Source organism: Bradyrhizobium huanghuaihaiense, from assembly GCF_025200885.1.
Taxonomy (GTDB): domain Bacteria; phylum Pseudomonadota; class Alphaproteobacteria; order Rhizobiales; family Xanthobacteraceae; genus Bradyrhizobium; species Bradyrhizobium huanghuaihaiense.
The window spans coordinates 338,060-451,105 of the sequence record NZ_CP104172.1 but is presented as its reverse complement, the minus strand read 5'-3'; the positions used below and the strand labels follow the sequence as shown (position 1 = coordinate 451,105).

The 113,046-nt window shown below is 65.0% G+C and carries 107 protein-coding genes and 1 tRNA gene (1 of these 108 running past the window's edge); 60 read left to right on the top strand and 48 right to left on the bottom strand.

Translation table 11 applies throughout. The features are described from left to right. Nucleotides 1-316 precede the first annotated feature (316 nt). Complete coding sequence (locus tag N2603_RS02135; protein ID WP_260387513.1) at nt 317-1,315, top strand: Bug family tripartite tricarboxylate transporter substrate binding protein; 999 nt, start codon at nt 317-319, stop codon at nt 1,313-1,315. 118 nt (nt 1,316-1,433) lie between these two features. Here N2603_RS02135 and N2603_RS02130 read toward each other — a convergent pair whose 3' ends face one another. Together N2603_RS02130 and N2603_RS02125 are read right to left on the bottom strand one after the other, a co-directional pair. Then, nucleotides 1,434-2,414: a Bug family tripartite tricarboxylate transporter substrate binding protein gene (locus tag N2603_RS02130; RefSeq protein ID WP_260387512.1), complete on the bottom strand. Its 981-nt coding sequence runs from the start codon at nt 2,412-2,414 to the stop codon at nt 1,434-1,436. Between the two features lie 79 nt (nt 2,415-2,493). Continuing rightward, nucleotides 2,494-4,134 (bottom strand): FAD-dependent oxidoreductase, encoded by a 1,641-nt coding sequence (locus tag N2603_RS02125; protein WP_260387511.1) that lies wholly within the window; start codon nt 4,132-4,134, stop codon nt 2,494-2,496. Nucleotides 4,135-4,247: 113 nt separating this feature from the next. Here N2603_RS02125 and N2603_RS02120 point away from each other — a divergent pair, with 113 nt between their 5' ends. Beyond that, nucleotides 4,248-5,159: a LysR family transcriptional regulator gene (locus N2603_RS02120; protein WP_260387510.1), complete on the top strand. Its 912-nt coding sequence runs from the start codon at nt 4,248-4,250 to the stop codon at nt 5,157-5,159. A gap of 35 nt (nt 5,160-5,194) precedes the next feature. Here the strand turns inward: N2603_RS02120 and N2603_RS02115 are convergent. Next, nucleotides 5,195-5,284 (bottom strand) — tRNA-Ser (locus N2603_RS02115). 137 nt (nt 5,285-5,421) lie between these two features. Here N2603_RS02115 and N2603_RS02110 point away from each other — a divergent pair. Then, complete coding sequence (locus N2603_RS02110) at nt 5,422-6,408, top strand: alpha/beta fold hydrolase (protein WP_260387509.1); 987 nt, start codon at nt 5,422-5,424, stop codon at nt 6,406-6,408. A gap of 53 nt (nt 6,409-6,461) precedes the next feature. Here the strand turns inward: N2603_RS02110 and N2603_RS02105 are convergent, their stop codons facing one another. Further along, nucleotides 6,462-7,592, bottom strand: coding sequence for an ROK family protein (locus N2603_RS02105; RefSeq protein WP_260387508.1), 1,131 nt, complete (start codon nt 7,590-7,592; stop codon nt 6,462-6,464). A 332-nt stretch (nt 7,593-7,924) separates the two neighbouring features. Between N2603_RS02105 and rplU the strand changes: the two genes are divergently transcribed. The 3 genes from rplU (at nt 7,925) to N2603_RS02090 (ending at nt 9,427) form a co-directional block, all read left to right on the top strand. After that, nucleotides 7,925-8,311, top strand: a complete 387-nt coding sequence (rplU, locus tag N2603_RS02100; RefSeq protein WP_130362846.1) for a 50S ribosomal protein L21 — start codon at nt 7,925-7,927, stop codon at nt 8,309-8,311. A gap of 102 nt (nt 8,312-8,413) precedes the next feature. Continuing rightward, nucleotides 8,414-8,683 carry a 50S ribosomal protein L27 gene (gene rpmA, locus N2603_RS02095; RefSeq protein WP_018643862.1) on the top strand — a complete coding sequence of 90 codons (270 nt, stop codon included), beginning with the start codon at nt 8,414-8,416 and terminating at the stop codon, nt 8,681-8,683. Between the two features lie 150 nt (nt 8,684-8,833). Then, nucleotides 8,834-9,427, top strand: coding sequence for a GNAT family N-acetyltransferase (locus tag N2603_RS02090; RefSeq protein ID WP_260387506.1), 594 nt, complete (start codon nt 8,834-8,836; stop codon nt 9,425-9,427). Between the two features lie 54 nt (nt 9,428-9,481). On the opposite strand, the gene N2603_RS02085 is transcribed toward N2603_RS02090, so the two are convergent. After that, entirely contained in the window at nt 9,482-10,396 is a 915-nt protein-coding gene (locus tag N2603_RS02085) for a DMT family transporter (RefSeq protein ID WP_260387505.1), read from the bottom strand. Between the two features lie 260 nt (nt 10,397-10,656). Between N2603_RS02085 and N2603_RS02080 the strand changes: the two genes are divergently transcribed. The 4 genes from N2603_RS02080 to N2603_RS02065 all read left to right on the top strand — a co-directional run bounded on the left by N2603_RS02080 (nt 10,657) and on the right by N2603_RS02065 (nt 15,025). Continuing rightward, nucleotides 10,657-11,136: a MaoC family dehydratase gene (locus N2603_RS02080; protein ID WP_260387504.1), complete on the top strand. Its 480-nt coding sequence runs from the start codon at nt 10,657-10,659 to the stop codon at nt 11,134-11,136. Between the two features lie 106 nt (nt 11,137-11,242). Further along, complete coding sequence (locus N2603_RS02075) at nt 11,243-11,941, top strand: ATP-dependent Clp protease adaptor ClpS (RefSeq protein WP_482151232.1); 699 nt, start codon at nt 11,243-11,245, stop codon at nt 11,939-11,941. A 164-nt stretch (nt 11,942-12,105) separates the two neighbouring features. Beyond that, nucleotides 12,106-13,146: a GTPase ObgE gene (obgE, locus tag N2603_RS02070; RefSeq protein WP_212346529.1), complete on the top strand. Its 1,041-nt coding sequence runs from the start codon at nt 12,106-12,108 to the stop codon at nt 13,144-13,146. A 247-nt stretch (nt 13,147-13,393) separates the two neighbouring features. Next, complete coding sequence (locus tag N2603_RS02065) at nt 13,394-15,025, top strand: alkaline phosphatase family protein (protein WP_260387502.1); 1,632 nt, start codon at nt 13,394-13,396, stop codon at nt 15,023-15,025. Nucleotides 15,026-15,173: 148 nt separating this feature from the next. Here N2603_RS02065 and N2603_RS02060 read toward each other — a convergent pair whose 3' ends face one another. Beyond that, complete coding sequence (locus N2603_RS02060) at nt 15,174-16,151, bottom strand: Bug family tripartite tricarboxylate transporter substrate binding protein (protein WP_260387501.1); 978 nt, start codon at nt 16,149-16,151, stop codon at nt 15,174-15,176. Nucleotides 16,152-16,376: 225 nt separating this feature from the next. Between N2603_RS02060 and proB the strand changes: the two genes are divergently transcribed. From proB to N2603_RS02010, 10 genes are all read left to right on the top strand, one after another. After that, on the top strand, nt 16,377-17,498 hold the full coding sequence (proB, locus tag N2603_RS02055; RefSeq protein WP_260387500.1) for a glutamate 5-kinase: 1,122 nt from the start codon (nt 16,377-16,379) through the stop codon (nt 17,496-17,498). Between the two features lie 245 nt (nt 17,499-17,743). Continuing rightward, entirely contained in the window at nt 17,744-19,051 is a 1,308-nt protein-coding gene (locus tag N2603_RS02050) for a glutamate-5-semialdehyde dehydrogenase (protein ID WP_260387499.1), read from the top strand. A gap of 23 nt (nt 19,052-19,074) precedes the next feature. Then, the gene (locus N2603_RS02045; protein WP_018643874.1) at nt 19,075-19,719 is read left to right on the top strand and encodes a nicotinate-nucleotide adenylyltransferase; all 645 of its coding nucleotides are present in this window, start codon (nt 19,075-19,077) and stop codon (nt 19,717-19,719) included. Nucleotides 19,720-19,927: 208 nt separating this feature from the next. After that, on the top strand, nt 19,928-20,284 hold the full coding sequence (gene rsfS, locus N2603_RS02040) for a ribosome silencing factor (protein ID WP_018643875.1): 357 nt from the start codon (nt 19,928-19,930) through the stop codon (nt 20,282-20,284). 97 nt (nt 20,285-20,381) lie between these two features. Then, nucleotides 20,382-20,864, top strand: coding sequence for a 23S rRNA (pseudouridine(1915)-N(3))-methyltransferase RlmH (gene rlmH / locus N2603_RS02035; protein ID WP_018643876.1), 483 nt, complete (start codon nt 20,382-20,384; stop codon nt 20,862-20,864). Nucleotides 20,865-20,897: 33 nt separating this feature from the next. Beyond that, nucleotides 20,898-22,259 (top strand): murein hydrolase activator EnvC family protein, encoded by a 1,362-nt coding sequence (locus tag N2603_RS02030; RefSeq protein ID WP_260387498.1) that lies wholly within the window; start codon nt 20,898-20,900, stop codon nt 22,257-22,259. After that, nucleotides 22,256-23,611, top strand: coding sequence for a S41 family peptidase (locus N2603_RS02025; RefSeq protein ID WP_018643878.1), 1,356 nt, complete (start codon nt 22,256-22,258; stop codon nt 23,609-23,611). Before N2603_RS02030 ends, N2603_RS02025 begins: the two co-directional genes overlap by 4 nt. 146 nt (nt 23,612-23,757) lie before the next feature. Beyond that, nucleotides 23,758-24,969 carry a divergent polysaccharide deacetylase family protein gene (locus N2603_RS02020; RefSeq protein ID WP_260387497.1) on the top strand — a complete coding sequence of 404 codons (1,212 nt, stop codon included), beginning with the start codon at nt 23,758-23,760 and terminating at the stop codon, nt 24,967-24,969. A 74-nt stretch (nt 24,970-25,043) separates the two neighbouring features. Continuing rightward, nucleotides 25,044-25,547: an RNA pyrophosphohydrolase gene (locus tag N2603_RS02015; RefSeq protein ID WP_260387496.1), complete on the top strand. Its 504-nt coding sequence runs from the start codon at nt 25,044-25,046 to the stop codon at nt 25,545-25,547. A 176-nt stretch (nt 25,548-25,723) separates the two neighbouring features. Further along, nucleotides 25,724-26,224, top strand: coding sequence for an RNA pyrophosphohydrolase (locus N2603_RS02010; RefSeq protein ID WP_260387495.1), 501 nt, complete (start codon nt 25,724-25,726; stop codon nt 26,222-26,224). A gap of 169 nt (nt 26,225-26,393) precedes the next feature. On the opposite strand, the gene N2603_RS02005 is transcribed toward N2603_RS02010, so the two are convergent. The 6 genes from N2603_RS02005 to N2603_RS01980 form a co-directional block, all read right to left on the bottom strand. Next, complete coding sequence (locus N2603_RS02005) at nt 26,394-28,064, bottom strand: adenylate/guanylate cyclase domain-containing protein (RefSeq protein ID WP_260387494.1); 1,671 nt, start codon at nt 28,062-28,064, stop codon at nt 26,394-26,396. 150 nt (nt 28,065-28,214) lie between these two features. Then, the gene (locus N2603_RS02000; protein WP_026312122.1) at nt 28,215-28,622 is read right to left on the bottom strand and encodes a F0F1 ATP synthase subunit epsilon; all 408 of its coding nucleotides are present in this window, start codon (nt 28,620-28,622) and stop codon (nt 28,215-28,217) included. A 112-nt stretch (nt 28,623-28,734) separates the two neighbouring features. Next, complete coding sequence (gene atpD / locus N2603_RS01995; protein ID WP_018643884.1) at nt 28,735-30,168, bottom strand: F0F1 ATP synthase subunit beta; 1,434 nt, start codon at nt 30,166-30,168, stop codon at nt 28,735-28,737. A gap of 83 nt (nt 30,169-30,251) precedes the next feature. Beyond that, on the bottom strand, nt 30,252-31,124 hold the full coding sequence (locus tag N2603_RS01990; RefSeq protein WP_018643885.1) for a F0F1 ATP synthase subunit gamma: 873 nt from the start codon (nt 31,122-31,124) through the stop codon (nt 30,252-30,254). A 145-nt stretch (nt 31,125-31,269) separates the two neighbouring features. Continuing rightward, nucleotides 31,270-32,799 carry a F0F1 ATP synthase subunit alpha gene (gene atpA, locus N2603_RS01985; protein WP_018643886.1) on the bottom strand — a complete coding sequence of 510 codons (1,530 nt, stop codon included), beginning with the start codon at nt 32,797-32,799 and terminating at the stop codon, nt 31,270-31,272. After that, nucleotides 32,799-33,359 (bottom strand): F0F1 ATP synthase subunit delta, encoded by a 561-nt coding sequence (locus tag N2603_RS01980; RefSeq protein WP_018643887.1) that lies wholly within the window; start codon nt 33,357-33,359, stop codon nt 32,799-32,801. Before N2603_RS01980 ends, atpA begins: the two co-directional genes overlap by 1 nt. Nucleotides 33,360-34,008: 649 nt before the next feature. Here N2603_RS01980 and N2603_RS01975 point away from each other — a divergent pair. Beyond that, complete coding sequence (locus N2603_RS01975) at nt 34,009-34,506, top strand: septal ring lytic transglycosylase RlpA family protein (RefSeq protein ID WP_018643888.1); 498 nt, start codon at nt 34,009-34,011, stop codon at nt 34,504-34,506. Between the two features lie 319 nt (nt 34,507-34,825). Here the strand turns inward: N2603_RS01975 and N2603_RS01970 are convergent, their stop codons facing one another. Continuing rightward, nucleotides 34,826-37,036, bottom strand: coding sequence for a primosomal protein N' (locus tag N2603_RS01970; protein WP_260387493.1), 2,211 nt, complete (start codon nt 37,034-37,036; stop codon nt 34,826-34,828). A gap of 122 nt (nt 37,037-37,158) precedes the next feature. Between N2603_RS01970 and N2603_RS01965 the strand changes: the two genes are divergently transcribed. Next, nucleotides 37,159-38,124: a tyrosine recombinase XerC gene (locus tag N2603_RS01965; protein WP_260387492.1), complete on the top strand. Its 966-nt coding sequence runs from the start codon at nt 37,159-37,161 to the stop codon at nt 38,122-38,124. A gap of 9 nt (nt 38,125-38,133) precedes the next feature. On the opposite strand, the gene N2603_RS01960 is transcribed toward N2603_RS01965, so the two are convergent. Then, on the bottom strand, nt 38,134-38,706 hold the full coding sequence (locus N2603_RS01960) for a hypothetical protein (RefSeq protein ID WP_260387491.1): 573 nt from the start codon (nt 38,704-38,706) through the stop codon (nt 38,134-38,136). Nucleotides 38,707-38,823: 117 nt separating this feature from the next. Here N2603_RS01960 and N2603_RS01955 point away from each other — a divergent pair, with 117 nt between their 5' ends. Further along, a complete protein-coding gene (locus N2603_RS01955; RefSeq protein ID WP_260387490.1) occupies nt 38,824-39,414 on the top strand; it encodes a DUF4337 domain-containing protein in 591 nt (196 codons plus the stop codon). 182 nt (nt 39,415-39,596) lie between these two features. On the opposite strand, the gene N2603_RS01950 is transcribed toward N2603_RS01955, so the two are convergent. The 12 genes from N2603_RS01950 to N2603_RS01895 all read right to left on the bottom strand — a co-directional run bounded on the left by N2603_RS01950 (nt 39,597) and on the right by N2603_RS01895 (nt 53,706). Then, nucleotides 39,597-40,127, bottom strand: coding sequence for a hypothetical protein (locus N2603_RS01950; RefSeq protein ID WP_260387489.1), 531 nt, complete (start codon nt 40,125-40,127; stop codon nt 39,597-39,599). Between the two features lie 34 nt (nt 40,128-40,161). Further along, a complete protein-coding gene (gene lpdA / locus N2603_RS01945) occupies nt 40,162-41,562 on the bottom strand; it encodes a dihydrolipoyl dehydrogenase (protein WP_260387488.1) in 1,401 nt (466 codons plus the stop codon). A 57-nt stretch (nt 41,563-41,619) separates the two neighbouring features. Then, a complete protein-coding gene (locus N2603_RS01940; RefSeq protein WP_260387487.1) occupies nt 41,620-42,381 on the bottom strand; it encodes an SDR family oxidoreductase in 762 nt (253 codons plus the stop codon). 52 nt (nt 42,382-42,433) lie between these two features. Beyond that, the gene (gene odhB, locus N2603_RS01935) at nt 42,434-43,675 is read right to left on the bottom strand and encodes a 2-oxoglutarate dehydrogenase complex dihydrolipoyllysine-residue succinyltransferase (RefSeq protein WP_260387486.1); all 1,242 of its coding nucleotides are present in this window, start codon (nt 43,673-43,675) and stop codon (nt 42,434-42,436) included. A gap of 170 nt (nt 43,676-43,845) precedes the next feature. Then, the gene (locus N2603_RS01930; protein WP_260387485.1) at nt 43,846-46,803 is read right to left on the bottom strand and encodes a 2-oxoglutarate dehydrogenase E1 component; all 2,958 of its coding nucleotides are present in this window, start codon (nt 46,801-46,803) and stop codon (nt 43,846-43,848) included. Between the two features lie 137 nt (nt 46,804-46,940). Then, nucleotides 46,941-47,825 carry a succinate--CoA ligase subunit alpha gene (gene sucD, locus N2603_RS01925; protein ID WP_018643898.1) on the bottom strand — a complete coding sequence of 295 codons (885 nt, stop codon included), beginning with the start codon at nt 47,823-47,825 and terminating at the stop codon, nt 46,941-46,943. A 37-nt stretch (nt 47,826-47,862) separates the two neighbouring features. Beyond that, the gene (locus N2603_RS01920) at nt 47,863-48,342 is read right to left on the bottom strand and encodes a DUF1579 domain-containing protein (protein WP_260387484.1); all 480 of its coding nucleotides are present in this window, start codon (nt 48,340-48,342) and stop codon (nt 47,863-47,865) included. A gap of 4 nt (nt 48,343-48,346) precedes the next feature. Next, nucleotides 48,347-49,543: an ADP-forming succinate--CoA ligase subunit beta gene (sucC, locus tag N2603_RS01915; protein WP_018643900.1), complete on the bottom strand. Its 1,197-nt coding sequence runs from the start codon at nt 49,541-49,543 to the stop codon at nt 48,347-48,349. A gap of 210 nt (nt 49,544-49,753) precedes the next feature. Then, complete coding sequence (mdh, locus tag N2603_RS01910; RefSeq protein ID WP_008145224.1) at nt 49,754-50,722, bottom strand: malate dehydrogenase; 969 nt, start codon at nt 50,720-50,722, stop codon at nt 49,754-49,756. 248 nt (nt 50,723-50,970) lie between these two features. Continuing rightward, nucleotides 50,971-52,155 carry a cell division protein ZapE gene (zapE, locus tag N2603_RS01905; RefSeq protein ID WP_018643901.1) on the bottom strand — a complete coding sequence of 395 codons (1,185 nt, stop codon included), beginning with the start codon at nt 52,153-52,155 and terminating at the stop codon, nt 50,971-50,973. A gap of 206 nt (nt 52,156-52,361) precedes the next feature. Next, complete coding sequence (gene thpR / locus N2603_RS01900; RefSeq protein ID WP_018643902.1) at nt 52,362-52,898, bottom strand: RNA 2',3'-cyclic phosphodiesterase; 537 nt, start codon at nt 52,896-52,898, stop codon at nt 52,362-52,364. 172 nt (nt 52,899-53,070) lie between these two features. Next, nucleotides 53,071-53,706 (bottom strand): arylesterase, encoded by a 636-nt coding sequence (locus tag N2603_RS01895; protein WP_260424433.1) that lies wholly within the window; start codon nt 53,704-53,706, stop codon nt 53,071-53,073. A 55-nt stretch (nt 53,707-53,761) separates the two neighbouring features. Between N2603_RS01895 and N2603_RS01890 the strand changes: the two genes are divergently transcribed. The 4 genes from N2603_RS01890 (at nt 53,762) to N2603_RS01875 (ending at nt 58,857) form a co-directional block, all read left to right on the top strand. Continuing rightward, a complete protein-coding gene (locus tag N2603_RS01890; RefSeq protein WP_260387483.1) occupies nt 53,762-54,478 on the top strand; it encodes an ABC transporter ATP-binding protein in 717 nt (238 codons plus the stop codon). Continuing rightward, nucleotides 54,475-57,045, top strand: coding sequence for an ABC transporter permease (locus tag N2603_RS01885; RefSeq protein ID WP_260387482.1), 2,571 nt, complete (start codon nt 54,475-54,477; stop codon nt 57,043-57,045). The genes N2603_RS01890 and N2603_RS01885 overlap by 4 nt, the downstream gene beginning before the upstream one ends. Nucleotides 57,046-57,314: 269 nt before the next feature. Beyond that, complete coding sequence (locus tag N2603_RS01880) at nt 57,315-58,106, top strand: Bax inhibitor-1/YccA family protein (RefSeq protein ID WP_026312126.1); 792 nt, start codon at nt 57,315-57,317, stop codon at nt 58,104-58,106. 220 nt (nt 58,107-58,326) lie between these two features. Further along, nucleotides 58,327-58,857: a GNAT family N-acetyltransferase gene (locus N2603_RS01875; protein ID WP_018643906.1), complete on the top strand. Its 531-nt coding sequence runs from the start codon at nt 58,327-58,329 to the stop codon at nt 58,855-58,857. Between the two features lie 215 nt (nt 58,858-59,072). Here N2603_RS01875 and N2603_RS01870 read toward each other — a convergent pair whose 3' ends face one another. The 3 genes from N2603_RS01870 to acnA form a co-directional block, all read right to left on the bottom strand. Further along, nucleotides 59,073-59,444, bottom strand: coding sequence for a DUF2794 domain-containing protein (locus tag N2603_RS01870; RefSeq protein ID WP_026312127.1), 372 nt, complete (start codon nt 59,442-59,444; stop codon nt 59,073-59,075). A 640-nt stretch (nt 59,445-60,084) separates the two neighbouring features. Then, nucleotides 60,085-60,861 carry a DUF1223 domain-containing protein gene (locus N2603_RS01865; protein WP_260387481.1) on the bottom strand — a complete coding sequence of 259 codons (777 nt, stop codon included), beginning with the start codon at nt 60,859-60,861 and terminating at the stop codon, nt 60,085-60,087. Between the two features lie 234 nt (nt 60,862-61,095). After that, nucleotides 61,096-63,816, bottom strand: a complete 2,721-nt coding sequence (gene acnA, locus N2603_RS01860; protein WP_260387480.1) for an aconitate hydratase AcnA — start codon at nt 63,814-63,816, stop codon at nt 61,096-61,098. 241 nt (nt 63,817-64,057) lie between these two features. Between acnA and ccmA the strand changes: the two genes are divergently transcribed. The 5 genes from ccmA to N2603_RS01835 all read left to right on the top strand — a co-directional run bounded on the left by ccmA (nt 64,058) and on the right by N2603_RS01835 (nt 67,231). Next, nucleotides 64,058-64,660, top strand: coding sequence for a heme ABC exporter ATP-binding protein CcmA (ccmA, locus tag N2603_RS01855; protein ID WP_260424432.1), 603 nt, complete (start codon nt 64,058-64,060; stop codon nt 64,658-64,660). Between the two features lie 253 nt (nt 64,661-64,913). Next, entirely contained in the window at nt 64,914-65,582 is a 669-nt protein-coding gene (gene ccmB, locus N2603_RS01850; protein WP_130362890.1) for a heme exporter protein CcmB, read from the top strand. Between the two features lie 91 nt (nt 65,583-65,673). After that, nucleotides 65,674-66,459: a heme ABC transporter permease gene (locus tag N2603_RS01845; protein ID WP_260387479.1), complete on the top strand. Its 786-nt coding sequence runs from the start codon at nt 65,674-65,676 to the stop codon at nt 66,457-66,459. Then, a complete protein-coding gene (gene ccmD / locus N2603_RS01840) occupies nt 66,456-66,641 on the top strand; it encodes a heme exporter protein CcmD (RefSeq protein WP_260387478.1) in 186 nt (61 codons plus the stop codon). Before N2603_RS01845 ends, ccmD begins: the two co-directional genes overlap by 4 nt. Then, the gene (locus N2603_RS01835) at nt 66,638-67,231 is read left to right on the top strand and encodes a DsbE family thiol:disulfide interchange protein (RefSeq protein WP_260387477.1); all 594 of its coding nucleotides are present in this window, start codon (nt 66,638-66,640) and stop codon (nt 67,229-67,231) included. The genes ccmD and N2603_RS01835 overlap by 4 nt, the downstream gene beginning before the upstream one ends. Before the next feature lie 107 nt (nt 67,232-67,338). Here the strand turns inward: N2603_RS01835 and N2603_RS01830 are convergent, their stop codons facing one another. Together N2603_RS01830 and ftsY are read right to left on the bottom strand one after the other, a co-directional pair. Then, nucleotides 67,339-67,941, bottom strand: a complete 603-nt coding sequence (locus N2603_RS01830; protein WP_018643916.1) for a septation protein A — start codon at nt 67,939-67,941, stop codon at nt 67,339-67,341. Nucleotides 67,942-67,943: 2 nt separating this feature from the next. Then, nucleotides 67,944-68,891 carry a signal recognition particle-docking protein FtsY gene (gene ftsY / locus N2603_RS01825; RefSeq protein WP_260387476.1) on the bottom strand — a complete coding sequence of 316 codons (948 nt, stop codon included), beginning with the start codon at nt 68,889-68,891 and terminating at the stop codon, nt 67,944-67,946. Nucleotides 68,892-68,948: 57 nt separating this feature from the next. Here ftsY and N2603_RS01820 point away from each other — a divergent pair, with 57 nt between their 5' ends. Both N2603_RS01820 and N2603_RS01815 read left to right on the top strand, forming a co-directional pair. Further along, a complete protein-coding gene (locus N2603_RS01820) occupies nt 68,949-69,650 on the top strand; it encodes an RluA family pseudouridine synthase (protein ID WP_260387475.1) in 702 nt (233 codons plus the stop codon). 272 nt (nt 69,651-69,922) lie between these two features. Next, nucleotides 69,923-71,032, top strand: coding sequence for a DUF2336 domain-containing protein (locus tag N2603_RS01815; RefSeq protein ID WP_260387474.1), 1,110 nt, complete (start codon nt 69,923-69,925; stop codon nt 71,030-71,032). Nucleotides 71,033-71,225: 193 nt separating this feature from the next. Here N2603_RS01815 and mtaB read toward each other — a convergent pair whose 3' ends face one another. Beyond that, nucleotides 71,226-72,479, bottom strand: a complete 1,254-nt coding sequence (gene mtaB, locus N2603_RS01810) for a tRNA (N(6)-L-threonylcarbamoyladenosine(37)-C(2))-methylthiotransferase MtaB (RefSeq protein ID WP_260387473.1) — start codon at nt 72,477-72,479, stop codon at nt 71,226-71,228. Then, the gene (dapF, locus tag N2603_RS01805; protein WP_260387472.1) at nt 72,479-73,354 is read right to left on the bottom strand and encodes a diaminopimelate epimerase; all 876 of its coding nucleotides are present in this window, start codon (nt 73,352-73,354) and stop codon (nt 72,479-72,481) included. The genes mtaB and dapF overlap by 1 nt, the downstream gene beginning before the upstream one ends. Before the next feature lie 235 nt (nt 73,355-73,589). Here dapF and N2603_RS01800 point away from each other — a divergent pair, with 235 nt between their 5' ends. Next, nucleotides 73,590-74,387: a GyrI-like domain-containing protein gene (locus tag N2603_RS01800; protein WP_260387471.1), complete on the top strand. Its 798-nt coding sequence runs from the start codon at nt 73,590-73,592 to the stop codon at nt 74,385-74,387. Nucleotides 74,388-74,392: 5 nt separating this feature from the next. Next, nucleotides 74,393-75,097, top strand: a complete 705-nt coding sequence (locus N2603_RS01795; RefSeq protein ID WP_260387470.1) for an SIMPL domain-containing protein — start codon at nt 74,393-74,395, stop codon at nt 75,095-75,097. 36 nt (nt 75,098-75,133) lie between these two features. Here N2603_RS01795 and N2603_RS01790 read toward each other — a convergent pair whose 3' ends face one another. Beyond that, the gene (locus N2603_RS01790; RefSeq protein WP_260387469.1) at nt 75,134-75,544 is read right to left on the bottom strand and encodes a hypothetical protein; all 411 of its coding nucleotides are present in this window, start codon (nt 75,542-75,544) and stop codon (nt 75,134-75,136) included. A 175-nt stretch (nt 75,545-75,719) separates the two neighbouring features. Then, the gene (locus N2603_RS01785; RefSeq protein ID WP_260387468.1) at nt 75,720-76,784 is read right to left on the bottom strand and encodes an MBL fold metallo-hydrolase; all 1,065 of its coding nucleotides are present in this window, start codon (nt 76,782-76,784) and stop codon (nt 75,720-75,722) included. A gap of 436 nt (nt 76,785-77,220) precedes the next feature. Between N2603_RS01785 and ffh the strand changes: the two genes are divergently transcribed. From ffh to N2603_RS01750, 7 genes are all read left to right on the top strand, one after another. After that, nucleotides 77,221-78,768, top strand: a complete 1,548-nt coding sequence (gene ffh / locus N2603_RS01780; protein WP_260387467.1) for a signal recognition particle protein — start codon at nt 77,221-77,223, stop codon at nt 78,766-78,768. An 86-nt stretch (nt 78,769-78,854) separates the two neighbouring features. Next, nucleotides 78,855-79,187 carry a 30S ribosomal protein S16 gene (rpsP, locus tag N2603_RS01775; RefSeq protein WP_018643926.1) on the top strand — a complete coding sequence of 111 codons (333 nt, stop codon included), beginning with the start codon at nt 78,855-78,857 and terminating at the stop codon, nt 79,185-79,187. Between the two features lie 9 nt (nt 79,188-79,196). Then, nucleotides 79,197-79,757, top strand: a complete 561-nt coding sequence (gene rimM, locus N2603_RS01770; RefSeq protein WP_260387466.1) for a ribosome maturation factor RimM — start codon at nt 79,197-79,199, stop codon at nt 79,755-79,757. 106 nt (nt 79,758-79,863) lie between these two features. Then, nucleotides 79,864-80,619 carry a tRNA (guanosine(37)-N1)-methyltransferase TrmD gene (gene trmD, locus N2603_RS01765; RefSeq protein WP_260387465.1) on the top strand — a complete coding sequence of 252 codons (756 nt, stop codon included), beginning with the start codon at nt 79,864-79,866 and terminating at the stop codon, nt 80,617-80,619. Between the two features lie 108 nt (nt 80,620-80,727). Beyond that, entirely contained in the window at nt 80,728-81,108 is a 381-nt protein-coding gene (gene rplS / locus N2603_RS01760; protein WP_018643929.1) for a 50S ribosomal protein L19, read from the top strand. Between the two features lie 424 nt (nt 81,109-81,532). Next, nucleotides 81,533-82,939, top strand: a complete 1,407-nt coding sequence (gene leuC / locus N2603_RS01755; RefSeq protein ID WP_260387464.1) for a 3-isopropylmalate dehydratase large subunit — start codon at nt 81,533-81,535, stop codon at nt 82,937-82,939. Between the two features lie 93 nt (nt 82,940-83,032). Continuing rightward, nucleotides 83,033-83,242 carry a hypothetical protein gene (locus N2603_RS01750; protein ID WP_260387463.1) on the top strand — a complete coding sequence of 70 codons (210 nt, stop codon included), beginning with the start codon at nt 83,033-83,035 and terminating at the stop codon, nt 83,240-83,242. A gap of 53 nt (nt 83,243-83,295) precedes the next feature. Here the strand turns inward: N2603_RS01750 and N2603_RS01745 are convergent, their stop codons facing one another. After that, nucleotides 83,296-83,832 carry a hypothetical protein gene (locus N2603_RS01745; RefSeq protein WP_260387462.1) on the bottom strand — a complete coding sequence of 179 codons (537 nt, stop codon included), beginning with the start codon at nt 83,830-83,832 and terminating at the stop codon, nt 83,296-83,298. A gap of 245 nt (nt 83,833-84,077) precedes the next feature. Between N2603_RS01745 and N2603_RS01740 the strand changes: the two genes are divergently transcribed. Beyond that, nucleotides 84,078-84,374, top strand: a complete 297-nt coding sequence (locus N2603_RS01740) for a DUF1330 domain-containing protein (protein WP_260387461.1) — start codon at nt 84,078-84,080, stop codon at nt 84,372-84,374. 311 nt (nt 84,375-84,685) lie between these two features. Here the strand turns inward: N2603_RS01740 and N2603_RS01730 are convergent, their stop codons facing one another. Next, nucleotides 84,686-84,979: a hypothetical protein gene (locus N2603_RS01730; RefSeq protein WP_260424431.1), complete on the bottom strand. Its 294-nt coding sequence runs from the start codon at nt 84,977-84,979 to the stop codon at nt 84,686-84,688. Between the two features lie 172 nt (nt 84,980-85,151). On the opposite strand from N2603_RS01730, the gene N2603_RS01725 reads away from it, so the two are divergent. The 4 genes from N2603_RS01725 to N2603_RS01710 all read left to right on the top strand — a co-directional run bounded on the left by N2603_RS01725 (nt 85,152) and on the right by N2603_RS01710 (nt 87,923). Then, complete coding sequence (locus tag N2603_RS01725) at nt 85,152-85,550, top strand: metallopeptidase family protein (RefSeq protein ID WP_260387459.1); 399 nt, start codon at nt 85,152-85,154, stop codon at nt 85,548-85,550. A 255-nt stretch (nt 85,551-85,805) separates the two neighbouring features. Continuing rightward, nucleotides 85,806-86,411, top strand: coding sequence for a 3-isopropylmalate dehydratase small subunit (gene leuD, locus N2603_RS01720; protein WP_011083326.1), 606 nt, complete (start codon nt 85,806-85,808; stop codon nt 86,409-86,411). 80 nt (nt 86,412-86,491) lie between these two features. Beyond that, nucleotides 86,492-87,277, top strand: coding sequence for a glycosyltransferase family 32 protein (locus tag N2603_RS01715; RefSeq protein WP_260387458.1), 786 nt, complete (start codon nt 86,492-86,494; stop codon nt 87,275-87,277). A 226-nt stretch (nt 87,278-87,503) separates the two neighbouring features. Then, the gene (locus N2603_RS01710) at nt 87,504-87,923 is read left to right on the top strand and encodes a hypothetical protein (RefSeq protein WP_260387457.1); all 420 of its coding nucleotides are present in this window, start codon (nt 87,504-87,506) and stop codon (nt 87,921-87,923) included. Nucleotides 87,924-87,932: 9 nt separating this feature from the next. Here the strand turns inward: N2603_RS01710 and N2603_RS01705 are convergent, their stop codons facing one another. Both N2603_RS01705 and N2603_RS01700 read right to left on the bottom strand, forming a co-directional pair. Beyond that, a complete protein-coding gene (locus N2603_RS01705; protein ID WP_260387456.1) occupies nt 87,933-88,544 on the bottom strand; it encodes an N-acyl homoserine lactonase family protein in 612 nt (203 codons plus the stop codon). Between the two features lie 296 nt (nt 88,545-88,840). After that, on the bottom strand, nt 88,841-90,511 hold the full coding sequence (locus N2603_RS01700) for a caspase family protein (RefSeq protein ID WP_260387455.1): 1,671 nt from the start codon (nt 90,509-90,511) through the stop codon (nt 88,841-88,843). A gap of 338 nt (nt 90,512-90,849) precedes the next feature. On the opposite strand from N2603_RS01700, the gene N2603_RS01695 reads away from it, so the two are divergent. After that, nucleotides 90,850-91,650 carry a Crp/Fnr family transcriptional regulator gene (locus tag N2603_RS01695; protein WP_260424430.1) on the top strand — a complete coding sequence of 267 codons (801 nt, stop codon included), beginning with the start codon at nt 90,850-90,852 and terminating at the stop codon, nt 91,648-91,650. Nucleotides 91,651-91,654: 4 nt separating this feature from the next. On the opposite strand, the gene N2603_RS01690 is transcribed toward N2603_RS01695, so the two are convergent. Next, nucleotides 91,655-92,536, bottom strand: a complete 882-nt coding sequence (locus tag N2603_RS01690) for an HpcH/HpaI aldolase/citrate lyase family protein (protein ID WP_260387454.1) — start codon at nt 92,534-92,536, stop codon at nt 91,655-91,657. Nucleotides 92,537-92,647: 111 nt separating this feature from the next. On the opposite strand from N2603_RS01690, the gene N2603_RS01685 reads away from it, so the two are divergent. After that, nucleotides 92,648-93,292, top strand: a complete 645-nt coding sequence (locus N2603_RS01685) for a carbonic anhydrase (protein ID WP_260387453.1) — start codon at nt 92,648-92,650, stop codon at nt 93,290-93,292. 119 nt (nt 93,293-93,411) lie between these two features. Here N2603_RS01685 and N2603_RS01680 read toward each other — a convergent pair whose 3' ends face one another. Continuing rightward, nucleotides 93,412-94,446: an aspartate-semialdehyde dehydrogenase gene (locus N2603_RS01680; protein ID WP_260387452.1), complete on the bottom strand. Its 1,035-nt coding sequence runs from the start codon at nt 94,444-94,446 to the stop codon at nt 93,412-93,414. Between the two features lie 116 nt (nt 94,447-94,562). Here N2603_RS01680 and N2603_RS01675 point away from each other — a divergent pair, with 116 nt between their 5' ends. Together N2603_RS01675 and N2603_RS01670 are read left to right on the top strand one after the other, a co-directional pair. Next, nucleotides 94,563-95,357 carry a hypothetical protein gene (locus N2603_RS01675; RefSeq protein ID WP_260387451.1) on the top strand — a complete coding sequence of 265 codons (795 nt, stop codon included), beginning with the start codon at nt 94,563-94,565 and terminating at the stop codon, nt 95,355-95,357. Nucleotides 95,358-95,526: 169 nt separating this feature from the next. Further along, nucleotides 95,527-95,910: a hypothetical protein gene (locus N2603_RS01670; RefSeq protein ID WP_260387450.1), complete on the top strand. Its 384-nt coding sequence runs from the start codon at nt 95,527-95,529 to the stop codon at nt 95,908-95,910. A 210-nt stretch (nt 95,911-96,120) separates the two neighbouring features. On the opposite strand, the gene N2603_RS01665 is transcribed toward N2603_RS01670, so the two are convergent. Both N2603_RS01665 and leuB read right to left on the bottom strand, forming a co-directional pair. After that, nucleotides 96,121-96,759 carry a DapH/DapD/GlmU-related protein gene (locus N2603_RS01665; RefSeq protein ID WP_260387449.1) on the bottom strand — a complete coding sequence of 213 codons (639 nt, stop codon included), beginning with the start codon at nt 96,757-96,759 and terminating at the stop codon, nt 96,121-96,123. A gap of 128 nt (nt 96,760-96,887) precedes the next feature. After that, on the bottom strand, nt 96,888-98,000 hold the full coding sequence (gene leuB / locus N2603_RS01660; protein WP_260387448.1) for a 3-isopropylmalate dehydrogenase: 1,113 nt from the start codon (nt 97,998-98,000) through the stop codon (nt 96,888-96,890). A 236-nt stretch (nt 98,001-98,236) separates the two neighbouring features. Here leuB and N2603_RS01655 point away from each other — a divergent pair, with 236 nt between their 5' ends. Beyond that, a complete protein-coding gene (locus N2603_RS01655; protein WP_260387447.1) occupies nt 98,237-99,433 on the top strand; it encodes an MFS transporter in 1,197 nt (398 codons plus the stop codon). Between the two features lie 153 nt (nt 99,434-99,586). Here N2603_RS01655 and N2603_RS01650 read toward each other — a convergent pair whose 3' ends face one another. From N2603_RS01650 to N2603_RS01635, 4 genes are all read right to left on the bottom strand, one after another. Beyond that, nucleotides 99,587-100,369 (bottom strand): molybdopterin-binding protein, encoded by a 783-nt coding sequence (locus N2603_RS01650; protein WP_018645156.1) that lies wholly within the window; start codon nt 100,367-100,369, stop codon nt 99,587-99,589. 71 nt (nt 100,370-100,440) lie between these two features. After that, nucleotides 100,441-101,070: a cytochrome b/b6 domain-containing protein gene (locus tag N2603_RS01645; RefSeq protein WP_018645155.1), complete on the bottom strand. Its 630-nt coding sequence runs from the start codon at nt 101,068-101,070 to the stop codon at nt 100,441-100,443. Between the two features lie 183 nt (nt 101,071-101,253). Further along, the gene (locus N2603_RS01640; RefSeq protein WP_018645154.1) at nt 101,254-101,808 is read right to left on the bottom strand and encodes a fasciclin domain-containing protein; all 555 of its coding nucleotides are present in this window, start codon (nt 101,806-101,808) and stop codon (nt 101,254-101,256) included. 382 nt (nt 101,809-102,190) lie between these two features. Continuing rightward, on the bottom strand, nt 102,191-102,952 hold the full coding sequence (locus N2603_RS01635) for an SDR family oxidoreductase (protein ID WP_260387446.1): 762 nt from the start codon (nt 102,950-102,952) through the stop codon (nt 102,191-102,193). A gap of 95 nt (nt 102,953-103,047) precedes the next feature. On the opposite strand from N2603_RS01635, the gene N2603_RS01630 reads away from it, so the two are divergent. Continuing rightward, nucleotides 103,048-104,577, top strand: a complete 1,530-nt coding sequence (locus tag N2603_RS01630; RefSeq protein ID WP_260387445.1) for a malonate--CoA ligase — start codon at nt 103,048-103,050, stop codon at nt 104,575-104,577. Between the two features lie 124 nt (nt 104,578-104,701). Here the strand turns inward: N2603_RS01630 and N2603_RS01625 are convergent, their stop codons facing one another. Beyond that, nucleotides 104,702-105,562, bottom strand: coding sequence for a sulfite exporter TauE/SafE family protein (locus N2603_RS01625; protein WP_260387444.1), 861 nt, complete (start codon nt 105,560-105,562; stop codon nt 104,702-104,704). Nucleotides 105,563-106,069: 507 nt separating this feature from the next. On the opposite strand from N2603_RS01625, the gene sdhC reads away from it, so the two are divergent. From sdhC to N2603_RS01595, 6 genes are all read left to right on the top strand, one after another. Further along, nucleotides 106,070-106,468 (top strand): succinate dehydrogenase, cytochrome b556 subunit, encoded by a 399-nt coding sequence (gene sdhC, locus N2603_RS01620; protein WP_260387443.1) that lies wholly within the window; start codon nt 106,070-106,072, stop codon nt 106,466-106,468. After that, complete coding sequence (sdhD, locus tag N2603_RS01615; RefSeq protein ID WP_260387442.1) at nt 106,465-106,869, top strand: succinate dehydrogenase, hydrophobic membrane anchor protein; 405 nt, start codon at nt 106,465-106,467, stop codon at nt 106,867-106,869. Before sdhC ends, sdhD begins: the two co-directional genes overlap by 4 nt. Before the next feature lie 3 nt (nt 106,870-106,872). Beyond that, nucleotides 106,873-108,708 (top strand): succinate dehydrogenase flavoprotein subunit, encoded by a 1,836-nt coding sequence (sdhA, locus tag N2603_RS01610; RefSeq protein ID WP_260387441.1) that lies wholly within the window; start codon nt 106,873-106,875, stop codon nt 108,706-108,708. Between the two features lie 24 nt (nt 108,709-108,732). Beyond that, the gene (locus tag N2603_RS01605; protein ID WP_018645147.1) at nt 108,733-109,515 is read left to right on the top strand and encodes a succinate dehydrogenase iron-sulfur subunit; all 783 of its coding nucleotides are present in this window, start codon (nt 108,733-108,735) and stop codon (nt 109,513-109,515) included. A gap of 190 nt (nt 109,516-109,705) precedes the next feature. Then, nucleotides 109,706-111,859, top strand: a complete 2,154-nt coding sequence (locus N2603_RS01600) for a hybrid sensor histidine kinase/response regulator (RefSeq protein ID WP_260387440.1) — start codon at nt 109,706-109,708, stop codon at nt 111,857-111,859. A gap of 51 nt (nt 111,860-111,910) precedes the next feature. After that, nucleotides 111,911-113,046, top strand: partial view of an ABC transporter ATP-binding protein/permease gene (locus tag N2603_RS01595; protein ID WP_260387439.1) — the 5' portion only. Its footprint extends 820 nt past the window's final position; the window shows 1,136 of its 1,956 coding nt (coding positions 1-1,136); its start codon is at nt 111,911-111,913; the stop codon falls past the right edge of the window.

The following is a 113,046-nucleotide window of genomic DNA, read 5'->3' as shown; positions in this document are numbered from 1 at the left end:
AATAACCTCGTTCCCAGCCGGCCGGCGGGCTGTTGCTAGGTCGGCCCCCGCGGCCGGCAGGTTCAACGCGCGGCCGGCCGCCGAGAAGCTGCGCTCGCGGCCAGTGCTGACGAGCAGCTCATGGCCTGAAAGCGATTCATCGATCTTTTCATATTTTGCAAAAGAGATGCTCAGACTGCGCCAATGGTTGGAGGAGACTCAAAGCTGTAACTTTCGGTCAACATGGCCGTAAACGGCCACACTGCAGCGAGGGAGGACTTCATCCATGGGATTTGGCGCGGGCAGCGGCCTGAGCGGTCGCCCCGGATCCACGGTGATGAGAGCGCTCCTGTGTTTCGTCGCCGCGACGACGCTGGCGTTCCAGGTGAGCGCCGCGGAGGCCCAGACGGCCGCGGACTCGGCTGCTTATTCTTGGCCGAGCCGCGCGATCACCTGGGTGGTGCCGTTCGGGGCCGGCGGCGTCACCGACCTCGTCTCGCGCAAGATCGCGGAGCTGCTGCGGACGCGGCTTGGGCAGCCCGTGGTGGTGGAGAACCGACCCGGCGCCGGCGGGACCATTGGGACGGAGTTCGTTGCCCGGGCCCAGCCCGACGGCTACACCGTGCTCTACGCCTCCGGCGGGCCGATGACGATCCAGCCGAACCTGGGGCTGGCGAAGCTCAACTACGACCCGCTCAAGAGCTACGTCCATATCCGCGGCGTGAGCTCGGCGAACCAGATCCTCGTCGCGACCGCAGCAGCGCCCTACAGCACGCTGGCTGAGTTCGTCGCCTACGCGAAGGCCAACCCGGGCAAGCTCAATTTCGGCTCCCCCGGCCCCGGCACCGCCCAGCACCTCGCCGGCGAGATGTTCCAGGCGGCCGCCGGCATCAAGCTCACCCACGTGCCCTACAAGTCGGGCTCGAGCCAGATGACCGACATGATGTCGGGCATCCTGGACGTCTCCTTCGACTACCTTACCGTGCTCAGGCCGCTGATCGACACCGGCAAGGTCAAGGTGCTCGGCACCACCGGCACGGCGCGGCTGGCCGCGCTGCCCGACGCGCCCACGGTGCTGGAGGCCGGCTACCCGGACGCCGTCAGTGTCGGCTCGACCTGGGTCTCGGTCCCGGCCGGGACCGACCCGAGAATCGTGGGCAGGCTCTCCGAGGCGCTGGCCGCCGCGCTCGCCGACCCCGCCATCGTCGCGGATCTCGCCGCCAACGGCCAGGTGTCGATCGCCGACAAGGGGCCGACCGAGATGGAGCCGTTCATCGTCGAGGAGACCGCGCGCTACAAGCGGGTGATCGAGAGCGCAGGCATCGCCGCGCGTTAGCGGGCGTACGGCCGTGTACATTGCGCACGCGAAGGAGCGGTCGGCGGCGTGGCGCCGATCGATCGCGAGGCAGCGGAAGGAGCCGATGTCGCCGGCTAAGTTGGCGTGAAGAGCGAACCTAATTCGCCTTGATGCCGGCCTCGCTGATGAGCTTGCCCCATTTCGTGCTCTCGCTCTGAATGAATCGGCCGAACTGCTCGGGCGCCATCGGTGCCGGCTCTGCGCCGAGGGTCCGGATCTTCTCCGCCACCGAGGGATCCTTCAGGGCCTTTGTGAAGGCTTCGTTCAGCCTGCCGATGACATCCGCAGGCGTGCCGGCGGGAGCAACGAGCCCGAACCAGCCCACGGACTCGAAACCCGCAATGCCGCTCTCGGCCAGCGTCGGCACATCGGGCAAGGACGGGAGGCGGCGCGCGGAGGACACGCCGATCGCGTTGAGCTTGCCGTCGAGGATCAATTGCCGCGATGCCGGGATGTCCAGCACCGCGAAGGGGACATGGCCTGCGAGAACATCGACCGTCGCGGGCGCAGTCCCACGGTACGGGACCAGCTCCATGGCGATCCCGGTCTTCTGCGTGAACAGCGCGGCCGTCAAATGCATCGCCGTCGAGTTGCCGCCATGCCCGATCGACAGCGCGCCCGGCTTGGTCTTGGCCAGCGCGACCGTCTCCGCGGTGGTGCGGGCCGGGATATTCGCGGAGGCGACCAGCACGAAGGGAATTTCCGCGAGCAAGGTGATGGGCGCGAGATCCTTCAGCTCGAACGGCATCGCGGCATTGAGGTGCGGATTCACCGTGAGCGCACCCGCCGGCGCAACACCGAGCGTGTAGCCGTCGGGCTTGGCCTGCGCGACCGCGGCCATGCCGATGTTGCCGCCCGCGCCCGCGCGGTTCTCGATGACCAGGCTCTGCTTGAGCTCGGCCGCAACCAGCGGCTCGAGCGCGCGGATGACGGTGTCGGCGCTACCGCCGGGCGGGAAGGTCACGATGACCTTGATCAATTGCTCGGGATAGGCGGCGCGACCCGCCTCCAGCGGCAACGCGGCGAAAGTCGCAGCCGTCAGCACGGCCAGGATGCGGCGCCTTGCAACGTGAAACACGTTCTCCTCCTCAGTGTGCTTTTGTTTTTGAAACACGCCCCGGCGGCCTTCGCCGCCAAGCCGTCCGCTTGAAGTTGCCTTACGCCGCAGCGCCGGTGATGCGCGCCAGCAAGCCCAGTGGATGTTCCGGCGCGGCCTGCCCGCGCCACGCGACGTGCTGATCGGGGCGCGCCAGCACCAGTTTCTCGGCATAGGCGCCGTTCGCCTCATCAGGCGCGATGTCGACCAGCGCGAGCGGCACGCCGCGCTCCCTTGCTGCGGATTGCAGCCGCGTCACATCGATCGCCGGGTCGAACCGCAACAATGTGTAGCCAACGCCGAACGCATCGTAGAGCGACCGCCCGTCGCGCAGGAACAGATGCGGTGCGCGAGCGCCCGGCACGGTGGAGGGCGTGAAGCTGCCCATCGCGTAGGCCGGCGGTGTCTCACCATCATAGGCGATGATCGGCGAGGCATCGTAATAGTAGCCGAAGTTGAGACCGGCGCAGCAATATTGCTGCACGTTGAGATCGTAGGCTGCCCTCGCCAGCGCCGCGCGCGCCGCCTGGCCGCGTGGCGTGTCGTCCTCGATCTCCGCCGAGACGCCGCCGCGCTGCGCCATCATCTTCATCGCGTGGTCCATCGCAAAGCGCGACACCTGCTCGGTGATCGGCTGGCGCTCCGCCTCATAGGCATCGAGGATCGCAGCCGGCGCCCAGCCGTTCAGATGTGCCGCCAATTGCCAGCAGAGGTCGACGGCGTCTGCAATGCCCGCATTCATGCCGTAGCCGGCATAGGGCATCCACAGATGCGCGGCGTCGCCGCAGATGAAGACCCTGCGGTCGCGGAACCGATCGGCCACGAGGCGGCGCCCGACCCAATCTTCTTTGCTGAGAACTTTGTATTCGAAGCGCTCGTCGACGCCGAGGATGGCGCGGATCGACCAGTCGCGATCGACCGAATCGAACTCGGGCTCGTCCGGCTTCAGATGATTGTGGATCAGCCAGCGGTCGTGACCGTCGATCGCAACCGTGGTGCCGGAGCGGCGCGGATTGAGCGAGAGCACCATCCAGGCCGGCTTGTGCGCGCCCATCAACTCCTTCAGTTGCGGCGCTTCGATGAAGGTCGACTGCACGCGCTGGATCACCGGCGTGCCGGACAGGTTGGCGCCGATCGATTTGCGAACGAGCGAACGGCTGCCGTCGCAGCCGATCACGAACGACGCTTCGATGCGGAGCGAAGCGCCGCTGTCGAGATCGCGCGCGAGCGCGACGACATGGTCGCCGTCCTGTTCGATGTCGGTGATTTCCGTGCGCGCCAGGATCTTGATGCGTGCTTGCGCCGCGGCATGGCTGAACAGGATCGGCTCGAGATAGACCTGGTTGATCCGGTGCGGCGGCTCGGGGGTCGGCCACCAGGTGTCGGGGCCGCCGGTCGCGCTGTAGCGGCGCGCGCGGGAGGGAATGTCGATGCGGCAGAGCTCGATGCCGGTCGCCGTGGTCCGGTAGGAGCAGTCGTTGGGAAAGTCCGCAGGGAGGCCCGCATCGCGCAGCTTGGCGGCAACGCCGAGCCGTCGAAAAATCTCCATCGAGCGCGCCGACACGTGGTTGCACTTGACGCTGGGCGGATCACCGGCGTGACGGATCTCCGCGACGACGACGTCGATTCCGCGCGAGGCCAGATCCATCGCCGCGGTCAATCCGACGGGCCCGGCGCCCACCACCAGTACCTGTGTCCTCATGCTCGTTTCCGTCCCTTGTCACCGCGGATTCGTTGCCCACGCAGCATGCATTTTATTGCAGGTCCGTTTATGCGATAAGCCGGAAAGAACTCATCAATTCATGAGCTTTACCTATGAATGTCACCTTGCGTCAATTGCGGGCCTTCACAGGCGTGTACCGGACACGCAGCATCACGCGGGCCGCCCGCGAGCTCGGAATCACGCAATCGGCGGCGAGCCTGTTGATCCAGCAGCTCGAAGCCCAGCTCGGCGTCAAACTGTTCGACCGCTCCACGCGCTCGGTGCAGCCGACGCTGGCCGCCGACGAAGCCTTCCACGCCGCCGAACGCATGCTGAGCGATGCGCACGGCCTGTCGCGCCGCATGCGCGACCTCGCACAGGCCCGCGCCGGCCGCGTCGCGTTTCTCGCCTCGGCCGGCACCGCCTCGGCGCTGCTGCCGCTGGTGCTCGCAAGATTCCGCACTGGCCATCCCGATATCGAGATCGACATGCGCGATGTTGCCGCCGACGATCTGGTGCCGCGCCTGAGCGCGACGGACGCGGAGTTCGCGATCGGCAGCGTGGAGGGCGAGTTCGCCGACATGACGATCGAGACGCTGACGAGCGGCCGCCTCAGCGCCATCGGCCGCCGCACCGCCGACTTCGCCGCACGCCGCTCCCTGACATGGGACGAGCTCGCGCAGTTCCCGACCATTGCGATGCGCCGCGAGACGCGGATCCGCATGCAGATCGATCAGGCGCTGAGCGCGCAGGGCAAGCGCCTCGATCCGACCTATGAAGTGACGCTGATCAACACCGCGCTCGCCATGACCGCGCAGGGCCTCGGCCTCGCCATCCTCCCCGCCACGATGCTGCCGGCCGACCAGTTTCCGACGCTGATCGCAAGGCCGCTGGTGCGGCCCGCCCTCACGCGGCCGGTGTCGCTGCTGCAGCGTCAGGGCCGGACGCTCTCGCCGGCGGCGCAGGCGTTTGTGACGACGGCACGGACAGTGCTGGCGGGCCGAGCGGCACCGGCATCAGGCTGATATTGCGGAGCTATTTGGAAGCGTCGTGTTTGATATGGCGGAGAGGGAGGGATTCGAACCCCCGATAGGCTTGCACCTATGCCGCATTTCGAGTGCGGTGCATTCAACCACTCTGCCACCTCTCCTGAAGGCGCCATATAGGAGCTGCGGCCCCTGTGGTTGGGGGCGTTAATAGGCGAGGATGGCGGGCCAGACAAGGCGCGAAAGGGGAAAATCCGCTGCCTCTTTCACCTCCATCCCGCCTCCCTGGGAAGGAACTGCCATGGAGCACCTGACGGTCACGGCCAATAGCGCCAAATTCCACGTGGTTCGCGCCGGACGGGGCAAACCGCTGCTTTTGCTGCATGGATGGCCGGAATTCTGGCTGACCTGGGAGCCGGTGATATCCAGACTTTCGGACCGCTTCACCCTGATCGCGCCTGACCTGCGCGGCTTCGGCGACAGCGACAAGCCGGATGGGCCTTTTGGGCCGGACGGCCATGCGGCCGACATGCTGGCGCTGATGGAGGGGCTCGGCATCGACCGATTCGGCCTGGTCGGGCACGATGTCGGCGGCGCCGTGATGCAGCCGCTGGCGCGGCAGGCGCCAGGGCGGCTCGCCGGTCTGTTCTTCTTCGATTTCGTCTATCCCGGCATCGGGCCGCGCATGGCGGCGCCTGATCGGCTCAACCACATCTGGTACCAGTCCTTCCAGCAGATGGAGATGGCGCCGGCGCTGGTCGGTGCGAGCCGCGAAAACTGCCGGCTCTATATCGGCCACTTCCTGAAGGGCTGGGCGCATCGCAAGAACGCCTTCGACGACGTTCTCGGCGCTTTCGCCGACAACTTCTTCAAAGACGGCAATCTCGCCGGCGGCTTTGCGCATTATCGGGCCTCGCATGCCGGGCGGGTCGCGATGATGAAGGGCGAAACACCGCAGCTTCCACCGATCATTGTGCCGACCTGCGTGCGCTGGGCCGAGCACGATCCGCTGTTTCCCTATGCGTGGACCGATCGGCTCTCCGAGACCTTCAGTGCGCTCGATCTCGCGACGTTTCCCGGCGTCGGCCACTTCCCGCATCGGGAAGACCCGGATCGCGCGGCGGCGGAGATCGCGGCGTTCTTTCAGCGCATCGGCTGGAGCGGAGACATAGGAAGAACGGGTGGGACCGCCAGACGCGGTAAACACTGGCGGTCCCGTGCCGCTCATTGCAATGCTGGCCGTGAAGGGCGGCTTCGCCGGCCAGGTGAAGCGACGATTCGACCCTAGCGTGCAGCCTGCGCCCCGCAACGCAATCCGGTCCTTAACCTAACCGATCAAGGTTACTCCTTGTCGTTCTTAGCTTTTTTCTTCCCGTTCTCCGTAGAATCCCTGTCTTTTCCGTTGCCGTTCTCCTTGCGGCGGTTGGTGAAGCGCGCATTGCCGAGCCCGGTCCCGATGGTGAGCACGCCCCAGCGCTCGACATGCTGCATGAACGGCACCTCGGAGAGGCCCTGAACCACGCCGTCATTGTGCATCAGGATCGCGGTGTCATGCGCGCCGATCTCGGGGATGGCCTCGACGAGGCTTGCCGGCAGGTTGAACTTGCTGCTCTCCCAATTGCCCGGCAGGTTCTGCGCCCCCTTTTCGATGGAGCCGTCCGCGTTGATCACGCCGGGACAGGCAATGCCGATGAAGGGCGCAAGCTTGAAGCCTTCCGCCTCGGCGTCCTCGATCAGGCCTCCGAGCATCTTGACCAGCCGTTTGACTGCGGCTTCCCGGCTCGGCTCGTCATCGGCATGGCGCCATAGATCGGATTTGAAGACCCCCGCCTTGGACAGATCGGGCGCTTTCTTCCAACGCGTCTCGACGATGCCGCAGCGGATGTTGGTCCCGCCGATGTCGACCGCGAGGATGCTGTCATAGGCCTCGAAAATCCAGGACGGCGCGAGATGCAGGGCGCCGATCAGGCCGGCATCATCCGGATCGAAGCGGATCGGCACCAGGTCGACCTTGAAGCCTTCCGATTTCAGGATGATCTCGGCCCGGGCGATGGCAATTTCGCCGAGCCGGCTGGCACGGAAGCCGCCACCGACCACGATGCATTCGGTCTTGGCCCAGGCCTTGGTCTTGAGAAACCGCCGGGTGACATAAGCGAGCTCCTGGGCGAAATCCTCGATCGCACTATGGACGACCGCCGTGGCCTCGGTATCGTCGCCGACCAGAACCGCATCGAGGGCCTTCTTGCTGATCTTGTCGGATGGCTCGTCGCCGAACGGATCCTCGCCGCTCTTGCGCAGCGGCTTGCGCCACTGTTCGAGGATCTCGCGAAACGCACCCTTGCTGGCGCGATCGCCGAGAAAACCGTCCTCGTCCTTGATCTCGATGTTGAAGCTGTCGACGTCGACTGACGGCAGGCGGCTCGCCCCGTGCTGGGCGATGCCCGTCGTCTTGACCAGTTCGTCCGTTGCCATGGGAGCCCTTGCCCGCTTGTCTGTTCCGGCGGACTAACTGCGGGGGAACCGGTTTGTTGCAAAGGCCGGCCGGGATTCGGCTAAAGGCCGCCCGCGCGGCCAAATCCTTCAAATCCGGGCCATTTTCGCCCGCTTTTCCTTGACTTGCGGCTGTTGGCCGCTATAAGTCCCACAGCTGGCGCGGGGCGTTTCTCGCGCCACTTGTTTTTGCGTGGGTTTTCAAAGGGATAACTCCCACCCGCACAAAACGCAGATAAACCCATAGCGACTGACAAAAAGCCGACCCGGACGATGCTCGTCCCGAGGCCGGGATTGAACACGGAGAAAGAACGATGTTCGCAGTCATCAAAACCGGCGGCAAGCAATACCGCGTCGTGCCGGATGATGTTCTCGAAGTTGGCAAGATCGAAGGCGAAGTCGGCTCGATCGTGCAGTTGAATGAAGTTCTGGTGCTCGGCGGCGACACGCCGGTGCTGGGCGTTCCGACGGTCGCAGGCGCGTCCGTTGCGGTCGAGGTGCTCGACCACAAGCGCGGCCCGAAGGTCATCGCGTTCAAGAAGCGCCGCCGCAAGAATTCGCGCCGCAAGCGCGGCTATCGCGACGAGATCACGGTCCTCCGTATCTCCGAGATCCTGGCGGACGGCGCCAAGCCCACCAAGGGCCCGCGTCCGAAGAAGGAGAAGGTGGCCAAGGAGTCCGCAAAGGAAGCTGCCGAATAACGGGATTTGATCACGCCAATTCACGAATTGATGCGTGAGAAATCGTGAAATGATTCCGTCAAGGAATTGATCTAGAAATACGCAGGATTTCGGAGACGAGCCATGGCTCACAAAAAAGCAGGCGGTTCATCGCGTAACGGACGCGATTCGAAGGGCAAGCGCCTCGGCATCAAGGCGTTCGGCGGGGAGATCGTCACTCCCGGCAACATCATTGCGCGTCAGCGCGGCACCACCTGGCACCCCGGCCTTAATGTCGGCATGGGCACGGACCACACTTTGTTCGCCAAGGTTGAAGGTCGTGTTGCGTTCCAGGCCAAAGCCAACGGCCGCACCTTTGTATCGGTACTCCCGATTGCAGAGGCGGCTGAATAGACGGTGGATCAAATTGGAGTCCGCCGGGTCCTACCAAACCGGCGGAGTCCTAGAGATCAACAGATCGAAGGCTCCAGGGGAGGCGGGAAACCGGCCTCCCCTTTTCTTTGACTTGCTCACTTTGACTTAGTGACTTTCACGGAGCCGGACATGTTGCAGGACTTCTCGAGCGTGACCTTGCGGGAGGCGAGACCTGATGTCGTCGCCACCGAGCGGCTGACGTTGCGGCGGCCGACCCTCGCCGACGTCAGGACCATCGCCCGGCTCGCCAACGACCGCCGCGTCGCCGAGAACACGCGCCGCCTGCCGCATCCCTATTCGCAGGACGACGCCGTCGAGTTCATCCGCGCCACGTCCGAGCTCGGCAGCGAGACCGTGTTCCTGATCGAGCACGACAGCGGCCCGGTCGGCATGGTCGGGATCGACTGCTCCAAGCCCGGCAATGCCGAACTCGGCTACTGGCTCGGCGTCGAGCATTGGGGCCAGGGCTTCGCCACCGAAGCTGCGCGCGGCGCGATCGACTTCTTCTTCGAGGAGTACGAGGACGACCATCTCCATGCCGGCGCCCGCGTCACCAACCCGGCCTCGCGCAAGGTGCTGGAGAAGTGCGGCTTCCAGTGGAGCGGCGTCCAGCTGCACCGCTTCCTGGCGCTGGGCTCCTCCACGCCGGTCGACTGCTTCCGCCTCTCCCGCGGCGTGTGGGCGTCGCTGAAGAGCTGGAGCAGCGCGAGACGGGTGAGGTAGGCAAAGGCGGGACGTCATTCTCCGCCGTCGTCCCGGCGAAGGCGGAGATTGTGGTTAGGCCGGCGGATTCACCTCGGCGCTCGCGCGCCCCAAATCCCGTTCACGCAAGTAGATATAGAACCCGGCGCCGATGATGATCGCCGCGCCGACGATGGTCGCGATCGAGGGGACATCCCCGAACACGACGAAACCGAAGATCACCGCCCAGACGATCATCGAATATTGGTACGGCACCACGACGCTCGCCGGCGCCAGCTTGAGCGAGCGGTTGACGCAGAACAGCGCGGTCACCGAGATGAGCCCGGCCATCGCGAAGATCACCAGGCTGCCCGATGTCGGCGGCACCCAGTGGAACGTCGACAGCACCGCGCCAAGCGAGAACGTGCCGATGAACTGCGAGGACGCCATCACGATATCGGGCGTCTTGCGCAGGCTGCGCGTGATCAGCATCAGGGTCGCGAAGGACAGACTGCCGCCGAGCGCGATCAGCGCCGGCAGGCTGATGGTCTGGGCCGACGGCCGCAGCGCGATCAAGACACCGCAGAAACCGATCAGGATCGCGGTCCAGCGCCGCCAGCCGACCTTCTCGCCCAGAAAGATCGCCGACATCGCGGTGACGAAGATGGGACCTGCGAGATAATAGGTGATGACGTCGGCGAGCGGCAGATAGACCGTGGCGAGGAAGAAGGCGGCGACCTCCAGCGTCGAGAGCACGACGCGAAACAGCTGCAGGCCCGGCCGCTCCAGATGCAGGAACTGATGGCGCTGCTTCCAGATCAGCGGCGACAGCAACAGCAGCGCCGCGCAGGCGCGCAGGAACAAGAGCTGCCCGACCGAATAGGTCCCGACCAGGAACTTGCCCATGGCGTCGCCGAACGAGAACATGAAGATCGACAGCACCATCAGCGCGATGCCGGCCAGGCGCGCGGAGCGGTCGTCGTAGGCTGAGAGGTTCTTGAAGAAGGGCATCGATCGAACTGCGAGGGATCGTCATTGCGAGCGAAGCGAAGCAATCCAGACTGTCTTCGCGGCGGCAGTCTGGATCGCTTCGTCGCTTCGCTCCTCGCAATGACGGGGAGAGAGCATCAGGAATCGGCGAATAGTGTCGCTTGCGGTCGTTTTAATGACGTGGGCCGCAGGGACAAGCCCGCCACGCTGAATTGAACGGATTGTCGCACTCTTCGCATCGCGGTAGCGATAGAGGCGGCACCGAGAAAAAGAGCTTTGGCATGACCGATTTCGATCCGACCCAGCATCGCATGATCCCCACGCAACGCTGGTTTGAGGATTTCGTGGTCGGTGAGCGCTTCGTGCTGCCGAGCCGCACCCAGACCTCGGCGGTGTTCGCGGCATTCCAGACCGCGAGCGGCGACACCCATCCCGTGCATTACGATGTGGAATATTGCCGCAGCCGCGGCATGCCGCATCTGCTCGCCCACGGCTTCCAGACCCTGATCCACACTGCGCCCGGCGCCGGCCTGTTTCCGTTCATGGTCGAGGACTCCCTCGTCGGCTTCCTCGAGCAATCGAGCCGGTTCCTCAAACCCGTCTTCGCCGACGACACCATCTATCCCGCGCTCGAGGTCATCGAGCTGGTGCCGGGCCGCACGACCGGCACGGTCACGCTTCGCAGCACCGTGTTCAACCAGCGCAAGGAGCTGGTGCTCGAAGGCACGCAGAAATTCCTGATCCGGCGGCGGCCGGGCTAGCGGAGCCGTCTCGCGGCGCGAGCGGAGCAGGCCGCACCGTGTGAACCGCGGCGGAGAAAGTGCCGACAAAGCCCGTGCACACTCCGCCCGTACACAAAGGCCCGCGATGGCACTGCTTCCGCCCTGCTCCGAGACATTCAAGCGTTCGCTCCAGCGCGCGACGTCGATCGCGCGGGCGCGAGGCCGCGCGCATCCCGGCCCGCAGGATTTGCTCATCGCCTTGATCGAGGACGAAGACGCATTGCCGGTGCTGCAGGCCCGCGGCATCGACCTGGCGCGTTTGCGGCGGGATGTCGAGGCCGCAGGCTCGACGGACCCGACGACGGGCCTGGGCCATCTGCTCCAGCTTGCCTTCAACGAGGCACAGCTGTCCGAACGGACGGTGGTGACCGGCGCCGACATGCTGGTCGAGCTGTTCGCCGAGCCGGTCGGCCGCTTCCTTCTCGCACAGGGCGCAACCCGCTACGACGCGCTGGTTTATCTGAGCCATGGTATCGTCAAGGGCGCAATTGCGGACGTCGAAGCCGATCGTGGCGAGACGGCTGACCTGGAGCTCGTTCTGCTCAACGACCCCTATACGCCGGCGGAGTTCGTGACCTTCGTTCTCGAGAACGTCGTCGGGATGAGCCGCGAGCGCGCCACCGCGATCGTGTTTTCCACCCATGCCCGCAAACGCGGCTCCTGCGGGGTGTTTCCCCGCACCGAGGCTGTGGCCTTTCGCGAAAAAATCCAGACCCTTGCGGCGGCCCGTCAGCACCCACTTCGCTGCGTCCTGCTGCCGGCCGGCGATGCGCCGCCAGCCTAACGGTCTGCACGGAGCGCGCCCCCCTGTTTCGATCCGGCTGTACACATCCAAGTCATGCCGGACGGTGCCATCGGGTTAAGCAAGGGCCGAAATTCGCGGAATTTCGGCTGATTTGCGGGTCAATCCGGGTTGCCGGAGGGGGCCGGCTGGCCTACCTATGGCCCATGAAATTCCTCGACGAAGCAAAGGTCTATATCCGCTCCGGTGACGGCGGGAACGGCTGCGTGGCGTTCCGCCGCGAGAAGTTCATCGAATTCGGCGGTCCCTCCGGCGGCAATGGCGGTCGCGGCGGCAATGTCATCATCGAGGTCGCCGACGGGCTGAACACGCTGATCGACTACCGCTACCAGCAGCACTTCAAGGCCCAGAAGGGCGAGAACGGCATGGGCTCGGACCGCCACGGCGCCAACGGCAAGAACATCGTGCTGAAGGTGCCGATGGGCACGCAGATCTTCGACGAGGATCGCGAGACGCTGATCCACGACTTCACCAAGGTCGGCGAAAAATTCGTGCTGGCCGAGGGCGGCAATGGCGGCTTCGGCAATGCGCATTTCAAATCCTCGACCAACCGCGCGCCGCGCAACGCCAATCCCGGCCAGCCCGGCGAGGAACGCTGGATCTGGCTGCGGCTGAAACTCATTGCCGATGCCGGCCTCGTCGGCATGCCCAATGCCGGCAAGTCGACCTTCCTGTCCAAGGTCAGCGCGGCGCGGCCGAAGATCGCCGACTATCCCTTCACCACGCTGCATCCGCAGCTCGGCGTCGTGAACGCCGACGGCCGCGAGTTCGTGCTGGCGGACATTCCCGGCCTGATCGAAGGCGCGCATGAAGGCACCGGCCTCGGCGACCGTTTCCTCGGCCATGTCGAGCGCTGCCGCGTGCTCTTGCATCTGATCGACGCAACCTGCGAGCACGCCGGCAAAGCGTACAAGACGGTGCGCAAGGAGCTCGATGCCTATGGTGGACAGCTCACCGACAAGATCGAGATCGTCGCGCTGAACAAGATCGACGCGGTCGAGCCGGATGAATTGAAGAAGCAGAAGGACCGCCTGAAGCGCGCCGCCAAGAAGACGCCGCTGCTGATCTCGGGCGTCACCGGCCAGGGCGTGAAGGAAGCGCTGCGCGCGCTCGCGGATGTGATCGGCGAAAGCCCGGTCTCCGCCAAGGCGAAGAGTGCGGCCGAAGCGGAGCCGTGGTCGGCCTGATCGTCGTCCCGGCCTAGTGCGCAATTGCGCACGGGGGGCCGGGACCCATACCGCGTGATCTATCGGTTGCGGATGATCTTAGTCCCGAACAACCAGTCATCGCCAAACCTCTCCCTGGGGTTATGGGTCCCGGCCTGCGCCGGGACGACACTGATTGTGCGGTAGCAGGCGCCCGCATCACTGGCAGGTTGTCACCGGCGCTCTAATATCGCAGCATCAAGCAATCAAGAAACGGCAGGGATAACGCATGGCGCGCGCGAAAAACGTTCTCTGGATCATGTGCGACCAGCTTCGCTATGATTATCTCGGCTGCACCGGCCATCCCACGCTGAAGACGCCCAACATCGACGCGATGGCGAAGCGCGGCGTGCTGTTCACCAAGGCGTATGTGCAATCGCCGATCTGCGGTCCGTCGCGCATGTCGTTCTACACCGGGCGCTACATGCGCTCGCATGGCTCGCACTGGAACGGCTGGCCGCTGCGCGTCGGTGAGCCCACGCTCGGCGATCATCTGAACAAGATCGGCGTGCGCAACGTGCTGGTCGGCAAGACCCACATGGCGCCCGACCTCGAAGGCATGAAGGCGCTCGGCATTCCGCCGGAATCGATGATCGGCGTACACGTCGCCGAATGCGGCTTCGAGCCTTATGAACGCGACGACGGCCTGCATCCGACCGGCCGGCCGCGCCCGAAATACGATGAGTATCTGCGCAGCCAAGGTTTTGAAGCCACCAATCCCTGGGAGCACTGGGCCAATTCAGCCGCAGCTGAAGATGGCTCCTTGCAGAACGGCTGGCTGCTGGTGCATGCCGACAAGGCCGCGCGCGTGCCGGAGGAGCATTCCGAGACGCCCTACATGACCCGGCGCGCGATGGACTTCATCAGCGAGGCCGAGACCGACGGCCGGCCGTGGTGCCTGCATCTGTCCTATATCAAGCCGCACTGGCCCTATATCGCGCCCGAACCCTACGCCAGCATGTATTCGACGGATGACATGATCCCGGTGATCCGCTCCGAACGCGAGCGGCAAAATCCGCATCCGGTGTTCGGCGCCTATATGGACATGCGCTACTCCCGCAACATGGCGCGCGACGATGCCCGCGAGAAGGTGATCCCGACCTATATGGGCCTGATCACCCAGATCGACGATCAGATGGGCGTGCTGATGAAGTTCCTGGAGGGACGCGGCCTGCTGGAGACCACCATGATCGTGTTCACCTCAGATCATGGCGATTATCTCGGCGATCACTGGATGGGCGAGAAGGACCTGTTCCACGAACAGTCGGCGAAGATCCCGCTGATCATCATCGATCCCTCCAGGGAGGCAGACGCCACGCGCGGCACGCGCAGCGACGCACTGGTGGAGGGCATCGATCTCGCGCCGACCTTCGTCGATTACTTCGGCGGCAAGGTCTCTAGCCACATTCTCGAAGGACGCTCGCTGCTGCCGCTGCTGCGCGGCGAGAAGCCCGAATGGCGCAAGGTGGCGTTCTCCGAATACGACTACGCCATGCAGGACGTGCGGCTGAAGCTGAATCAGCCGATCGAGCGCTGCCGCCTGTTCATGGTGTTCGACGGCCGCTGGAAATACATCCACGCCTCCGGCTTCCGTCCGATGCTGTACGATCTCGAAACCGATCCGGATGAGTACGTTGATCGCGGCGACGACCCGGATTGTGCCGGCATCATCGCGCGGTTGCAGGCCGAGCTGTTCGACTGGGCGCTGCATCCGAGCGGCCACATCACCACGCCGCGCGAGAAGATCGCGGCCTATGCCGACAATCAGTTGCAGGTGAAGGGCGGGGTCTTGATCGGCATCTGGGATGAGAAAGAGCTCGCCGCGATCAAGGACGGCATCGCGCAGCGCGCGAAGATGTAGGCTGCTCTTCGCGAGTCTGCATCGTCGCTACAATCGAACATCCATCCACGCCGTCATTGCGAGCGCAGCGAAGCAATCCAGTTCTTTCCCCGGAGAGATTCTGGATTGCTTCGTCGCAAGGGCTCCTCGCAATGACGGGAGGAGAGACCTAATTCTCGATCTTGTATCCTGTAGCCTTCACGATCGGCTGCCAGAACGCCGTGTTCGCCGCGAGCTCCTTCGACAGCCCTTCCGCATTGCTGCCGACCGGGATCAACCCGATCGCCGTGAGCTTCTCTTTCACCTCCGGCTTGGCCAGTGCCGCGCTCGCGGCCGCGCCGAGCTTGCTGGCGAAATCCGGCGGGCTGCCGGCGGGAAGCCACATGCCGTACCAGGCGTCCGCGACGAGATCGATGCCGCTCTCCTTCAGTGTCGGGACGTCGGGCGCGAAGGGTGAACGTTCCGCGCTCGAGACCGCGATGATCTTCACGCCCTTGGCACGATGCTGCGGCAGTGCATCGGCCAGCGTGGTGATACCAAATGAGATGTGGCCGCCGACGAGGTCGTTGAGGATTGGTGCGCTGCCCCGATAGGGCACGCGGGTCAGGGGAATGCCGAGATCCTTCTCGAGCCTGGAGCCCATGAAATGCGGAATGGTGCCGTTGCTCGGCACGCCGAACGAGGTCTTGTCGGGATGCGCCTTCAGCCAGGCGACGAATGCCTTGAAGTCCGTCGCATCGATGCCCGGCCCCATCACGAGCGCAAATTCGAATCGCGCCAGCAGCGACACCGGCATGAAATCCTTCGACGTGTCGAAGCTCGGCGTCGTCTCCACCATCGGCAGCAGGTACATGGTGGGCCCCGTCGTCACCAGCACCATGCTGCCGTCGGGGCTCGCGCCCTTGACCGCCTTGATGCCGATCAGGCCGTCGCCGCCGGTACGGTTCTCGACCACCATGGTCCGCTGCAGCACCGGAGCCATCTCCTGCGCGATCAGCCGGCACAACGTGTCGCCGCCCGCTCCGGCTGCAAACGGGAAGATGATCTTCGTCAGCCCGGCCTGCGCTTGCGCCTCACCCGCCTGCGCCAGCAGCGGCAATCCAAGTCCTCCTCCAAGACATCCGGCCATGAATGTGCGGCGATCCATTCGTTTCCCCTCCAGCCCATTTGATTGGCGGCATTAGAACCGGACCGGCGACCAAGACAAGTCTGAAGGCAGGATCAAAGACAAGCCCGACCCGCGCCGTTTACCATGCCGGCCGCCTTGCGCCGGCCATCGTCCTGCTGCAAAAGCAGGCCTCACCGGCGCCGCTCTCTCGCTCCGCCGTTTCCAACGCAGAGCATTTCGTCACACGCGCCAGCACAGACACACATGGCCAGCCCCGAACTCAGTCAATTCCGCCGCATCGTCGTCAAGGTCGGCTCAGCGCTGCTGGTCGATTCCGACAAGGGCGAGGTGCGGGCGTCCTGGCTCGCCGCGCTCGCCGACGACATGGCCAAGCTGCACAAGGAAGGGCGCGATGTCCTCGTGGTGTCCTCCGGCTCGATCGCGCTCGGCCGCAGCCGGCTCAAGCTGCCGCGCGGTCCGTTGAAGCTGGAAGAGAGCCAGGCCGCCGCCGCCGTCGGCCAGATCGCACTGGCGCGGATCTGGTCGGAGGTGCTCGGGGCTCACGGCATCGATGCCGGTCAGATCCTGGTGACGCTTCAGGACACCGAGGAGCGCCGCCGCTATCTCAATGCGCGCTCCACCATCGGCAAGCTGCTGGAGTGGCGCGCCATCCCCGTGATCAACGAGAACGACACGGTCGCCACCACCGAGATCCGCTACGGCGACAACGATCGCCTCGCCGCGCGCGTCGCCACCATGGCGAGCGCCGATTTGCTGGTGCTGCTGTCCGACATCGACGGGCTCTACGACGCCCCGCCGAAGAACAACCCGAACGCAAAGCTCATTCCGGTCGTCGACAGCATCTCCTCGGAGATCGAGGCCGTGGCGGGCGATGCCGAGTCCGAGCTGTCGCGCGGCGGCATGCGCACCAAGGTCGAGGCGGCCAAGATCGCCACCACCGGCGGCACCCACATGCTGATCGCCTCCGGCAAGATCGAGCATCCGCTGCAGGCAATCGCCGATGGCGGCCGCTGCACCTGGTTCCTGACGCCCGCCAATCCCATCACCTCGCGAAAACGCTGGATCGCGGGAACGCTGGAGCCGAAGGGCACGCTGACGATCGACGCCGGCGCGGTGACCGCGCTGCGCGCCGGCGCCAGCCTGCTGCCGGCCGGCGTGATCAAGGTCGAGGGCCAGTTCGCCCGCGGCGATGCCGTGGTCGTGCGCGGCCCCGACAGCAGCGAGATCGGCCGCGGCCTGATCGCCTATGACGCCGATGATGCCGAGCGCATCAAGGGCCGCTCCTCCCCGGACGTGATGACCATCCTCGGCATCAGCGGCCGCGCCGAGATGATCCACCGCGACGATCTGGTGGTGGGCGGGTGAGGCGGATTCCGTCATTCCGGGGCGGTGCGCTAGCACCGAACCCGCAATCTCGAGATTCCGGGTCTGGTCCTTCGGACCATCCCGGAATGACGGCGCAGGTGGTGCGTGGCTGGCCGGGTCAAGCCCGGCCATGACGACGGGGCTGGGCCACTGGCCTAGGGGGAGTACCTGCCATACCCTCCCCGCCCTTCGCAAAAGCGGGATTTCCGTGCTAGGACACCGCCTTAGCAGAAGGTTGAACCCCCATGGCCGCCCCCCTCAAAGCCGTTGACGGCAATGCCGATCGGACTAGCGATCTCTTGGCGCTGATGTCCGATCTCGCCACCCGTGCCCGCGCTGCCGCGCGCGTGCTGGCGCTGGCGCCGCCGGAACAGAAGAACCGGGCGCTCGAGGCCATGGAGCGGGCAATCCGCGCCAACGCGGCGGCGATTCTTGCCGCCAATGCCGAGGATGTCGCGGAGGCCCGCGCCTCCGGCAACATGACCTCCTCCTTCATCGACCGCCTGACGCTGACGCCGGCGCGGATCGAATCGATGGCCGAAGGCATCGGCATCGTGCGCGGCATCGCCGATCCCATCGGCGTCGTCACCGAGAGCTGGCAGCGGCCGAACGGCATGACCATCGAGCGCGTGCGCGTGCCGCTCGGCGTCGTCGGCGTGATCTTCGAGAGCCGCCCCAACGTTGCGGCGGACGCCGGCGTGCTGTGCCTGAAGTCGGGCAATGCCGTGATCCTGCGCGGCGGCTCGGACAGTTTCCGCTCGTGCCGCGCGATCCATGAATGCCTGGTGCAGGGTCTGCGCGAGGCCGGTCTGCCTGAAGCTGCGATCACGCTGGTGCCGACGCGCGACCGCGCAGCGGTCGGCATGATGCTGTCGGGCCTGAACGGCGCCGTCGACGTGATCGTGCCGCGCGGAGGCAAGAGCCTCGTCGCGCGCGTCGAGCAGGAAGCGCGCGTGCCTGTGTTCGCGCATCTCGAAGGCGTCAACCACGTCTATGTCGATGCCAGCGCCGACCTCGCCATGGCGAAGTCGATCGTGCTCAACGCCAAGATGCGCCGCACCGGCGTGTGTGGTGCCGCCGAGACGCTGCTGGTCGATCGCGCAGCTGCTGCATCGAGCCTGAAGCCGCTGGTCGAGATGCTGATCGACTCGGGGTGCGAAGTGCGCGGCGACGAGGCCGTGCAGAAGGCCGATGCGCGCGTAAAGCCTGCAAACGACGAGGATTGGGACACCGAATATCTCGACGCGATCATCGCGGCGAAGGTGGTGGACGGCGTCGACGGCGCGATCGCGCACATCCAGAATCACGGCTCGCATCATACCGATGCGATCGTGAGCGCTGACGAGCGTGCGGCGAAGAAATTCCTGAGCGAGGTCGATTCCGCGATCGTGCTGCACAACGCCTCGACGCAGTTCGCCGATGGCGGCGAGTTCGGCTTCGGCGCCGAGATCGGCATCGCCACCGGCCGCTTCCACGCCCGCGGCCCGGTCGGCGCCGAGCAACTCACGAGCTTCAAATATCGCGTTCACGGCACCGGGCAGACGCGGCCGTAAGTAACGTTGCAAGGCGCGGGGCATTGAGCAACAAATTCGTCGTGCCGCGTTTTGTGGCGCAAGCGGTCCCGCCCCACACGGAGGGCATGCGCATCGGCCTGCTCGGCGGCTCGTTCAACCCGCCGCATCAGGCGCATCGCGCGATCAGCCGCTTCGCACTTAGGCGATTGCAACTCGATCGCGTCTGGTGGCTGGTGACCCCCGGCAATCCGCTCAAGGAGAATGGCAACCTGCATGAGCTCGGCGCGCGCATGCAGGCCGCACGCGATGTCGCCGATGATCCGCGCATCGAGGTGAGCTGTCTCGAATCCGTCATTCGCACCCGCTATACTATCGACACGATCAACACCTTGCGCCGCCGCTTCTCGGGCTTGCGCTTTGTCTGGATCATGGGCGCCGACAACCTCGCTCAATTCCATCGTTGGCAGGACTGGCGGCGGATCGCCGGCCAGGTGCCGATGGCGGTCATCGATCGCCCGCCGCAGAGTTTTCGCGCCCTCGCCTCGCCCGCCGCCCAAGCGCTATCTCGTTACCGTCTGCCGGAGAGCAAGGCAGCGCTGCTTGCGGACCAGTCGGCGCCGGCCTGGGTATTCCTGACCGGATTGAAGCTGAATCTGTCCTCGACCGGTCTGCGGAACCCGGACGGGAGCTGGAAAGGTACGAAGTGAGACGGAGTGTCCGGGCGTTGTGGGGACCTTGGCCTCTCTGGCATATTGAAACCCTTAACCCCACATGATGTAGTGTCACCCGTGAGCGCCGGATTCGGCTCTCGCGATACAGTGAAAGGAATGGTCCCTGGCCACATCTGTATTGTCCAAGTCTGTTTTACCCAAGGTTGCTAAGCCTACGCGTAAAACATCGACCAAAGCTGCGGCCTTGAAGGCGCAACCCGACGCCGACAAGACGCTGAGCCTGATCCTCTCCCGCCTCGAGGATATGAAGGCGGAAGAGACGGTCACCATCGACCTTCGCGGCAAATCGGCATACTCCGACTACATGATCGTCACCACCGGCCGGGTGAACCGGCACGTTGGCGCGATCGCGGAGAACGTGACGAAGGGCCTCAAGGAAACCGGCATCAAGAACATCCATGTCGAGGGCTTGCCCAATTGCGACTGGGTGCTGATCGATTCCGGCGATGTGATCGTGCACGTGTTCAGACCCGAGGTCCGCGAGTTCTACAACCTCGAGAGGTTGTACACGCAGGGCCCAGGGGCGGCGAAGGCGATCTAGAGGCTGACGAAGCCGATTTCGAATCGGCTGACGCGCATGCTAGCGTCGTGCGCGCGCCTGATGCGCGCGACCTCGAAAACACGACGCTGAAACCATCATGCGTGTTGCTGTCATTGCGGTGGGCCGGCTGAAGCAGGGCCCCGAACGGGAGCTTGCCGACCGCTATTTCGAGCGGTTCGACGAGGCCGGCCGCAAGCTCGGATTCCGCGAGCTCAGCATCCACGAGATTCCCGAGAGCCGCGCGCGTGACGCCGCGACGCGGATGACTGAAGAGGCCGCGGCGATCTCGGCGCATATCCCCGAAAAATCCATCCTGGTGGCACTGGACGAGCGCGGCCAGAATCTCGACTCCACCGTATTCGCACGGCATCTCGGGCGCTGGCGCGACGAGGGGGCCGGACATACTATCTTCATGATCGGAGGGGCGGACGGACTTTCGCCCGAATTGCGCCGTAAGGCCAAGCTCGCGATCGCGTTCGGCTCTGCGACCTGGCCGCACCAAATGGTCCGCGTCATGCTTCTGGAACAGCTGTATCGGGCCGCCACCATCCTGGCCGGCCATCCTTATCACCGCGCGTGATCCGCGCCACAACGAGCACCTTTGCCTAAAGCGATGCGAGCGCCCGTCCTCAACCTGCTGATTGCAAGCCTCGCAGGCGCAAACCTCGCAGGCACAAGCCTCGCACAAGCTCAGACGGCAGCGCCGGCGCCCCAGACCGCGGCCGTCTCGCCCGACGCCATCAAGCAGCGCGAGCAGGAACTGGAAGCTGCGCGCGCCCGACAAAAGAGCGCGGAGGAAGCGCAGGCCAAGTTGAAGGCCGAGATCACCGCGCTCGGCCAGGATCGCACCCAGCTCAATCAGCAGCTGATCGACACCGCCACCAATGTGCGCACCGTCGAGACCAAGATCGACGAAACCGAAGCGCGGCTGAAGACGCTGAACGGCCGCGAGCAGCAGATGCGCTCTTCGCTTGATTCGCGCCGCGCCGACATCGTCGAGGTGCTGGCGGCACTGCAACGGGCCGGCCGGCGCACGCCGCCGGCGCTGCTGGTGCGACCTGAGGATGCGCTGCAATCCTTACGCACCGCGATGCTGCTCGGCGCCGTGGTGCCGGAATTGCGCGGCCGCGCGGAGAGGATCGCGGGCGAGCTCGGCGAACTCGTGGCCCTGCGCAAGAACATCGCGAGCGAACGCGACCAGCTCGCCGCCGACCGCGACAAGGTCCGGAGCGACCAGACCCGCCTCACCGCCCTGATCGACGAGCGGCAGCGCCAACAGGCTGCGCGCGAAAAGGACCTCGACGCCGAAAGCTCGCGCGCGATCGCGCTCTCAAGGCAGGTCGGCGATCTCCAGGGGCTGATCACCAAGATGGAGCAGGACCTGCAGAGCGCCGCCAAGGCGGCCGAGAAGGCCGCCGAGGCCGCAAGGCAGGCCGAGGCCAAGGAGGCCAAGCTGGCAGCGGCAAACGCGGCCGCCAGCGCCAAATCCGGCCCCGCCGCTTTCAAGGACCGGTCCCGGACTACCCCCGCGATCGCCTTCGCCTCGGCCAAGGGCCTCCTGCCCCTGCCGGTTAACGGTAACAAGATCAGGGACTTTGGCGGTTCCGACGGGGTCGGCGGGGTGCAGAAGGGCATTTCGCTGGCGACAAAGCCGGGCTCCCAGGTCACGACGCCGTGCGATGGCTGGGTTGTGTATGCCGGCCCGTTCCGCAGCTATGGACAACTCTTGATCCTCAACGCCGGGGGCGGGTATCATGTCCTGATCGCCGGGATGGAGCGCATTTCGGTCAACATCGGACAGTTTGTGCTCACGGGGGAGCCTGTCGCGACCATGGGGTCGACCTCTCAAGTCGCCTCCATTCTCGCCACGAACGCGAGTCAACCTGTGCTGTATGTCGAGTTCCGTAAAGACGGCACTCCAATCGATCCAGGCCCATGGTGGGCCGCAAATGAAGGCGAGAAGGTTCGCGGATGATGCGCAAGACTTCAGTAATCCTCCTCAGCGCAGCCACCGGTGCGGCGCTGACGCTGTTCGTGACCCAGCCGCGCGCGGTGTTCATGGGCTCCAGCGCGCGAGCCGCGACCGCGGACACCTATCGCCAGCTCAACCTGTTCGGCGACGTGTTCGAGCGCGTGCGCTCCGATTATGTCGAGAAGCCCGACGACACCAAGCTGATCGAATCCGCCATCAGCGGCATGCTCACCGGCCTCGATCCGCATTCGAGCTATATGGATGCCAAGAGCTTCCGCGACATGCAGGTGCAGACCCGCGGTGAGTTCGGCGGCCTCGGCATCGAGGTCACGATGGAAGACGGCCTGATCAAGGTGGTCTCGCCGATCGACGACACGCCGGCCTCGCGCGCCGGCATCATGGCCAACGACATCATCACCAATCTCGACGACGAGGCGGTGCAGGGCCTCACCCTGAACCAGGCGGTCGAGAAGATGCGCGGTCCGGTCAACACCAAGATCAAGCTCAAGATCATCCGCAAGGGCCAGGACAATCCGCTCGACGTGACGCTGGTGCGCGACAACATCCGCGTCCGCTCGGTGCGCGCGCGCGTCGAGGCCGACGACATCGGCTATATCCGCATCACCACCTTCAACGAGCAGACCACCGAAGGCCTGAAGCGCGAGGTCGCCAACCTCTCGAATCAGATCGGCGACAAGCTCAAGGGCTACATCATCGACCTCCGCAACAACCCGGGCGGCCTGCTCGAGGAAGCGGTCACCGTGTCCGACTCGTTCCTGGAGAAGGGCGAGATCGTCTCGACCCGCGGCCGCAATGCCGAGGAGACCCAGCGCCGCACCGCGCATGCCGGCGACCTCACCAAGGGCAAGCCGGTCATCGTGCTGGTCAACGGCGGCTCGGCCTCGGCGTCGGAAATCGTCGCCGGCGCGCTGCAGGACCACAAGCGCGCGACCATCGTCGGCACGCGTTCGTTCGGCAAGGGCTCGGTGCAGACCATCATCCCGCTCGGCTCGGGCAACGGCGCGCTGCGCCTGACCACCGCGCGCTACTACACGCCGTCGGGCAAGTCGATCCAGGCCAAGGGCATCGTGCCCGACATCGAAGTGCTGCAGGACGTGCCGGACGAGCTGAAGTCGCGCACCGACACCAAGGGTGAGGCTTCGCTGCGCGGCCACCTCAAGAACGACGGCGACGAGAAGACCGGCTCGCAGTCCTACGTGCCGCCGGACGCCAAGGACGACAAGGCGCTCAAGCTCGCCGACGACCTGCTCCACGGCATCAAGAACAGCGCCTCCGCCGCGCCCACCCCGGGCACCGACAAGGCTGCGGCCGACAAGCCCAAAGCGGCGAACTGAGTCAGCGCATCAAGCGATCTTCCGAAAAGGGCGGCTCCTCGAGCCGCCCTTTTTTGCTTGGAACTCCTGTCGTCCCCGGCCTATCCCGGCCTGCCGCCGCTTGATCCCGCCGTGGTATCGTCGGGACGAGTGATTCGGGATCGCGCATGACTGAAACGGCCGATGATCTGAGCGCCCCGCTCGGACAGGACAAGCCGCGCCGCAAGCGCCGGCTGCGGCTGCCGTTCACCGCCATGCAGCTCTTGGCGGTGCTGCTCGGTCTGTTCCTGGTCACCTTTGCGGGCTTTGCCATCTTCAACAAGGACCCGCTCGGCGGCGAGCCGATGACACGGATCGCGATCCGCGAGCCCAAAGCGACGGACGAGAAGCCGGCGGCCTCCGATACCAGGCACGAGAGCAAGCAGGACACCAAGGAAGCGCCGAAGCAGGCCGCCCCCGGTGAGCAGAAGACCGTCACCATGATCGACGGCTCGACCGGCGCGCGGCGCGACGTGGTGATCGGCGCGGGCGATGCCGCCGACAAGGGCGAGGCGGCGTCCGCCCCGCCGCCGGTCATGGCCGGGATCGATCCCAAGCTGCTGGAGAAGTCGCGCTACGGCATGATCCCCGTGGTCGCCGGCGACCTGAAACCGTTCAACGTCTATGCGGCCGATGCCGACCGCGCCAAGGCCGCCAGGATGCCGGTGGTCGCCATCGTGATCGGCGGCCTCGGCGTCGGCGCCGCCAAGACCCTAGATGCGATCATGAAGCTGCCGCCGGCGGTGACGCTGGCCTTCACGCCCTACGGCGCCGATCCCGGCAAGCTCGCCGAGCGGGCCCGCGCCCAGCGCCACGAGATCTTCCTGCAGATCCCGATGGAGCCCTACGACTTCCCGGACAACGATCCGGGACCGCAGACGCTGCTGACCTCGCTCAGCCCCGACCAGAACATGGACCGCCTGTACTGGCACCTCAGCCGGATGCAGGGCTATGCCGGCCTCACCAATTTCATGGGCGCCCGCTTCATCGCGACGGAGCCGGCGATGCAGCCGATCATCCGCGAGGCGGCCAAGCGCGGCCTCGGCTTCTTCGACGACGGCTCCTCGCCACGCAGCATCGCGCCCCAGGCCGCGTCAAGCGCGTCGATGCCGTTCGGCAAGGGCGACATCGCGATCGACGTGGTTCCGACCCCGACCGAAATCGACCGCGCCCTGACCAAGCTCGAATCGACGGCCCGCGAGCGCGGCGTCGCCGTCGGCACCGCCTCGGCCCTGCCGGTCTCGATCGAGCGCGTCAGTGCCTGGACCAAGACATTGGGCGACCGAGGTATCCTTTTGGTGCCATTGACAACCGCGATGCTGAAATCAAAATCCAGCTAAATCAACGAATTGGTACGGCACGGGTCGCGCGGGACCGGCATGCCCACCAAGTGCAGGCAAGAGGGTCTGGCGGAATGGCGCGTTACGAGGATCTGCCCTACCGGACCTGCGTCGGTGTGATGCTGATCAATGCGAAGGGACTGGTGTTCATCGGCCGCCGCGCCGGTGGCATCGAGCATGTCGACGACGCCCATGTCTGGCAGATGCCGCAGGGGGGCGTCGATCCCGGCGAGGACACCTGGGAAGCCGCCAAGCGCGAGCTCTATGAGGAGACCAGCGTGCGCTCGGTCGAGCGGCTCGGCGAGGTTCCGGACTGGCTGATCTACGACATCCCGCGCACGGTCGCGGGCCGCGCCTGGAAGGGCCGTTACCGTGGCCAGCGCCAGAAATGGTTCGCGGTCCGCTTCACCGGCAAGGACAGCGAGATCAACGTCGAGAAGCCGGGCGGCGGCGGCCACAAGGCCGAATTCGTGAGCTGGCGCTGGGAGCCGATGAAGAACCTCCCCGGGCTGATCATTCCCTTCAAGCGCCCGGTCTATGAGCGCGTGGTGAAGGAATTTTCCGCTCTGGCGGGTTGAACGGCGAGCTCCATCCCAACCCTCCGCTCGTCACCCCCGCGAAGGCGGGGGTCCATAACCCCAGGGAGCGGTGGCGTGGCAGATGTCAACCGCGAGCTTTCAACCGACAGCCGCCTGTGGTTATGGATTCCGGGCTCGCGCTCCGCGCGCCCCGGAATGACGATAGAAGGTTACGCGTGACGAACGAAAAACCCTACCGCCCCAACGTCGGCATCGCGCTGTTCAATGCCGACGGCCGCGTGCTGATCGGCCACCGCTTCAAGGGCGACGGGCCCGAGATCATCCTGCCGGGGCTCGACTGGCAGATGCCGCAGGGCGGCGTCGACGAGGGCGAGAATTTGCGCGATGCGGCGATGCGCGAGCTGTGGGAGGAGACCAGCGTCGTCAGCGCCGACTATCTCGGCGAGACCGACTGGTTCACTTATGAATTCCCACCCTACGACGGACCGCAGACGCATCGCCTCGCAAAGTTTCGCGGCCAGCGCCAGAAATGGTTCGCGCTGCGCTTCACCGGCAAGGATGACGAGATCGATCCGCTGACGCCGCGCAACGGCCAGCCTGCGGAGTTCGACGCCTGGCGCTGGGAGCGCCTCGACCGCGTCGCGGACCTCGTGGTGCCGTTCCGCCGCGACGTCTACCGCGCGGTGGCGCGGGAGTTTGCGGCGTTCGGAAACTGAAACTGCGAAAACAACCCCATGCACAGTAGAACGGGGTTGAAATCATTCGAAGATTTTCGACGACGGTTTGCGGGTGAGGGGCGCACCATTCTCTCGCTCCCTCCCCCCTTGCGGGGGAGGGAAACGCACCGATGTTGGCGCGGCTAGTCGGGCCTAATCCCGGCACGCCCTAATTGATCGGGCCCACCGTGAACGGGCCGATGGCGATGACGTGGCAGTCGCTGTCGCGCTTGGCGCAGTCGGCGAGCGCGGTGGCGACGGCGGTCTGCTCGTCGGCGGCCTTGAGGCCGAGGCCGGGGCGGCCGGCGGTGCCGACGGCGACTGCGTTCCAGCCCATGGCCTCACCGAGCTTGCGCACGACCTCGTCGCGGGCATCCGCCACGATCGAGGGATTGCTCGCGGCGTGGAAGAAGCCGGTGATCCTCAGCAGCGTCGGGATCGGCACGACGAAATTGTCGTCGATCGCGACGATCATGCAGGCGACGCCGGCGATCGCGCCGCACGATTCCAGCGAACGCCGCGCCGCATCATCGGCGGATGATGCGCCCAGCACCATGAAATATTGCCCGCCCGGTCCGAGCGCGACCGAGCGGGATTTCGCCGCCGGCACGAACATGTTCTCGAGCCGCACCTTTTGCGGATCGCGCACGATCGGAAAATCCTTCGAGGCAAACGCCCGCTCGGTCATGGCGTCATGCCGGAAGTAGGGCGCCGGCGGCATCGGCGGCTTGCCGTGCGCGTAGACGACATTGTTGCCGACCGCATAGAGCTCGCAGCGCCGCGGCGATTGCGCGGCATCGGCGCGCTTCTGGCACTGCTCGATCGCGCCGTTGCGCGCAGCCTCCTCGCTCGGCTGGTTCAGCACCGAGCCGGTGAAGCCGCCGACATTGAGCGCGAAGGCCTTGTAGTCGCCGGCCGCGGAATAGTCGCCGGCCAGATAGTTGCGGACGCGCTCGTTGATGAAGGGCACGCTGTCGGCGGCAAGCTTGCCTGTCATCATCGCGGCGGACGGTGACGGTACAGGCATCGGCGCCATCGCTGCGCCGGCGTTGGACGGCGCCATCGGCGCCTTTGCCATTTGGGTCGGCATCGGGGTCGGCGTTGCCGCCATCGCAGCCGGCGTTGGGCTCGGCGCAGCACTGGGCGTCACGGCCGGGGTCGATGCGGCGGTCGCGGTCTGCTTGAGCTTGGTGTTGTAGAGGAAGCCGGAGACAACGATCGCAACGATCGAGACGACGGCAACCACCAGCGGCCACATCCACACCGGTGCAGCGGCCACCTTCGAAGCCGCCTTCTTCAGCTGCGGCTTGGAATAGCTGCCGTCCTCGCGTCGCATCGCCACCATGTAGGCGTGCACCGGCGTCGGGATGTTCTTCACCTCCTGCGCGCCGATATCGGCGAACTGCACCGACAGCTTGTTGGCGACCTGCTCGTGCACGGCGCGGGAGACGCAGATGCCGCCGACCTCGGCAAGGCCCTCCAGGCGCGCGGCGATGTTGACGCCGTCGCCCAACAGATCGCCGTTGCGCTCGACCACGTCGCCGATGGTGATGCCGATGCGGAACGACATCTGCCGGCTCGGCGGGTACGCCATGTTGCGGGTCCGCAAGCTTTCCTGGATGTCGATCGCGCAGCGCACCGCATCGACCGCGCTCGGAAATTCCGCGAGCACGGCATCGCCCGCCGTGTTGAAGATGCGCCCGCCGGCCTTGGCGATGAAATCGTCGATGACTTCGCGGTAAGAGGCCAGGCGCCGCAGCGTCTCCTCTTCATCCTCCGCGACCAGCCTCGAATACCCGGCAATATCGGCTGCGAAAATCGCCGCGATCTTGCGTTTCATCTGTGACCCGCCCCGGAACAAATTCGCGGGCGCAGAATGCCGCTATCGGCGTCGCGGTGCAACAAAGTTTCAGCGCCCGCCACGGTCGGTGACGAGCGCTGAACTTATTCAGGAATTTTGAGCCTGGCCCCGGAGCGGCTGCGCCGGGGCTTAGTGCATAGCCGTGGAGTTGAGCTGCTGCTGGATGCTCTTGAAGTGGTCGAGACGCTCGATGGCGTGATCGAGCTCGCCGCCTTCGTGCTCCTTCAGACCCTCTTCCATCTCCGCGATGGTCTCGGCGAACTGAGCACGATCGAGCTCGTCCAGCGAGGTCGCGACGTCGGCGAGCACGGTCAGGCCCTTCTCGGAGACTTCGGCGAGGCCGCCGAGCACGATGACCTTCTCGTGCCTGCCACCGCTGGTGATGGTGAGGATGCCGGGCCGGATCGCAGCCACGACGGGCGCATGTCCAGCCAGCACGCCGAAGTCACCCTCGACGCCGGGGATGTCGACCTGATCGACCTCGCCCGTGAAGGCGAGCTTTTCCGGAGAGACGAGATCGAAGTGGAAGGTGGCCATGGTTTTTCCGCTTGCTTCGCTTGTCACCCGCGGGCCTGACCCGCGGGTCCATCAGTCAACGAAAGTTCTTTCGATGGATCGCCGGATCAAGTCCGGCGATGACATCTGAAACTTAGGCCGCCTCGGCAGCCAGCTTCTTGCCCTTCTCGACCGCCTCTTCGATGGTGCCGACCATGTAGAAGGCGGCTTCCGGCAGGTGGTCGTACTTGCCTTCCACCAGGCCCTTGAAGCCCTTGATGGTGTCGGCGAGGTCGACGAACTTGCCCGGCGAACCCGTGAAGATTTCGGCGACGTGGAACGGCTGCGACATGAAGCGCTCGACCTTGCGGGCGCGGGCCACGGTCAGCTTGTCCTCTTCCGAAAGCTCGTCCATGCCGAGAATGGCGATGATGTCCTGAAGCGCCTTGTAGCGCTGCAGCACCTGCTGCACCTGACGGGCGACCGCGTAGTGCTCCTCGCCGACGACCAGCGGGGAGAGCATGCGCGAGGTCGAGTCGAGCGGGTCCACCGCCGGGTAGATGCCCTTTTCGGCGATCGAGCGCGACAGCGTCGTGGTCGCGTCAAGATGCGCGAACGAGGTCGCGGGCGCCGGGTCGGTCAAGTCGTCGGCCGGAACGTAGATGGCCTGCACCGAGGTGATCGAGCCCTTCTGCGTGGTGGTGATGCGCTCCTGCAGCGCGCCCATGTCGGTGGCGAGCGTCGGCTGATATCCCACCGCCGAAGGAATACGGCCGAGCAGCGCCGACACTTCCGAGCCGGCCTGGGTGAAGCGGAAGATGTTGTCGACGAAGAACAGCACGTCCTGGCCCTTGTCGCGGAAGTCTTCCGCGATGGTCAGACCCGTGAGCGCGACGCGGGCGCGGGCGCCCGGCGGCTCGTTCATCTGGCCGAACACCAGCGCGCACTTCGACTTCACGCTCGGATCCGGATTGTGCGGATCGGCGTTGACCTTGGACTCGATGAACTCGTGATAGAGGTCGTTGCCCTCGCGGGTACGCTCGCCGACGCCGGCGAACACGGAGTAACCGCCGTGCGCCTTCGCGACGTTGTTGATCAGCTCCTGAATCAGCACGGTCTTGCCGACGCCGGCGCCGCCGAACAGGCCGATCTTGCCGCCCTTCGCGTAAGGCGCGAGGAGGTCGACGACCTTGATGCCGGTGACGAGAATTTCAGCTTCGGTGGACTGGTCGGTGTAGGTCGGCGCTTCCTGGTGGATGGCGCGCAGGCCTTCCGACTTGACGGGACCGGCTTCGTCGATCGGCTCGCCGATGACGTTGATGATGCGGCCGAGCGTGCCCTCGCCGACGGGAACGCGGATCGGCGAACCGGTGTCGGTGACTTCCTGGCCGCGGACCAGACCCTCGGTGGTGTCCATCGCGATGGTGCGCACGGTCGATTCGCCGAGATGCTGGGCGACTTCGAGCACCAGACGGTTGCCGCCGTTCTTGGTCTCGAGCGAGTTGAGAATGGCCGGGAGGTGGCCTTCGAACTGCACGTCGACGACGGCGCCGATGACCTGGGTGACGCGACCGACCTGGGCTGCCATTGAATGTCTCCTTCGATCCGAACTTCTAAACCGCGGTCAGCGTGACCGGGATGTTGCGTGTGATGGATGCTGAAGCGTCTTGATCAGACGGCTTCGGCGCCCGAGATGATTTCGATCAGTTCCTTGGTGATCTGCGCCTGACGCGTGCGGTTGTAGACCAGCGTCTGCTTGCGGATCATCTCACCGGCGTTGCGCGTCGCGTTGTCCATCGCGCTCATCTGCGCGCCGTAGAACGAGGCGTTGTTCTCGAGCAGCGCGCGGAAGATCTGGACCGCGAGGTTGCGCGGCAGAAGACGGGTGAGAATCTCGTCCTCTTCCGGCTCGTATTCGTAAGAGGTCGTGCTGGCGGCACCGCCCTCCTCGACCACCAGCGGGATCACCTGCTGGGCGGTCGGGATCTGCGCGATCACCGAGCGGAAGCGCGAATAGAACAGCGTGCAGACGTCGAACTCGCCGGCCTCGAAACGGGCAAGAATCTTCTTGGCGATGTCCTCGGCGTTGACGAAGCCGAGCTGGCGGACGCTGCGCAAATCGAGGTGCTCGACGATCTGCTTGTCGAACTGACGGCGGAGCTGCTCATAGCCCTTGCGTCCGACGCAGAAGAATTTGACTTCCTTGCCCTGCGCCATCAGCGCCAGAGCGCGCTCGCGGGCGAGACGCACGATCGAGGAGTTGAAGGCGCCGGACAGGCCGCGCTCGCCGGTGCAGACCAGCAGCAGGTGAACCTGATCGCGGCCGGTGCCGGCCAGCAGCGCCGGCGCGCCGGGCGAGCCCGCCGCGGCACTGGCGATGTTGGAGATCACCGCGCTCATCTTGTCGGCATAGGGACGCGCAGCTTCCGCCGCGGTCTGCGCGCGGCGCAGCTTCGAGGCCGCGACCATCTGCATGGCCTTGGTGATCTTTTGCGTCGCCTTGGTGGAGGCGATGCGGACGCGCATGTCTTTAAGTGACGCCATTCTTCGTTCACCCCGGCGGTTCGACTGAAGCGTCGGACCGCTAGCCTGTCCCTACCGCAATGCCCGGCCGGGCGCCGGGCACGCGTCTTATTGGTTTGCCTCTCGCGAAGCGATCATGGCCGGACGGATCCGGCCATGCTTGCCGTTACGCGAAGCTCTTCGCGAAGCCTTCGACCACCGACTTCAGCTTGCCAGCGGTGTCGTCGGAGAGGTCGCGGCTGTCGCGGATCGAGTTGAGGATGTCGACGTGCTTGCCGCGCAGCAGCGAGAGCAGGCCGTCCTCGAACGCGCGCACCTTGTTGATCGGCAGCGGATCGAGATAGCCGTTGGTGCCGGCCCAGATCACGCAGACCTGCTCTTCCATCTTCAGCGGCGAGAACTGCGGCTGCTTCAGGAGTTCGGTCAGGCGCGAGCCGCGGTTGAGCAGGCGCTGGGTCGAGGCGTCGAGGTCGGAGCCGAACTGCGCGAACGCCGCCATTTCGCGGTACTGCGCGAGCTCGCCCTTGATCTTGCCGGCGACCTTCTTGGTGGCCTTGGTCTGCGCGGACGAGCCGACGCGCGACACCGACAGACCGACGTTCACCGCGGGACGGATGCCCTGGAAGAACAGGTCGGTTTCCAGGAAGATCTGGCCGTCGGTGATCGAGATGACGTTGGTCGGAATGTAGGCCGACACGTCGTTGGCCTGGGTTTCGATGACCGGCAGCGCGGTCAGCGAGCCCGAACCATGGTCCTTGCTGAGCTTCGCGGCGCGCTCGAGCAGGCGGGAGTGCAGATAGAACACGTCGCCGGGATAGGCTTCGCGGCCCGGCGGGCGGCGCAGCAGCAGCGACATCTGGCGGTAGGCGACGGCCTGCTTGGACAGATCGTCATAGATGATGACGGCGTGCATGCCGTTGTCGCGGAAGAATTCGCCCATGGTGCAGGCAGTAAAGGGGGCAATGTACTGCATCGGCGCCGGATCCGAGGCGGTGGCGGCGACGACGATCGAGTATTCGAGCGCGCCCTGCTCTTCCAGCACCTTCACGAACTGGGCGACGGTCGAACGCTTCTGGCCGACCGCGACGTAGACGCAATACAGCTTGATGTTCTCGTCGGGCTGCGCGTTCAGCGGCTTCTGGTTCAGGATGGTGTCGAGCGCGATCGCGGTCTTGCCGGTCTGACGGTCGCCGATGATCAGCTCGCGCTGGCCACGGCCGATCGGGATCAGGGCGTCGATCGCCTTGAGGCCGGTCGCCATCGGCTCGCTCACCGACTTGCGCGGAATGATGCCGGGCGCCTTGACGTCGACGCGCATACGCTTGTCGGCCTGGATCGGGCCCTTGCCGTCGATCGGGTTGCCGAGCGCGTCGACGACGCGGCCGAGCAGGCCCTTGCCGACCGGCGCGTCCACGATGGCGCGGGTGCGCTTGACGGTCTGGCCTTCCTTGATCTCGCGGTCGGCACCGAAAATAACGACACCGACGTTGTCGGTTTCGAGGTTCAGCGCCATGCCGCGGGTGCCGTTCTCGAACTCGACCATTTCACCGGCCTGGACGTTGTCCAGACCGTAGACGCGGGCGATACCGTCGCCGACGGACAGCACCTGTCCGACTTCGGAGACTTCAGCTTCCTGGCCGAAATTCTTGATCTGGTCCTTGAGGATCGCGGAAATTTCCGCGGCGCGGATGTCCATCAGCCTGCCTCTTTCATCGCGTGCTTGATCGAATTGAGTTTGGTGCGAAGCGAACCATCGACCATGCGGCTGCCCAGCTTAACGACGAGGCCACCGATGATCGCGGGATCGACTTTCACGTTCAGCGCGACGTCCTTGCCGGTTACCGACTTCAGGGCAACCTTGAGGGCGTCGAGATTCTTGTCAGAGAGCGCTTCCGCCACGGTCACGTCGGCCGTCGTCTCGCCCTTGAACTTGGCGACGAGGACGCGGTAGGCGCGGATGACGTCGGCCACCGCGAACAGGCGGCGGTTGGCGGTCAGCACTTTGAGGAAATTGGCGGAGATCCCGGCGATGCCGGCCTTGTCCAGCACGGCCGTGAGGGCCTTGGACTGGGCATCGGCCGCGAACACCGGGCTGCGGACGAGGCGCTTCAGATCGGCGCTCTCGTTCAGCAAGGCCTCGAATTTATCGAGATCGGCTTTGACCTCGTCGACCACTTTCTGGTCGCGGGCCAGTTCAAACAAGGCCGTTGCATAACGGCCGGACACACCAGAAACGGACGTATCTTCTGCAGCCACAGACGCGCTCTTTTTGCTGTCAAACTCGCAAGGGAAAAACCGTCGCCACGAAGCGGCGCCTAGCGATCCAAGCCCTTGGAATTCAAGCGGGACTTCGATTTTCGGCCGGCACGGGAGGTGCCGGATCCGTTAAAATCGCGGCTTTGCTAACATAGCAGGCGCGCACGTGCAACATGACGCCAAATTAAAGGCACGGGGTTCTGTCGCCAGTTCGTCGCAGTCCACGGCAGTCCGGCGACGATCTTGATGACGACCTGCCACGCCACGGAATTGCCGCGAGCCTGACGTCGCCAACCTGCACATTCGTTCCTGCCCTCAGCGCATAGCCGCCATGAACACGGATCGCTGAGCCGTGATTCTCGGCTGCTCCGCTCCACTCGCTGAATACTTTCCCATTTCTAAACGCTGCGGGCGATGACTTCGTATTACAGTATTAGTAAGTAAACATGAGGTTAACAAATCGTTAAAGCCAAAGGTCATAGAACATCGGCTGGATATCGTGCAGCGGTAACAAGATATTTCATCACGCCACATAGCGGATTTACTGCCCAATTCACGCCTCATTAGGAATCGAAACGCCAACCCGCTCACAAACTGATGGGGGCTCCACTAGCCACATATGTGGCAATACTAGCTTAGGGACCATTAAATGCTGTCTTTGAAGACGCTGGGCACTGTGACCCGGCCGCGCACGGCGCTCGCTTTCGTCGCCGCAACTCTCATCATCGGTGGAACTGCCACCGAGGCTTCCGCAAAATCCAGGCATCACCGGCATCATCACCGCCACCACGCCCAGACCGATACCAACGCGACCCCCGATTGGCGCAACGCCAACGCGGCGATGACGCCGTCCACGGGCACGGGCCGCAGCTTCTCCGGCATGGCGTCCTATTACGGCAACGAGTCCGGCAGCCGGACCGCGTCGGGCCAGCGCTTCAACCAGAACGCCATGACCGCGGCGCACCGTTCGCTGCCGTTCGGCACCAAGCTGCGCGTCACCCATGGCGGCCAGAGCGTGGTCGTCACCATCAATGACCGCGGCCCGTTCATCCGCGGCCGCGTCCTCGATCTCTCCACCGGCGCTGCCCGCGCCATCGGCCTCACCGGCGCCGGCGTCGGCCGCGTCACCGCGGAAGTCGTCTCCTAAGGGCGCGCTTCAAGCGCCTCACATGACCCGCGCACTTTCCATCAGTTTGATGCGCGCATGAAAACAAGCCCGCGGTCTTGGAGGACCGCGGGCTTTTTGTTTGGCTGCGTGGGGGATTCGTAGCCCGGATGGAGCGAAGCGAAATCCGGGGTCTTCGTATGCGGATCGACCTGTCCCGGATTGCGCTTCGCTCCATCCGGGCTACGGGCGCTTCGTCATTGCGAGCGTAGCGAAGCAATCCAGAATCGTTCGGCGGAGAGCCTCTGGATTGCTTCGTCGCAAGGGCTCCTCGCAATGACGAGGAGAGAGTGGGGCAGCCCTACAAAAAGCTCTGCGGATCGACGTCGACCTCGAGCTTTTGATTGCCCGTCGGCTTCGGGCAGACGGCGAGCCAGGTGCGCAAGTAGTCCGAGAGATCGAAACCGCGCGCCGATTTCACCAGGATGCGGAAGCGGTAACGGCCCTTGATGACCGCGAGCGGCGCCTCGGCCGGGCCCAGCACCACCACGCGCTCGTCGCGTGGCGCGAGCGCGACGAGACGGCGGCCGAGACCTTCCGCGCTCGGCCGGTCGCCGGCGGAGATGATCAGGCTCGCGAGCCGGCCGAACGGCGGATAGAGCGTCTTCTCGCGCAGATCGATCTCGCTGTCGTAGAAGGCCTCGCGGTCGCAGGCGATCAACGCCTTCATCACGGGATGATCGGGCTGATGGGTCTGCAGATAGCCGACGCCGCGGCCCTGCTCGCGGCCGGCGCGGCCGATCACCTGGTTGAGCAACTGCCAGGTCCGCTCCGCCGCGCGCGGATCGCCGTTGCTGAGGCCAAGATCGGCATCGATCACGCCGACGAGATTGAGCCGCGGAAAATTGTGGCCCTTTGCCACCAGTTGCGTGCCGATGATGATGTCGACGCGGCCTTCGGCAATCTCATTCAGCTCGCTGCGCATCGTCTCGATCGAGGTGATGAGATCGCTCGACAGCACCATGGTGCGCGCTTCCGGGAACAGCGCGGCCGCCTCCTCCTGCAGGCGCTCGACGCCGGGACCGACCGCGACCAGGGATTCCTCGGCCGAACAGTTCGGACAGAGATGCGGGCGCGGCATCGAGAAGCCGCAATGGTGGCAGACCAGGCGCTGGCGAAAGCGGTGATCGACCAGCCAGGCATCGCAGATGGTGCAGGCGAAGCGATGGCCGCAGCCGCGGCACAGCGTCAGCGGCGCATAGCCGCGGCGATTGAGGAACAGCAGCGCCTGCTCGCGCCGCTCGATCGCGGTTCTGATCTCGGAGGCCAAGCGCGGCGAGATATAGCGGCCGCGCGCGGGCGGCTCGCGGCGCAGGTCGATCGCCTCGATATGCGGCATGTGCTGGCCGCCGAAGCGCGAGGGCAGCGCGATGCGCTGATAGCGGTTCTTGCGCGCGTTGACCTCGGATTCGACCGACGGCGTTGCGGACGCCAGCACGACCGGGATCTTGGCGATATGCGCACGCACCACCGCCATGTCGCGGGCGTGATAGTGCACGCCCTCGTCCTGCTTGTAGGCCTGGTCGTGCTCTTCATCGACGACGATGAGGCCGAGATTGGCGTAAGGCAAAAACAGCGCCGAGCGCGCGCCGACCACGACCGGCGCGCTTCCCTCGGAGATCGCCGCCCAGTTGCGCGCGCGGGTGCGCGGCGTCAGCTCGGAGTGCCATTCGATCGGCCGCACGCCAAAGCGCCGCGCGAAGCGGTCGAGGAACTGGCCGGTCAGCGCGATCTCCGGCATCAGGATCAGCGACTGCTTGCCGCGGCGGATTGTTTCCGCGACGGCCTCGAAATAGACCTCGGTCTTGCCGGAGCCGGTGACGCCATCGAGCAGCGCGACGTGGAAGCTGCCATTGGCCGCCAGTGCGCGCATCGCATCGACGCCGGCCCGCTGCAGCGGCGAGAAATCCGGCCGGCCGAACTCCGGATCGGGGGCCGGCGGCGGCGCAGGCGGCGGCATCGGCTCGACCGTGAGCGTGCCCTCGTCGACGAGGCCGTCGATCACGCCGGCCGAGACGCCGGCTTCCTTCGCGGCCTCGGACTTGGCATGCAGCAACCGGTCCGACAGCACCTCGATCACCCGCTGGCGCGCCGGCGTCAGCCGCCGCGGCGGATCGCCGACGAGGCGCACGCCGGGACGCACCCGCTCGGGGCCGAGATTCTCGCCCATCCGCAGGCACATGCGCAGCACCATGCCGCGCGGGCTCAGCGTGTAATTGGCGACCCAGTCGACGACCTGGCGCAATTCGGGCTTCAGCGGCGGAATGTCGAGCTTCTCGCTGACCTCCTTGAGGCGGTTGTGCAGGCGCGGGTCGGGATTGGCATTCTCCCCCCAGACCACGGCCAGCACCTCGCGTGCGCCGAGCGGCACACTGAGGAGGTCGCCCGCCTTCAGCTCCATGCCGCGCGGCACCTTGTAGGAATAGGTCTGGTCGAGCGCGACCGGCACCAGCACGTCGACCATGCCGGTCGCGTTGGCGGGGGCGGTGCTGCTGCGCGACGTGTAATCCATCAACGATCTTTGGAAGGAGAATCGGAACCTGGGGCCTGAAGGCTAGCGCCATGATGCAGCCTTAGCGAACAGTAAACTTGTGTGATGCGATATACTGTGCGGAATCATTACGTCCAGAGCGCATGAGCAAAGCGGTTGCCCCTCAAATCGAGCTCGCCAGCGCGGATCCCTCGATCGCGCAGGAGATGACGCGCTGGCTGTCGCATCTCGGCGCCGAGCGGCGGCTGTCGCCGAAGACGCTGGAGGCCTATGGCCGCGACTTGCGGCAGTGCCTGGATTTCCTTTGCAGCCATTGGGGCGAGCGGGTCACGCTCGAGCGATTCGCCGCGCTGGAGGCCACCGACGTGCGCGCCTTCATGGCGATGCGCCGCGCCGACGACATCGCCGGACGCAGCCTGATGCGCGCGCTGGCGGGCCTGCGCTCGTTCGGGCGTTTCCTCGAGCGCGAGGGCAAGGGCAAGGTCGGTGCACTGTCGGCGATCCGCGCGCCAAAAGTGGCAAAGAGCCTGCCGAAGCCGTTGCCGATGGCGTCAGCGAAACGCCTCGCAGACGCCGACGAGCGCGCCGGCGAGGAGCGCGAGACCTGGATCCTGGTGCGCGACGCCGCGGTGATGGCGCTGCTGTATGGCTCCGGCCTGCGCATCTCCGAAGCGCTGGGCTTGAAGCGCTGCGAGGTGCCGAAGCCCGGCGAAGGCGACGTGCTGGTCGTGACAGGCAAAGGCAACAAGACGCGCATGGTGCCGGTGCTGCAGAACGTGCTGGAGCTGGTGCAGGAATATGTATCGATGTGCCCGTATCCGCTGCCGGCGGAAGGGCCGATCTTCGTCGGGGCGCGCGGCGGCCCGCTCAGTCCGCGCATCATCCAGCTCGCGATGGAACGACTGCGCGGCGCGCTCGGCCTGCCCGACAGCGCCACGCCGCACGCGCTCCGCCACTCCTTCGCGACACATCTGCTGTCGCGCGGCGGCGATCTGCGCGCGATCCAGGAACTGCTCGGCCATTCCTCGCTCTCGACCACGCAGATCTACACCGGCATCGATTCCGAGCGCCTGCTCGAAGTCTATGCCAGCGCGCATCCGCGGCGGTGAAGCTGCGGCTCAGTTCGAGAGATATTCGATCTCGTAGACATAGTTCGATCCGCGACCGACCTCGACGCGGACCGCCGGCTTGAATTGCTCCAGCCGCTCGTAGAGCGGTGTCGTGACTTTCACCGTCTGGCCCGCGATGCGGACGAGATAGTCCGCCCTGCGGCTGCCGCTCGACCTCCACGCACGATCGACGCGTCCTTCGATCACGAGCCGGGACGTCAGGTGATCGAGAACCAGCATCCGTCCGGCATACCATGCAAGGCCGCTGCCGAGCAGCACGACCAGGATCATGAAGCCGAGCGCCTTCGCCTTGTCGAACCATGAGCCGTAAAGCGGAGGCTGTCGCAGCTGCAAGCCAGCTATGGCGAGACCCAGAACGGCGAGGCCGATATGGACGTCGTTCACCGCGAAGATCGAGCTCTTGTCATAAAACAGCAACAGGCCGATGTAGGCCACGCTGACCGCGAAGACGATCTTGCCGATGAACGGAAACGCCGCCGTGTTGCGGGTCTTCCACAGCGCAAATGCCGCTATGACGACGAAGGGCCAGAAGCAGGCTGCGATGAATTCCGCTGTGGTCATGGCACAGGACTAGAGCGGTCCTGGAGGCGAAACCATTAATTGCAACCGCCATGACGCTTGCCACTTGCGCATGCTGCTCGGTTCGGTCAATCGTTGGTAAATGAGCAGGAGAGATTTATGAGCGCACATGAAAGCATGGAGCATGCCGAGCACGCCGAACACGCGTCCGGCTCGAACAAGAAGATTGCGCTCCTGATCGCCGTTCTGGCGCTGTTCCTGGCGATCTCGGAGACGCTCGGCAAGGGCGCCCAGACCGAATCGATCAGCAAGAACGTCGAGGCCGCCAATCTGTGGGCGTTCTTCCAGGCCAAGACCATCCGCCGCACCGTGGTGCTGACCGCATCCGAGCAGGGCAAGCTCACGCTTGCCGGCACCACCGACGACGCCCTGAAGCCGGTGGTGCAGAAACAGGTCGACGACTGGACCAAGACCGCGGCGCGCTACCGCTCCGAGCCCGAAACCGGTGAAGGCACCGAGCAGCTCGCCGAGAAGGCCAAGCATGCCGAGCACGAGCGCGACGAGGCGACCGCGAAGTACCATCACTTCGAGCTGGCCTCCGCCGCCTTCCAGATCGGCATCGTGCTGGCGTCCGCCACCATCATCACCGGCATGATCGCGCTCGCCTATGTCGGCGGCGTGCTGACGCTCGCCGGCCTGCTCATGACGGCGCTAGGCCTGTGGTGGCCGCATCTGGTGCATTTGCATTGAGGGGCTGAGCGCAACAAACTCCGCCGTCGTCCCGGCGAAGGCCGGGACCCATACCGCGTGATCTATCGGTTGTGGGAGGCAGGAGTACCGAACGACGAATCTTCGCCAAACTACTCACTGGGGTTATGGGTCCCGGCCTTCGCCGGGACGACACCTGTGGGTTTGGCGCAAGCGGAGCGCGCTCAGCGCGCCTCGTGCACGCTCTTGCGGAAGCGCTGGATCAAACGCAGCGTGCGGGCGGACCAGCCTTCGCCGTTGCCGGTGATCAGCTCGCGGATGCGCTGCTTGATCGGGTCGACCAGCTGGTGCGCCTTGGCGCGCACCTTCATCACGAAATCGTAGATCCGCTCGAACCAGGGCATCTCCAAAAGCTTGTCGCGCGTGACGTCGAACACGAAGGCGGTGACGCCGACGCCGGCGAGCTTTGCGAAAATGATCGTGAAGACCGCGCTGGTCCAGTACTCATGCGTGAGCAGCCACAGGCCGACCAGCTTGAGCGGAAACAGCGGGATGATGGGGACCGCGAACACGATCAGCGTCATGGCCGGCGACAGCGAATCGACGCGCTCCGTCAGCCATTGCTTGAAACGTGCGAGCGGGATGGCTGCGACAACCCGCGCGACGATCGGTTCGAGGTGGTCCCACAGCCAAGCTTCGATCAGGAAGACGATCGCAAGCAGGACCCAGACCGGTTGAAGAAGGCGGCGCAGCATGTGTTTCCCGCCCGATTCCTCGCTAGGCGCGAACCTACATATGGATGGCCCGCTTGCCGACTGCAAGCGCAGCTTCCTTGACGGCCTCCGAGCGGGTCGGGTGGGCGTGGCAGGTGCGCGCGAGATCTTCCGCACTGCCACCAAACTCCATGAGAACGCAGGCTTCATGGATCATTTCGCCGGCCTCAATGCCGATAATGTGCACGCCGAGCACGCGATCGGTCTTCGCATCTGCGAGAATCTTCACAAAGCCGTCGGTGGTCTGGTTGACCTTGGAGCGGCCGTTGGCGGTAAAGGGAAACTTCCCGACGGTATAAGCTGTGCCCGCCTGCTTCAGCTCCTCCTCGGTCTTGCCGACGGAGGACACTTCCGGCGTGGTATACACGACGCCCGGGATCACATCGTAATTCACATGGCCGGCCTGGCCGGCGATGATCTCGGCGACCGCAACGCCTTCATCCTCGGCCTTGTGGGCGAGCATCGGACCGGCGACGACGTCGCCGATGGCATAGACGCCCTTCAGGCTGGTGGCGAAATGCGGGTCGATCTGGACGCGGCCGCGCGGGTCGAGCGCGACGCCGGCTTCCTTCAGGCCCAGCCCGTCCGTGTAGGGCGTGCGGCCGATGCAGACCAGAACGACATCGGCCTCGATGGTCTCGGCGGCACCGCCGGCAGCCGGTTCGATTTTCGCGAGCAATGCCTTGCTGTTCGCTTCGACGCCGGTGACCTTCGAACCCAGCTTGAATGCAAATCCCTGCTTTTCAAGGATGCGCTGGAATTGCTTGGCGATCTCGCCGTCCATACCGGGCAGAATGCGATCGAGGAATTCGACCACCATGACTTCGGCTCCAAGCCGGCGCCACACAGAGCCAAGTTCGAGCCCGATCACGCCGGCGCCAATGACCAGCAATCTGCCTGGCACCTTCTCCAGCGACAGCGCGCCGGTCGAGGACACGATGCGCTTCTCGTCGATCTCGATGCCCTTCAGGCGCGCGATGTCGGAGCCGGTGGCGATCACGATGTTCTTGGTCTCGACCACCTGCGACTTGCCGTCGGCGGAGACTTCGACCTTGCCGGTGCCGATGATCTTGCCGGTGCCCTTGAGCACGTCGATCTTGTTCTTCTTCATCAGGAACTCGACGCCCTTGACGTTGCCGTCGATGCCCTGCTGCTTGAAGTTCATCATCGCCGGAAGATCGAGCTTCGGCGAGGAGACCGACACGCCCATCTTGGCGAAGGAATGCCCGGCTTCCTCGAACATCTCCGACGCATGCAGCAGCGCCTTCGACGGCATGCAGCCGACGTTGAGGCAGGTGCCGCCGAGCGTTGCGTTCTTTTCGACCACGGCGACTTTCATGCCGAGCTGGCTGGCGCGCACTGCGCAGACATAACCGCCCGGTCCGGTGCCGATGACGACGAGATCGTAGGTAGCCATGAGAGGAAGTCCCGTAGGTTTAGCGTGATGAGGATGTGTCAGTGTCCGCGCGGCGCGTCAGCGTCCGCCGGACACATCGAGAATGGCTGAGGTGACGTAGGAGGCCTCGTCCGACATCAGCCAGACGATGGCATTGGCGATTTCGTCGGCGGTGCCGACGCGCTTCATCGGCACCATATGGGCCAGGCGATGGGCGCGGTCGGGCTCGCCGCCGGCGGCATGGATCTCGGTGTCGATCAGGCCGGGACGAATGCCGGCGACACGGATGCCTTCGTTTGCAACCTCGTAGCCGAGGCCGACGGTGAAGGAATCGATCGCGCCCTTGGACGCAGCGTAGTCGACATAGGTGTTGGGTGCGCCGAGCCGGGCTGCGACCGACGACAGGTTGACGATGACGCCGCCCTTGCCGCCATGCTTGGTCGACATCCGCTTCACGGCTTCGCGCGCGCAGAGGATGGAGCCGGTGACGTTGACCGCCATGACGCGCTGGATGCGCTCGGCCGACATCTCGTCGACGCGCACACCGCTCTTGCCGACGATGCCGCCATTGTTGACGAGCGCGCCGAGGGTGCCGAACTTGTCGGCCTCCCTGAACAGCGCGAGGATGTCGCTTTCCTCGGCGACATCGCATTTCACCGCGATGGCCTTGCCATTGCTGGCCGCGATCTGCGCGACCACCTCGTCGGCGGCGGTCTTGTTGCTGGCATAGCCGACCACGACGCGAAAGCCGCGCGCGGCCGCCGCAATCGCGGTCGCCCGCCCGATGCCGCGGCTGCCGCCGGTGATGACAACGACTTTATCCGTCACGCGCGCCTCCATGGTTCGACATGCGCCGTCGCGAATGGCGACGGCGCTCGCGATGCATCAGCGATCAGAGATCGAGCACCAGGCGCGCCGGATCTTCCAGGCTCTCCTTGACGCGAACCAGGAAGGTGACGGCTTCCTTGCCGTCGATCACGCGGTGATCGTAGGACAGCGCCAGATACATCATCGGGCGGACCTCGATCTTGCCGCCGACGACCATCGGCCGCTCCTGGATCTTGTGCATGCCGAGGATGCCGGACTGCGGCGCGTTCAGGATCGGGGTCGACATCAGCGAGCCGTAGATGCCGCCATTGGTGATGGTGAAGGTGCCGCCCTGCATCTCGTCGATCTTGAGCTGGCCGTCACGGGCACGGCGGCCGAAATCGGCGATGCCCTTCTCGATGTCGGAGATCGACTTGTGGTCGCAGTCGCGCACCACGGGCACGACGAGGCCCTTGTCGGTGCCGACGGCGACGCCGATGTGATAGTAGTTCTTGTAGATCAGGTCGCTGCCGTCGATCTCGGCGTTGACGGCCGGGATGTCCTTCAGCGCCTGCACGACGGCCTTGGTGAAGAAGCCCATGAAGCCGAGCTTGGCACCGTGCTTCTTCTCGAACGCGTCCTTGTAGTGCGCGCGCAGCGCCATGACGTTGGTCATGTCGACCTCGTTGAAGGTCGTGAGCATGGCCGCGGTGTTCTGCACGTCCTTGAGGCGGCGCGCGATGGTCTGGCGCAGGCGGGTCATCTTGACGCGCTCCTCGCGGGCAGCGTCATCGGCCGGCGACGGCGCGCGGACCTGCACGGCGGCGGCGGGCTGGTTGACCGGGGTCGGCGCGGACGCCGCGCGCTCGATCGCAGCTAACATGTCACCCTTGGTGACGCGGCCATCCTTGCCGGAGCCGGGAACGGTCGAAGCGTCGATGCCGGTCTCGGCGGACAGCTTGCGCACGGACGGGGCGAGCGGCGCATCGGCCGGCGGCGCCTTTGACGCAGCGGCGGCAGCAGCCGGAGCCGCGGCGGGTGCCGGAGCAGCGGCAGGCTTGGCGGGAGCAGCGGCGGGCTTGGCAGCTCCGGCACCATCGGTGATCTGACCGAGCAGCGCACCCACAGCAACCGTCGCGCCGTCGGCAGCGATGATCTCGCTCAGCGTACCGGCGGAGGGCGCGGGGACTTCGATGGTGACCTTGTCGGTCTCGAGCTCCACCAAGGGCTCGTCGACAGCGACGGGATCGCCGGCCTTCTTGAACCAGCGGCCGATGGTGGCCTCGGTGACGGATTCGCCGAGCGTCGGCACACGAATTTCAGTCATGGTCTCTTCCTTAAGGGATCGCCAATGCGGTCATGAATTCAGGTGTCATCGGCCTGCGAAAAGCAGGCCATCCAGCAAGCCGAGACGCTCGCATTCACGTCACGGCTACTGGATGCCCCGCCCCGGTGCGCGGTTGCGCACAAGGCGGGGCATGACGCAGTTCAAAAAGTTCAGCTCAGTGCTTCGTCCAGGAACGCCTTCAGCTGAGCCTGATGCTTGGACATCAGACCCGTGGCGGTCGCGGCGGAAGCGGCGCGGCCGACATAACGCGGACGCCGGCTTACGCCGTTCACCTGGTTCAGCACCCATTCCAGATAGGGCTCGATGAAGTGCCAGGCACCCATGTTGCGGGGCTCTTCCTGGCACCACACCATCTCGGCCTTCTTGAAGCGCGACAGCTCGGCCACCAGCGCCTTCAGCGGCACCGGATAGAGCTGCTCGACGCGCATCAGATAGATGTCGTCGATGCCGCGCTTCTCGCGCTCCTCGTAGAGGTCGTAATAGACCTTGCCGGAGCACAGCACGATGCGGCGGATCTTCTCGTCCGGAACGAGCTTGATGGCTTCGTTCGGCAGCATCTGGGCGTCATCATAGAGGATGCGATGGAAGGTCGTTCCCTTCGCGAGCTCCTCCAGACGCGACACTGCCCGCTTGTGGCGGAGCAGCGACTTCGGCGTCATCATGATCAGCGGCTTGCGGATCTCGCGATGCAGCTGCCGGCGCAGCGCGTGGAAGTAGTTCGCCGGCGTGGTCGGGTAGACCACCTGCATGTTGTCTTCCGCGCACATCTGCAGGTAACGCTCGAGGCGCGCCGAGGAGTGCTCCGGTCCCTGGCCCTCATAGCCGTGCGGCAGCAGGCAGACGAGGCCGGACATGCGCAGCCATTTGCGCTCGCCCGAGGAGATGAACTGGTCGAACACGACCTGCGCACCGTTGGCGAAGTCGCCGAACTGGGCTTCCCACAGGGTCAGCGTGTTCGGCTCGGCGAGCGAATAGCCGTATTCGAAACCGAGCACGGCTTCTTCCGACAGCAGCGAGTTGATGACCTCGTAATGGCCCTGCTCGTGACCGAGATGGTTGAACGGCGTGTAGCGGCTCTCGTCCTCCTGGTCGATCAGGACCGAGTGGCGCTGCGAGAAGGTGCCGCGCTCCGAATCCTGTCCGGACAGGCGGACGTGATGGTTTTCGTTGAGCAGCGAACAGAACGCCAGCGCCTCGCCGGTCGCCCAGTCGATGCCGGCGCCGGTGTCGATCGCCTTCGAGCGGTTATCGAGGAAACGCTGGATGGTGCGGTGAACGCGGAAGCCGTCCGGCACCTTGGTGATCTTGCGGCCGATATCCTTCAGCGTGGCGATGTCGACACCGGTGACGCCGCGCCGCGCATCCTCTTCCTGGTCGGCGATCTTGAAGCCGGACCACTTGCCGTCGAGCCAGTCGGCCTTGTTCGGCTTGTAGGAGGTGCCGGCCTCGAACTCGGCATCGAGCCGCGAGCGCCAGTCGGCCTTCATCTTGTCGACCTCGCCCTCGGTGACCACGCCTTCGGCAATCAGGCGCTTGGAGTAGAGAGTGAGGGTCGAGGGATGGGCCGCGATCCGCTTGTACATGACCGGCTGGGTGAACGCCGGCTCATCGCCCTCGTTGTGGCCGTAGCGGCGATAGCACCACATGTCGATCACGACGGGCTTGTGGAACTTCTGCCGGAATTCGGTCGCGACCTTGGCGGCGAACACGACGGCTTCCGGATCGTCGCCGTTCACGTGGAAGATCGGCGCGTCGATCATCTTCGCCACATCCGACGGGTAAGGCGAAGAACGAGAATAACGCGGATAGGTGGTGAAGCCGATCTGGTTGTTGACGATGAAGTGCACGGAGCCGCCGGTGCGGTAGCCCTTCAGGTCCGACAGGCCGAAGCACTCCGCGACCACGCCCTGGCCGGCAAACGCGGCGTCGCCGTGCATCAGCAGCGGCATCACCGAGATGCGCATGTCCGGCGGATCGCCGTGCTGGTCCTGCTTGGCGCGGACCTTGCCGAGCACCACGGGATCGACGATCTCGAGATGCGAGGGGTTGGCGGTGAGCGACAGATGGATGCGGTTGCCGTCGAACTCGCGGTCAGAGGAGGCGCCGAGGTGGTACTTGACGTCGCCCGAGCCTTCGACCGCGTCGGGGTTGGCCGAGCCGCCCTTGAATTCGTGGAACAGCGCGCGGTGCGCCTTGCCCAACACCTGGGTCAGCACGTTGAGGCGGCCGCGATGCGGCATGCCGAGCACGATTTCCTTCACGCCGAGATTGCCGCCGCGCTTGATGATCTGCTCGAGCGCGGGGATCAGCGCTTCACCGCCATCGAGGCCGAAGCGCTTGGTGCCGGTGAACTTGGTGTCGCAGAACTTTTCGAAACCCTCGGCCTCGACCAGCTTCGTCAGGATGGCTCTGCGACCTTCGGGCGTGAACGAGATCTCCTTATCGGGTCCCTCGATCCGCTCCTGGATCCAGGCCTTCTGCGCGGCATTGCTGATATGCATGAACTCGACGCCGAGCGTCTGGCAGTAGGTGCGTTCGCAGATCGCGGTGATCTCGCGCAGCGTGCCGTACTCGAGGCCGAGCACGTGATCGAGGAAGATCTTGCGGTCGAAATCGGCTTCGCTGAAGCCGTAGGTACGCGGGTCGAGCTCTTCGCGGTTGCGCTGGGCTTCGATGCCGAGCGGATCGAGCTTGGCGTGGAAGTGGCCGCGCATGCGGTAGGAGCGGATCAGCATCAGGGCGCGGACCGAGTCGCGCGTGGCCTGAAGCACGTCGGTGGAGGAGATGTCGGCGCCCTTGGTCTGCGCCTTGGCGGCGATCTTGGCGCCGACCGCCTTCTCGACTTCGGCCCAGTTGCCGTCGAGGGCCGAAGTCAGATCATCCTTCGGCGTCAGCGGCCAGTTGTCCCGCTCCCAGGACGGCCCTTCCGCGTTCTTCCGGACGTCGGCGGGCTGGTCGTTGAGGCTCTTGAAGAACTCCTGCCACTCGGCGTCGACCGAGGACGGGTCCTTCTCGTAGCGGGCGTAGATTTCGTCGATGTAGGTGGCGTTGGTGCCCTGCAAAAAGGATGACAGGGCAAAGGCTGCGTTCGCGTCCTGGCGAGACATACTTGAGTTCCTGGCGATTTCGGTTCGCGCATAACAAACGGCGCTGGCGCCGAGCTCCCCCGACAGGGCTCGACGCGACAGGCACCCTTTACCCTATTTGCTGCGAAACTTCGCCCGGAAAAGCACGAAGAAGTGAATTAGCCCTTCAACTTTTCGGCAAGCGTATGGCCGAGGCGGGCGGGCGACGGAGACACTGTAATCCCTGCGGATTTCATCGCCTCGGTCTTGGAACCGGCGTCGCCCTTGCCGCCCGAGATGATCGCGCCGGCGTGGCCCATGCGGCGGCCGGGAGGGGCGGTGACGCCGGCGATGAAGCCGACCATCGGCTTCTTGCGGCCACGCTTGGCCTCGTCCTTGAGGAACTGGGCGGCGTCCTCCTCGGCGGAGCCGCCGATCTCGCCGATCATGATGATCGATTCGGTCTTGGGGTCGGCCAGGAGCATTTCGAGGACGTCGATGAACTCGGTTCCCTTGACCGGGTCGCCGCCGATGCCGACCGCGGTGGTCTGGCCGAGGCCTTCCTGGGAGGTCTGGAACACGGCTTCATAGGTCAGCGTGCCCGAGCGGGAGACGATGCCGACGGAGCCGGTCTTGAAGATGTTGGCGGGCATGATGCCGATCTTGCACTCGCCGGCGGTCATGACGCCCGGGCAGTTCGGCCCGATCAGGCGCGACTTGGAGCCGGCCAGCGAACGCTTCACGCGCACCATGTCGACGACCGGAATGCCCTCGGTGATGCAGACGATCAGCGGGATCTCGGCGTCGATGGCTTCGCAGATCGCATCCGCCGCGCCCGGCGGCGGCACGTAGATCACCGACGCATCGGCGCCGGTCTTCTCACGCGCATCGCGCACGGTGTCGAACACCGGCAGGCCCAGATGCGTCGAGCCGCCTTTGCCCGGCGAGGTGCCGCCGACCATCTTGGTGCCGTAGGCCATCGCGGCCTCGGAATGGAAGGTGCCGTTCTTGCCGGTGAAGCCCTGGCAGATGACCTTGGTGTTCTTGTCGATCAGGATGGACATGAGGTCTGCTTTCGCGAAACTAACAGAGTGAAAGGGGTCAGTGGATGCGGCGGTAGACGCCGGTGAGGACGTCAGCCCAGCCTTCCGCGTCCGGCGAGAACTGGATCTTCAACGAGTAGGAATCCTCATTGATGATCTCGTAGACGTGGCGCGCATTGCCGCGGAGCGAGCCGCGCACCAGCGTCAGGGTCTTGCCGACCCACCCGCCGGAGGCGGGCGAGGGCGGCGTGTAACCGAGCGAGTCGTACCAGAACAATTTGTAGGTCCGGTCGTCGCGGTCGAAGGTGAAGAGGCCGTGGGTGGCAAAGCTCTGCTTGCCGTCGCGCATCTGCACCGCATCCTGGATCAGATAGAATCCATTGAGGTCCATGCGCGCGACGACGTGAGAGGAGGCCGGCCCGCCCGCGTTCCAGCGCGACGGGAAGACCATCTCCTCACCATCCCATTCGCCGGCGAACGCGGCGAGGCGCGCGTGCTCGGGGAGCGGAGATGATGCGGCGAGATGGTCCTGGGTCATGGCCTTAGCCTCCCTTGACGGCCTTCACGATCTTCTGCGCGGCGTCGTCGAGATTGTCGGCCGGCACCACGTTCAGGCCGGATTCACGGATGATCTTCTTGCCGAGCTCGACATTGGTGCCTTCGAGGCGAACCACCAGCGGCACGCTGAGGCCGACTTCGCGAACCGCAGCCGTGACGCCCTCGGCGATCACGTCGCACTTCATGATGCCGCCGAAGATGTTGACCAGAATGCCCTTCACGTTGGGATCGGCGGTGATGATCTTGAACGCGGCCGCGACCTTCTCCTTGCTGGCGCTGCCGCCAACGTCGAGGAAGTTCGCCGGCGCCATGCCGTAGAGCTTGATGATGTCCATCGTCGCCATGGCGAGACCGGCGCCGTTGACCATGCAGCCGATGTTGCCGTCGAGGGTGACGTAGTTGAGGTCGTACTTCGACGCCTCGATTTCCTTGGCGTCTTCCTCGGTCTCGTCGCGCAGCGCGAGCACCTCGGGGTGACGGAACAGCGCGTTGTCGTCGAACGACACCTTGGCGTCGAGCACGCGGAGCTGGCCCTGCTTGGTCACGACCAGCGGGTTGATCTCCAGCATCGACATGTCCTTGGCGACGAAGGCCGCGTAGAGCTGCGCGGTGAGCTTCTCGGCCTGCTTGGCGAGATCACCGGAGAGCTTCAGCGCGTTCGCAACCGTGCGGCCGTGATGGCCCATGATGCCGGTGGCGGGATCGACCGAGAAGGTCACGATCTTCTCAGGCGTGTTGTGCGCGACGTCCTCGATGTTGACGCCGCCTTCGGTCGAGACGACGAAGGAGACGCGCGAGGTCTCGCGGTCAACCAGGAGCGAGAGGTAGAACTCCTTGTCGATGTCGGAGCCGTCCTCGATGTAGAGGCGGTTGACCTGCTTGCCGGCGGGGCCGGTCTGGATCGTCACGAGGGTTGCGCCGAGCATCTGCTTGGCGAATTCGGAGACCTCCGCGGCCGACTTGGCGATGCGGACGCCGCCCTTGTCGCCGGCCGAGGCTTCCTTGAACTTGCCCTTGCCGCGGCCGCCGGCATGGATCTGGCTCTTCACCACATAGACCGGACCCGGCAGCGCCTTGGCGGCGGCTTCCGCGTCTGCGGCCTTGAGGACCGGGACGCCCTTGGAGATCGGCACGCCGAACTCACCCAGCAGCGCTTTGGCCTGATATTCATGGATATTCATATGGTCGCTCCCTGAACCCGCGGGCGGTGACCTCTTGGGCCCACCTCAGTCTTGTGGCTGGCATACCATATACCACAGGAACTGCAACCCCGATTCTTTGACATCGAAATCTGGACGGCTTGGACCGGAACCCGCCCCGGTCAAGCAGGGGTCCGGAAGTGAAACCGCCGAAGACCGGTTTTCGATCTTCGGCGGGGTATTGTTGGTGCCTTAGCGGCCGAGAAGATCGGGGGCGATCTTCTTGCAGGCGTCGACCAGGCCCTGTACGGCGCCGACCGACTTGTCGAAGGCTTCGCGGTCCTTGCCGGCGAGCTCGATCTCGACCACGCGCTCGACGCCCTTGGAGCCGATCACGACGGGCACGCCGACATACATGTCCTTCACGCCGTATTCGCCGTTGAGGTAGGCGGCCGAGGGCAGCACGCGCTTCTTGTCACGCAGATAGCTCTCGGCCATCGCGATCGCGGACGCGGCCGGGGCGTAGAAGGCCGAGCCGGTCTTGAGCAGGTTGACGATCTCGGCGCCGCCATTGCGGGTGCGGTCGACGATCTCGTCGAGGCGCGCCTGCGAGGTCCAGCCCATCTTGACGAGGTCGGGCAGCGGGATGCCGGCGACGGTGGAGTACTTCACCAGCGGCACCATGGTGTCGCCGTGGCCGCCGAGCACGAAGGCGGTGACGTCTTCAACGGAGACGTTGAATTCGTCGGCCAGGAAGTAGCGGAAGCGCGCCGAGTCCAGCACGCCGGCCATGCCGACGACCTTCTTGTGCGGCAGGCCGCTAGCCTTCTGCAGCGCCCAGACCATCGCGTCGAGCGGGTTGGTGATGCAGATGACGAAGGCGTCGGGAGCGTACTTCTTGATGCCGGCACCGACCTGCTCCATGACCTTGAGGTTGATGGAGAGGAGGTCGTCGCGGCTCATGCCGGGCTTGCGCGGCACGCCGGCGGTGACGATGCAGACCTTGGCGTTGTCGAGCGCTTCGTAGGAGTTCGCACCGGTGTAGTGGGCGTCGAAGCCGTCGACCGGCGAGGACTGCGCAATATCGAGCGCCTTGCCCTGCGGCACGCCCTCGGCGATGTCGAACATCACGACGTCGCCCAGTTCTTTCAGGCCGATGAGGTGAGCCAGCGTTCCGCCGATCTGACCGGAGCCAATCAAAGCAATCTTGTCGCGCGCCATGTGAACCTGTCCTTTAGACATCCGAAGGAGGGAAAACTGATGGGTGGTTATCCCTTTCGCTTCGCCCGTTCAAGTCGGTGGATGCCCATTTGTCGGGCTTGGCGCGTATACAAGCGCAGCTCGGTCATTCCGGGGCGTCGCGAAGCGACGAGCCCGGAATCCATACTCCCGATTGTGGTTATGGATTCCGGGCTCGCGACTTTCGTCGCGCCCCGGAATGACAGCGGTACCTTCGACGGAAATAGGACTTAAGTCTCCACCAGGCCCTTGGTGGAGCCGCTGGCGGTGGAATCCTTGCGGCCGTGAGGCAGCGCCAGATAGGATTCCGAGCTCATTTCGATCAGACGCGACGCGGTCCGCTTGAACTCCATGGCCTCGTTGCCCTCGGTGGCGAGGTAGAGCGAGATCGGGTTGGCGTCGGCCGAGGCCATCAGCTTCACGGCATTGTCATAGAGCGTGTCGATCAGCGTGATGAAGCGCTTGGCGGCGTTGCGCTGGGAGAAGTCCATCACTGGAATATGGTCGACCAGGATGGTGTGATAGTCGTGCGCCAGCCTGAGATAGTCGGAGGCGCCGAGCGGCTTCTCGCAGAGATCGGCGAAGGAGAACCGCGCCACGCCATGGGCCGAGCACGGCACGTGCAGGATGCGGCCCTTGATCGAGATGTCGCGCGACCTGCATTTGGCGCCGCCCGACATTTTCGACCAGGCGCGGTCGAGCGCGGCATCCGCATCGCCATCCGCCGGCGTCAGCCACATCGGCACGCCCTGCAGCTTCTCCAGCCGGAAGTCGGTGCGCGCATCGAGCCGCGCGACGTCCATGTGGTCGGTGATCTGCTTGATGAAGGGCAGGAACAGCGAGCGGTTGAGACCGCCCTTGTAGAGATCGTCCGGCGCGACGTTGGAGGTCGCGACCACGACGGTGCCGAGCTCGAACAGTTTTGCGAACAGGCGCCCCAGGATCATCGCGTCCGCGATGTCGGTGACGTGGAATTCGTCGAAGCAGAGCAGCCAGCTCTCCTCGAAGATCGCGGTCGCGGTCAGCACGATGACGTCGCCGTCGGCGATCTCGCCGCGCGCGATGCCCTGGCGATAGTCGTAGATGCGCTCGTGCACATCCGCCATGAATTCGTGGAAATGCGCGCGGCGCTTGTGCTCGACGCTCGAGTGCTGGAAGAACAGATCCATCAGCATGGTCTTGCCGCGGCCGACCTCGCCATGGATGTAGAGCCCGCGCGGCGCTTCGTCCTTGTCACTGCTGAACAAGCGGCTGAGCAGCCCCTGCTTGCGCGCGGGCTTGTAAGCCGCGAGCCGCTGGTCGAGCGCCGCATAGGCCTCGGCGACCTCGGCCTGCGCGGCATCCGGCTCGATCGCGCCGGACGCGATCTCGGCCTGGTATGCCTCACGAAATGAGGAATTTTGGGTGGAGAGCATGGCCCCTTACGGCCAGAGATGGGCGGAAATTGCAAGCCGTGAAATGAGGTCAGAGCTATGCGTTCCGTGTCCCGGACGCGCTGCAGCGTGTAACGCTGCTGCGCAGAGCCGGGACCCACTGTTTCGTTCATTGCCGTGGAGCGATGGGCCCCGGCTCAGCAGTGCACCACTTCGTGGCGCACTGCGTCCGGGGCACGAGAGCGGAGCTACTCACACAGCTCGTAGGCGTCCTCGACGACATAGGGGCCGCCGCCCGTCGATGCGCGCGAGGAGAACAGCACGAAGCGTTCGGCCATGAACGCCTTGCTCGGGAAGTAGCCGCGCAGCGACAGATAGTCGGCGACGTCGCGGTCGGAGGCGTCGTGCAACCGGGCGAGCGTCACGTGCGGGATGAACTTGCGCCCCTCGGGATCGAGACCGATCCGCTGCATCATGCGTTCGAGCTCGGCTTGCAATTCCATCAGCGGTTTGCTCGGCGCGATGGTGGCGACCACCGCGCGCGGCTTGCGGCCGCCGAAGCTGGTCAGCCCCTGCACCTTCACCTCGAACGGCTTGCGGTCGACGCGAAACAGCATCGAGGCGATCTCGTTGGCGTAGAGGCCGTCGATATCGCCGATGAAGCGCAGGGTGACGTGATAATTTTCGGGATCGATCCACCGGGCGCCGGGAAGGCCGCCCCTCAAGTTGGAAAGCGACTGGCCGATTTCGGCCGGAATTTCCAGACCAGTGAACAAACGCGGCATCGTTCAGCACTCCCGATGCTTGGGTACAGCCCTGAAGCAGAACCATATCCAAATTAGAGCCGGCGACGAATCACCGGTACCCTGATTCCTATCGCAGTTGTGTGACTCTGCGAAGCATCGCGCGGCCCACCCCGTGAAAACCCTGGGAATTAGGGTTAGCGTTGCCTGCTTTTCAACGCCGTTGCTCGGTTATCGTGCCAATGAATGCCTCCACCGTGGGCATGATGTTGCCGACGATGATGTCGACGCCGGCCGCGGTCGGATGGATGCCGTCGGCCTGGTTGAGCTTGGCGTCGGCCGCAACGCCCTCGAGGAAGAACGGATAGAGCGGCACGCCGAATTGCTTGGCCAGATCCGGATAAATCGAATTGAAGCGCGCCGCGTAGTCGGCGCCGTAATTCGGCGGCGCCAGCATGCCGCAGAGCATCACTGGAATCTTGCGCGCCTTGAGCCGCTGCACGATGTCGGTCAGCGCCGTGCGCGTCAGGGTGGGATCGATGCCGCGCAGCGCGTCGTTGGCGCCGAGCTCGACGATGACGCCGTCGGTTCCGTCAGGCACGGACCAGTCGAGCCGGTCGCGGCCGCCGGAGGTGGTATCGCCGGACACGCCGGCATTGGTCATGTCGACCGCTATGCCTTTGGCTTGCAAGGCTTTTTGGAGTTTTTGGGGGAACGCCTCCTGGGCCGGGAGGCCAAGACCCGCGCTCAAGGAATCGCCGAGAACGACAAGCTTGACCGGCTTTGTCGCGTCGGCCCAAGCCGGGTTCGCAATTGTCATCAAGGCGAGCACCAACACGGCTATGTGCATGAACAATCCGTAACGCCTCTCGACCGCGCTATCGGAGTTGCCATATGACCGGACCATGGACACCTATTCCTCTTCGCTCGCCACGACCGCGATGGACACCATCGCCATCTCCAACGTCAATCTCTCATTGGGCACGGGCGCGGCACGCGTTCACATCCTCAAGGATATCAGCCTGCGCGTCGCCTCGGGCGAGACGATCGGCCTGATCGGCCCGTCAGGCTCGGGCAAATCCACGCTGCTGATGGTGATGGCGGGGCTGGAGCGTCCTGATAGCGGAGAGGTGGTGGTTAATGGCACGCCTTTCAATGCCCTCGACGAGGACGCGCTGGCCCGCTTCCGCGGCCGCCAGGTCGGTATCGTCTTCCAGTCCTTCCATCTGATCCCGACCATGACGGCTCTGGAGAACGTCGCCGTGCCGCTCGAGCTCGCCGGCAATCCCGACGCTGCCAAGCGCGCGGCAGAGGAGCTGCAATCGGTCGGCCTCGGCGATCGCCTGCATCACTATCCGACGCAGCTCTCCGGCGGCGAGCAGCAGCGCGTTGCGCTGGCCCGTGCGCTGGCGCCCGATCCCGCCATCCTCGTCGCGGACGAGCCGACCGGCAATCTCGATGAGGCCACCGGAAAGCAGATCGTCGACCTGCTCTTCACCAAGCATGCCGAGCGCGGCATGACCTTGGTGCTGGTGACGCACGATTCCTCGCTGGCGCATCGCTGCGATCGCGTCATCCGTCTGCGCTCGGGGCGCATCGACACGCAGTCTGCGCCCGCATGAGCGCTGCTGCCGAACCGTTCGCGAAGCCGAACGCCGTCGCACTGTCGCTGCGCTACGCGCTGCGCGAACTGCGCGGCGGCCTGCGCGGCTTCTACGTCTTCATCGCCTGCATCGCGCTCGGCGTGATGGCGATCGCCGGCGTCGGCTCGGTCTCGGCGAGCCTGTCCGAAGGCCTCGCCCGCGAGGGCCGCACGCTGCTCGGCGGCGACGTGTCGTTCGTGCTGTTCCAGCGCGAGGCCAAGCCCGACGAGGTCGCCTTCCTGCGCTCGCGCGGCACCGTCTCGACCGCGGCGACGCTGCGCGGCATGGCGCGCTCGGCCGACGGCAAGCTCGCGCTGGTCGAGATGAAGGCGGTCGACGACACCTATCCGATGCTGGGACAGCTGACGCTGGCGCCGCCACTGCCGATGTCCGACCTGCTCGCGATGCGTGACGGCGCATACGGCGCCGCCGCCGATCCGACGCTGCTGGCGCGGCTTTCGCTGAAGACCGGCGACCGCGTCACCATTGGATCTGCGACCTTCCAGATCCGCTCGACCGTCGAGGCCGAGCCCGACAAGCTCGCCGGCGGCATCGGCTTCGGCCCGCGCTTTTTGATCAGCGAGGCCGGCCTGCGCGCCACCGGGCTGATCCAGCCCGGCAGCCTGGTGCGCTGGGTCTATCGGGTGAAGCTGCCGGATACCGCCAACAACGAGCGCGCCACCGAGGCCTTCATCGCGGACGCGCGCAGCGCGGCGCCGCAGGCCGGCTGGGAGATCCGCAGCCGTTCCAACGCCTCGCCGCAGCTGGAGCGCAACATCAGCCGCTTCACGCAGTTCCTGACGCTGGTCGGCCTCGCCGCGCTGCTGGTCGGCGGCGTCGGCGTCGCCAACGCCGTCAAGAGTCATATCGACCGCAAGCTCGAGGTGATCGCCGCGTTCAAGGCGGTCGGCGCCACGGGCCGCGATGTGTTCGGAATTTATCTGGCGCAGGTTCTCCTGCTCGCCGCGATCGGCTCGGTGATTGGCCTCGCGCTCGGCGCCGCCATGCCCTTCGCCATCGTCGGGCTGTTCGGAAAACTGTTGCCGCTGCCGGTGGTGCCGGCGGTGCACGCCGACGAGCTCGCGCTGTCCTTCGTCTATGGCCTTTTGACCGCGCTCGCCTTCGGCCTGTGGCCGCTCGGGCGCGTGCACGACGTGCCGGTGGCGGCGCTGTTCCGCGACACCATCAGCTCAGAATGGCACCGGCCGCGCCTCGGCTATCTCGTATTCATGGGCGTCGTGATCGTCCTGCTCGTCGCGGTCGTGATCGGGCTCTCCTTCGACAAGCGCATCGCCGCGGTGTTCGTGGCCTCCTCCGTCGTCGTGTTCGCCCTGCTGCGCGGCATCGCCGCCCTGCTGATGACAATCGCGCGGCGGCTGCCGCGGTCGCGGCTGCCGATGCTGCGGCTGGCGGTCGCCAACATCCATCGTCCCGGCGCGCTGACGCCCTCGGTCGTGCTGTCGCTGGGTCTCGGGCTCGCCGTGCTCGTCACCATCACCCAGATCGACGGCAATCTGCGCCGGCAGTTCCTCGCGGCGCTGCCCGACCGCGCTCCGTCGTTCTTCTTCATCGACATCCCGAGCACGCAGGCCGAGCAGTTCGACTTCTATCTGCGCCAGATCGCACCGGGCGCGAAGGTCGAGGACGTGCCGATGCTGCGCGGGCGCATCGTCGGCGCGCGCGGCGTGCGCGCCGAGGAGCTCAAGCCCACCACCGATTCCGAATGGGTGCTGCAGAGCGATCGCGGCCTGACCTACACCGCCGAGCTGCCGAAGGGCTCCAAGGTGGTCGAGGGCGAGTGGTGGAGCGCGGACTATTCCGGCCCGCCGCTGGTCTCGATGGAGAAGAAGATCGCCGACGGGCTCGGCCTCAAGCTCGGCGACGAGGTGGTGGTCAACGTGCTCGGCCGCGACATCCCGGCGAAGATCAGCAATCTGCGCAACATCGACTGGCAGGGGATGGGCATCAATTTCGTGCTGGTGTTCTCGCCCAACGCCTTCAAGGGCGCGCCCCACACCCATATCGCGACGCTGACGGAGACGGGCGGCGATGCCGCCGGCGACGGCAAGATCATCAAGCAGGTGGCCGACGCCTACCCCATGGTGACGAGCGTGCGCGTGCGCGAGGTGATGGAGACGGTCGGCTCGGTCGTGACCAATCTGGCGCTGGCGATCCGCGGCGCCAGCGCCGTGACCCTGATCTCGGCGATCCTGGTGCTGGGCGGGGCGCTCGCCGCCGGCCACCGTCACCGTGTCTACGATGCGGTAATCCTGAAGACCCTGGGCGCGACGCGCCTGCGGCTGCTCGGCGCCTATGCGCTCGAATACCTCCTGATCGGGCTCGCCACCGCCGTGTTCGGCGTGATCGCCGGCAGCATCGCGGCCTGGATGATCGTGACGCGGTTGATGACGCTCAGCTTCGTCTGGCAGGCCGGCAGCGCGGCGGGCGTGGTGGCGGCCGCCCTGATCGTCACGGTCGGGCTCGGGCTCGCCGGCACGCTGCTGGCGTTGAACAAAAAGCCCGCCACGGTGTTGCGGAATTTGTGACAAATGGTAGCGGGCAGCCGTGCGGTAGCGAAATCGCACGATTCCTGCGATTAACCACGCCCGCCCGTCTGGATTGCAGCCAAGGGCGACATTCAGCCGCGCGTGGACGGTTGCGGCGAATGTGTTAGTTTCCCACATATCGAATGGGTTCGGAGCCCCGATTGTTAGCCAAAATTTAGTCGGCAGGCAGCGGTATCCGAGATAGAGTTTGACGAACCGGAGGCATGGCGACCCTCATGCCGGACCGGCCAACCAACGGGAATTCGACCATGTCGGACCTAGACCGTAACTACGCTTCTCCTTTCGGCAGGGCCGCCGGGCGTGTCGACGCCGCGACGGTCGATGCCGGCCTGCGCGCTTATATGCTGCGCATCTACAATTACATGAGCATTGGCCTCGCCATCACGGGCCTTGCCGCGCTCGGCGTCTACATGGCCGCCGTGACCGACGTCCCGACGGCGGACGCCGTCCGCGTCGGCAAGCTGTTCCTGACGCCGTTCGGCTACGCGATGTTCGTCAGCCCCCTGAAGTGGCTGTTCATGCTCGCGCCGCTTGCGATGGTGTTCGTGATCTCGGCGGGCATCAACCGCCTCGCCCCCTCGACCGCCCAGATCCTGTTCTGGGTGTTCTCGGCGCTGATGGGCATCTCGCTATCGTCGATCTTCCTGGTGTTCACCCACACCTCGATCGTGCGGGTGTTCTTCATCACCGCGGCGACCTTCGGTGCGCTCAGCCTCTACGGCTACACCACCAAGCGTGACCTGACCGGCATGGGCTCGTTCCTGTTCATGGGCCTGATCGGCATCATCATCGCGAGCCTGGTGAACCTGTTCCTGGCGAGCTCGATGCTGCAGTTCATCGTGTCGGTGGTCGGCGTGCTGGTGTTCGCGGGCCTCACCGCCTGGGATACGCAGCGGCTGAAGAACGACTACATCTACGGCTACGCCTCGGCCGGCGGTGACATCGCAGAGCGTGCGGCCATCACCGGCGCGCTGTCGCTGTACCTGAACTTCATCAACCTGTTCACGCTGCTCCTGCAGCTCCTCGGTCAGCGCGACTAAGCTCTGAGACGAGAGAACGGACACGAACCCCGGCCGAGAGGCCGGGGTTTTTGTTTGGGGCGGGGGTCTCTCCTCGTCATTGCGAGGAGCCCTTGCGACGAAGCAATCCAGAGGTCCCTCCACGGATGCATTTCTGGATTGCTTCGCTGCGCTCGCAATGACGGGCGTGGAGGCGGAACAGCCTCTTCCAGCAGTCTCCGGAAGGCTCTAATCTTCCCCCATGTCCGCACCTGAAATCAGGCCCACCATCGAGGCCGACCTTCCCGCCATCACCGCCATCTACCAGCAGGCCGTCCGCGAGGGCACGGCGACGTTCGAGCTGGAACCGCCCGACCTTGCCGAGATGACGCGCCGCTATCGCGCGCTGGTCGACGGCGGCTATCCCTATTTCGTCGCGATCCTCGACGGGCGCGTGGCCGGATACGCCTATGCCGGCGCCTACCGGCCGCGGCCGGCCTACCGCTTTACCGTGGAGAACTCGATCTATCTCGATCCCTCCTTCCACCGCCGCGGCGTCGGCTCAAAGCTGCTGGAGCGGCTGATCACCGAATGCGAGGCGCGCGGCTTCCGCCAGATGATCGCGGTGATCGGCGATTCCGCCAATGCCGGCTCGATCGGCGTGCACACCAGGGGCGGCTTCAAGATGATCGGCACGCATCCCAATGTCGGGCTGAAATTCGGCCGCTGGCTCGATACGGTGATGATGCAGCGCGACCTCGGCGAGGGCGCGCGGAGCGTGCCAACAAAGTAGGGCAGTCCCGTAGCCCGGGTGAGCGCAGCGATACCCGGGAACACGGCAAGCAAAGACCCGGATGTCGCTTCGCTCATCCGGGGTACGAGGTCTCGCCAAATCACCGGTGCCGTAAGGTGGGCAAAGCGGAGCGTGCCCACCATCTGCGGCGATGGAGAAAGGACGTGGGCACGGCGCTTTGCGCCTTTGCCCACCCTACGGCACTGTCCGTGTGGCTATACCACCGCCAGCTTGCGATCGATCACCAGCAACACGCGGTCGAGCTCGTGGCCGCGGCGCAGGATCAGGCCCGTCGCCGAGATCACGCTGTACATGCCCTGCTTGCGTGCGAGGCGCGGATCCTTCTCGATGCGATAGATCGGCACTTCCGAGGCGCGGCGATAGACCGAGAACACCGCGCGATCCCTGAGGAAGTCGATGGCGTAGTCGCGCCACTCGCCGTCGGCAACCATGCGGCCATAGAGATTGAGAATACGATGCAGCTCGAGCCGGTTGAAAGTCACCCGGTTCGGTTGCGCGTTCGTAGCGGCGGGACGCGCCGCCGCGCGCTGCCCGCTCGGATCGGCATCCTCCGGCATCAGGCTCATGAGAAGCGCCTCCTCGTCGCGCAACATGACCGCGTCCGCGAAAACCGTCCCCGGAACCGCGGATCATGACAGTTGCATGATCGCGCCAACCGCCGTCCTCCGCAAGGGCTCTCGATGGAACCCGGGAAAAAGCCCAGAGAGAGACAAAGCCCAGAGAGACTTGTGGCTCAACCGGTAGAATCGGGTACGAACCAGGCCACACGCAGGGGTGGAACTCTGTCGCGACGAACCGTCACGGGATCGTGCTCAAGAATCTTAGTCTCGCCGCTTTTCCGCCCAGCGCCTGCCGCCCTGCATTGCGAAAAGACCAATGTGCGTTGACCCGGTCCTTTCGGTTCCGGATTCCTCAGCCCCCAGCCCCCCGGGGTCGAACAGGATCGGGTCTGTACGCGCGACAAGGAGGACCAACGCGAGTTGGTCCTTTTTTGTTTGTGCCCGGATGTTTCCGGACGCGACCATTTCTCCTGACCGCCAGGCACACTCTCTCCCCTCATCCTGAGGGCGGCGCTCTTCGCGCGGCGTCTCGAAGGATCGAGGCCCGGATGCAGCAGCGGGGCCTCGCATGGTTCGGGACGCGCGCAACAGCGCGCTCCTCACCATGAGGCGTTAGAGCGAATTCGACGCTAGAGAGAAATTCGAATCAGTGCAGCGACGTGTACGCCGCGCCGAGCATCGGGCCCGGCTTCTCGCGGCTGCCGTCCTGCACGTAGACCACCGCGCCGTCGACGCCATCGCGCGTGAGGTTCTCGATCGGCACGGTCCAGCTTTCGGCACGGCCGTTCCAGTCGCCGACCTTGAGCAGGTTGCGCACCACGTTGTGGTAGGTGATCTGCTGCCCGCGATTTTCGCCCTTGGCGATCGCGATCGGGACCGACTTGGCGATCGAGCAGATCCAGACCTCGCCATGCGAGACCGCCGGCTCATTGCTCGCGGCGACCGAGACGTTGATCTGCTTGCCGGCGAGCGACATCGTCACCGGAACGCTCATCACGCCGGTGCCCTTGTCGGTCTTGCCGATCGCGCTCTCGATGCCGGCGCGATCGCTGCCGATGACATGCGTCGAGCCATTCACCACGACCTGCGGCGTGTAGACCTCGCGGTCACCGCGCATGCGCGAATAGGCACGCTGCCGTGCAGAGAAACGCGAATCCGCCAGCGTGTCCTTCCAGCCGAGATAGTCCCAATAATCGATCGGCATGCTCAGCGCGATGATCGAGGGGTCGCTGGAGAGGTCGCCGATGATCTTGTCGGCGGGCGGGCAGGACGAGCAGCCCTGCGAGGTGAACAATTCGACAACGGCGCGGGGATCGGCGTGAGCGGGACGGATGACGGCGACGATTGCACAGATGCCGAGTGCTCCCGACCAGAGGGCACCGGACCAACGTGAAATCAGATGAGAAGCCGTCATTGTTGTCATGTCGAACGCCGCACACCAAAGCTCGTGGGAGGGGGAATCTTATCGATTGATGGTCACCGTAGTCTTACGGGGCGCGGCATGCTCAACCATCCAGGAAACCGTGCGAAAACCGATTTTCCGCCGGATGGGCCCATCCAAAACATGCCGCAAACGCGCGAAGGCGGCCTTGTGATAGGCCGCCTTCGTTTAACCTTCTACTCACGTCGCAGTGAGCCACCGTTCACAAATTCGCGCTTAGGCCGCGAGCTTGCGCAGCACGTAGTGCAGAATGCCGCCGTTCCGGTAGTAGTCGAGCTCGTCCAGCGTATCGATGCGGCAGAGCAGCGAAACGCGCTGCAACGAACCGTCGCCGGAGACGATCTCCGCAGTCAGCTTCTGGCGCGGCTTGAGATCGCCGACCAGACCACGCAGCGTGACCTTCTCGTCGCCCTTCAGGCCGAGCGACGACCAGGAGGTGCCTTCCTCGAAGGTCAGCGGCAGCACGCCCATGCCGACCAGGTTGGAGCGGTGGATGCGCTCGAAGCTCTGGCAGATCACGGCACGAACGCCGAGCAGACGGGTGCCCTTCGCAGCCCAGTCGCGCGAGGAACCGTTGCCGTATTCGGCGCCGGCGAACACCACCAGCGGCACCTCCTCCTGCTGGTACTTCATCGCGGCGTCGTAGATCGACATCTGCTCGCCGTCGGGCCAGTGCTTGGTGAGGCCGCCTTCCGGAATGTTGCCGTCAGCACCCTTGAGCATGAAGTTCTTGATGCGGATGTTGGCGAAGGTGCCGCGCATCATGACTTCATGGTTGCCGCGACGCGTGCCGTACTGGTTGAAGTCGGCGGGACGCACCTGGTGCTCGCTGAGATACTTGCCTGCGGGCGAGGTGAGCTTGATCGAGCCGGCCGGCGAGATGTGGTCGGTGGTGATCTTGTCGCCGAACATGGCGAGGACGCGCGCCTCGACGATGTCGGTGACCGGCTCCGGCTCCTTCTTCATGCCTTCGAAATAGGGCGGGTTCTGCACATAGGTCGAAGACATGTTCCAGCGATAGGTCTCGCTCTCGACCGTCTTGATCTTGCGCCAGTTGGTATCGCCCTTGAACACGTCGGCATACTTCTTCTTGAAGATCGACGCGGTCACGAACTTCTTCATGAAGGCGTTGATCTCCTTGGTCGTCGGCCAGATGTCCTTGAGGTACACCGGCTTGCCGTCCTTGCCTTCGCCGAGCGGCTCGACCGCGAGGTTCTTGGTCACGCTGCCCGCGAGCGCGTGGGCGACGACCAGCGGCGGCGAGGCCAGATAGTTCGCCTGCACGTCCGGCGAGACGCGGCCTTCGAAGTTGCGGTTACCGGACAGCACGGCGGCGGCGACGATGCCGTTGTCGTTGATCGACTTCGAGATCTCCTCCGGCAGCGGACCGGAATTGCCGATGCAGGTGGTGCAGCCGAAGCCGACCAGGTTGAAGCCGACCTTGTCGAGATCCTTCTGCAGACCGGAATCGGCGAGATAGCCCGCGACGACCTGGCTGCCCGGGGCGAGCGAGGTCTTCACCCACGGTTTTGCCTTGAGGCCCTTCGCAGCCGCGTTGCGCGCGAGCAGGCCCGCGCCGATCAAGACGCTCGGGTTCGAGGTGTTGGTGCAGGAGGTGATGGCGGCAATCACGACGTCGCCATGGCCGATCTCGAAGTCCTTGCCCTCGACGGCAAAGCGCTTCTCCGGCTCCTCGGCCTTCTTGTACTCGCTGCTGAGCGCGACCGAAAAACCTTCGGCGACCGACGGCAGCGCGATGCGGCCTTCGGGACGCTTCGGGCCGGCCATCGACGGCACGACGTCGGCGAGGTCGAGCGTCAGCGTCTCCGTGAACACCGGATCGGCCGACTTGGCGGTGCGGAACAGCCCTTGCGCCTTCGCGTAGGCCTGCACCAGCGCGACGCGCGGCGCGGCGCGGCCGGAGGTCTTGAGGTAGTCGATCGCGGCGGCGTCGACCGGGAAGAAGCCGCAGGTCGCGCCGTATTCAGGCGCCATGTTGGCGATGGTCGCCTTGTCGGCGACGGAGAGATTGTCGAGGCCGGGGCCGAAGAACTCGACGAACTTGCCGACGACGCCGAGCTTGCGCAGCATCTGCGTCACGGTCAGCACGAGGTCGGTGGCGGTGACGCCTTCCTTCATCGCGCCCTTCAGCTTGAAGCCGACGACGTTGGGCAGCAGCATCGACAGCGGCTGGCCGAGCATGCAGGCTTCCGCCTCGATGCCGCCGACGCCCCAGCCGAGCACGGCGAGACCGTTGACCATGGTGGTGTGGGAGTCGGTGCCGACGAGCGAGTCGGGATAGGCGACCTCGAAGGTGCCGGTCTTCTTGCCGACCGTCATCTTCTCCTTCTTGGTCCAAACCGTCTGGGAGAGATATTCGAGATTGACCTGGTGGCAGATGCCGGTGCCGGGCGGCACGACCGAGAAGTTCGAGAACGCCTTCTGGCCCCACTTCAGGAACTCGTAGCGCTCCTGGTTCTGCTTGTATTCCTCGGTGACGTTCTTGGCGAAGGCCTTGTTGTCGCCGAAGAAGTTCACGATCACGGAGTGGTCGATGACGAGATCGACGGGGACCAGCGGGTTGATCTTCTCGGCGTCACCACCGAGCTTCTGCATGGCGTTTCGCATGGCAGCCAGGTCGACCACGGCCGGAACGCCCGTAAAATCCTGCATCAGCACGCGGGCCGGGCGGAAGGCGATCTCATGTTCCAGCGACTTCTTGCGCAGCCACTTCGACACCGCGACGATGTCTTCCTTCTTGACCGAGCGGCCGTCCTCATTGCGCAGGAGGTTCTCGAGCAGGACCTTCATCGAATAGGGGAGTTTCGAAATTCCCTTCAGACCATTCTTCTCGGCCGTGGGCAGGCTGTAATAGACATAGGTCTTGGCGCCGACCTTGAGGGTCTTTTTGCATTTGAAGCTGTCGAGCGAGGTCATGTAGGAAATCCCAATTGTTAGTTATACCCGGCAGGGTATTTTAACACCGTCAGCGTAGCAGGCTGGGTCGCTTGCAGGGGCAGGTTGAGTTGCTGCATCAAGTAGTTCCGGGCTTATAGAAGCTTTCTAACCGCACCGCCACAGCCACAATCGTGCCGCAGCAATTGCCGAGCCAAAAATTCCCATGCGCTACCCCAAGATTTCCTGAGGCCTGGCTTTGAGCGGACTGGACCAAGCCAAGATGCAACTGTCCGGACGCGGGGTCGCCTGCGTGCGCGGCGGGCGCGAGGTGTTTTCCGGGCTCGACTTCCATGCCGCATCCGGCGAGGCCCTGTCGGTCGTCGGCCGCAATGGCGCGGGCAAGACCTCGCTGCTGCGCCTGATCGCAGGCCTGCTCGTTCCGGCCGGCGGCACGATCGTACTGGACGGGGGCGACGCCGAAATGACGCTGCCGGAGCAGTGCCACTATCTCGGCCATCGCGACGCCCTCAAGCCGGCGCTGAGCGTCGAGGAAAACCTGGCATTCTGGGCCGATTTTCTGGGCGGCGAGCGTTCTGACGCCGCCGCGAGCCTCGAGGCCGTCGGCCTCGACCACGCCACCCATCTGCCCGCCGCCTTCCTGTCCGCCGGCCAGCGCCGCCGGCTCTCGCTGGCCCGGCTGCTCACGATCCGGCGCCGGATCTGGCTGTTGGACGAGCCGACCACCGCACTGGACGTGGCCGGCCAGGACATGTTCGGCGGCCTGATGCGGGAGCACCTCGCCTGCGGCGGCATGATCATCGCGGCGACCCATGCGCCGCTCGGGATCGATTCGCGGGAGCTGCGGATCGGGGGTGCGGCATGATTCCGATCGACCCTCAGCTTTCCAAGCGCCAAACCTCCGCTCTCTCCGTTCCCTCCCCCCTTGCGGGGGAGGGTCAGGGAGAGGGGTGCCACACGGGGACTCTCTCGTCCGGTCCAAGCCCTGTTCTGACCCAACGCGCACCATTTCCTGGGCTGCCCCTCTCCCCCGCCCTCCCCCGCAAGGGGGGAGGGAGCGCCGTGTGCCTGGGGCTGGCCGCGCGTGCAGATTCGAATCCCGCCGAAAGGGCAGCCCCATGACCGCCCTGTCCGCCCTGATCCGCCGGGACATCCGGATCGCGCTCCGCGTCGGCGGCGGGGCGCTGATCGGGGTGCTGTTCTTCCTGACCGTGGTGGTGCTGATGCCGTTCGCGGTCGGGCCGGACCTGGCGCTGCTGTCGCGGCTGGGGCCGGCGATCCTCTGGCTCGGCGCGCTCCTGGCGAGCCTGCTCACCCTGGACCGGCTGTTCATGGCCGACCATGAGGACGGCTCGCTCGACCTGATCACGATGAGCCGGACCCCGCTGGAACTGGCCTGCGCGGCCAAGGCGCTGGCGCATTGGCTGGCCGCCGGCCTGCCGCTGATTGTCGCAACCCCCGTGCTCGGGCTGCTGCTCAACCTCGACATGGTCGCGACCGGCGCGGTGGCGCTGACGCTGCTGGCGGGCACGCCGGCGCTGACCTTCACCGGCATGATCGGCGCCGGGCTGGCGGTGACGCTGCATCGCGGCGGACTGTTGATGGCCGTGCTGGTGCTGCCGCTGTCGATTCCCGTGCTGATCTTCGGCGTTGCCGCCTCGCAAGCCGCGATCGTCGGTCCCATGACGTTCGGCGCGCCGTTCTCGATCCTGTGCGCGCTGTCGCTGGTCAGCCTCGTGGTCGGCCCCTTCGCAGCGGCGGCGAGCCTGCGGCATGGGCTGGATTGAGCTGGACTGGACTGACCTTGACCCCGATCAACTTTCGTGGCGCGCTTTCATGCTGATTGCGTGAGCATCAACCGGTGATTATCAGGATACCATGACGCTGATCGACCTCGCCAACCCCACGCGGTTCCTCGCGCTGACAGCGCGGGTGTTGCCATGGCTTGCGGGTGCGACCGTCATCCTGCTCGCCATCGGCCTCTATCAATCCGCTTACGCGCCCGACGACTACCAGCAGGGCGCGACCGTCAAGATCATGTTCATCCACGTGCCCAATGCCTGGCTGTCGATGTTCGTCTGGGGCGTGATGAGCATCGCCTCGCTGGGCACGCTGGTGTGGCGGCACCCGCTCGCCGATGTCGCCGCGAAGGCGGCCGCTCCCATCGGCGCCAGCTTCACCTTCCTGGCACTGCTCACGGGCTCGCTGTGGGGCCGGCCGATGTGGGGCACCTATTGGGAATGGGACGCGCGGCTGACCTCGGTGCTGATCCTGTTCCTGATGTATCTCGGCCTGATGGCGCTGTGGCGCGCGGTCGATGATCCCTCGCGCGCGGCGCGCGCCGCCGCGGTGCTGACGCTGGTCGGCGCGATCAACCTGCCCATCATCAAGTTCTCGGTCGACTGGTGGAACACGCTGCACCAGCCGGCCTCGGTGATGCGCATGGGCGGCTCGACGCTCGACAAGTCCTTCCTGATTCCGCTTTTGGTGATGGCGATCGCCTTCACGCTGCTGTTCGTCACGCTGCATCTGGCGGCGATGCGCAACGAGATTTTGCGCCGCCGCGTCCGCTCGCTGCAGATGATGCAGGCGAGCCGCGTCGCGTTTTCGAACGAGGTGGGCACCGGTTCGCATCAAGAAAACGCGTCAACAGGGGCGGCGTGATCATGTCGCTCGGTCCCTACGCCTCCTTCATCGTGACGTCCTATGCCGCTGCGGCCATCGTGATCGTGATCCTGATCGGCTGGATCGTGCTCGACTATCGCAACCAGACGCAGCGTTTGCGCGAGCTCGACCGTAGCGGCGTCACCCGCCGCTCGGGCCGCAGCGCGATGGACGCGTCATGAGCGGTCAATCGACCTCCGGCGCGCCGCAGCGCCGCACCTTCCTGATGATGCTGCCGCTGATCGCTTTCATCGGCCTCGCCGTGCTGTTCTGGTTCCGGCTCGGCAGCGGCGATATCTCCCGGATTCCCTCCGCGCTGATCGGCCGGCCCGCACCGCAGACCGCGCTGCCGGAGCTCGCGGGATTGCAAGACAACGGCGCACAGGTGCCGGGGCTCGATCCAGCCGCCTTCAAGGGCAAGGTCAGCCTCGTCAATGTCTGGGCGTCCTGGTGCGTGCCGTGTCATGACGAAGCACCGCTGCTGACCGAACTGGCAAAAGACAAGCGCTTCCAGCTCGTCGGCATCAACTACAAGGACGCAGCCGATAACGCACGTCGCTTCCTCGGGCGCTACGGCAACCCGTTCGGCCGCGTCGGCGTCGACGCCAACGGCCGCGCCTCGATCGAATGGGGCGTCTACGGCGTACCGGAGACGTTTGTCGTCGGGCGCGAGGGGACGATCGTCTACAAGCTGGTCGGGCCGATCACGCCGGACAATCTGCGGACGGTGCTGATGCCGCAGATGGAGAAGGCGTTGAAGGCGGGGTCTTAGCCAAGACCGTCATTGCGAGGAGCTCTTGCGACGAAGCAATCCAGAGTCCCTCCGCGGAGATAGTCTGGATTGCTTCGCTTCGCTCGCAATGACGAGCGGAGAGACCGTCAACCCTTCCTCACATCCCCCGCCTCGGCCTCGCTGGTCTCCAGCGACGCCGGCTCTATCCCGTAGCGCTTGGTCAGCGGCATCTGGGCGATCGCAAAGATCATCGTGATCGGCGTGACGCCGAACACCTTGAAGTTCACCCAGAAATCCGTGCTCTGGGTGCGCCAGACGATTTCGTTCAGCACCGCCATGCCGGCGAAGAACAGCGCCCAGCGCAGCGTGAGGATGCGCCAGCCCTGCGGCGTCAAATTGAACATCTGGTCGAACATCACCGCGATGAAGGAGCGGCCGAACAACAGGCCACCGCCGAGGATCGCGGCGAACAGGCCGTAGATGATGGTCGGCTTGACCTTGATGAAGGTCTCGTCGTGCAGCACCAGGGTCAGCGTGCCGAACACCAGCACGATCACGCCCGTCACGATCGCCATGATCGGGATGTGGCGGGTCACCACATAGGAGGCGGCCATCGCCGCGACGATCGCGACCATGAAGGCGCCGGTCGCGGCGAACAAATTGAACTTCGCATTGACGAAGAAGAACACGAGCAGCGGACCGAGCTCGGTCGCAAGCTTGAACAGCGGATGCGGCTGGGTCTTGTCCATCTCTAACTTTCGATTCCGGCGATGGCGCGGGCGAAATCGCGTGCGGTGAATGGCGCGAGATCGTCGACGCCTTCGCCGACGCCGATGAAATGCACCGGCAGTTTGAACTTCTCCGCAAGCGCCACCAGGATGCCGCCGCGGGCGGTGCCGTCGAGCTTGGTCATCACGAGGCCGGTGACCCCGGCGGTGCGATGGAACGCCTCGACCTGCGACAGCGCGTTCTGGCCGACAGTAGCATCCAGCACCAGCAGCACGGCATGCGGCGCAGTGTCATCCACCTTGCGGATCACGCGCACGACCTTTTCGAGCTCGTTCATCAGCTCGGCCTTGTTCTGCAGGCGGCCGGCGGTGTCGATGAGAAGCACGTCGATGCCCTGCTCCTTCGCCGCGGTCAGCGCGTTGAAGGCAAGGCTCGCCGAATCCGAGCCCTGCGCGCCGGCGATGACCGGCGTCTTGGTCCGCTCGCCCCAGACCTTGAGCTGCTCGATGGCCGCAGCGCGAAACGTGTCACCGGCGGCCAGCATCACCTTGCGGCCTTCGGAGGCGAATTTTTGCGAGAGCTTTCCGATGGTGGTGGTCTTGCCGGAACCGTTGACGCCGACCACGAGAATGACGAACGGCTTCCTGGCCGCATCGATCTCGAGCGGCTTTGCCACCGGCGACAGCACCTTCTCGACCTCGGTCGCGACGACGTCCTTGACCTCGTCCGCCGAGATCGCCTTGTCGTAGCGCCCGGTGCCGACGGCGTCCGCGATCCGCACCGCGACGGAGGTGCCGAGATCGGCGCGCAAGAGCACGTCCTCGATGTCGTCGAGCATGGCTCGGTCGAGCTTGCGCTTGGTGACGAGGTCGGCGACCGCTGTCCCGAGCGAGGACGAGGTACGCTTGAGCCCGTTGGACAGGCGGCGCCACCAGCTCAGCTTGGGGGTCTCGGAGGTGGTATCGTTCATGGTGGCGTGTTAGCCGTTCCGGCTCGCAAACGAAAGCCTTGACCGAAAGTCTTGCAATTGCTCGATGTTCCCCAGTTGACGGCCGATGAAATCCTGGCCCGCGTGCTCCATCGCGACGGGCTGATGCTGATCATCGACAAGCCGGCCGGCCTGCCGGTGCATCGCGGCCCCAAGGGCGGTGCCAATCTGGAGGATTCCTTCGACGCGCTCCGCTTCGGCCTGCCGCGGCCGCCGGTGCTGGCCCACCGGCTGGACAAGGACACCTCCGGTTGCCTCGTGCTCGGGCGCCATCGCAAGGCGACCGCATCGCTGGGCCTGCTGTTCAAGCACGGCAAGATCGGCAAGACCTATTGGACCGTGGTCGAGGGCGGCCCTACTGAGGATGAGGGCACGATCGACATGCCGCTCGGCCGGCTCAATGCCGAACGCGGCTGGTGGCAGAAGCCGGATCCGGACGGGCAGAAGGCCATCACCAACTGGAAGGTGATGGGCCGGGGCGACGGTTTCACCTGGCTCGCCATGGAACCGGTGACCGGGCGGACCCATCAATTGCGGGTGCATTCGGCCGAGAGCGGCTGGCCGATCTTCGGCGATAACATTTACGGCAACGGTCCGCGCTTCGGCGAGCCGCGGCTGCACCTGCACTCCCGCGAGATCGTGGTGCCGATCTCCCGGAACAAGGAGCCGGTCCGCGTGGTCGCCCCGGCCCCGCCCCACATGCACGAGAAGCTCCGCGCCTGCGGGTGGAATGGGGAATAGGTGTCGCTGTCGTTCACCTCTCCCGCTTGCGGGAGAGGTCGACGCGCTCGCAGAGCGCGGCGGGTGAGGGCTCTCTCCTCTTGGGGATTGTCCCGTTGCGGAGACACCCTCTCCCCAACCCTCCCCCGCAAACGGGGGAGGGAGCGCACCGCATACCCGGCGGCACCTCGTTCCCATCGGCCATGGTTTACGAAACGTTCAGTGCTCGCCTCTAATGATAACGGTCGCTTAGAACAAGCTTCCGTCAATCCGCTCAGGACGAGCCGCGCGTCATGCCCAAGGCCGAGCTATCGATCATCGACGAGGTCGAATCCGCACTTCGGATCGGCTCGCCGGAAAAGGGCCTGGAAACGGCGCGGCGCGTCACCGACCTGTTCCTGTCCTCCGCCGGCAGTTTCAGCGACGAGCAGATCGCACTGTTCGACGACGTGCTCGAGCGCCTGATCGGCTCCATCGAGCTGCGCGCGATTGCCGACATGGGGGCGCGCGTGGCGCTGGCCGAGATCAGCATGCAGCTTGCGCCGATCGCGCAGGCGCCGCCGTCCGTGATCCGCCGCCTCGCCAACAATGACGAGATCCGCATCGCCGGCCCCGTGCTGCAGGAATCCGCTCGTCTCGACGATGGCGAGTTGGTGAGGATCGCCTCCAGCAAAAGCGAGCCGCATCTGCTCGCGGTCGCCGGTCGCTGGTGGCTGAAGGAGACCGTCACCGACGCGCTGCTGGCGCGGCGCTATCCCAGCGTCAGCCGGCGGCTCGCCGCCAATCCCGGCGCGCGCGTCTCCGGAAACGGATTCGCCGTCATCGTCGGCCAGGCCGAAAGCGATCCCGAGCTCGCGGTCAGCGTCGGCGTCCGTATCGACCTGCCGTCGGAGCTGCGCCGGCAGTTGCTGCGCTCGGCGACGGATGTGGTGCGCACGCGCCTGTTGTCGCGCGCGCCTCCGCATCTGTTCGAGGAGATCCAGAGCGCGATCGCCGCCGTCACCGTCGGCATCGAGCGCGAGATGTCGGGCGTCCGCGATTTCGAAGGCGCCAAGCGCGCCATCGCGGGCCTCAAGGCCACCGGCCAGCTCAACGAGGCGACGCTGCTCGGCTTTGCCAGACAGCGGCGCTATGAAGAGACCGCCGCTGCCCTCGCGGCGTTGTCCGGATCGACCGTCGAGGTGATCCGCCCGCTGATGCAGAGCCTGCGCGAGGACGGCCTCCTGGTGCCATGCAAGGCGGCCCAGCTCAGCTGGGAAACGACGGTCGCCGTGCTCGAAAGCCGTTTTGCGACCGGCGCGATGAAGCCGGCCGACCTTGCCAAGGCGCAGGGGCATTTCGCGCGCATAACGGCGGAGAACGCAAGGCGGACGCTGCGGTTCTGGCAGGTGCGGGCGTCGTAGGAGCGCGTTAGGGCCCGCGCTGCGTGCCAAGCTCTCCGCTGTCGTCCTGGCGAAAGCCAGGACCCATTACCACCGAATTCGGTTTGACGAAGACTGGTGGTTATCAATCGCATTCAACAACTACGCCCTGGGGTAATGGGTCCTGGCTTTCGCCAGGACGACGTTGGGGATGCAGTTGTGGGATGACCGCAAATTACGTGGTCAGCCGCTCGCCATCGCTGCCGGTGATCATCCGTGGCACGACACTTCCCACACGCTCACCCGCTACCGCCACCGGCAGATAATGCTCGGTGCGGCCCTGCTCCTCGCTCTCGATCAGCACCTCGCGTGTCGCGCCGATCTCCGCTTGCAGCCGCTGCCGCAGCGCCGCCTCGCCGGCTGCGCGCAGCCGCTTCGCACGGTCCTTGATCACGCCGCCCGCCACCTGCGGCATGCGCGCGGCGGGCGTGCCGGGGCGCGGGGAATAGGGGAAGACGTGCAGGAAGGTGAGGCCGCATTCTTCGACGAGGTCGAGCGAGCGCGAGAACATCTCCTCTGTCTCGGTCGGAAAGCCCGCGATGATGTCCGCGCCGAGGGCGATGTCCGGGCGCAAGCGGCGCACCTGGTCGCAGAAGGCGATCGCATCGCTCCGCAAGTGCCGCCGCTTCATGCGCTTCAGGATCATGTCGTCGCCTGACTGTAGCGACAGGTGCAGATGCGGCATCAGGCGCGCATCCTCAGTGATGGCATCGAGCAGGTCATGATCGGCCTCGATCGAATCGATCGAAGAGATGCGCAGGCGCTTGAGCTCCGGCACATGCCGCAAAATCTGCTTCGTCAGCATGCCGAGCTTCGGCGCACCGGGCAGGTCCGTGCCGTAGCTGGTGAGATCGACGCCGGTCAGCACGATCTCGGCATGGCCGCGCTCGGCCAATGCCCGCACCTGCTCGACCACCGCGCCCATCGGCACCGAACGCGAATTGCCGCGGCCGAACGGGATGATGCAGAAGGTGCAGCGGTGGTCGCAGCCGTTCTGCACCTGCACGAACACGCGCGGCAGGCCGCTGGCAAAGCCGTCAATGAGATGCGGCGCCATCTCCCTGATAGCCATGATGTCGCTGACGGCGATCTTTTCGCTGGCGCCGATGTCGAACGCGCTGCGCGTCTCGTGCCACGTTTCGCTGCGCATCTTGTCGTCATTGCCGACGACGCGGTCGACCTCGGCCATGTCGGCGAACATCTGGCTTTGCGTCTGCGCCGCGCAGCCGGTGACGACGATGCGCGCCTCGGGACGCTCGCGCTTCAGCTTGCGGATCGACTGACGCGCCTGCGCCACCGCCTCGTTGGTGACGGCGCAGCTGTTGATGACGATGGTGTCGGAAAGGCCTGCGCCTTCCGCTTTGCTGCGGATCACCTCGGCCTCGAAGGCGTTGAGGCGGCAGCCGAAGGTGACGATGTCGACGGCCATCAGCCGACCGGCGCAAACAGCGCCGGATCGAAATTGCCTTCATATTCGAAGGTCGCCGTGCCCGTCATCAGCACATGGTCGTCGCGCTCGCGCCATTCGATGCCGAGCTTGCCGCCGGGCAGCGTGATCTCGACCTTGCGCTCGGCGCGCTTGAGGCGCGCGGCCGCAACCGCCGTCGCGCAGGCCGCCGAACCGCAGGCCCGGGTCAGGCCGGCGCCGCGCTCCCAGGTGCGGATGGTGATGTGCTCGGGATCGACGATATGGGCGAGCGTGATGTTGGCGCGCTCGGGGAAGATCGGATGATTTTCGAGCAGCGGGCCGAAGCGCCCGAGATCGTAGGCGTTGACGTCGTCGACCCAGAACACCGCGTGCGGATTGCCCATGCTCACCGCTGAGGGCGAATGCAGGATCGGATTGTCGATCGGCCCGATCTGCAGTTCGATGTAGCGGGTGTCGCGAAACTCTTCCGCCAGCGGAATGTCCTGCCAGCCGAATTTTGGTGCGCCCATGTCGACCGTGTAGAGATCGGGCGCGGGGCCTTGCCAGGCATTGAGCAGGCCCGCGGCGGTCTCGAAGGTCGCCGTGGTCTGCCCCGTCTTCTCGAAGATGCGGCGGACCACGCAGCGCATGCCGTTGCCGCAGGCGCCGGCTTCGGAGCCGTCATTGTTGTAGATGCTGATGAAGGCCTCGGTGCCGTCGAGCCGCGGCTTCTGCAGCACCATGAGCTGATCGTAGGGCACGCCGCCCTGCGCGGACGCCACGGCGCGGGCGTCGTCCGGCGTCACCTTTGCCGCGGAGTCGCGCATGTCGACAACGACGATCTCGTTGCCGATGCCGTTCATCTTGGCAAATGCGTGGTGGGCCAGCGCGCTCATGAAAATTCCCGAATTTCGCCCGTCTTATATGGTGATCCCAGGCCGCTTGGCCAGTGATTTGCCGCCGCGAGCAGGACATCTGCCATGACGCATCTGTCATGGGACGAATTCGGCGCTCGCGTGTTAGAACGGCGCGGTTCGCGCGAACCGGGACGCGCGGCCGGGTTAAGGCCTTGGTGGGTAAGGTCTTGATGAATTGAGGCCCTGGCGGACCGGGGGCCTTGGGGAGAATAAAATGACCAGTTTTCGTCGTCTCGCTTTGGCCGCGCTGATCCCGGCAGCGGCCTTGTCGCTTGGGCTATCAGGCGCTCTGGCACAGTCCCCGAGCCCGGCGCCGGCTGCATCGGCGAGCCCCTCTTCGACAGGCCCCTCTTCGACAAGTCCTGCGCCGGCCCCGTCGGCTTCGCCCGCTCCGGCTGCGAGTGCCTCGCCCGCTCCTTCGGCAACACCCTCACCTGCGGCGAGTGCCTCACCTGCTCCTGCAGCATCGCCGGCGCCCGCAGCCAGCGCCTCGCCGAGCCCGCAGGCCCCGCCGCCCGCCGCGGCCGCCACCCCCGCTCCGGTGCAGACCGCCGATCCCTTCGGGCTCGAGACCACGCTCGAGCCGAAGAAGGTCGTGATGGTCAAGGGCACTGCCAATTGGGATTCCGCCTTCGACACGCTGATCGACGCCTTCAAGGCGCTCAACACGCTGCTGGACAAGCAGGGCATCAAGCACGCCGGCAATTCGATGATCGTCTACACCTCGACGGATGACACCGGCTTCACCTTCCTCGCCGAGATCCCGGTCGAGCAGGATCCCAAGAACTTGCCCAAGGACATGAGCGTCGGCAAATCGCCGGAGGGCAAGGCGCTGAAATTCGTCCATCGCGGCTCCTACGACAACATGGACAACACCTATGAGGCGATCACCAATCACCTCGACGACAAGAGACTGGAAGCCAAGGACACCTTCATCGAGGAATACCTCACCGATCCCCTGAAGACGGCTGAGGACAAGCTCGTGATCAATGTTTTCGTGCCGCTGAAGTGAGAGTGATGAAAAAGCCTGCAATACTCGCCGCCGTCCTTGCCACCACGCTGCTGGCCACGCCCGCGCGCGCCGACGATTTTCCCGCCGCGATCTCGGTCAGCGGCGAAGCCTCCGTGTCGGTGGCGCCTGATCTCGCGCAGATCGATGCAGGTGTCGCCAATGACGCCAAGACGGCGAAGGAAGCCTCCGATGCCAACAATGCCGCGATGGGCAAGGTGCTGCTGGCGCTGAAGGGCGCCGGCATCGCCGAGAAGGACTACCAGACCTCGCGGCTGTCGCTGCAGCCGCAATACGGCCAGAACAAATCCACCGGCGCCTCGCCCGTAACAGGCTTCCGCGCCTCCAACCGCGTCACCGTGAAGATCCGCGACGTGACCAAGGTGGCAACCATCATCGACACGCTGGTCAGCGCCGGCGCGAACGACATCGGCAACATCTCCTTCGAGGTGACGCAGGCCTCAAAACTGCTCGATGACGCGCGCGAGCAGGCGGTGGCCGATGCGCGGCGCAAGGCCGAAGTCTATGCCAAAGCCACCGGCGTGACGCTCGGGTCGCCGCTCAGCATCTCCGAGGGCAGCGCGCCGATGCCGTTGTTCAAGGGCCGCATGGCCCAAGAGCCGATGGCAAGAGTCTCCGCCGCTGTGGCGCCGGGCGAAGAGACACTGTCGGTGACGGTGAATGTGAGCTGGGCGATCAAGGCGGGGCAGTAACCTCTTTCGTAAGAGGCGCATCGCCGCAACACCTAATCAATCATTCGCGCTGATATCAGTAAAAAGGAACCCCGCCGGCGTCTTGGTAAAGACGAAGATGAGCTCGCCGCAGAAGATGAAGTAACTGTCGTTCTTATAATCATCGCGATCGTAGACGGCCTTGCCGCGCAGGATACACGCGCGATTTTTTGCCGTGAACGAGGTCCGATAGGTCTTGGCGCCAAATTGCGCGGCGTCGCGAATTGCGTTGTCGTTCATGAACGGCAATCGTGTCATAGCGGCGACGGCGGCGGAATCGTTTGCCTTCAGCGCCGCGCGAAACTTCTCGATGAAGCCATCGAATTCCTTCTGCAAGGCAGGAGAAGCGACGGCATTCTTCGCCTGGGCGACGGCTGGAGCAAGGTTCACAAGAGCGGTTGCAAGCACAATTCTCAGCAAAAATCCCACAGGCCGGCTCCATCCATCGATCGATCAAGGTCTTCCGACCGAAAGAAATTCATGGTGGTTTGTTGCGTCAGGGGCTTTCTGGTTCAACGGCGCAGAGCCGCACGCACTTGTCGCGATAGGAGCAAAGCGGACATTGCTTTCGTCGCATCACGCGCCGGGTTTATGGGGACACGACCTAAATCTCCACCACCTGCCCCGGCTTCATCGCCACGAACTTCTCCTGCGGAATCTTTGCCGCTTCGAGCGCCTCCACCAGCGCTTTTGCCGGCGCATCGATTGCTTCGTCCGTCAGCTGGAACGTGCCGTGATGGTGCCCGAGCGCGGCCTCGGCGCCGCAATCGGCCAGCGCCTTCACCGCATCCTCCGGGTTCATGTGCTGGTCGCGCATGAACCAGCGCGGCTCGTAGGCGCCGATGGGGAGGATGGCGAGGCGCAGCTTCCCGTGCTTCTCGGCGACCCGGCGGAAATGCCGGCCGTCGCCATAGCCGGAATCGCAGACCACGTAGATTTTCCCGGCCGGCGTCTCCAAGACAAAACTCGCCCACAGCGCCTTGTTGCGGTCGAACAGGCCGCGCGCGGTCCAGTGCCGGGTCGGCACCAGATGAACGGCGACACCTTCGCCGAGCTCGACGCGGTCGTGCCAGTCGAACGCTTCCGCCCTGATCGTGGGATCGACGCCGTGCATCGTGACGTCATTGCCGAGCGGGGTCACCACGCGCGGGCCAAAATTCTTGGCGAGGCGCGACAGCGTCGCCATGTCCAGATGATCGTAATGGCCGTGCGACACCAGCACGACGTCGACCTTCGGCAGCTTCTCGAAGGCGATGCCGGGATCGTTGTGCCGCTTCGGCCCGGCGAAGTTGACCGGCGAGACCCGCGAGGACCAGACGGGATCGACGAGGATGTTGAGGCCGCCGGCCTGGATCAGCCAGCTGGCGTGACCGACGAAGGAGAGCCGCACCTTGTCGCCATCGACCCGCTGCGGCGGGGTGTCGGCATGCGGGCTCGGGGCCCATTCGGGCCAGGCCGCCCGCTGGCGCTTGCCGCTGAACTGCCAGCGCAGCACCTCGCGAAGCGATTTCGGCGGCGCTCCGTCCGGATCGAAGAAGTGCAGGCCGTTGAAATGGTCGGAGGCGGGGCCGTCATAGGTCTTCATGCGGGACATCCAGAGGGAGGGGACGCCGACCAGAGCGCCGGCTCCGGCAAGCAGTCCGAAAAGGCGGCGGCGGGTGACCGGCACGGGCGGGCTTCTAGGGTTGGTCGGGGCGGTAGGACATCACCGCCTATATGGGCGGGGCCGGCGGAAAAGGAACCCGCCGCAAAAAAGATCATATTTTCAGTGTCTTGCCCTAGCAGAGGCGCCCCGGCGCCCTAACTTTCCTTGACTTTTGGGCGGGAGCGGCGTTTAACCCCGCCACTTTCTCGGAAAGGCTTTCTTTTCGACCCGCCGACCGGTCCTCGAGGCCGGAGGCCAACGCCCGACAGCGCTGTGCGCCCTCGGGCGTAAAGGTGTTTGGTTTTCTGCTCCCTCGCCCCGCTCTTGGGGGGAGAGGGTCGGGGTGAGGGGCTCTCTCCGCGTGTGATGCGCGTAGATGGTCCCGTACCCCCTCACCCGGATCGCAAGGGCGATCCGACCTCTCCCCGCAGGCGGGGAGAGGTAAAGAAGGACAACGGCATTGTTCGACAATCTGTCGGAACGGCTTGGTGGCATTCTCGATCGTCTGACGGGGCGCGGTGCGCTGACCGAGAAGGACGTCGACGCCGCGATGCGCGAGGTGCGCCGCGCGCTGCTGGAGGCCGACGTCGCGCTCGAGGTGGTGCGCAGCTTCACCGAGCGCGTGCGCGAGCAGGCGATCGGCGCCACCGTCGTCAAGTCGGTGACCCCCGGCCAGATGGTGGTCAAGATCGTCCATGACGAGCTGATCAACACGCTCGGCGCCGAAGGCCAGACCATCGACGTCAATTCCGTGCCGCCGGTGCCGATCATGATGGTCGGCCTGCAAGGCTCCGGTAAGACCACCACCACCGCAAAGCTCGCCCGCCGCCTGGTCCAGCGCGACAAGCGCAAGGTGCTGATGGCCTCGCTCGACGTCTACCGTCCGGCGGCGATGGAGCAGCTGGCCGTGCTCGGCCGCGACCTCGACATTCCGACGCTTCCGATCGTCGCCGGCCAGCAACCGCCGCAAATCGCAAAACGCGCGCTGGAAGCCGGCAAGCTCGGCGGCTACGACATCGTGCTGCTCGACACCGCCGGCCGCACCACGCTCGACGAAGAGATGATGGCGGAAGCCGCGGCGATCAAAGCCGCCGCCAATCCGCACGAAGTGCTGCTGGTCGCCGACAGCCTCACCGGCCAGGACGCCGTGAACCTTGCGCGCGCGTTCGATCAGCGCGTCGGCCTCACCGGCATCGTGCTGACACGTGTGGACGGCGACGGCCGCGGCGGTGCTGCGCTGTCGATGCGCGCGGTCACCGGCAAGCCGATCAAGCTGATCGGCACCGGTGAAAAGACCGACGCGCTGGAGGATTTCCACCCCGACCGTATCGCCGGCCGCATCCTCGGCATGGGCGACGTGGTCTCGCTGGTCGAACGTGCCGCCGCCAATATCGACGCCGAGAAGGCCGCGCGCACCGCCGAGCGCATGCGCAAGGGTCAGTTTGACCTCAACGACATGCGCGAGCAGCTTTTGCAGATGTCCAACATGGGCGGCATCAGCGGCCTGATGGGCATGATGCCCGGCATCTCCAAGATGAAGAACCAGATCGCGGCGGCCGGCATCGACGACAAGATCTTGAAGCGCCAGGTCGCGATCATCGATTCCATGACGCGCGACGAGCGCCGTCATCCGGACGTGCTGAAAGCGAGCCGCAAGAAGCGTATCGCAGCCGGCAGCGGCCAGAGCGTCGAGCATGTCAACAAGCTGCTGAAGATGCACCGGAACATGGCCGACGTGATGAAGGCCATGGGCTCGGGCAAGCGCGGCCCGCTCGCCGGCATCGCGCAGGCGATGGGCTTTGGCGGCGGCATGAAGATGCCCTCGCCGGAAGAGATGAAGGCGATGCAGGAGAAGATGCAGAGCGGCGGCGGACAAGGCCTGCCGAATTTGCCGAAGGATCTGCCGGCGGGTCTCCGCAGCGGTCTGCCGAACCTTCCTGGACTGACCGGGCTGAGCGGCAAGCCGACGCTGCCGGGCCTCGGCGGTTTCCCGGGCAAGAAGAAATGAGGAATTCGTCGCACGGGATCGCAACCGGTCTCGCGTGACGCGGAATACCAATCAACCGAACAAAACGTACTTTGAAGGAGAACTAGATGTCCGTCGTTATCCGCCTCGCCCGCGCAGGCACCAAGAAGCGTCCCGTCTATCACGTCGTCGTCGCCGACTCGCGCTTTCCCCGCGATGGCCGCTTCATCGAGCGTCTCGGCTATTTCAACCCGCTGCTGCCGAAGGACAACGAGACCCGCCTGAAGCTCGACATGGACAAGGTGAAGTCCTGGCTCGCCAAGGGCGCGCAGCCGTCGGACCGCGTGATGCGTTTCCTCGATGCCGCCGGCGTCAAGAAGCGCGAAGCGCGCAACAACCCCGAGAAGGCCGTGCCGCGCAAGGAGCGCAAGGCGCAGGCCGAAGCCGCCGCGAAGGGCTAAGGCTAAAGCATGTCGGCGCTGGTCTGCGTCGCGCGGATCGGCGCCGCGCATGGTGTGCGCGGTGCGGTCAAGCTATGGACCTTCACCGAAGATCCGTTTGCCGTGCGCCGCTACGGTCCGCTTCTCGCCAAGGACGGCAAGCGCCAGTTCGAGGTCGCGACGGCGCGCGAGGCGAAAGATCATCTGGTCGCGACGTTCAAGGGCGTCACGACCCGCGATGAGGCCGAGCGCCTCAACGGCATCGAGCTCTACGTCCCGCGCGAAAAACTGCCCGCGACGGACGAGGACGAATATTACCACACCGATTTGATCGGGCTCGACGCCGTCACCACCGACGGCGATGCGCTCGGCCGTGTACTCGCGATCCATAATTTCGGCGCCGGCGACATCATCGAGATCGCGCCCCTCAAGGGCGCGACGATGTTGCTGCCGTTCTCGAATGCAGTGGTGCCGGAGGTCGACCTCAAGGGCGGCCGTGTCGTGATCGTGCTGCCGCAGGAGATCGAGGGCGATCGGGACGAGGACGAGTCCTCGTCCGCGAGTCGTCCCGGCGAAAGCCGGGACCCATAACCACGACACTTGGTTTTTGGCTAAGCTGGCAGCTCCAGCCATCGCAAAACGAACTGCGGTGGCTATGGGTCCCGGCCTTCGCCGGGACGACAACAACTGAGATTGAATGACCAACCCCTCCCCCTGGCGCGCGACGGTGCTGACGCTGTTTCCGGAGATGTTTCCGGGGCCACTCGGCGTGAGCCTGGCCGGCCGGGCGCTGGCTTCCGGGCTGTGGGAAATCGAGGCGCGGGACATCCGGGCCTCCGCCACCGACCGCCATCGCAGCGTTGACGACACCCCAGCGGGCGGTGGCCCGGGCATGGTGCTGCGGGCGGATGTTCTGGCCGCGGCCATCGACGCCGCCGAGGTCAACCCGGAGCGTCCCCGGCTGCTGATGAGCCCCCGCGGTCGGCCATTGACCCAGGCCCGCGTCACCGAGCTCGCCCAGGGCCCCGGCCCGCTGATCGTCTGCGGGCGGTTCGAGGGGATCGACCAGCGGGTGATCGACGCGCGGGGCCTGGAGGAGGTCTCGATCGGCGATTACGTGCTCTCCGGGGGAGAAATCGCAGCTTTAGCCCTGATCGACGCCTGCGTCCGGCTGCTGCCGGGGGTGATGGGCAAGGAGGCCTCTGGAACCGAGGAAAGTTTTTCGGACGGCCTGCTCGAATACCCCCAATACACCCGCCCGCAGCTGTTCGAGGGGGTCCCGATCCCGGAAATCCTGACCTCGGGCGACCACGCCAAGGTTGCTGGCTGGCGGCGGGCGCAATCCGAGGCCCTGACAGAGGCCCGGCGGCCGGATTTATGGGCCCAAATCCCACCCAAGCGCCCGAATCGGCCCCGTCGCCAAAAAACGCCAAAAAACAAGACAGACGGGTGACAAACGCTCCAGCTTGCCTTATAGGAGCGGCCAAATCCGCAATAGCTGGATCAACGAATTTCGCGCAGCCCCCGATCTGCGGCTGGGCGCGCCGATGGAGATTACCCCATGAACCTGATCCAACAGCTTGAAAAAGAGCAGTTCGAGAAGCTCTCCGCCACCAAGGAGATCCCGGAATTCGCGCCCGGCGACACCGTGATCGTCAACGTGAAGGTCGTCGAAGGCGACCGCACCCGCGTGCAGGCCTATGAAGGCGTCTGCATCGGCCGTTCCGGCGGCGGTCTCAACGAGAGCTTCACCGTCCGCAAGATTTCCTATGGCGAGGGCGTCGAGCGCGTGTTCCCGCTGCTCTCCCCGATGATCGACTCGATCAAGGTGGTGCGCCGCGGCAAGGTGCGTCGCGCCAAGCTCTATTACCTCCGCAACCTTCGCGGCAAGTCGGCCCGCATCGTCGAGAAGCAGGACCGTCAGGCTGCCGTCGGCGAGTAAGCTTCGCCATCAGGCAAGTCTTTCGAAAGCGCGGGGCTCGGCTCCGCGCTTTTTTGTTTGGCCGGACGCCCTCCCCGACCTCGTCATTGCGAGCGCAGCGAAGCAATCCAGACTGTCTCTGCGGAGAGATTCTGGATTGCTTCGTCGCAAGGGCTCCTCGCAATGACGATGCCGCTAGGCTCTCGCGCTTTTACCGCTGCATGCTATATAGCTTCTAGAATGTTTCCAGATCTGACCAGCTTCGCACCCGTCCGGCGCATCGTCATCGACGATCGCTCGCGGCTGCCTGGACGGTTCTTCGGACGTTTCGCGACCTCGGCAACGTCAGAGCTTACGCGCGCAGCCTAAAAGCTGCGCTGACGATTTCGTTGCCCGCGCGCGAGGCGCGCTATCCGCTGACACAACATTCCCGGAGCTCAAGCTCATGTCCAAGCCGACCACCCTGTACGACAAGATCTGGAACGACCATCTGGTGCACGAAGCCGACGACGGCACCTGCCTGCTCTATATCGACCGCCATCTGGTGCACGAGGTGACCTCGCCGCAGGCGTTCGAAGGCCTGCGCGCGACCGGCCGCAAGGTGCATGCGCCCGAGAAGACGCTCGCGGTCGTCGACCACAACGTACCGACCACCGACCGCTCCAAGCCGAACCCCGACCCCGAGAGCATCGAGCAGATCAAGGCGCTGGCCGAGAACGCCAAGGAATTCGGCATCGAATATTACAACGAGTTCGACAAGCGTCAGGGCATCGTTCACGTCATCGGCCCCGAGCAGGGCTTTACCCTGCCCGGCACCACCATCGTCTGCGGTGACAGCCACACCTCGACGCATGGCGCGTTCGGCGCGCTCGCGCACGGCATCGGCACCTCCGAGGTCGAGCACGTGCTGGCGACGCAGACGCTGATCCAGAAGAAGGCCAAGAACATGCGCGTCACCGTCGACGGCCAATTGCCCGACGGCGTGACCGGCAAGGACATCATCCTGGCCATCATCGGCGAGATCGGCACCGCCGGCGGCACCGGCTACGTGCTGGAATATGCAGGCGATGCGATCCGTTCGCTCTCGATGGAAGGCCGCATGACGGTCTGCAACATGTCGATCGAAGGCGGCGCGCGCGCCGGCCTGGTTGCGCCCGACCAGAAGGCCTACGACTTCCTGCGCGACCGTCCGAAGTCGCCGAAGGGCGCGGCCTGGGACGCGGCGATGCGCTACTGGGAGAAGCTGCGCTCCGACGAAGGCGCGCATTTCGACCACGAGCTGCGCCTCGATGCTGCAAAACTGCCGCCAATCGTGACCTGGGGCACGAGCCCAGAGGACGTCATCTCGGTCACCGGCATCGTGCCCGATCCGGACAAGATCGCGGACGAGGCCAAGCGTCTCTCCAAGCACCGCGCCTTGAAGTACATGGGCCTGACCGCGGGGACGAAGATCACCGACATCAAGCTCGACCGCGTCTTCATCGGCTCCTGCACCAACGGCCGCATCGAGGATTTGCGTGCCGCTGCGAAGATCGCGGAAGGCAAGCAGGTCGCAGGCAGCGTCAACGCCATGGTCGTGCCGGGCTCCGGCATCGTGAAGGAGCAGGCCGAGGCTGAGGGTCTCGACAAGATCTTCATCAAGGCCGGCTTCGAATGGCGCGAGCCAGGCTGCTCGATGTGCCTTGCCATGAACCCGGACAAGCTGAAGCCGGAAGAGCGCTGCGCCTCGACCTCGAATCGCAACTTCGAGGGCCGCCAGGGCTTCAAGGGCCGCACGCACCTGGTGTCGCCTGCGATGGCGGCGGCCGCGGCGATCGCGGGTCACTTCGTCGACGTCAGGGACTGGCGGTAAGCCAGTTCCTGCAATTGTAGCGATCGCGGCAAAGCGCCGTTAATCGCCCGCAACGACACTGCGTCCTCGCGACGGTTCGCGAGGACGCAAACGATGGTCAACAAGCCCGAATATGTCGATCTGATCAGCGAGGCGACACGCCAGCACCGGCGGCGCGCCACGCCGCTTCGCGTCGTCGCCAAGCCGGAGGTCGAGGAGACCTCCAAGCTCAGCCGCTGGCCGCCGGCGATGTTCAGGCAATGGAAGGTCGAGAACCTGATGCGCTGGAAGGCTTCGTCGTGGAAGCTGAAGGATTGGCTGTGATGACCGGATGAACAAAGGGCGCCTTTGAGGCGCCCTTTTCATTTCGATCGTGCTTACCAATAGCGGTACGGATAGTGCCAGCGATGCCAGCGGCAGATGCGGCGCGGGCCGTAATAGGTCCAGATGATCCGGCAGCGGCGCGGATAGTGGTAGTAGGGATAGTAGCCGCCGTAATAATAGCGCCGGTGGAAGTGGCGATAGCCGTAATGGGGACGATAGCCCCAGTGGCGGTGATAGCCGCCATAATGACGGAATCCGCCGTAGCGAATGCCGCCGCCGTGAAAGGCCGGCGCGGCGCGGAAGCCGCCGCCATGAAAGCCGCCGCCGCGGAAGCCGCCGAAATGTCCGCCGCCACCGCGGAAGCCACCGCCGCCGTGAAAATGTCCGCCACCACCATGTCCGCCGCCGCCATGCCGGACCTGCGTGACGAGGTCGTCGGCCGCAGCTTTGGTCGCAGGTGACGTTGCCGGATTGATCAAGGTGAGCGCTTCAGCGCGATGCGTGCTCCCCGCCGTCAGCATCAACGTCGTAGCGGCCGCAATCCCGAGCAAGCGCATCGGGCCTGCCCTGAGACCCAAACTCCGCAGCATGGACTCCTCCCTGTATGTGGACAGCGGCGTTGTGGCGCAGCGTCTCGCGCCGCCGCTGTTCATTTGCAGTCGCTCCCGAGATTAAGTTACGGACAGCGACGTGAATGCCTCATGAATGCATGAGGTGCATGACGCCGTAGCCCGGATGAAGCGCAGCGCAATCCGAGAACGGTGTCACACGCCGCACGAATCCCGGATTTCGCTACGCTCCATCCGGGCTACAGGATTGCGAAGGAATATTCGAAATGACCGTCTACGCGATTGCGCAATTGAAGATGACCGACCGCGCGGCCTATGACCGCTATCAGGCGCGGTTCTTCGACGTGTTCAAAAAGTACAACGGGCGGCTGCTCGCCGCCGATGAACATCCGCGCGTGCTCGAAGGCGCATGGCCGCACGACAAGCTCGTCATGATGTCGTTTCCGGACGAGGCCGCATTCCTCGCCTTCTCGAACTCGCCCGAGTACGAAGACATCGCGCGCGATCGCAAGGCGGGCGCGCAGGCGACAGTGCTGCTGGTCAAGGGATCTACGCCCGGCTAGCGGATCACCAGAACGGTCCGTAGCCGAGCACGAAAGGTGCGGGCACGCCGTAGGGATAGGGTCGGTAATAGACGGGCCGCGCGTAATAGCGCGGATCACGGCGCACGGCAGGCCGCACGATGTCAGGGGTTCGCGCGTGTCGCCGCGCATCGAAAACCGCGATTCCCGCGGAGGCCTCAGGTATCGCCACCCTGTGTGCAGCGGAAGCGCGAGGCGGGTTCGCGGCAAGCACGACGGCAACAGCGGCTAGTGCAATCCATCTCGCCATGACGATCCTCACGAGGCCACCGCGATGCTCGCCGACGCGGGCGTCAACCCCGGCGCCAGAAGCAGTGCATGCGCGGCACGATCACCGTGCCGCTCGGCCTGTATTCCTGCACATAGGTGGCGTTGCACTCGCGGACCGCGTCGGGGCCCGGATTGTAGCGCGGATAGACGCCATCAGGGGTGTAATAGGGCGTCACCCGCAGGCGCGCCGGAGGCCGCCTGCGCGGCGGGGGGACGTCGTCGGGCGAGACCGCCTGGGCCAGCCGGATTTCGGGGGCAGCCATCTGCGCCTGGGCATTGGCCTCAGCGCCGACAAAAAAAGTCGAAAACAACCCCATGCACAGTAGAACCGGTACTGCTGTTCCCGCCCGCATCACATCACCACTGACCTCTGCCAACCCCTTGATGCGCCGTACGCTCCCCGTTTTCGCGCGGGACGTCAACGCTCCTTCTTGGCCCAATCTTATAAAGCCGGATGCATTGCCACGGAACCCGCGTTAAGAGAGTCGCATGTGGACGGAATTGAAAGCGCCCTCGCTGGCCGAGATGGAAGCGACGGCCCATGACATCTTCGAGCGCCTGCCGGCGGAGTTTCGAAAGCTCTGCGAGGGCGTGATCCTCCGTGTCGACGACTTCCCGACCGAGGAGGTCCTGGACGAGATGGACTGCGAGAGCGAGTTCGACCTGCTCGGCCTATTCCAGGGCGTCGGCCTGCCCCAGCAGAGCCTTGGCGACGTGGCGCGGCTGCCCAACATGGTCTGGCTCTACCGCCGGCCGATCCTGGACTACTGGGCCGAGCACGACGAAAGCCTCGGCCACATCGTCCGCCACGTCCTGATCCACGAGATCGGCCACCATTTCGGCCTCTCGGACGACGATATGGCCGCGATTGAGGCTAAGGCAGAGTAGGGCGCGACACGCGGAAGGTACGCTCCCTCCCCCGCTTGCGGGGGAGGGTTGGGGAGAGGGTGTCCCCGCAACGGGACAATCCCCTAGAGGAGAGAACCCTCACCCCAACCCTCTCCCGCAAGCGGGAGAGGGGGCGCACCTCGGCCGAGGCTTGATCCAGCCAAGCAGACGAGACCTGCCGAATTCGGCCTAGGATTCCTGCCCCGATCGCGATAAATAGCCGGTTCCCCCAGACCTACCCGGGAAAGCGCAACCATGGACAAGTTCACCACGCTGGAAGGCGTCGCGGCGCCGCTGAAGATCATCAATGTCGACACCGACATGATCATTCCGAAGCAGTACCTCAAGACCATCAAGCGCACCGGCCTTGGCAAGGGGCTCTTCTCGGAGCAGCGCTACAAGGACGACGGCAGCGAGAACCCGGATTTCGTCCTCAACCAGCCTGCCTATCGCAATACGAAGGTGCTGGTCGCCGGCGACAATTTCGGCTGCGGCTCGAGCCGCGAGCACGCGCCCTGGGCGCTGCTCGACTTCGGCATCCGCTGCGTGATCTCGACCTCGTTCGGCGACATCTTCTACAACAACTGCTTCAAGAACGGCATTCTGCCGATCCGCGTTTCGCAGGAAGACCTCGACAAGCTGTTCGACGACGCCGAGCGCGGCGCCAACGCGACGCTGACGATCGACCTGCCGAACCAGGAAATCCGCGGTCCCGACGGCGGCAAGGTCAAGTTCGAGATCGACCCGTTCCGCAAGCACTGCCTGATCAACGGCCTCGACGACATCGGCCTCACCATGGAGAAGAAGGCCTCGATCGACACCTATGAGGACAAGCTCAAGCGCGAACGCGCCTGGGCCTGATCTTTAGTCTCGTTTGAAGCCCCGGTGCTGTCAGCGCCGGGGCTTTTTCTTTGCCCGCATTATCTCCTAAGCTTGTGTGCATGCTCCCCGAGATCGTCACCTTCTGGCATGGGCCAATGGACGCGCTGCGTCAGACCTGTCTGCGCTCGCAGCTCGCGGCCGGCCACAAGGTCACGGTCTACAGCTTCGACCCCATTCCCGGCCTGCCGGCGGGCGTCGAGAATGCCGAGGCCGAGGCGATCCTGCCGCATGCGTTCTCGGAACGGCTGCGGCCGCCGCAGCCGGACGGAAGCTGGCGCGACTGGACCACGCTGCAGTTCAGCGACTTCTTCCGCATGAAGCTGATGGCGAAGGGCCTCGGCCTCTGGCTCGACGCCGACGTGCTGCTCTTGAAGCCCGTCGAGATCGATCCGGCAAAACCCTACTTCGCCTGGGAGCGACCGCGCCAGCTCGGCAATTCCGTGATCTACCTGCCGGCCGAGCACGGCATCGTCGCCGCCTTTGAAGAGCTGATGGAGCAGGAGGAGCTGACGCCGAACTGGCTGTCGGCGCGCCACCGCATCACCTTCATGATGCGCCGCCTGCGCGGCGGCTCGAACCGTCTCTCCGATATACGTGTCGCGATCTACGGGCCTGCGGCACTCACCGCGCTCGCGCGCCGCACCGGCGAGTTGCAGAACGCGCTGCCGAAGCAGTCGTTCTACGCCGTGCATGCCGAGCCGAAATTATTCTTCGATCCCTCGAGCTATCTCGGCCTCGTCACCAACCCCGAGATCATCGGCCTGCACATCTCGCCCAAGGGCCGCGGCGGCGAGAAGCCGATTCCCGGCAGCCTGTATGCCTGGGCGGCGGAGCGGTTCGCGTAGCATTCATCGCGTGTCCCGGACGCGGTGCGGCGCGAAGTGCCGCTCCGCAGAGCCGGGACCCATCTCGCCGCGCTCCTGGGTCCCGGCTCTGCGCAGCAGCGTTGCACGCTGCAGCGCGTCCGGGACACGAGACTGTCGACCGTTTCTCAATTTGATCCAGCGCAACGCGCTCCTGCACCATTGTGCCTAATCTGGCTCCAATTCCACGCCCCCAACGGAGCCTCGCATGAGCACCGCAAGCAGGCCTTATCCCATCGTTCAGGACCTCATCGAGTCCTTCGCGAACTGGCTGAAGCATTGCCGCGAGATGAACGAGATGCGGCAGCTCGATCGCGCCGATTTCAACCGCATCGCGAGCGATCTCAGGATCGCGCCTGATGATCTCGAAGAGCTGGTCCGTCACGGCAAGCATGCCGCCGACGAGCTGCCGAAGATGCTGGAGCAGCTCGGCATCAGTGCCGAAGGGCTTGGCCGCGCACAACCGCTGCTGCTCCGCGACATGGAGCGGGTCTGCTCGCTCTGCAATCACAAGGGAGAGTGCGACCGCGATCTCGCCGAGGGCACCGCCGCGGAGAACTATCACGGCTATTGCGGCAACGCCGCGACGCTGGAGTCGCTCGACCGCGCCGACCTCGCGCCGCGGTGACGCGCGTCTTTACTCGATCCAATCCGGCGCGTGAGGCAGCTCAACGCTCTCTGCGGTATCATGATTGATCCAGATTTCGGCGTTCTCGACGCGAAGCAGCTCGACCACCTTGGCCATGGATGCGACCGTTGCCTGCTGGTCGGCATTGAATGAGGGCACGCGCATGTGCCGGAGGTTCTCCCGATTGTGCGCGACGTCGCCGCTCAGCAGCACGGCGCCGCGCCGCGGCAGCCTCACCATCAGCGAGCAATGCCCGAGCGTATGGCCGGGCGTGAAGATCATGCGCACCGCGCCGTCACCGAAGATGTCGTGGTCACCATCGACGATCTCGTAAGGCCGCTCTTTCAACATCCTGTAGTGCTGAAATGAGTAGCCGAATTCTTCAGGCTCCGGTCCGAACATGGCCTCGAACTCGGCCCGCTGAGCGATCCATCTTGCATTTTCGAACAGATCGACATTCCCGATATGATCGAAATGCGCGTGGGAAAGGAGGATCGTGCTGATATCGCGGGGCCGCACCCCGATTTCATCCAATTGGTCCGCGATGGGACGGCGCACGATGCCGCGTATGCCATGCGCAATGATGCGCCCTTCCGGATGCTTCGCCAGATCATCCTCCATGCCGGTGTCCCAGATCAGCCACGCACCGCGATGACGGATGAGATAGGCATTGCAGCTTAGCGTCATGGGGACGCCGACATTGATGCCGGGAGAATAGATCGAACCGTCTTCGACCTCCGCAATGCCTCCGTCGAGGATGTAGATCCTGTCAATCGTCGTCATTGGGGGACCTCTTCAAGCGGCAGTTCCAATACGCCGCTTCGCTTCGCGCATGTCGCGTCACGGCGTCACGAAAAACAGCCGACATTATTCCCGTGTGAATTGTGTGACGCTTTCGTAGCCGACCAGATGCGCCGCTAAATCACGCCAGTTCGCGCGCAGGCCTCGCGCCGGGCAAATCCCTTCACGAGCTTTTTGCAGGCCCGATAGCGCTCTTCCATGCTCGCTCCGCCGACCCCCCCCGGAACGTGCGACTCTGCGGCATTTTCCTTTTTGACGGCATGAGGCTGCGCGGCCTTTTCGCGCTTGGTTGAAGGCTCGACGTCCTCCGGCACCGGCACAAGCTGCCAGACTGGGCGAAGCTCTATGCTCGCAGTCTCGGATGGCTTCTCCTTCCTGAAGGAAGAGAGGGCCAGAACGTTCTTCTCCATCCTGACCGTAACGGGCGTCCCGGTGATCGAGAATTTGTTGTCCGTAATATACTCTGCGAACGATTGATACCCGGCCTCGTCTTTGACCCAAGATGCCTTTGTCGGCGGCCCCCAGAGATAGTACCCCTTGGCCAATCCCGTGGCGGACACCTCGGTAACGATCAGCATGGCATAGCGGCCCTTGCCATTCGTCCACCCACGCTTGTTGGACCACACACCAACAAATCTGGAATCGGATTTGGGCTGGACGTCCCGACTGGACGAGATCGTGAAGCTCGGCAGCTTGAGCTGCTGAGCCGCCGCGATGGCAGCAACTTTCTGGTTATCCTCGGGCGCAAAAACGTTTCGGACGACGGCTTTCGTATCTGGTCCCTGGCGCCCGCTCGCATCCGACGCCGGAGAGGCGCTGACGGACGGCACGGCCGCCAATTCGCTGGCCTTGAGATCCTTGATCCGCTGGCGAGCCTCTGCAGCATGGCCGCTGCGCGGATATTTGGTCAGAAACTCCTCAAACACGGCTGCCACGGTCGACGTCTGGATCGCCAGCCAAAACTTCTCGTCCTCTGCAGGAGCCGCAGCCGCCGGCGGTGATGCGGCCGGAGCCTGAGCACTCGCGGCGGGCGCTTTCAGGTAAATCTCTTCCTTCGATAAGGAACCGTACACGAAGGGCTGCTGTTCGCGCCTGGTCGCCGCCATCACGTCGTCGCGGACCCGGCGAAACAGAAACGATATCTCGAGGCCCGGTGTTTCGATGTGGCGAAGCAGCGACGCGGTAAAAGGACTGTTCCGGCCATCGCCGTCGCTCGCCGTGGTCCCGTCCCGGGCGGCGTACGCGATCAGAACGTTGTCGGACGGCTCGGTCGGCGCAAGTCCTCGAGCCACGGCCCGGGTGGCGATCGACCGCTTCATCTTTGCGGCGAAGGGATTGTTGCGGCATGCGTCGAGGATGACGAGGCCCAGTTTCCGCGCCTTCGAAACCTGAAGGCTCACCGAACGCAGGCTGATGGCCTCGCTCTCGATATCGGTGTCGCTGCGCAGCTCTGCGCTGATCGGAATCAACCAGTTCTCGCCGCCGACCTCCATGCCGTGCCCGGCGTAAAACACGACGGCGAGATCGGCCCCCTCGGCAGACCGGCCGAACTCGACGACGGCCTTCCTCATCTCTTGCGCGGTCATGTTCCTGACCTGGGTGACCTTGAAATCCAGCCGCTCCAGCGCGCGGCCGATATCGGCCGCATCGCGAGTCGGGTTCGGCAACTCGGGCACCTTCTCGTAGGCGCCATTGCCGATGACAAGAGCAACCCGAGACTGCGCAAGGGCCGGCTGAGTGAACAAAAGCGAGGTGACGAGAAGGACGGCTGCCCCAAAAAACCGCATCAATGAATTGCCCGGATCTAATGATCTAAAACGCTTCGAGGGTAGCACCCCTGTTCACCACCGCAACGGGAAAAGCCTCGACCATCTGCCGGACCGCTGATGGCGGCGTACAGCAGAGCTCCCACCTTGTGCGCATCGCCTGGTGGCAACGGGCGTAAATAGTATGACTGTTTGCACGGCGAGGATGCGGGAATGCTCACCGCAATTATCCGTGCTTGATCTCGACTATTAGCTCTGTTTGGATCGTTACCGTTCCGCAATTCGCATTTCGGATAATCATGGCGAATGAAACAGATGGTTCCCGTCGTTCATTGGGTGCTCGTTCAACAGAGGACACCGTGACCGTCCACCGCAAGGGCATCGGGAATCGGCTGTTGGCGGCGTTGCCGCCGGCGGATCTCGGTTTGCTTACGCCCCACTTCCAGAAGGTCTCGTTCGAACCCGATGCCGTCCTGGTGCGATCGGGCGATGAGCTCGACCCGGTCTATTTTCCCCATAGCGGCGCCATCGCCTTCATGCTCGATATGCCGGACGGGCAAACGGTCGCGACCACCTTGATGGGACGGGAGGGCGCCTTGGCCTCGTTCTCCGTGCTCGGCCCGTCGCCTTCATCCGTGACCGCGATTGCCCGCATGGCCGGCACTGCATCGGTGATCTCCGCCGCCAAATTTCGCGCTGCCCATGCGCAAAGCGCAGCCATCAGGAATGTCGTGCAGGTCCACGCCCGCGCCGTGCTGTTGCAGCTTCAGCACGTTGCCGCCTGCAACGCGCTGCACCGGGTGGATGGCCGCATGGCGCGGTGGCTCCTGCAGCTTCACGACCGCGTTCCCGAGGACCTGCTTCCGGTGACGCAGGAGGCGCTGGCGCAATTGGTCGGGGTGCGGCGGCCGACAGTGACTCTGACGATGAACAAGCTGCGTGAGGCCGGCGCCATCCCGTCCGAGCGGCGCGGGTTTGTCGAGATCCATCGGACGCGGCTCGAGAGGATCGCATGCGATTGCTATGCGCTCATGCAGCGCAAGATCGATCGGATGTATTGCCAGGAATTGGCGGCGCCGCAGCCGACCCATGCGCCGCTTCGGGCAAGCGCCATCGTCGCTTCCGGCGGAGCGGGTACGGATATCGCTTTGCCGAGTTGATACCTCAACCCTTGCTCATCGCCGCGATCGCGTCCGCGATCTCGATCGTGCGCCGCGCCATGTCGGCGTGCAGGCGCTCCACCATGGCGCCGTCGAGACGGATCGCGCCGCGCGAGGCGTTCTCCGGCAATTCGAACGCCGCGATGATTTTTCGCGCGCGCGCGACCTCCTCCTCGGGCGGGGTGAAGATCGCATTGCAGGCTTCGATCTGCGAGGGATGGATCAGCGTCTTGCCGTCGAAGCCGAGGTCGCGGCCCTGCGCGCATTCGGTGGCAAAGCCGTCGGAATTGGCGATGTCGCTGTAGGGGCCGTCGAGGATCTCGAGGCCATGGGCGCGCGTCGCCAGGATGCAGTGGGTGATCATCGGGATCATCGCGGCGCGGCCGGGCAGCATCCGGATGCGCGTCTCGCGCGAGATGTCGTTCGGGCCGAACACGAAACCGGACAGGCGTGTTTTCGGATCGCGCCCGGCGGCGGCCAGCTCCTCGGCATGCAGCACGGCGCGCGCGGTCTCGATCATGGCCCAGACCTTGACGGTGGGCGCAGCGCCAAGCTCGGCGAGGCGGCGGCCGATGGCGTCGAGATCTTCGATGCTTGAAACTTTTGGAACCAGGATGCCATCGGGCGAGGCCTTGGCGGCCATCGCGACGTCATCGGCCCACCAGGGTGTGTCGAGACCGTTGGTGCGGATCAGGACCTCGCGCTTGCCAAAGCCCTTGGCCGCGATCGCGGCGGCGATGCCGTCGCGGGCCACCGCCTTGGCCTCGAGGGCGACGGAGTCTTCCAGATCGAGGATCAGGCCGTCGGCGGAGAGATTTTTGGCCTTTTCCAGTGCGCGGGGGTTGGAGCCGGGCATGAACAGATGACTGCGGCGCGGGCGGGTCATGCGATCGTTCCTTCCAGTTTCCTCGTCTGTCTTCTGACCTGAGCCGATAGCACTTGGCTTGCCTATTCGAAAGGCTTGTTCGTTCCCGGGCTCTATGGTTAGGCATAGGCCATGATCACATTCCCTGAGCATTTGCTGGAAGGCTACAAGGCCTTCGCCACCCAGCGGCTGCCGACCGAGCAGACCCGCTACCGCGAATTGTCGGTGAAGGGGCAGTCGCCGGAAGTGATGGTGATCGGCTGCTGCGACAGCCGCGTCTCGCCCGAGGTGATCTTCGACGTCGGGCCGGGCGAATTGTTCGTCGTCCGCAACATCGCCAACCTCGTGCCGGTGTATCAGCCCGACGGCAACGCGCATGGCGTCTCGGCGGCACTGGAATATGCGGTGACGGTGCTGAAGGTGAAGCACATCGTGGTGCTCGGCCATGCGCAATGCGGCGGCATCCGCGCCTTCGTCGACAAGATCGAGCCGCTGACGCCCGGCGACTTCATCGGCAAATGGATGCAGATGTTCATCAAGCCCGGCGAGGTGGTCGAGCAGCGCGACCACGAATCGATGGCGCAGTTCGTCGAGCGCATCGAGAAGGCCGCGGTGTTCCGCAGCCTGGAAAACCTGATGACGTTCCCGTTCGTGCGCAAGGCCGTGGATGCCGGCCAGATGCAGACCCACGGCGCCTATTTCGGCGTCGCGGAGGGATCGCTGTTCGTGCTGGACAAGGTCGCGAAGGAATTTCGGAACGCGCGCGGCGGGGCTTAGGCCGCCGCTCTGGTAGGGTGGGCAAAGGCGCGAAGCGCCGCGCCCACCATCTCTCTCGATCAAAATGCAGGTGGTGGGCACGCTTCGCTTTGCCCACCCTACGGCAGCGGTGACGTGTCTTACGCCGCCTTCTTCTTCGCGGTGATCAGCTTGCGGTTGATCAGCACTTCCGCGATCTGGATCGCGTTGAGGGCTGCGCCCTTGCGCAGATTGTCGGACACGCACCACAGGGCAAGACCGTTCTCCACCGTCGCGTCCTCGCGGATGCGGCTGATATAGGTGGCGTCCTCGCCGGCCGCTTCATACGGCGTGGCGTAGCCGCCGGGCTCCTGCTTGTCGATGACGAGGCAGCCGGGCGCCTTGCGCAGGATCTCGCGGGCTTCGTCCGCGGTGATCGGATTCTCGAACTCGATGTTGACGGCTTCGGAGTGGCCGACGAACACGGGCACGCGCACGCAGGTCGCGGAGAGCTTGATCTTGGGATCCAGGATCTTCTTGGTCTCCGCCATCATCTTCCACTCTTCCTTGGTGTAGCCGTCCTCCATGAAGACGTCGATGTGGGGGATGACGTTGAAGGCGATGCGCTTGGGGAATTTCTTCGCGACCAGCTCGTCATTGGTGTAGACGGCCTTGGTCTGCGAGAACAATTCGTCCATCGCGTCCTTGCCGGCGCCCGAGACCGATTGATAGGTCGAGACCACGACGCGCTTGATCGTCGCCTTGTCGTGCAGCGGCTTGAGCGCGACCACGAGCTGCGCGGTCGAGCAGTTCGGGTTGGCGATGATGTTCTTCTTCTTGAAGCCTTCGGTCGCGACCGCGTTCACCTCGGGCACGATCAGCGGCACGTCCGGGTCCATGCGCCAGGCCGAGGAATTGTCGATCACGACCGCGCCGGCGGCGCCGATCTGCGGCGACCATTCCTTCGACACCGAGCCGCCCGCCGACATCAGGCAGATGTCGACGTCGGAGAAGTCGTAATGCTCGAGCGCTTTGACCTTCAGGGTGCGGTCGCCATAGGAGACCTCGACGCCGACGCTGCGGCGCGACGCCAGGGCCACGACCTCGTCCGCGGGGAATTTGCGCTCATCGAGGATGTTGAGCATTTCCCGTCCGACATTGCCGGTCGCGCCGACGACTGCGACTTTGTAACCCATCGTTCACTCTCCGATGAAAAAGCCCGTTCCTGAAGCTGACGCTTAAACAGGAAGAGCAGCGCTTCTATGCGAGAACCGGGCTCAAGACAACGTTGGACCATGCCCGAAGGCCGTGGATGCAGTCGCCTGAGGCCAGGACGGCCGTTAGCCCTACCCAGATCCATCTGACGCTCGCAGCCTTCGCCGACGAGGTGGTCGGCACGGTGGCACGCCTGTTCGCCTATGTGGGGGCGCTGCTCCTGTTTGCCATCCTGGGCCTCGCCGCCCTCGGCCAGCTACCTGCCTTGCGCGACGATGAGCCCGCCTCAAAGCCGGACTGGAGCGTGGCCGACCGCTCGCATCCGGCGTTCGCCGTCACCCGGCTCGATTCATCCGAGAAAACAGTATCTTACGCCATCCTTCGGCATCCCGAAGGGGGCCGCAGGGACGTGATGCGCTGGACGGGCGAGGCGGAGAAGCCCGTGGCCCAGCTCGAGATCTACCGGGAGGGCGGCGAATTCGACGTGGCCCGCCCGGCAGCGGCCGACCTCGCCATCCAGATGGGCCTGGGTGCGGACGCTCCGTTCGAGCAGGCCGGCCTGATCGACACCAAATTCGGCCCCGTTGCCCTGTTCCGGCCGACCGGCACGGCGAAGGTGGCCTGCCTCGGCTACCTCAAGCGCAGCGAGGAGCCGGCGCTGCAGATCTCCGGCTTCTCCTGCCAGGGCGATACGCTGCCCGCCCGGCGCGCGGCGATCGCCTGCGCGCTGAACCGGCTGACGCTGCTCACCTCCGGCAACGAGCCGAAGCTGGCGGAATTGTTCGCCCGCGCCGAGCTGAAGCGCCGGGGCTGCGAGCCCCAAGGATCGTCTCAGGGCTCTCCGGACTGGCTGCTCGGCGCCGCGAATGCGCAATTGCGCGGGGCGCTTTGACCGGCACCAAGGATCTGCATCAAGCCCAAGTGGCTGGTTTGCATGCAACTTTTGCCGGTACGCCCGATTATTCCGGGCTGGTGTGACCCAATAGACCTAGTTGCAACCACCCCGGCCGGGCTAGTATGGGGCGAAATCGACTGGCGGCGTGCCGCCTGAAGGGGACGTGATGAGCTCGAAATTCTCTGCCGCGAACAAACTGGCGACGCTGCTTGCGGCGGGCGCCGCGATTGCCATCGCGTTCGCGACGCCGGCTGCGGCCGACACCAAGACCAAGCGCTATGACGAGCGCGGCCGGCCCTATTACGGCCCGAGCGGCCCCAACGCGGTCTATCAGCAGGGCCGCACCCGCATCTATGTGAGCAAGCGCTCCTGGCTCGACGGCGGCACCGAGGTCAATCCGGGCGACCGCAAGTTCACCGACTACGCCTTCCCGCCGGAGATCGGCTATCCGACCTTCGCACGCGAGAACAACAACCGGCCGATCGATCGCCAGCCGCTGAGCACGCCGGCCGACGTCGGCGGCTATCCGCGGAATTTCCCGCTGTACTGAGGCGGGCGTCAGAACCGAATCAAAAGGCCGGGCTCACGCCCGGCCTTTTTGTTTTAAGGGATGCCGTGGGGCACACCTGCCTCTCCATCGTCATTGCGAGCGCAGCGAAGCAATCCAGAATCTCTCTGCGGAATGATTCTGGATTGCTTCGTCGCCAGCGCAAAATTGCTACGCAATTTTGGCGCGGGCTCCTCGCAATGACGGCTGAGGCTACGCGTTCGCCGCCGGATCGTACCGCCGGCAAAACTCCTCGATTCCCTCCGAACGGAAATCGCCGAGGCGCTCGAAAATGAGCGCATCCGGCCAATCCCACCAGGCGATGCGGCGCAGGCTTGCCGCAACGGCATCCGGAAAGCGCTTGCGGATGGCGCGCGCGGGAACGCCGCCGACGATGGTGTAGGGCTCGACATCGCGGCTGACGACAGCGCCTGCGGCGATCACCGCGCCGTCGCCGACGCTCACGCCCGGCAGCAGGATCGCGGCGTGACCGATCCAAACATCATTGCCGACGATCACGCGATCGCCGCGGCGGTCCGCGAAGAAGTCGCGGTCGCGCGTCGCCGACGCCTCGTAATATTCGGGGACATAGGTGAAGCGATGCTGCGACGGACGGCCCATGGGATGGTTCGGCGCACCGATCCGCACCGAATTGGCGATCGCCGTGAATTTTCCGATCGCCGCGTCGGCGACCTCGCAATTCTCGCCGAGATAGGAGTAGTCGCCGAGCGTAGAATATTCGATGCGGGTGTTGGCGAGCACCTCGCAGCGCCGCCCGATCTGCGCCTCGCGCCGGCGCACCGTTTCATGGATGATGGTTTCCGCGATCTTTGGGCGGGAAGTGGCATCCATGAGGGAGCTCCGATGAAGGTGCCGTAGGGTGGGCAAAGGCGCTTTGCGCCGTGCCCACGATCTCTCTCGGTCGGAAAAGATGCGTGGGCACGCTTCGCTTTGCCCACCCTACAAGAGCGGTGCAAGCCTTACGCGTGCAGCTTCTGCAATTCCTTCAAAATCGCTTCGCCCATCTGCGTGGTGGAAGCAGCCGTGGTGCCTTCCGACTTGATGTCGGCGGTGCGCAGGCCGCTGGCCAGCACCGCGGCGATCGCGGCGTCGACCTTGTCGGCGAGATCGCCCATGTCGAACGAATAGCGCAGCGCCATGCCGAAGGACGAGATCATCGCGATCGGGTTGGCGAGGCCCTTGCCGGCGATGTCGGGCGCCGAGCCGTGCACGGGCTCGTACAGCGCCTTGCGCTTCTTGGTCTTGACGTCGACCTCGCCGAGCGAGGCCGAGGGCAGCATGCCGAGCGAGCCCGTGAGCATCGCCGCGATGTCGGACAGCATGTCGCCGAACAGATTGTCGGTCACGATGACGTCGAACTGCTTCGGCCACTTCACCAGCATCATGCCGCCGGAATCGGCGAGCTGATGCTCGAGCGTGACGTCGGGATATTCGCGCTTGTGGATCTGGGTCATGACCTCGTTCCAGAGCACGCCCGACTTCATGACGTTGCGCTTCTCCATCGACGTCACCTTGTTCTTGCGCTTCCTGGCAAGCTCGAAGGCGACGCGGCCGATGCGCTCGATCTCATAGGTGTCGTAGACCTGGGTATCGATGGCGCGCTTCTGGCCGTTGCCGAGATCGGTGATGGTCTTGGGCTCGCCGAAATAGACGCCGCCGGTGAGCTCGCGCACGATGACGATGTCGAGGCCCTCGACCGCCTCGCGCTTCAGGCTCGAGGCGTCCGCCAGCGCCGGGTAGCACACCGCGGGGCGGAGGTTGGCGAACAAAGCGAGATCCTTGCGCAGGCGCAAGAGGCCGGCTTCCGGGCGCACCTCGTAAGGCACCGCATCCCACTTCGGGCCGCCGACCGCGCCGAAGATGATGGCGTCGGCCGCAAGCGCCTTGGCCATGTCGCCCTCGGAGATCGACACCTTGTGGGCGTCATAGGCGGAGCCGCCGACGAGGCCGGTGTCGGTCTCGAATTTGGCGATCCCGGCCGAATTCAGCCAGTCGATCAGCCGCTTCACCTCGCCCATCACCTCCGGGCCGATACCGTCGCCGGGGAGCAGCAGCAATTTGTGGGTCGCCATGGTCGTTTCCTCTCAATACCAGCTCGTCATTCCGGGACGCGCCGCCTTAGGCGCGGGCCCGGAATCCATACTCCCGATCGTGGTTATGGATTCCGGGCTCGCGCTTTGCGCGCCCCGGAATGACGGTTCGGCCGGAGTGCTAGAGCGGCGTTGCGCGCTTGGCAAGACACCATTGCCGGGGTGCGGCTGTGCAAGGCGGACGGGGCCTGCCACACTGCATAGGCCGGAGTTACCCCTTGCACGCCCCTGACCGCCCCCCGCTAGAGGCGCATCCCGCGCGGCTGATCCTGACCCTGTCGCTGGCCGCGACGGTCGGGCTCGGCATCGGCCGCTTTGCCTATGCACTGGTGCTGCCCGACATGCGGGAGGACCTCGGCTGGTCCTACTCGGCGGCCGGTTTCATGAACACCATCAACGCCGTCGGCTATCTCGTGGGGGCCCTGGTGGCGTCCCGGCTGATCCGGCGCGTCGGCTGGTCGGCCGCGATCCGCGGCGGAACCCTCGCCTGCGTCGCCGCGCTCGCAACTTGCGCGCTATCAGGCAATTTCGTCGCGCTGAGCCTGGCCCGCCTCGTGCTGGGCCTCGGCGCCGCGGCCGGCTTCGTCGCCGGCGGCGCGCTGGCCGCGGCGATCGCGCAGTCGCGCCCCGAGCGGGCCAATTTCCTGCTCAGCCTGTTCTATGCCGGACCCGGCATCGGCATTCTCGCATCGGGACTGATCGCCCCGTTCACGCTGCAACATTTCGGGCCGGGCTCGTGGTGGCTGGTGTGGTGGGCGCTGACGCTGCTGTCCGTCGCCATGACGATCCCGCTGTTCCTGATCCGCATCGAAAGCGGTATACGTTTCTCGGAAGGCGGCCATGCCGCCTTCGCGATTCTTCCCGTGCTGATCTATCTGGCCGGCTATTTCCTGTTCGGCGCGGGCTACATCGCCTACATGACCTTCATGATCGCCTATGTGCGCGACGGCGGCGGCGGCGCCGCGGCGCAGGCGGCGTTTTGGAGCCTGATCGGCCTGTCCGCCTTCGTCACGCCCTGGGCCTGGCGCGGCGTGCTGGCGCTCGACCGCGGCGGGCTCGCCACTGCCATCATCCTCGGCACCAACGCGCTCGGTGCCGCCTTGCCGATGCTGGGGCATTCGCCGGCCTGGCTCGCGGTGTCGGCCATCGTGTTCGGCGTCGCCTTCTTCGCCGTGGTCGGCTCGACCACCGCCTTCGTGCGCTTCAACTATCCGCCCGAGGTGTGGCCGACCGCGATCGCGGCGATGACGATCTCGTTCGGCGTCGGCCAGACGCTCGGCCCGATCGTGGTCGGCGCGATCACGGATGCGCTGGGGAGCTTGAGCTATGCGCTGAATGTCTCGGCGGCATTGCTGGCGCTGGGTGCGGTGGCGGCGCTGTGTCAGCGGAAGGTGGGGCCGAAAGGTTCGGCATAGACGGTGTCGTCCCGGCGAAGGCCGGGACCCATACCGCGTGATCTCTCGAGCGCGAAAGGTAGGTGTACCGAACAACGAGTCTTCACCAAACCACTCCCTGTGGTTATGGGTCCCGGCCTTCGCCGGGACGACGATTGGGTTAACTCCGCGGAGCTAGCTCCCACTAAACGAATTATACCCCTGGTCTTCCCAGTAGCCGCCCTTGTAGTCGTTGGTGACTTCCATCGAGACCACGTATTTCGGGTTCTTGAAGCCGAGTTTTGTCGGCACGCGGATCTTCATTGGGAAGCCGTAGGCACGCGGCAGGATCTCGTTCGCGTATTTGAACGTCATCTGCGTCTGCGGATGCAGCGCGCTGCGCATGTCAAGCGGCGAGTTGTAGCCATCCTTGTCGGCGCACTGGAACCAGACATATTTCGCGCGCGTGTCGGCGCCGATCAGTTTGAGGAAATCGCGCAAGGGCGTGCCGGTCCAGCTGCCGATCGCGCTCCAGCCCTCGACGCAGATGTGACGCGTGATCTGCGTCACCTGCGGCAGCTTGTAGAGCTCGTCCAGCGTCCACGATTTCTTGTTGTCGACGAGGCCGCGCACCTCGAGCTTCCAGTCTTTGCCATCGACATCAGGCGCGTCGTCGAGATCGTAATAGGCGTTGAACGGGAACGGCTTTGTGATCGCGCTCTCGGGGAAGGTCGGCGCCAGCGCGTCGGGATTGAAGATGAAGGCCTGCACGGCGTCGTTGAACTTTGAGACCTGCGACAGCAGCGTATCGGCCGAGGACGAGTCGACAACGTCGCAGCCGGTCAGCAGCGTCAGCGCACCTAAGCTGGCGCCGCCCGCAATGAAGCGGCGACGGGTAAAATCCGGCATCGTCTTGATGGCGTCCTTGATGAGCAGCCGCTTGTCGACGCCGGGGATCAGGAATGAACGCTTAGCCATCGCTATTCTCACATATCTGTTTTGAGCATGATCTTGTCGGAAAACCGGTTCCCACTTTTCCGGATCATGCTCTATCGCCCGATGATCATCGCGCGCAGGCTCTTCGGCACCAGCAGCGCGAGCAGGACGTGAATGACGAGGAAGACGCAGATCGCGGCCATGCAGAAGAAGTGCACGTAGCGCGCGGTCGGATAGTCGCCGAACAGCATCACGAGATAATAGAGCTGCACCGGCTTCCACATCCCAAGGCCGGAGAGCACGATCAGCACGCCGACCACGATGATGCCGGCATAGAGCAGGCGCTGCACGTAATTGTAGACCGTGAGGTCGTCATGGCCGAGCTTGAAGGTCAGGGCAGCCCTGACGTCATGCAGCACGCCTGATGGCGTGATCGGCAGCAGCTTTTTCCGGAAGCGGCCGGTGGCAAAACCGGTGATGAGATAGGCGAGACCGTTGATCATCAGCAGCCACATCGCCGCAAAATGCCAGAGCAGGCCGCCGCCGAGCCAGCCGCCGAGCGTGTACTCACGCGGGAAGCTGAAGCCGAACAGCGGCGAGGCGTTGTAGATCTGCCAGCCCGACAGGATCATCAGGATCATGGCGAGGGCGTTGATCCAATGCATGACGCGGACCCAGGCCGGCTGGATCACTTTGGTCGGGGTGGACCTGACCTGCTCGTCGGTGACTGTGAGGCTCGCCATGGTGGTTCCGTCCTGAACGTCGTGTGACACCGAATATACGCCGATGCGTCCGCTTTCGTTACGCCCCGTTGGCCATCGAATCGATGCCCGAAGGCTATGCTGGTCACAAAAAAGCGAGCCGGGCACCCCCGGCTCGCCATCGCAAAGCACTCTGTTCGGGGGATGAAACAGGGGTCCGCGGTGTTACGTCGCCGGCATCAGCACGGTGTCGACCACATGGATGACGCCGTTCGACTGGTTGACGTTGGTGATCGTCACCATCGAGGTGCCGCCCTTGGCGTCGACGATCCAGGTCTTGCCGTCCATCTTCTTGACCGTCAGCTCCTCGCCCTCGGCGGTCTTCAGCTTCTTGCCGTCGGTGAGGTCGGAGGCCTCGAGCTTGCCGGGCACGACATGGTAGGTGAGGATCTTGGTCAGCGTCGCCTTGTTCTCAGGCTTGACCAGGCTGTCGACGGTGCCGGCCGGCAGCTTGCCGAAGGCGGCGTTGGTCGGCGCGAACACCGTGAACGGGCCCTTGCTTTCCAAGGTCGGCACGAGGCCGGCCGCCTTCACCGCCGCGACCAGCGTGGTGTGGTCCTTCGAGTTGACCGCGTTCTGCACGATGTTCTTGGACGGGAACATCGCGGCGCCGCCGACCATGACGGTCTTTTCCTCGGCACGCACAGGTGCGACGACGGTCGCGGTGATGGCGAGGGCGCTGAAGGCGGCGGCAGCGAGATAGGCAATGCGCTTCGACATGGAGAGTCTCCCGATTGAATTGAGCCGGCGACGGCCGGCGCTTGAGTTGGGCAACAACGGTGCTTGCGACCCCTTGGCGTGAAGCAGCAGCGCCGTCGTTGGACCGAACTACGGGAGGGTTTGCGATGCGGTTTCGGGGAAAAATTCTTTGTGATGCGTGAAAATATGCGGGGGGATGTTCGTGGGGGTGCATCCGCACCGTCATTGCGAGGAGCGAAGCGACGAAGCAATCCAGACTGTCACCGCGGACACATTTCTGGATTGCTTCGCTTCGCTCGCAATGACGGGGAGTAGCCCGGATGGAGCGTAGCGTAATCCGGGGTTCTCGCGTGCGGATCGAACTGTTCCGGATTGCGCTTCGCTCCATCCGGGCTACGGGCCATCAATCCCTGCTCAGCGGCGTCTGGATGAATCCGCGATTATGCGTCGGGCTGATCAGCAGCTCGTTGATGCAGACGCGCGGCGGCATCGAGGCGATGAAGGCGATGGTGCGGCCGAGGTCTTCGGGCTGCAGCATCCTGGCCTGCTCCGCCTCGCTCGGCACCACCGGGCGCAGCTTGAGGATCGGTGTCGCCACCTCGCCCGGCATCAGGCAGCAGGCGCGCAGGCCGTTGACGCATTCATCCATGTTGAAGGAATGGGTCAGCGCCAGCACCGCATGCTTGGTGGTGGTGTAGGCCGGGCCCGGCATCTTCGAGACGTGGCGGCCGGCCCAGGAGGAGACGTTGATGATCGATCCGTCCTGCTGCTTGCGCATCGTCGGCAGCACCGCGCGCATGCAATAGAGCACACCGTTGAGATTGACCTGGACGAGCTTGTCCCAGCCCTCCTGTTCCATGTCCTTCCAGCTGCGCTTGGGAACATTGATACCGGCATTGTTGACCAGGAGGTCGATGCGGCCGTGCTTCGCGACGATCTGATCCGCCGCCTTCTGGGCGTCGGCGGCGTCAGACACGTCCAGCGCGATCGCCTCGGCTGCCCTGCCCGCCCCCGTGATCTTCGCAACCACGGTATCCAGGGCGTCCTTGCGGCGGCCCGAGACCACCACCGTCCAGCCGTCAGCCGCAAGCGCCTCGGCGCCGGCCTCCCCGATCCCGCTGCCGCCGCCCGTCACCCAGGCCACGCGTTTCCCGTTTTTTGACATGCAAACTGTCTCCGTTGCTTCATTGGGGCGGTTTTTGCTAATCCAGCCCTCGGTTTTGACCGGCCTTGTCAGTCTTGCGGTCGAGGAAATCTTGCATGAACCACGCAGCCAACGCCAACCTGTTTTCCCGCCTGTTCGACGGCCTCGACGATCCCAAACGCCTCGCGATCGAGACGCAGGACGGCGCCCATATCAGCTATGGCGATCTGGTCGCGCGGGCAGGCCAAATGGCAAACGTGCTGGTTGCGCGCGGCGTGAAGCCGGGTGACCGCGTCGCCGTGCAGGTGGAGAAATCCGTCGCCAACATCGTGCTGTATCTGGCGACCGTGCGGGCCGGCGCGGTCTATCTGCCGCTGAACACCGCCTATACGCTGAACGAGCTCGACTACTTCATCGGCGATGCCGAGCCGTCGCTGGTGGTCTGCGATCCCTCCAAGGCGGAAGGGCTCGCGCCGATCGCCGCCAAGGTGAAGGCCAAGGTCGAAACGCTCGGCGCTGACGGCAAGGGCTCGCTGACGGAAGCCGCCGACAAGGCGAGCAGCGAGTTTACGACGGTGCCGCGCGAAAACGACGATCTCGCCGCGATCCTCTACACCTCGGGCACGACCGGCCGCTCCAAGGGCGCGATGCTGACGCACGACAATCTCGCGTCGAACTCGCTCTCGCTGGTCGGCTACTGGCGCTTCACCGACAAGGACGTGCTGATCCACGCGCTGCCGATCTACCACACCCACGGCCTGTTCGTGGCGACCAACGTGACGCTGTTCTCGCGGGCGTCGATGATCTTCCTGCCCAAGCTTGATCCGGACCTCATCGTCAAGCTGATGGCGCGCGCCACGGTGCTGATGGGCGTGCCGACCTTCTACACCCGCCTGCTGCAGAACGCGGCGCTGTCGCACGAGACCACCAAGCACATGCGGCTGTTCATCTCCGGCTCCGCGCCGCTGCTCGCCGACACCCATCGCGAATGGTCGGCGCGCACGGGTCATGCGGTGCTCGAGCGCTACGGCATGACCGAAACCAACATGAACACGTCGAACCCGTATGACGGCGAACGCGTGCCCGGCGCAGTCGGCTTCCCCCTTCCCGGCGTCTCCGTTCGCGTCACCGAACCCGAGACCGGCAAGGAATTGCCGCGCGAAGAGATCGGCATGATCGAGGTGAAGGGCCCGAACGTCTTCAAGGGCTACTGGCGCATGCCGGAGAAAACCAAGTCGGAATTCCGGCCCGACGGCTTCTTCATCACCGGCGACCTCGGCAAGATCGACGACAAGGGCTACGTCCACATTCTCGGCCGCGGCAAGGATCTCGTGATCTCCGGCGGCTTCAACGTCTACCCCAAGGAGATCGAAAGCGAGATCGACGCCATGCCGGGCGTGGTCGAATCCGCCGTGATCGGCGTGCCGCATGCCGATTTCGGCGAGGGCGTCACCGCGGTGCTGGTCTGCAACAAGGGCGCCGACGTCAGCGAGGCCTCGGTGCTGAAGGCTCTCGATGGGCGGCTCGCCAAGTTCAAGATGCCCAAGCGCGTCTTCGTCGTCGACGAGCTGCCGCGCAACACGATGGGCAAGGTGCAGAAGAACGTGCTGCGGGATACGTACAAGGATATTTACGCGAAGAAGTGAGAAGGGCCCCGCTCTCTCGCCTCGTCATTGCGAGGAGCTCTTGCGACGAAGCGATCCAGACTGGCGCCGCGGAAAGATTCTGGATTGGTTCGCTTCGCTCGCAATGACGGAGTATGTGGCGCGCTCACTGCCCGCCTACGAGGCTCATCACGAACCTGCTGCCCACGATAAACAGATAACACCCGAACGCGGCCTCCAGCGTCCGCTTCGACATCGCATGCGCGGCTTTCACACCGAGTGGCGCGGTGACGAGGCTCATCGGCATCACCAGCACGGCGCCGATCAGCGAGACGTAGCCGAGCGCGAAGGGGATCTGCAGCGCTGCAATGCCGGGATAGGTCGCCGCCGCCGGCCAGCCGGCATAGATGTAGCCGAGCGCGCCGGGGATCGAGATCAGCACCGCAAGCGCCGACGAGGTCGCGACCGCCTGGTGGATCGGGCGGCTGTAGAAGGTCATCAGCAGATTCGAGAACAGGCCGCCGCCGATGCCGATCAAGGTCGACAGAATGCCGACGCAGAAGCCGTAGACGCGCATCAGCGGGCCCCTCGGCAGATCGTCGCCGAACTTCCAGCCCTCGCGCGCGAAGATGAGGCGCGCCGCGGCCGACCACGCGACGCAGACGAACACGATCTTGAACAGCCGCTCCGGCGCGTAGCGCGCGACGACGCTCCCCGAGACGACGCCGATCACGATCGGCAGCCACCAGACGCGCAGGATCGACATATCGACGGCGCCGCGCTTGTAATGCGCCTGGAACGAGCGGATCGAGGTTGGGATGATCACGGCGAGCGAGGTGCCGACGCAGAGCGGCATCCGCACCTCGAGCGGCACGCCGGCAATGCGGAAGCATTCGTAGAACACCGGCACGAGGATAGCGCCGCCGCCGATGCCGAACACGCCGGCCAGGAATCCCGAAAGCGCGCCGGTTGCGATCAGCAGCAGCGCGAGCTCGACGATCTCCTTGATATCAAGACCTGGAATCACCCTGACCCGCCCCGGCGACTGGTCGCAGCGCCTCCGAAACGTGCGTCCGGAGTTGGCTGCGTGCCAAGCTGTAAGCGATCTGATTCGCGCGGTCGACACGCAGCGCCCCGCGGCTGGGGTGGAATGCAGGGTGCGCATATCCGGAGCGGATGAAATTGGCTCGTGAGGAGGAGGTTTGCCGCGGGGAGAATTAAGGCTGGCGACGCCTTTGGCCGATCTCTGCCCGGTTTGGACGGCATGGTCCGTTTAGAGGTGTTCCAATAGTAATTTCAACGCGCCCGGCCCCTTCTAAAACAGTGAATTTGAGTTCTGTTCTTCATTGGCGGACCGAGGGTCTGGTATACCAAGCCCCTGATTGGCCTTGTTTCATCAAGGCTGTAGAGCTGAACCGGCGTTCGATTTATGGCGATTTGGTGATTGCGCAGGCGAAATCGACTCCGTAAATAGAGCCGACCTTTCGCGATCCCCGCGCGCGCCCTCAAGGCCGCCATACAACATCAAAAGCCCATGACCGCACGGATCGAACGACCGCTTTCACCACACATGCAAGTCTACCGCTGGACGCTGACGATGGCGCTGTCCATCGTCCATCGCGCCACCGGTATCGCCCTTTACGTCGGAACCCTGCTGCTGGCCTGGTGGCTGATCGCGGCGGCCTCCGGCCCCGCCGCCTATGCCCATGTCCAGGCCTTCACCGGCAGCATCATCGGCCGCCTGATCGTGTTCGGCTACACCTGGGCGCTGATGCACCATATGCTGAGCGGCATCCGGCACTTCGTCTGGGACCTCGGCTACGGCTTCAAGGCCAATGAGCGCGAAGCGCTGACCTGGGGCGCAGCGATCGGCGGCATCGTTCTGACGGTGCTGATCTGGATCATCGCCTACGCGATCGGAGGCGGACGATGAGCACAGCTGATTCGCCCAAGCGCAGCATGCGCACCCCGCTCGGCCGCGTCCGCAATCTCGGCGCCGCGCATTCCGGCACGTCCGACTTCTGGCGCCAGCGCCTCACGGCGGTGGCGATGACGCTGCTGATGATCCCGGTGCTGGTGATCATCATGATGACGCTCGGCCGCAACCAGGCCGGCGCCAAGCAGATCCTCGGCTCGCTGCCGATCGCCGTCATCATGATGCTCTTCATCGTCGCCAGCGTCTGGCACATGAAGATCGGCATGCAGGTCGTGATCGAGGACTACGTTCACAACGAGAAGCTGAAGCTCACCGCGATCATGCTCAACAATTTCTTCTCGATCGCGGTCGCACTCGCCTCGATCTACGCGATTCTCCAACTGTCATCCGGAGTGTAACCCATGGCCAATGCGACCAATGGCACGGGCAACAGCGCTCCCGCCACCAACGGCAAAGCCTATCCGATCGAAGACCACACCTATGACGTCGTCGTGGTCGGCGCCGGCGGCGCAGGCCTGCGCGCCGTGGTCGGCTGCGGCGAGGCCGGCCTCCGCACCGCCTGCATCACAAAAGTGTTTCCGACCCGCTCGCACACGGTCGCGGCGCAGGGCGGCATCTCGGCTTCGCTCGGCAACATGCACAAGGACGACTGGCGCTGGCACATGTACGACACCGTGAAGGGGTCGGACTGGCTCGGCGACCAGGACGCGATCGAATACATGGTGCGCAACGCGCCCGACGCGGTCTACGAGCTCGAGCATTGGGGCGTGCCGTTCTCGCGCACCGAGGACGGCAAGATCTACCAGCGTCCGTTCGGCGGCATGACCACCGAGTTCGGCAAGAGCCAGGCGCAGCGCACCTGCGCCGCCGCCGACCGCACCGGCCACGCCATGCTGCACACGATGTACGGCCAGTCGCTGCGCCATGCGGCCGAGTTCTTCATCGAGTTCTTCGCCATCGACCTGATCATGGACGACCAGGGCACCTGCCGCGGCGTCATCGCGCTCAAGCTCGACGACGGCACGCTGCACCGCTTCCGCGCCCAGACCGTGATTCTCGCCACCGGCGGCTACGGCCGCGCCTACGCCTCCTGCACCTCGGCGCACACCTGCACCGGCGACGGCGGCGGCATGGTGCTGCGCGCCGGCCTGCCGATGCAGGACATGGAGTTCGTGCAGTTCCACCCGACCGGCATCTACGGCTCGGGCTGTCTCGTTACCGAGGGCGCCCGCGGCGAAGGCGGCTATCTCGTCAACTCCGAGGGCGAGCGCTTCATGGAGCGCTACGCGCCTTCCGCGAAGGACCTCGCTTCGCGCGACGTCGTCTCGCGCGCGATGACCATCGAGATCCGCGAGGGACGCGGCGTCGGCAAGAAGAAGGACCACATCTTCCTTCATCTCGACCATCTCGATCCCGCGGTGCTCGCCGAGCGCCTGCCGGGCATCTCCGAATCCGCCAAGATCTTCGCCAATGTCGACGTGACGCGCGAGCCGATCCCGATCGTGCCGACCGTGCACTACAACATGGGCGGCATCCCGACGAATTATCACGGCGAAGTGCTGACCAAGAAGGACGGCGACGACAACGCCATCATTCCGGGCCTGATGGCGATCGGCGAAGCCGCCTGCGTCTCCGTGCACGGCGCCAACCGCCTCGGCTCCAACTCGCTGATCGATCTCGTCGTGTTCGGCCGCGCCGCCGCGCTCCGTCTCGCCGAGAAGCTCACGCCCAACGCCAAGCAGCCGGAGCTGCCGGCGAACTCGGCCGAGCTCGCGCTCGGCCGTCTCGACCATTATCGCTACGCCTCCGGCGGCACGCCGACCGCGAAGCTGCGCGAAGGCATGCAGCACGTGATGCAGAACAACTGCGCGGTGTTCCGTACCGGCGAAGTCCTGAGCGAGGGCCAGAACCTGATCCAGAAGGTCCACAGCGGCATCACCGACATCGCCGTGTCCGACCGCTCGCTGGTGTGGAATTCGGACCTCGTCGAGACGCTGGAGTTCGACAATCTGATCTCGCAGGCGGTGGTGACGATGAACTCGGCCGCCAACCGCACCGAGAGCCGCGGCGCTCACGCCCGCGAGGACTTCTCCGAGCGCGACGACAAGAACTGGATGAAGCACACGCTGGCCTGGCTGGACGATGCCGGCAAGGTCAAGATCGAGTATCGCCCGGTTCACAACTACACCATGACCAACGACGTGCAGTACATCCCGCCGAAGGCGCGCGTGTACTGATCGAACAGCGAAGGCCCTATCGAAATGGTTGAATTCGCACTTCCGAAGAACTCCAAGATCACCGGCGGCAAGACCTGGCCGAAGCCTGCGGGCGCGACCGAGCTCCGCGAGTTCAAGGTCTATCGCTGGAATCCTGACGACGGCAAGAATCCGAGCGTCGACACCTATTACGTCGACACCCATGATTGCGGTCCGATGGTGCTGGACGGCCTGATCTGGATCAAGAACCACATCGACCCGTCGCTGACCTTCCGCCGCTCCTGCCGCGAAGGCGTCTGCGGCTCCTGCGCCATGAACATCGACGGCCAGAACACGCTGGCCTGCACCCGCTCGATGCACGACGTCAAGGACGGCGCGGTCAAGATCAACCCGCTGCCGCACCAGCCGGTGGTGAAGGACCTCGTCCCCGACCTGACGAACTTCTACGCGCAGTACGCCTCGGTCGAGCCGTGGCTGAAGACGACCTCGCCGACGCCGCAGAAGGAATGGCGCCAGAGCCACGAGGATCGCGAGAAGCTCGACGGCCTCTACGAGTGCATCCTGTGCGCCTGCTGCTCGACCTCGTGCCCGAGCTATTGGTGGAACAGCGACCGCTATCTCGGTCCCGCCGCGCTGCTGCAGGCCAACCGCTGGGTCTCCGATTCCCGCGACGAGGCCACCGGCGAGCGTCTCGATAATCTCGAGGATCCGTTCCGGCTCTATCGCTGCCACACCATCATGAACTGCGCCAAGGCGTGCCCGAAGGGCCTCAACCCGGCGGAAGCCATCGCCGAGCTGAAGCTCAAGATGGTCGAGCGGCAGATCTAGCATCGTTCATGCCACGGCCCCCGGCCGGCGCGGCGGGGGCATGCCACGATCGACGTCAGTTTGAGTAGAATTTGCCACAACGCGCGTGGCGGGCGATTCGACGGAATACAACCCAGGATTATCGCGACAAGCCGCTTCCTTCCCGGCGGGAAATTCAAGTAAGCTCTTCGGTCCAGGGACCGGAGCGACCGTGCAGGGAGCGCAACGCAATTCGCTGAGGCTTTTGCAGTGGATGATGGTTGCATCCCTGGCACTGCCGATTGCGCTGTTCGCGATCGCCTCCACGATCTCCTACACCTCGACCAGGGACATCGCCGACCGCGAGATCGAGCGCACGCTCGATGTGGCGCATGAGCATGCGCTCAAGGTGTTCGAGACCATCGACCGCAGCCTGTCCGAGCTCAACGAGGTCGTGCGCGGCCTTCCCGACGACGGCATCCGCGCGCGCGAAGCGGTGCTGCACCGCCGGCTGAAGCGGCTGACCGATTCGCTGCCGCAGCTGAAATCGGCCTGGATCTTCGACGCGGACGGAAAGGCGCTGGTCAACAGCCTCGTCTCGCCGCCGCCTGCGCTGGGCTTTGCGGACCGCGACTATTTCTACGTCCATGTCGACCAGAGCATCGGCACCTTCATCGGCATGCCGCTGACGCCGCGTCCGCCCTATCAGGGTGCGCGCTTCTTCGGCATGAGCCGCCGCCGCGACTCCGACGACGGCAGCTTCATCGGCGTGATCCAGGCTTCCGTCCTGCCGGAATATTTCGAGAGCTTCTACGCCAGGATCGGCTCCGATCCCGGCAGCTTCTTCGCGATGGGTCGCACCGACGGCGTGGTGGTGGCGCATTTCCCGCGGCTCGACCGTGACCTCCGGCTCGATCCGGGCGGACCGGTCGGCCGCGAGATCGCCGCGCACCCCGCGCAGGGGCTCATGACCATCGCCTGGCCGTCGGACGGGATCGAGCGCCGCATCGGCTACAGGCGCGTTGCCGAATATCCGATCTATGTCAGCGCGGGTTTCGAGACGTCGGCGATCCGGGCGCGCTGGTACGCCACCATCGGCCAGCATCTGGTGTTCGGCGTTCCCGCCACCGCGCTGCTGTTCCTGCTGCTGGCATTCGCCTTCCGGCGCACCCAGCATCTGCAGATGGAGGCTGCAAAGCGACGCGAGGCCGAGGAGGCACTCAAGCACAGCCAGCGCCTGGAGGCGCTCGGCCAGCTCACCGGCGGCGTCGCCCACGACTTCAACAACCTGCTGACCGTGATCCGCGCCTCGGTCGATCTGTTGAACCGCCCGCAGCTAAGCGAGGAGCGACGGCAGCGCTACATCACGGCGATTGCCGACTCGGTGGCGCGCGCAGCCAAGCTGACCTCGCAGCTGCTCGCCTTCGCGCGGCGCCAGACCCTGAAACCGGAAGTGTTCGACGTCGGCGAGCGATTGCAGTCGCTGCACGACATGCTCGCCACGCTGCTTGGCCCCGCCATCGAGATCGCGATGCGGCTGCCGGCGGAGCCGTGCCTCGTCAATGCCGATGCCAGCCAGTTCGAGACCGCGCTGATCAACATGGCGACCAATGCGCGTGATGCCATGCAGGGCAAGGGCAGGATCAGCTTCACCGTAGCGGCGGCGACGACCATTCCGGACACGCTGGCGCACGTCTCGTACAGTCATGTCCCGGGAAGCCTTGGCTTCGTCGGCGTGATCGTCAGCGACACCGGCGTCGGCATTCCGGCCGCGCGGCTCGGGCGGATCTTCGAGCCGTTCTTCACCACCAAGCAGGTCGGCCACGGCACCGGCCTTGGCCTGTCCCAGGTGTTCGGTTTCGCCCGGCAATCCGGCGGCGAGGTGACGGTGACGAGCGAAGTCGGCCAGGGCAGCACCTTCTCGCTCTATCTCCCACGCGTGCCCCCGGACCTCTTGCCGCAGCAGCAGGCGCCGAACACCGCACCTGCGGTGGCCGGCAGCGGCATGTCGGTGCTGCTGGTCGAGGACAATATCGAGCTCGCCAATTTCGCCGCCGATGGTCTCACTGCGCTCGGCTACAGCATCACGCTGGTCGACAATGCCGCCGATGCGCTCGCCGAGCTTGTCGTGGACGCGGATCGTTTCGATGTCGTGTTCTCCGACATCGTGATGCCCGGGATGACCGGGCTCGATCTGGCGCGGGCGATCCGCGATCGCGGCGTCGGCGTGCCGGTGGTGCTGACCACCGGCTATAGCCAGGCGCTGTCCCAGGAAGGCAGCCTCGGTTTCGATCTCGTGCAAAAGCCCTATTCGGTCGAGGAGCTGTCGCGCGTGCTGCACCGGGCCGCGCGGCTGCGGCGGGTGCGCGGCGGCGCCGCCGAATAGGGTATTCGGGAACTGACGGGAACCGGCTGATTTTTCTCGCGTTGTCCGGCCATGCAAAAGCCAGCCGGGAAGCGCGACCAGGACAAGACGCCACCCATTGTCGAGCTCAAAGGCGAGAGCGGCGACGAGGTGGCTCCGCCGCCGCCCGAGGTGCTCGAACCCGATCCCGAGCTCTCTCCCGAAGAGGCCGAACAGGCCCGCAAGGATTACCTGCTGACCCGGTTCTGGATCAGCGCACGCGGCTTCTGGGGCCGCAGCGGCGACCGCCTCGCCTGGCCGTTCTCGATCGGCCTCGGCATGCTGATCGTCCTCACCGTTGGTTTTCAGTACGGCATCAACGTCTGGAATCGCGCGATCTTCGACGCGATCGAGAAGCGCGACGCGACAAGCGTCTTCCATCTCGCAGCAGTGTTCTTCCCGCTCGCGATCGGCAGCATCGTGCTCGGCGTGGCGCAGGTGTTCGCGCGCATGGGCATCCAGCGGCGCTGGCGGGCCTGGCTCACCAGCAGCGTGCTGACGCGCTGGCTCACGAACGGGCGCTACTACCAGCTCAACCTCGTCGGCGGCGACCACGAGAATCCGGAATACCGGATTGGGGAGGACTTGCGCATCGCGACCGATGCGCCGGTCGATTTCCTCGCCGGCGTCACATCGGCGCTGCTGTCGGCCGCGACCTTCATCGTCGTGCTCTGGACCATCGGCGGCGCGCTCACCGTCACGCTCGGCGGCGCATCCATCACCATTCCCGGTTTCCTCGTGATCGCCGCCATCCTCTACGCCGCGATCGCATCCGGCTCGATCGTGGTGATCGGCCGGCGCTTCGTGCAGGTCTCGGAGGACAAGAACCAGGCCGAGGCCGATTTCCGCTACACGCTGACGCGCGTGCGCGAGAACGGCGAAAGCATCGCACTGCTCGGCGGCGAAGAGGAGGAGCGCGACGGCCTCGACCGCAATTTCACCAGCGTCTTGCGGCAATGGGCGCGGCTCGCAGGGCAACACATGCGCACGACGCTGGTGTCGCAGGGATCGGGCCTCGTCGCACCGGTCGTACCGCTGCTGCTCTGCGCGCCAAAATTCCTCGACGGCAGCATGACGCTGGGGCAGGTGATGCAGGCAGCCTCCGCCTTCACCATCGTGCAGAGCGCGTTCGGCTGGCTGGTCGACAATTATCCGCGGCTCGCCGACTG

Excerpts from the sequence above, each read along its gene's own strand:
- N2603_RS01835 (WP_260387477.1), top strand. The coding sequence starts at position 66,638 with ATGAGCGGTCAATCGACCTCCGGCGCGCCGCAGCGCCGCACCTTCCTG.
- N2603_RS01710 (WP_260387457.1), top strand. The coding sequence starts at position 87,504 with ATGAGCACCGCAAGCAGGCCTTATCCCATCGTTCAGGACCTCATCGAG.
- N2603_RS01665 (WP_260387449.1), bottom strand. The coding sequence starts at position 96,759 with ATGGATGCCACTTCCCGCCCAAAGATCGCGGAAACCATCATCCATGAA.
- N2603_RS01630 (WP_260387445.1), top strand. The coding sequence starts at position 103,048 with ATGAACCACGCAGCCAACGCCAACCTGTTTTCCCGCCTGTTCGACGGC.
- N2603_RS02125 (WP_260387511.1), bottom strand. The coding sequence starts at position 4,134 with ATGAGGACACAGGTACTGGTGGTGGGCGCCGGGCCCGTCGGATTGACC.
- sdhC (WP_260387443.1), top strand. The coding sequence starts at position 106,070 with ATGACCGCACGGATCGAACGACCGCTTTCACCACACATGCAAGTCTAC.
- sucC (WP_018643900.1), bottom strand. The coding sequence starts at position 49,543 with ATGAATATCCATGAATATCAGGCCAAAGCGCTGCTGGGTGAGTTCGGC.
- N2603_RS02005 (WP_260387494.1), bottom strand. The coding sequence starts at position 28,064 with ATGAAACGCAAGATCGCGGCGATTTTCGCAGCCGATATTGCCGGGTAT.
- N2603_RS01990 (WP_018643885.1), bottom strand. The coding sequence starts at position 31,124 with ATGGCGTCACTTAAAGACATGCGCGTCCGCATCGCCTCCACCAAGGCG.
- N2603_RS02015 (WP_260387496.1), top strand. The coding sequence starts at position 25,044 with ATGGCGCGTTACGAGGATCTGCCCTACCGGACCTGCGTCGGTGTGATG.
- N2603_RS01970 (WP_260387493.1), bottom strand. The coding sequence starts at position 37,036 with ATGGATTACACGTCGCGCAGCAGCACCGCCCCCGCCAACGCGACCGGC.
- N2603_RS01965 (WP_260387492.1), top strand. The coding sequence starts at position 37,159 with ATGAGCAAAGCGGTTGCCCCTCAAATCGAGCTCGCCAGCGCGGATCCC.
- N2603_RS01795 (WP_260387470.1), top strand. The coding sequence starts at position 74,393 with ATGAAAAAGCCTGCAATACTCGCCGCCGTCCTTGCCACCACGCTGCTG.
- odhB (WP_260387486.1), bottom strand. The coding sequence starts at position 43,675 with ATGACTGAAATTCGTGTGCCGACGCTCGGCGAATCCGTCACCGAGGCC.
- N2603_RS01650 (WP_018645156.1), bottom strand. The coding sequence starts at position 100,369 with ATGGCTAAGCGTTCATTCCTGATCCCCGGCGTCGACAAGCGGCTGCTC.
- N2603_RS02085 (WP_260387505.1), bottom strand. The coding sequence starts at position 10,396 with ATGCCCTTCTTCAAGAACCTCTCAGCCTACGACGACCGCTCCGCGCGC.
- N2603_RS01920 (WP_260387484.1), bottom strand. The coding sequence starts at position 48,342 with ATGACCCAGGACCATCTCGCCGCATCATCTCCGCTCCCCGAGCACGCG.
- N2603_RS01730 (WP_260424431.1), bottom strand. The coding sequence starts at position 84,979 with ATGGGGTTGTTTTCGACTTTTTTTGTCGGCGCTGAGGCCAATGCCCAG.
- N2603_RS02090 (WP_260387506.1), top strand. The coding sequence starts at position 8,834 with ATGTTGCAGGACTTCTCGAGCGTGACCTTGCGGGAGGCGAGACCTGAT.
- N2603_RS02110 (WP_260387509.1), top strand. The coding sequence starts at position 5,422 with ATGGAGCACCTGACGGTCACGGCCAATAGCGCCAAATTCCACGTGGTT.
- sdhD (WP_260387442.1), top strand. The coding sequence starts at position 106,465 with ATGAGCACAGCTGATTCGCCCAAGCGCAGCATGCGCACCCCGCTCGGC.
- N2603_RS01960 (WP_260387491.1), bottom strand. The coding sequence starts at position 38,706 with ATGACCACAGCGGAATTCATCGCAGCCTGCTTCTGGCCCTTCGTCGTC.
- N2603_RS01830 (WP_018643916.1), bottom strand. The coding sequence starts at position 67,941 with ATGGACAAGACCCAGCCGCATCCGCTGTTCAAGCTTGCGACCGAGCTC.
- ccmB (WP_130362890.1), top strand. The coding sequence starts at position 64,914 with ATGACCGCCCTGTCCGCCCTGATCCGCCGGGACATCCGGATCGCGCTC.
- rpsP (WP_018643926.1), top strand. The coding sequence starts at position 78,855 with ATGTCCGTCGTTATCCGCCTCGCCCGCGCAGGCACCAAGAAGCGTCCC.
- N2603_RS01930 (WP_260387485.1), bottom strand. The coding sequence starts at position 46,803 with ATGTCTCGCCAGGACGCGAACGCAGCCTTTGCCCTGTCATCCTTTTTG.
- N2603_RS01700 (WP_260387455.1), bottom strand. The coding sequence starts at position 90,511 with ATGCGGTTTTTTGGGGCAGCCGTCCTTCTCGTCACCTCGCTTTTGTTC.
- sdhA (WP_260387441.1), top strand. The coding sequence starts at position 106,873 with ATGGCCAATGCGACCAATGGCACGGGCAACAGCGCTCCCGCCACCAAC.
- obgE (WP_212346529.1), top strand. The coding sequence starts at position 12,106 with ATGAAATTCCTCGACGAAGCAAAGGTCTATATCCGCTCCGGTGACGGC.
- N2603_RS01715 (WP_260387458.1), top strand. The coding sequence starts at position 86,492 with ATGCTCCCCGAGATCGTCACCTTCTGGCATGGGCCAATGGACGCGCTG.
- mtaB (WP_260387473.1), bottom strand. The coding sequence starts at position 72,479 with ATGGCCGTCGACATCGTCACCTTCGGCTGCCGCCTCAACGCCTTCGAG.
- N2603_RS01870 (WP_026312127.1), bottom strand. The coding sequence starts at position 59,444 with ATGAGCCTGATGCCGGAGGATGCCGATCCGAGCGGGCAGCGCGCGGCG.
- rimM (WP_260387466.1), top strand. The coding sequence starts at position 79,197 with ATGTCGGCGCTGGTCTGCGTCGCGCGGATCGGCGCCGCGCATGGTGTG.
- rpmA (WP_018643862.1), top strand. The coding sequence starts at position 8,414 with ATGGCTCACAAAAAAGCAGGCGGTTCATCGCGTAACGGACGCGATTCG.
- N2603_RS01680 (WP_260387452.1), bottom strand. The coding sequence starts at position 94,446 with ATGGGTTACAAAGTCGCAGTCGTCGGCGCGACCGGCAATGTCGGACGG.
- N2603_RS01745 (WP_260387462.1), bottom strand. The coding sequence starts at position 83,832 with ATGCTGCGGAGTTTGGGTCTCAGGGCAGGCCCGATGCGCTTGCTCGGG.
- N2603_RS01950 (WP_260387489.1), bottom strand. The coding sequence starts at position 40,127 with ATGCTGCGCCGCCTTCTTCAACCGGTCTGGGTCCTGCTTGCGATCGTC.
- leuB (WP_260387448.1), bottom strand. The coding sequence starts at position 98,000 with ATGGCGACCCACAAATTGCTGCTGCTCCCCGGCGACGGTATCGGCCCG.
- proB (WP_260387500.1), top strand. The coding sequence starts at position 16,377 with ATGGCCAGCCCCGAACTCAGTCAATTCCGCCGCATCGTCGTCAAGGTC.
- N2603_RS01955 (WP_260387490.1), top strand. The coding sequence starts at position 38,824 with ATGAGCGCACATGAAAGCATGGAGCATGCCGAGCACGCCGAACACGCG.
- N2603_RS01690 (WP_260387454.1), bottom strand. The coding sequence starts at position 92,536 with ATGACCCGCCCGCGCCGCAGTCATCTGTTCATGCCCGGCTCCAACCCC.
- N2603_RS02050 (WP_260387499.1), top strand. The coding sequence starts at position 17,744 with ATGGCCGCCCCCCTCAAAGCCGTTGACGGCAATGCCGATCGGACTAGC.
- zapE (WP_018643901.1), bottom strand. The coding sequence starts at position 52,155 with ATGCTCTCCACCCAAAATTCCTCATTTCGTGAGGCATACCAGGCCGAG.
- N2603_RS01815 (WP_260387474.1), top strand. The coding sequence starts at position 69,923 with ATGCCCAAGGCCGAGCTATCGATCATCGACGAGGTCGAATCCGCACTT.
- N2603_RS01865 (WP_260387481.1), bottom strand. The coding sequence starts at position 60,861 with ATGACAACAATGACGGCTTCTCATCTGATTTCACGTTGGTCCGGTGCC.
- atpA (WP_018643886.1), bottom strand. The coding sequence starts at position 32,799 with ATGGACATCCGCGCCGCGGAAATTTCCGCGATCCTCAAGGACCAGATC.
- N2603_RS01685 (WP_260387453.1), top strand. The coding sequence starts at position 92,648 with ATGATCACATTCCCTGAGCATTTGCTGGAAGGCTACAAGGCCTTCGCC.
- N2603_RS02120 (WP_260387510.1), top strand. The coding sequence starts at position 4,248 with ATGAATGTCACCTTGCGTCAATTGCGGGCCTTCACAGGCGTGTACCGG.
- N2603_RS01880 (WP_026312126.1), top strand. The coding sequence starts at position 57,315 with ATGTCGGACCTAGACCGTAACTACGCTTCTCCTTTCGGCAGGGCCGCC.
- acnA (WP_260387480.1), bottom strand. The coding sequence starts at position 63,816 with ATGACCTCGCTCGACAGCTTCAAATGCAAAAAGACCCTCAAGGTCGGC.
- N2603_RS01740 (WP_260387461.1), top strand. The coding sequence starts at position 84,078 with ATGACCGTCTACGCGATTGCGCAATTGAAGATGACCGACCGCGCGGCC.
- leuC (WP_260387464.1), top strand. The coding sequence starts at position 81,533 with ATGTCCAAGCCGACCACCCTGTACGACAAGATCTGGAACGACCATCTG.
- atpD (WP_018643884.1), bottom strand. The coding sequence starts at position 30,168 with ATGGCAGCCCAGGTCGGTCGCGTCACCCAGGTCATCGGCGCCGTCGTC.
- N2603_RS02065 (WP_260387502.1), top strand. The coding sequence starts at position 13,394 with ATGGCGCGCGCGAAAAACGTTCTCTGGATCATGTGCGACCAGCTTCGC.
- thpR (WP_018643902.1), bottom strand. The coding sequence starts at position 52,898 with ATGCCGCGTTTGTTCACTGGTCTGGAAATTCCGGCCGAAATCGGCCAG.
- sucD (WP_018643898.1), bottom strand. The coding sequence starts at position 47,825 with ATGTCCATCCTGATCGACAAGAACACCAAGGTCATCTGCCAGGGCTTC.
- N2603_RS01895 (WP_260424433.1), bottom strand. The coding sequence starts at position 53,706 with ATGCACATAGCCGTGTTGGTGCTCGCCTTGATGACAATTGCGAACCCG.
- N2603_RS01675 (WP_260387451.1), top strand. The coding sequence starts at position 94,563 with ATGCAGTCGCCTGAGGCCAGGACGGCCGTTAGCCCTACCCAGATCCAT.
- N2603_RS02020 (WP_260387497.1), top strand. The coding sequence starts at position 23,758 with ATGACTGAAACGGCCGATGATCTGAGCGCCCCGCTCGGACAGGACAAG.
- N2603_RS01725 (WP_260387459.1), top strand. The coding sequence starts at position 85,152 with ATGTGGACGGAATTGAAAGCGCCCTCGCTGGCCGAGATGGAAGCGACG.
- ccmA (WP_260424432.1), top strand. The coding sequence starts at position 64,058 with ATGCAACTGTCCGGACGCGGGGTCGCCTGCGTGCGCGGCGGGCGCGAG.
- ftsY (WP_260387476.1), bottom strand. The coding sequence starts at position 68,891 with ATGAACGATACCACCTCCGAGACCCCCAAGCTGAGCTGGTGGCGCCGC.
- N2603_RS01635 (WP_260387446.1), bottom strand. The coding sequence starts at position 102,952 with ATGTCAAAAAACGGGAAACGCGTGGCCTGGGTGACGGGCGGCGGCAGC.
- N2603_RS01875 (WP_018643906.1), top strand. The coding sequence starts at position 58,327 with ATGTCCGCACCTGAAATCAGGCCCACCATCGAGGCCGACCTTCCCGCC.
- N2603_RS01640 (WP_018645154.1), bottom strand. The coding sequence starts at position 101,808 with ATGTCGAAGCGCATTGCCTATCTCGCTGCCGCCGCCTTCAGCGCCCTC.
- N2603_RS02105 (WP_260387508.1), bottom strand. The coding sequence starts at position 7,592 with ATGGCAACGGACGAACTGGTCAAGACGACGGGCATCGCCCAGCACGGG.
- N2603_RS01975 (WP_018643888.1), top strand. The coding sequence starts at position 34,009 with ATGCTGTCTTTGAAGACGCTGGGCACTGTGACCCGGCCGCGCACGGCG.
- N2603_RS01800 (WP_260387471.1), top strand. The coding sequence starts at position 73,590 with ATGACCAGTTTTCGTCGTCTCGCTTTGGCCGCGCTGATCCCGGCAGCG.
- N2603_RS02135 (WP_260387513.1), top strand. The coding sequence starts at position 317 with ATGAGAGCGCTCCTGTGTTTCGTCGCCGCGACGACGCTGGCGTTCCAG.
- N2603_RS02030 (WP_260387498.1), top strand. The coding sequence starts at position 20,898 with ATGCGAGCGCCCGTCCTCAACCTGCTGATTGCAAGCCTCGCAGGCGCA.
- N2603_RS01940 (WP_260387487.1), bottom strand. The coding sequence starts at position 42,381 with ATGGAGGCGCGCGTGACGGATAAAGTCGTTGTCATCACCGGCGGCAGC.
- N2603_RS01750 (WP_260387463.1), top strand. The coding sequence starts at position 83,033 with ATGGTCAACAAGCCCGAATATGTCGATCTGATCAGCGAGGCGACACGC.
- N2603_RS01705 (WP_260387456.1), bottom strand. The coding sequence starts at position 88,544 with ATGGAGGATGATCTGGCGAAGCATCCGGAAGGGCGCATCATTGCGCAT.
- rplS (WP_018643929.1), top strand. The coding sequence starts at position 80,728 with ATGAACCTGATCCAACAGCTTGAAAAAGAGCAGTTCGAGAAGCTCTCC.
- N2603_RS01890 (WP_260387483.1), top strand. The coding sequence starts at position 53,762 with ATGGACACCTATTCCTCTTCGCTCGCCACGACCGCGATGGACACCATC.
- lpdA (WP_260387488.1), bottom strand. The coding sequence starts at position 41,562 with ATGGCTACCTACGATCTCGTCGTCATCGGCACCGGACCGGGCGGTTAT.
- N2603_RS02075 (WP_482151232.1), top strand. The coding sequence starts at position 11,243 with ATGGCACTGCTTCCGCCCTGCTCCGAGACATTCAAGCGTTCGCTCCAG.
- N2603_RS01605 (WP_018645147.1), top strand. The coding sequence starts at position 108,733 with ATGGTTGAATTCGCACTTCCGAAGAACTCCAAGATCACCGGCGGCAAG.
- mdh (WP_008145224.1), bottom strand. The coding sequence starts at position 50,722 with ATGGCGCGCGACAAGATTGCTTTGATTGGCTCCGGTCAGATCGGCGGA.
- rplU (WP_130362846.1), top strand. The coding sequence starts at position 7,925 with ATGTTCGCAGTCATCAAAACCGGCGGCAAGCAATACCGCGTCGTGCCG.
- N2603_RS02060 (WP_260387501.1), bottom strand. The coding sequence starts at position 16,151 with ATGGATCGCCGCACATTCATGGCCGGATGTCTTGGAGGAGGACTTGGA.
- N2603_RS01845 (WP_260387479.1), top strand. The coding sequence starts at position 65,674 with ATGACGCTGATCGACCTCGCCAACCCCACGCGGTTCCTCGCGCTGACA.
- N2603_RS02000 (WP_026312122.1), bottom strand. The coding sequence starts at position 28,622 with ATGGCCACCTTCCACTTCGATCTCGTCTCTCCGGAAAAGCTCGCCTTC.
- N2603_RS01670 (WP_260387450.1), top strand. The coding sequence starts at position 95,527 with ATGAGCTCGAAATTCTCTGCCGCGAACAAACTGGCGACGCTGCTTGCG.
- rlmH (WP_018643876.1), top strand. The coding sequence starts at position 20,382 with ATGCGTGTTGCTGTCATTGCGGTGGGCCGGCTGAAGCAGGGCCCCGAA.
- N2603_RS02025 (WP_018643878.1), top strand. The coding sequence starts at position 22,256 with ATGATGCGCAAGACTTCAGTAATCCTCCTCAGCGCAGCCACCGGTGCG.
- N2603_RS01645 (WP_018645155.1), bottom strand. The coding sequence starts at position 101,070 with ATGGCGAGCCTCACAGTCACCGACGAGCAGGTCAGGTCCACCCCGACC.
- N2603_RS02080 (WP_260387504.1), top strand. The coding sequence starts at position 10,657 with ATGACCGATTTCGATCCGACCCAGCATCGCATGATCCCCACGCAACGC.
- trmD (WP_260387465.1), top strand. The coding sequence starts at position 79,864 with ATGACCAACCCCTCCCCCTGGCGCGCGACGGTGCTGACGCTGTTTCCG.
- leuD (WP_011083326.1), top strand. The coding sequence starts at position 85,806 with ATGGACAAGTTCACCACGCTGGAAGGCGTCGCGGCGCCGCTGAAGATC.
- dapF (WP_260387472.1), bottom strand. The coding sequence starts at position 73,354 with ATGAGCGCGCTGGCCCACCACGCATTTGCCAAGATGAACGGCATCGGC.
- N2603_RS01885 (WP_260387482.1), top strand. The coding sequence starts at position 54,475 with ATGAGCGCTGCTGCCGAACCGTTCGCGAAGCCGAACGCCGTCGCACTG.